The 115,343-nt window shown below is 32.2% G+C and carries 108 protein-coding genes, 4 pseudogenes and 1 riboswitch (2 of these 113 cut by a window edge); of the genes and pseudogenes, 66 read left to right on the forward strand and 46 right to left on the reverse strand.

Annotation, left to right across the window (positions count from 1 at the left end; translation table 11 throughout):
- The 4 genes and pseudogenes from V6C74_RS02510 to V6C74_RS02525 form a co-directional block, all read right to left on the reverse strand.
- On the reverse strand, positions 1-308 hold the 5' portion of the coding sequence (locus V6C74_RS02510; protein WP_002432288.1) for a DUF4889 domain-containing protein. Its footprint begins 43 nt before the window's first position; only the first 308 of its 351 coding nucleotides appear in the window; it begins with the start codon at positions 306-308; the stop codon falls past the left edge of the window.
- 344 nt (positions 309-652) lie between these two features.
- Positions 653-1,075: a pyridoxamine 5'-phosphate oxidase family protein gene (locus tag V6C74_RS02515; RefSeq protein ID WP_002432565.1), complete on the reverse strand. Its 423-nt coding sequence runs from the start codon at positions 1,073-1,075 to the stop codon at positions 653-655.
- A gap of 68 nt (positions 1,076-1,143) precedes the next feature.
- Positions 1,144-3,248 (reverse strand): annotated as a pseudogene (rsp, locus tag V6C74_RS02520) (AraC family transcriptional regulator Rsp).
- Positions 3,249-4,265: 1,017 nt separating this feature from the next.
- Complete coding sequence (locus tag V6C74_RS02525) at positions 4,266-4,634, reverse strand: YbgA family protein (protein ID WP_002453906.1); 369 nt, start codon at positions 4,632-4,634, stop codon at positions 4,266-4,268.
- 165 nt (positions 4,635-4,799) lie between these two features.
- On the opposite strand from V6C74_RS02525, the gene V6C74_RS02530 reads away from it, so the two are divergent.
- Entirely contained in the window at positions 4,800-6,242 is a 1,443-nt protein-coding gene (locus V6C74_RS02530) for a sucrose-specific PTS transporter subunit IIBC (RefSeq protein WP_002432683.1), read from the forward strand.
- A gap of 62 nt (positions 6,243-6,304) precedes the next feature.
- Here V6C74_RS02530 and V6C74_RS02535 read toward each other — a convergent pair whose 3' ends face one another.
- Together V6C74_RS02535 and V6C74_RS02540 are read right to left on the reverse strand one after the other, a co-directional pair.
- Positions 6,305-7,252, reverse strand: a complete 948-nt coding sequence (locus tag V6C74_RS02535) for a magnesium transporter CorA family protein (protein WP_367141519.1) — start codon at positions 7,250-7,252, stop codon at positions 6,305-6,307.
- A gap of 70 nt (positions 7,253-7,322) precedes the next feature.
- Positions 7,323-7,934, reverse strand: a complete 612-nt coding sequence (locus V6C74_RS02540) for a TetR/AcrR family transcriptional regulator (RefSeq protein ID WP_103175488.1) — start codon at positions 7,932-7,934, stop codon at positions 7,323-7,325.
- Between the two features lie 161 nt (positions 7,935-8,095).
- Here V6C74_RS02540 and V6C74_RS02545 point away from each other — a divergent pair, with 161 nt between their 5' ends.
- The 6 genes from V6C74_RS02545 (at position 8,096) to V6C74_RS02570 (ending at position 13,652) form a co-directional block, all read left to right on the forward strand.
- Positions 8,096-9,373, forward strand: coding sequence for an ABC transporter permease (locus V6C74_RS02545; RefSeq protein ID WP_016898605.1), 1,278 nt, complete (start codon positions 8,096-8,098; stop codon positions 9,371-9,373).
- A gap of 246 nt (positions 9,374-9,619) precedes the next feature.
- Positions 9,620-10,870 carry a copper resistance protein CopC gene (locus V6C74_RS02550; RefSeq protein WP_002453904.1) on the forward strand — a complete coding sequence of 417 codons (1,251 nt, stop codon included), beginning with the start codon at positions 9,620-9,622 and terminating at the stop codon, positions 10,868-10,870.
- A gap of 11 nt (positions 10,871-10,881) precedes the next feature.
- Positions 10,882-11,478, forward strand: a complete 597-nt coding sequence (locus V6C74_RS02555; protein WP_002453903.1) for a YcnI family protein — start codon at positions 10,882-10,884, stop codon at positions 11,476-11,478.
- Positions 11,479-11,611: 133 nt separating this feature from the next.
- On the forward strand, positions 11,612-12,028 hold the full coding sequence (locus V6C74_RS02560) for a DUF2871 domain-containing protein (protein ID WP_002432207.1): 417 nt from the start codon (positions 11,612-11,614) through the stop codon (positions 12,026-12,028).
- A 163-nt stretch (positions 12,029-12,191) separates the two neighbouring features.
- Positions 12,192-13,226 carry an NAD(P)/FAD-dependent oxidoreductase gene (locus tag V6C74_RS02565; protein ID WP_002453902.1) on the forward strand — a complete coding sequence of 345 codons (1,035 nt, stop codon included), beginning with the start codon at positions 12,192-12,194 and terminating at the stop codon, positions 13,224-13,226.
- A gap of 24 nt (positions 13,227-13,250) precedes the next feature.
- Positions 13,251-13,652 carry a GNAT family N-acetyltransferase gene (locus V6C74_RS02570; protein WP_016898606.1) on the forward strand — a complete coding sequence of 134 codons (402 nt, stop codon included), beginning with the start codon at positions 13,251-13,253 and terminating at the stop codon, positions 13,650-13,652.
- A gap of 55 nt (positions 13,653-13,707) precedes the next feature.
- Here V6C74_RS02570 and V6C74_RS02575 read toward each other — a convergent pair whose 3' ends face one another.
- Positions 13,708-14,706, reverse strand: coding sequence for an acryloyl-CoA reductase (locus tag V6C74_RS02575; RefSeq protein ID WP_002453900.1), 999 nt, complete (start codon positions 14,704-14,706; stop codon positions 13,708-13,710).
- A 307-nt stretch (positions 14,707-15,013) separates the two neighbouring features.
- On the opposite strand from V6C74_RS02575, the gene efeO reads away from it, so the two are divergent.
- From efeO to V6C74_RS02590, 3 genes are read left to right on the forward strand one after another with little or no spacing between them, the layout of a single operon-like run.
- A complete protein-coding gene (efeO, locus tag V6C74_RS02580) occupies positions 15,014-15,868 on the forward strand; it encodes an iron uptake system protein EfeO (protein WP_002453899.1) in 855 nt (284 codons plus the stop codon).
- Positions 15,865-17,091 (forward strand): iron uptake transporter deferrochelatase/peroxidase subunit, encoded by a 1,227-nt coding sequence (efeB, locus tag V6C74_RS02585; RefSeq protein ID WP_002453898.1) that lies wholly within the window; start codon positions 15,865-15,867, stop codon positions 17,089-17,091. Before efeO ends, efeB begins: the two co-directional genes overlap by 4 nt.
- Entirely contained in the window at positions 17,072-18,790 is a 1,719-nt protein-coding gene (locus tag V6C74_RS02590) for an FTR1 family protein (protein ID WP_016898609.1), read from the forward strand. The genes efeB and V6C74_RS02590 overlap by 20 nt, the downstream gene beginning before the upstream one ends.
- A 24-nt stretch (positions 18,791-18,814) precedes the next feature.
- Here the strand turns inward: V6C74_RS02590 and tatC are convergent, their stop codons facing one another.
- Positions 18,815-19,594 (reverse strand): twin-arginine translocase subunit TatC, encoded by a 780-nt coding sequence (tatC, locus tag V6C74_RS02595; protein WP_037561015.1) that lies wholly within the window; start codon positions 19,592-19,594, stop codon positions 18,815-18,817.
- Positions 19,533-19,754: a twin-arginine translocase TatA/TatE family subunit gene (tatA, locus tag V6C74_RS02600; protein WP_002432296.1), complete on the reverse strand. Its 222-nt coding sequence runs from the start codon at positions 19,752-19,754 to the stop codon at positions 19,533-19,535. Before tatA ends, tatC begins: the two co-directional genes overlap by 62 nt.
- Positions 19,755-19,916: 162 nt before the next feature.
- Here tatA and V6C74_RS02605 point away from each other — a divergent pair, with 162 nt between their 5' ends.
- From V6C74_RS02605 to V6C74_RS02615, 3 genes are all read left to right on the forward strand, one after another.
- Complete coding sequence (locus V6C74_RS02605; protein WP_002453894.1) at positions 19,917-20,435, forward strand: N-acetyltransferase; 519 nt, start codon at positions 19,917-19,919, stop codon at positions 20,433-20,435.
- Positions 20,436-20,834: 399 nt separating this feature from the next.
- Positions 20,835-23,003 carry a bifunctional glycosyltransferase family 2 protein/CDP-glycerol:glycerophosphate glycerophosphotransferase gene (locus V6C74_RS02610; RefSeq protein WP_002453893.1) on the forward strand — a complete coding sequence of 723 codons (2,169 nt, stop codon included), beginning with the start codon at positions 20,835-20,837 and terminating at the stop codon, positions 23,001-23,003.
- Between the two features lie 326 nt (positions 23,004-23,329).
- Entirely contained in the window at positions 23,330-23,929 is a 600-nt protein-coding gene (locus V6C74_RS02615) for a hypothetical protein (RefSeq protein ID WP_002432721.1), read from the forward strand.
- A gap of 55 nt (positions 23,930-23,984) precedes the next feature.
- On the opposite strand, the gene V6C74_RS02620 is transcribed toward V6C74_RS02615, so the two are convergent.
- The gene (locus tag V6C74_RS02620) at positions 23,985-25,664 is read right to left on the reverse strand and encodes a CDP-glycerol glycerophosphotransferase family protein (RefSeq protein WP_002453892.1); all 1,680 of its coding nucleotides are present in this window, start codon (positions 25,662-25,664) and stop codon (positions 23,985-23,987) included.
- Positions 25,665-26,015: 351 nt separating this feature from the next.
- On the opposite strand from V6C74_RS02620, the gene V6C74_RS02625 reads away from it, so the two are divergent.
- Positions 26,016-27,617: an L-lactate permease gene (locus V6C74_RS02625; protein WP_002453891.1), complete on the forward strand. Its 1,602-nt coding sequence runs from the start codon at positions 26,016-26,018 to the stop codon at positions 27,615-27,617.
- Positions 27,618-27,670: 53 nt separating this feature from the next.
- Here the strand turns inward: V6C74_RS02625 and V6C74_RS02630 are convergent, their stop codons facing one another.
- Complete coding sequence (locus V6C74_RS02630; RefSeq protein WP_002453890.1) at positions 27,671-28,816, reverse strand: glycosyltransferase family 4 protein; 1,146 nt, start codon at positions 28,814-28,816, stop codon at positions 27,671-27,673.
- Positions 28,817-29,160: 344 nt separating this feature from the next.
- On the opposite strand from V6C74_RS02630, the gene V6C74_RS02635 reads away from it, so the two are divergent.
- Positions 29,161-30,639, forward strand: a complete 1,479-nt coding sequence (locus V6C74_RS02635) for a malate:quinone oxidoreductase (RefSeq protein WP_002453889.1) — start codon at positions 29,161-29,163, stop codon at positions 30,637-30,639.
- A gap of 133 nt (positions 30,640-30,772) precedes the next feature.
- Here V6C74_RS02635 and V6C74_RS02640 read toward each other — a convergent pair whose 3' ends face one another.
- On the reverse strand, positions 30,773-32,140 hold the full coding sequence (locus V6C74_RS02640; RefSeq protein WP_002453888.1) for a cell wall metabolism sensor histidine kinase WalK: 1,368 nt from the start codon (positions 32,138-32,140) through the stop codon (positions 30,773-30,775).
- Positions 32,133-32,807 (reverse strand): response regulator transcription factor, encoded by a 675-nt coding sequence (locus V6C74_RS02645; RefSeq protein ID WP_029625755.1) that lies wholly within the window; start codon positions 32,805-32,807, stop codon positions 32,133-32,135. The genes V6C74_RS02640 and V6C74_RS02645 overlap by 8 nt, the downstream gene beginning before the upstream one ends.
- Before the next feature lie 132 nt (positions 32,808-32,939).
- Between V6C74_RS02645 and V6C74_RS02650 the strand changes: the two genes are divergently transcribed.
- Together V6C74_RS02650 and V6C74_RS02655 are read left to right on the forward strand one after the other, a co-directional pair.
- Positions 32,940-33,995, forward strand: a complete 1,056-nt coding sequence (locus tag V6C74_RS02650) for an FtsX-like permease family protein (protein ID WP_002453886.1) — start codon at positions 32,940-32,942, stop codon at positions 33,993-33,995.
- Positions 33,995-34,657 carry an ABC transporter ATP-binding protein gene (locus V6C74_RS02655; RefSeq protein WP_002453885.1) on the forward strand — a complete coding sequence of 221 codons (663 nt, stop codon included), beginning with the start codon at positions 33,995-33,997 and terminating at the stop codon, positions 34,655-34,657. The genes V6C74_RS02650 and V6C74_RS02655 overlap by 1 nt, the downstream gene beginning before the upstream one ends.
- 65 nt (positions 34,658-34,722) lie before the next feature.
- Here V6C74_RS02655 and V6C74_RS02660 read toward each other — a convergent pair whose 3' ends face one another.
- Positions 34,723-35,685: a YdcF family protein gene (locus V6C74_RS02660; RefSeq protein ID WP_002453884.1), complete on the reverse strand. Its 963-nt coding sequence runs from the start codon at positions 35,683-35,685 to the stop codon at positions 34,723-34,725.
- A 185-nt stretch (positions 35,686-35,870) separates the two neighbouring features.
- Between V6C74_RS02660 and V6C74_RS02665 the strand changes: the two genes are divergently transcribed.
- The 3 genes from V6C74_RS02665 (at position 35,871) to V6C74_RS02675 (ending at position 39,326) form a co-directional block, all read left to right on the forward strand.
- Entirely contained in the window at positions 35,871-36,326 is a 456-nt protein-coding gene (locus tag V6C74_RS02665) for a MarR family transcriptional regulator (protein ID WP_002453883.1), read from the forward strand.
- Between the two features lie 280 nt (positions 36,327-36,606).
- Positions 36,607-38,004, forward strand: coding sequence for a zinc ribbon domain-containing protein (locus V6C74_RS02670; RefSeq protein ID WP_002453882.1), 1,398 nt, complete (start codon positions 36,607-36,609; stop codon positions 38,002-38,004).
- Between the two features lie 98 nt (positions 38,005-38,102).
- The gene (locus tag V6C74_RS02675; protein WP_050783842.1) at positions 38,103-39,326 is read left to right on the forward strand and encodes a multidrug effflux MFS transporter; all 1,224 of its coding nucleotides are present in this window, start codon (positions 38,103-38,105) and stop codon (positions 39,324-39,326) included.
- Positions 39,327-39,416: 90 nt separating this feature from the next.
- Here the strand turns inward: V6C74_RS02675 and V6C74_RS02680 are convergent, their stop codons facing one another.
- Positions 39,417-39,968: a TetR/AcrR family transcriptional regulator gene (locus V6C74_RS02680; RefSeq protein ID WP_103175489.1), complete on the reverse strand. Its 552-nt coding sequence runs from the start codon at positions 39,966-39,968 to the stop codon at positions 39,417-39,419.
- A gap of 131 nt (positions 39,969-40,099) precedes the next feature.
- Here V6C74_RS02680 and V6C74_RS02685 point away from each other — a divergent pair, with 131 nt between their 5' ends.
- Positions 40,100-40,747 carry an HlyD family efflux transporter periplasmic adaptor subunit gene (locus V6C74_RS02685; protein ID WP_002432737.1) on the forward strand — a complete coding sequence of 216 codons (648 nt, stop codon included), beginning with the start codon at positions 40,100-40,102 and terminating at the stop codon, positions 40,745-40,747.
- A gap of 12 nt (positions 40,748-40,759) precedes the next feature.
- Positions 40,760-42,811: a DHA2 family efflux MFS transporter permease subunit gene (locus V6C74_RS02690; RefSeq protein WP_016898613.1), complete on the forward strand. Its 2,052-nt coding sequence runs from the start codon at positions 40,760-40,762 to the stop codon at positions 42,809-42,811.
- A 173-nt stretch (positions 42,812-42,984) separates the two neighbouring features.
- On the opposite strand, the gene V6C74_RS02695 is transcribed toward V6C74_RS02690, so the two are convergent.
- Positions 42,985-43,623, reverse strand: a complete 639-nt coding sequence (locus V6C74_RS02695; RefSeq protein WP_002453878.1) for a hypothetical protein — start codon at positions 43,621-43,623, stop codon at positions 42,985-42,987.
- 217 nt (positions 43,624-43,840) lie between these two features.
- Between V6C74_RS02695 and V6C74_RS02700 the strand changes: the two genes are divergently transcribed.
- The gene (locus tag V6C74_RS02700; protein ID WP_002453877.1) at positions 43,841-44,740 is read left to right on the forward strand and encodes an alpha/beta hydrolase; all 900 of its coding nucleotides are present in this window, start codon (positions 43,841-43,843) and stop codon (positions 44,738-44,740) included.
- 51 nt (positions 44,741-44,791) lie between these two features.
- On the opposite strand, the gene V6C74_RS02705 is transcribed toward V6C74_RS02700, so the two are convergent.
- Both V6C74_RS02705 and V6C74_RS02710 read right to left on the reverse strand, forming a co-directional pair.
- On the reverse strand, positions 44,792-45,184 hold the full coding sequence (locus V6C74_RS02705) for a hypothetical protein (protein WP_002453876.1): 393 nt from the start codon (positions 45,182-45,184) through the stop codon (positions 44,792-44,794).
- Positions 45,185-45,186: 2 nt separating this feature from the next.
- The gene (locus tag V6C74_RS02710; protein ID WP_002453875.1) at positions 45,187-45,663 is read right to left on the reverse strand and encodes a thioesterase family protein; all 477 of its coding nucleotides are present in this window, start codon (positions 45,661-45,663) and stop codon (positions 45,187-45,189) included.
- Positions 45,664-45,770: 107 nt separating this feature from the next.
- On the opposite strand from V6C74_RS02710, the gene corA reads away from it, so the two are divergent.
- A complete protein-coding gene (gene corA, locus V6C74_RS02715) occupies positions 45,771-46,718 on the forward strand; it encodes a magnesium/cobalt transporter CorA (RefSeq protein WP_002453874.1) in 948 nt (315 codons plus the stop codon).
- Between the two features lie 45 nt (positions 46,719-46,763).
- Positions 46,764-47,813, forward strand: a complete 1,050-nt coding sequence (gene fni, locus V6C74_RS02720; protein WP_002453873.1) for a type 2 isopentenyl-diphosphate Delta-isomerase — start codon at positions 46,764-46,766, stop codon at positions 47,811-47,813.
- A 129-nt stretch (positions 47,814-47,942) separates the two neighbouring features.
- Here the strand turns inward: fni and gltS are convergent, their stop codons facing one another.
- Positions 47,943-49,151, reverse strand: coding sequence for a sodium/glutamate symporter (gltS, locus tag V6C74_RS02725; protein WP_002453872.1), 1,209 nt, complete (start codon positions 49,149-49,151; stop codon positions 47,943-47,945).
- Positions 49,152-49,481: 330 nt separating this feature from the next.
- On the opposite strand from gltS, the gene V6C74_RS02730 reads away from it, so the two are divergent.
- Genes V6C74_RS02730 through V6C74_RS02740 form a run of 3 tightly spaced genes read left to right on the forward strand, consistent with a single transcriptional unit; the run spans position 49,482 to position 51,161 of the window.
- The gene (locus tag V6C74_RS02730; RefSeq protein ID WP_016898615.1) at positions 49,482-49,805 is read left to right on the forward strand and encodes a PadR family transcriptional regulator; all 324 of its coding nucleotides are present in this window, start codon (positions 49,482-49,484) and stop codon (positions 49,803-49,805) included.
- A complete protein-coding gene (locus V6C74_RS02735; protein ID WP_002453870.1) occupies positions 49,798-50,358 on the forward strand; it encodes a DUF1700 domain-containing protein in 561 nt (186 codons plus the stop codon). Before V6C74_RS02730 ends, V6C74_RS02735 begins: the two co-directional genes overlap by 8 nt.
- Positions 50,355-51,161, forward strand: a complete 807-nt coding sequence (locus V6C74_RS02740) for a DUF4097 family beta strand repeat-containing protein (RefSeq protein WP_002453869.1) — start codon at positions 50,355-50,357, stop codon at positions 51,159-51,161. The genes V6C74_RS02735 and V6C74_RS02740 overlap by 4 nt, the downstream gene beginning before the upstream one ends.
- A 45-nt stretch (positions 51,162-51,206) precedes the next feature.
- On the opposite strand, the gene V6C74_RS02745 is transcribed toward V6C74_RS02740, so the two are convergent.
- A complete protein-coding gene (locus V6C74_RS02745) occupies positions 51,207-51,815 on the reverse strand; it encodes a DNA-3-methyladenine glycosylase (RefSeq protein ID WP_002453868.1) in 609 nt (202 codons plus the stop codon).
- A gap of 204 nt (positions 51,816-52,019) precedes the next feature.
- Between V6C74_RS02745 and V6C74_RS02750 the strand changes: the two genes are divergently transcribed.
- The 3 genes from V6C74_RS02750 to V6C74_RS02760 all read left to right on the forward strand — a co-directional run bounded on the left by V6C74_RS02750 (position 52,020) and on the right by V6C74_RS02760 (position 53,542).
- Positions 52,020-52,613, forward strand: coding sequence for a DUF805 domain-containing protein (locus tag V6C74_RS02750; protein ID WP_002453867.1), 594 nt, complete (start codon positions 52,020-52,022; stop codon positions 52,611-52,613).
- Between the two features lie 127 nt (positions 52,614-52,740).
- The gene (locus V6C74_RS02755) at positions 52,741-52,938 is read left to right on the forward strand and encodes a helix-turn-helix transcriptional regulator (protein ID WP_002453866.1); all 198 of its coding nucleotides are present in this window, start codon (positions 52,741-52,743) and stop codon (positions 52,936-52,938) included.
- Positions 52,931-53,542 carry a hypothetical protein gene (locus V6C74_RS02760; RefSeq protein WP_002453865.1) on the forward strand — a complete coding sequence of 204 codons (612 nt, stop codon included), beginning with the start codon at positions 52,931-52,933 and terminating at the stop codon, positions 53,540-53,542. The genes V6C74_RS02755 and V6C74_RS02760 overlap by 8 nt, the downstream gene beginning before the upstream one ends.
- A 178-nt stretch (positions 53,543-53,720) precedes the next feature.
- Here V6C74_RS02760 and V6C74_RS02765 read toward each other — a convergent pair whose 3' ends face one another.
- Complete coding sequence (locus tag V6C74_RS02765) at positions 53,721-55,340, reverse strand: ribulokinase (RefSeq protein WP_002453863.1); 1,620 nt, start codon at positions 55,338-55,340, stop codon at positions 53,721-53,723.
- Positions 55,341-55,533: 193 nt separating this feature from the next.
- Between V6C74_RS02765 and V6C74_RS02770 the strand changes: the two genes are divergently transcribed.
- The 5 genes from V6C74_RS02770 to V6C74_RS02790 all read left to right on the forward strand — a co-directional run bounded on the left by V6C74_RS02770 (position 55,534) and on the right by V6C74_RS02790 (position 60,184).
- Positions 55,534-56,433 (forward strand): ABC transporter ATP-binding protein, encoded by a 900-nt coding sequence (locus V6C74_RS02770; protein ID WP_002453862.1) that lies wholly within the window; start codon positions 55,534-55,536, stop codon positions 56,431-56,433.
- Positions 56,426-57,661 (forward strand): ABC transporter permease, encoded by a 1,236-nt coding sequence (locus tag V6C74_RS02775; protein WP_103175490.1) that lies wholly within the window; start codon positions 56,426-56,428, stop codon positions 57,659-57,661. Before V6C74_RS02770 ends, V6C74_RS02775 begins: the two co-directional genes overlap by 8 nt.
- 244 nt (positions 57,662-57,905) lie before the next feature.
- On the forward strand, positions 57,906-58,232 hold the full coding sequence (locus V6C74_RS02780) for a YnfA family protein (protein WP_002453860.1): 327 nt from the start codon (positions 57,906-57,908) through the stop codon (positions 58,230-58,232).
- A gap of 29 nt (positions 58,233-58,261) precedes the next feature.
- The gene (locus V6C74_RS02785) at positions 58,262-59,272 is read left to right on the forward strand and encodes an aldose epimerase family protein (protein WP_002453859.1); all 1,011 of its coding nucleotides are present in this window, start codon (positions 58,262-58,264) and stop codon (positions 59,270-59,272) included.
- Between the two features lie 225 nt (positions 59,273-59,497).
- The gene (locus tag V6C74_RS02790) at positions 59,498-60,184 is read left to right on the forward strand and encodes a ribose 5-phosphate isomerase A (protein WP_002453858.1); all 687 of its coding nucleotides are present in this window, start codon (positions 59,498-59,500) and stop codon (positions 60,182-60,184) included.
- Positions 60,185-60,352: 168 nt separating this feature from the next.
- Here V6C74_RS02790 and V6C74_RS02795 read toward each other — a convergent pair whose 3' ends face one another.
- Complete coding sequence (locus tag V6C74_RS02795) at positions 60,353-61,429, reverse strand: CPBP family intramembrane glutamic endopeptidase (RefSeq protein ID WP_002453857.1); 1,077 nt, start codon at positions 61,427-61,429, stop codon at positions 60,353-60,355.
- A 246-nt stretch (positions 61,430-61,675) separates the two neighbouring features.
- Between V6C74_RS02795 and hutG the strand changes: the two genes are divergently transcribed.
- The gene (hutG, locus tag V6C74_RS02800; protein WP_002453856.1) at positions 61,676-62,611 is read left to right on the forward strand and encodes a formimidoylglutamase; all 936 of its coding nucleotides are present in this window, start codon (positions 61,676-61,678) and stop codon (positions 62,609-62,611) included.
- 119 nt (positions 62,612-62,730) lie between these two features.
- Here the strand turns inward: hutG and V6C74_RS02805 are convergent, their stop codons facing one another.
- Entirely contained in the window at positions 62,731-63,600 is an 870-nt protein-coding gene (locus V6C74_RS02805) for a LysR family transcriptional regulator (RefSeq protein ID WP_002453855.1), read from the reverse strand.
- A gap of 269 nt (positions 63,601-63,869) precedes the next feature.
- Here V6C74_RS02805 and hutU point away from each other — a divergent pair, with 269 nt between their 5' ends.
- From hutU to V6C74_RS02845, 8 genes and pseudogenes are all read left to right on the forward strand, one after another.
- On the forward strand, positions 63,870-65,531 hold the full coding sequence (gene hutU / locus V6C74_RS02810; protein WP_103175491.1) for a urocanate hydratase: 1,662 nt from the start codon (positions 63,870-63,872) through the stop codon (positions 65,529-65,531).
- Positions 65,531-66,766: an imidazolonepropionase gene (gene hutI, locus V6C74_RS02815; protein ID WP_002453853.1), complete on the forward strand. Its 1,236-nt coding sequence runs from the start codon at positions 65,531-65,533 to the stop codon at positions 66,764-66,766. The genes hutU and hutI overlap by 1 nt, the downstream gene beginning before the upstream one ends.
- 226 nt (positions 66,767-66,992) lie before the next feature.
- Positions 66,993-68,171: a SulP family inorganic anion transporter gene (locus V6C74_RS02820; RefSeq protein ID WP_002453852.1), complete on the forward strand. Its 1,179-nt coding sequence runs from the start codon at positions 66,993-66,995 to the stop codon at positions 68,169-68,171.
- A 3-nt stretch (positions 68,172-68,174) separates the two neighbouring features.
- Positions 68,175-69,296, forward strand: a pseudogene (locus V6C74_RS02825) (amidohydrolase).
- Positions 69,297-69,427: 131 nt separating this feature from the next.
- On the forward strand, positions 69,428-70,309 hold the full coding sequence (locus V6C74_RS02830) for an SDR family oxidoreductase (protein WP_029625756.1): 882 nt from the start codon (positions 69,428-69,430) through the stop codon (positions 70,307-70,309).
- Between the two features lie 189 nt (positions 70,310-70,498).
- Positions 70,499-71,089: a hypothetical protein gene (locus tag V6C74_RS02835; protein ID WP_016898621.1), complete on the forward strand. Its 591-nt coding sequence runs from the start codon at positions 70,499-70,501 to the stop codon at positions 71,087-71,089.
- 71 nt (positions 71,090-71,160) lie between these two features.
- Positions 71,161-71,257, forward strand: a riboswitch (SAM riboswitch).
- A gap of 195 nt (positions 71,258-71,452) precedes the next feature.
- Entirely contained in the window at positions 71,453-72,754 is a 1,302-nt protein-coding gene (locus V6C74_RS02840; protein WP_103175492.1) for a Na+/H+ antiporter NhaC family protein, read from the forward strand.
- Positions 72,755-72,881: 127 nt separating this feature from the next.
- Positions 72,882-73,394: an SRPBCC family protein gene (locus V6C74_RS02845; RefSeq protein WP_002432851.1), complete on the forward strand. Its 513-nt coding sequence runs from the start codon at positions 72,882-72,884 to the stop codon at positions 73,392-73,394.
- 62 nt (positions 73,395-73,456) lie between these two features.
- Here V6C74_RS02845 and V6C74_RS02850 read toward each other — a convergent pair whose 3' ends face one another.
- The gene (locus tag V6C74_RS02850) at positions 73,457-74,218 is read right to left on the reverse strand and encodes a MurR/RpiR family transcriptional regulator (RefSeq protein WP_002432676.1); all 762 of its coding nucleotides are present in this window, start codon (positions 74,216-74,218) and stop codon (positions 73,457-73,459) included.
- Positions 74,219-74,430: 212 nt separating this feature from the next.
- Between V6C74_RS02850 and V6C74_RS02855 the strand changes: the two are divergent.
- Positions 74,431-76,028: pseudogene (locus tag V6C74_RS02855) on the forward strand (alpha-glucoside-specific PTS transporter subunit IIBC).
- Positions 76,029-76,132: 104 nt separating this feature from the next.
- Here V6C74_RS02855 and V6C74_RS02860 read toward each other — a convergent pair.
- The gene (locus V6C74_RS02860) at positions 76,133-76,663 is read right to left on the reverse strand and encodes a hypothetical protein (protein WP_002432504.1); all 531 of its coding nucleotides are present in this window, start codon (positions 76,661-76,663) and stop codon (positions 76,133-76,135) included.
- 280 nt (positions 76,664-76,943) lie between these two features.
- Here V6C74_RS02860 and V6C74_RS02865 point away from each other — a divergent pair, with 280 nt between their 5' ends.
- Both V6C74_RS02865 and V6C74_RS02870 read left to right on the forward strand, forming a co-directional pair.
- A complete protein-coding gene (locus tag V6C74_RS02865; protein WP_002453842.1) occupies positions 76,944-77,582 on the forward strand; it encodes an HAD family phosphatase in 639 nt (212 codons plus the stop codon).
- 11 nt (positions 77,583-77,593) lie between these two features.
- A complete protein-coding gene (locus V6C74_RS02870) occupies positions 77,594-77,782 on the forward strand; it encodes a hypothetical protein (protein WP_002453841.1) in 189 nt (62 codons plus the stop codon).
- Positions 77,783-77,913: 131 nt separating this feature from the next.
- Here V6C74_RS02870 and V6C74_RS02875 read toward each other — a convergent pair whose 3' ends face one another.
- Entirely contained in the window at positions 77,914-78,099 is a 186-nt protein-coding gene (locus V6C74_RS02875; protein ID WP_002432292.1) for a hypothetical protein, read from the reverse strand.
- A gap of 2 nt (positions 78,100-78,101) precedes the next feature.
- On the reverse strand, positions 78,102-78,455 hold the full coding sequence (locus V6C74_RS02880; protein WP_002453840.1) for a hypothetical protein: 354 nt from the start codon (positions 78,453-78,455) through the stop codon (positions 78,102-78,104).
- Between the two features lie 276 nt (positions 78,456-78,731).
- On the opposite strand from V6C74_RS02880, the gene V6C74_RS02885 reads away from it, so the two are divergent.
- Entirely contained in the window at positions 78,732-80,150 is a 1,419-nt protein-coding gene (locus V6C74_RS02885) for an amino acid permease (RefSeq protein ID WP_002453839.1), read from the forward strand.
- Positions 80,151-80,240: 90 nt separating this feature from the next.
- Here V6C74_RS02885 and V6C74_RS02890 read toward each other — a convergent pair whose 3' ends face one another.
- The 5 genes from V6C74_RS02890 to V6C74_RS02910 form a co-directional block, all read right to left on the reverse strand.
- Positions 80,241-81,113 (reverse strand): MurR/RpiR family transcriptional regulator, encoded by an 873-nt coding sequence (locus V6C74_RS02890; RefSeq protein ID WP_016898622.1) that lies wholly within the window; start codon positions 81,111-81,113, stop codon positions 80,241-80,243.
- Between the two features lies 1 nt (position 81,114).
- The gene (locus tag V6C74_RS02895) at positions 81,115-82,557 is read right to left on the reverse strand and encodes a PTS transporter subunit EIIC (RefSeq protein WP_016898623.1); all 1,443 of its coding nucleotides are present in this window, start codon (positions 82,555-82,557) and stop codon (positions 81,115-81,117) included.
- Positions 82,558-82,569: 12 nt separating this feature from the next.
- Entirely contained in the window at positions 82,570-83,457 is an 888-nt protein-coding gene (gene murQ / locus V6C74_RS02900) for an N-acetylmuramic acid 6-phosphate etherase (protein WP_002453836.1), read from the reverse strand.
- Complete coding sequence (locus V6C74_RS02905; protein WP_016898624.1) at positions 83,429-84,505, reverse strand: MupG family TIM beta-alpha barrel fold protein; 1,077 nt, start codon at positions 84,503-84,505, stop codon at positions 83,429-83,431. Before V6C74_RS02905 ends, murQ begins: the two co-directional genes overlap by 29 nt.
- Before the next feature lie 191 nt (positions 84,506-84,696).
- Positions 84,697-85,035, reverse strand: coding sequence for a hypothetical protein (locus V6C74_RS02910; protein ID WP_002453833.1), 339 nt, complete (start codon positions 85,033-85,035; stop codon positions 84,697-84,699).
- Positions 85,036-85,086: 51 nt separating this feature from the next.
- Here V6C74_RS02910 and V6C74_RS02915 point away from each other — a divergent pair, with 51 nt between their 5' ends.
- Positions 85,087-85,833, forward strand: coding sequence for a type II CAAX endopeptidase family protein (locus V6C74_RS02915; protein WP_002432316.1), 747 nt, complete (start codon positions 85,087-85,089; stop codon positions 85,831-85,833).
- Between the two features lie 23 nt (positions 85,834-85,856).
- Here V6C74_RS02915 and V6C74_RS02920 read toward each other — a convergent pair whose 3' ends face one another.
- The gene (locus V6C74_RS02920; RefSeq protein ID WP_002432593.1) at positions 85,857-86,555 is read right to left on the reverse strand and encodes a YafY family protein; all 699 of its coding nucleotides are present in this window, start codon (positions 86,553-86,555) and stop codon (positions 85,857-85,859) included.
- A gap of 466 nt (positions 86,556-87,021) precedes the next feature.
- On the opposite strand from V6C74_RS02920, the gene V6C74_RS02925 reads away from it, so the two are divergent.
- The 7 genes from V6C74_RS02925 (at position 87,022) to V6C74_RS02955 (ending at position 95,162) form a co-directional block, all read left to right on the forward strand.
- Positions 87,022-87,810 (forward strand): inositol monophosphatase family protein, encoded by a 789-nt coding sequence (locus V6C74_RS02925; protein WP_002453831.1) that lies wholly within the window; start codon positions 87,022-87,024, stop codon positions 87,808-87,810.
- 236 nt (positions 87,811-88,046) lie between these two features.
- Positions 88,047-88,997 (forward strand): LCP family protein, encoded by a 951-nt coding sequence (locus V6C74_RS02930; protein WP_002432962.1) that lies wholly within the window; start codon positions 88,047-88,049, stop codon positions 88,995-88,997.
- Positions 88,998-89,287: 290 nt separating this feature from the next.
- On the forward strand, positions 89,288-92,242 hold the full coding sequence (fdhF, locus tag V6C74_RS02935; protein WP_143978098.1) for a formate dehydrogenase subunit alpha: 2,955 nt from the start codon (positions 89,288-89,290) through the stop codon (positions 92,240-92,242).
- Positions 92,242-92,709 carry a DUF1641 domain-containing protein gene (locus V6C74_RS02940; protein ID WP_002432356.1) on the forward strand — a complete coding sequence of 156 codons (468 nt, stop codon included), beginning with the start codon at positions 92,242-92,244 and terminating at the stop codon, positions 92,707-92,709. Before fdhF ends, V6C74_RS02940 begins: the two co-directional genes overlap by 1 nt.
- Before the next feature lie 168 nt (positions 92,710-92,877).
- A complete protein-coding gene (locus tag V6C74_RS02945) occupies positions 92,878-93,099 on the forward strand; it encodes a hypothetical protein (protein ID WP_002443867.1) in 222 nt (73 codons plus the stop codon).
- Positions 93,100-93,120: 21 nt separating this feature from the next.
- Positions 93,121-93,894 (forward strand): N-acetylglucosaminidase, encoded by a 774-nt coding sequence (locus V6C74_RS02950; protein ID WP_103175494.1) that lies wholly within the window; start codon positions 93,121-93,123, stop codon positions 93,892-93,894.
- A 143-nt stretch (positions 93,895-94,037) separates the two neighbouring features.
- Positions 94,038-95,162 (forward strand): FAD-dependent monooxygenase, encoded by a 1,125-nt coding sequence (locus V6C74_RS02955; protein WP_002453829.1) that lies wholly within the window; start codon positions 94,038-94,040, stop codon positions 95,160-95,162.
- Positions 95,163-95,223: 61 nt separating this feature from the next.
- On the opposite strand, the gene V6C74_RS02960 is transcribed toward V6C74_RS02955, so the two are convergent.
- From V6C74_RS02960 to V6C74_RS02980, 5 genes are all read right to left on the reverse strand, one after another.
- Positions 95,224-96,183: a 2-hydroxyacid dehydrogenase family protein gene (locus V6C74_RS02960; RefSeq protein WP_002432697.1), complete on the reverse strand. Its 960-nt coding sequence runs from the start codon at positions 96,181-96,183 to the stop codon at positions 95,224-95,226.
- 138 nt (positions 96,184-96,321) lie between these two features.
- Entirely contained in the window at positions 96,322-96,636 is a 315-nt protein-coding gene (locus V6C74_RS02965) for a multidrug efflux SMR transporter (protein ID WP_103175495.1), read from the reverse strand.
- A 2-nt stretch (positions 96,637-96,638) separates the two neighbouring features.
- Positions 96,639-96,968 carry an SMR family transporter gene (locus V6C74_RS02970; protein ID WP_002453827.1) on the reverse strand — a complete coding sequence of 110 codons (330 nt, stop codon included), beginning with the start codon at positions 96,966-96,968 and terminating at the stop codon, positions 96,639-96,641.
- A 190-nt stretch (positions 96,969-97,158) separates the two neighbouring features.
- Positions 97,159-97,821 carry a CHAP domain-containing protein gene (locus V6C74_RS02975; RefSeq protein WP_016898625.1) on the reverse strand — a complete coding sequence of 221 codons (663 nt, stop codon included), beginning with the start codon at positions 97,819-97,821 and terminating at the stop codon, positions 97,159-97,161.
- A 328-nt stretch (positions 97,822-98,149) separates the two neighbouring features.
- A complete protein-coding gene (locus V6C74_RS02980) occupies positions 98,150-98,710 on the reverse strand; it encodes a DUF4870 domain-containing protein (protein WP_002453825.1) in 561 nt (186 codons plus the stop codon).
- A 351-nt stretch (positions 98,711-99,061) separates the two neighbouring features.
- On the opposite strand from V6C74_RS02980, the gene V6C74_RS02985 reads away from it, so the two are divergent.
- Positions 99,062-100,132 carry an NAD/NADP-dependent octopine/nopaline dehydrogenase family protein gene (locus V6C74_RS02985; RefSeq protein WP_002432785.1) on the forward strand — a complete coding sequence of 357 codons (1,071 nt, stop codon included), beginning with the start codon at positions 99,062-99,064 and terminating at the stop codon, positions 100,130-100,132.
- 65 nt (positions 100,133-100,197) lie between these two features.
- Entirely contained in the window at positions 100,198-101,595 is a 1,398-nt protein-coding gene (nhaC, locus tag V6C74_RS02990) for a Na+/H+ antiporter NhaC (protein WP_002453824.1), read from the forward strand.
- 390 nt (positions 101,596-101,985) lie between these two features.
- On the opposite strand, the gene V6C74_RS02995 is transcribed toward nhaC, so the two are convergent.
- Positions 101,986-102,696 (reverse strand): CHAP domain-containing protein, encoded by a 711-nt coding sequence (locus V6C74_RS02995; protein ID WP_002453823.1) that lies wholly within the window; start codon positions 102,694-102,696, stop codon positions 101,986-101,988.
- Between the two features lie 600 nt (positions 102,697-103,296).
- On the opposite strand from V6C74_RS02995, the gene V6C74_RS03000 reads away from it, so the two are divergent.
- From V6C74_RS03000 to V6C74_RS03015, 4 genes are all read left to right on the forward strand, one after another.
- Entirely contained in the window at positions 103,297-105,267 is a 1,971-nt protein-coding gene (locus V6C74_RS03000) for a helix-turn-helix transcriptional regulator (RefSeq protein WP_016898627.1), read from the forward strand.
- Between the two features lie 35 nt (positions 105,268-105,302).
- Positions 105,303-106,031 carry a MarR family transcriptional regulator gene (locus V6C74_RS03005; RefSeq protein WP_002432665.1) on the forward strand — a complete coding sequence of 243 codons (729 nt, stop codon included), beginning with the start codon at positions 105,303-105,305 and terminating at the stop codon, positions 106,029-106,031.
- A 36-nt stretch (positions 106,032-106,067) separates the two neighbouring features.
- Complete coding sequence (locus V6C74_RS03010) at positions 106,068-106,391, forward strand: PH domain-containing protein (RefSeq protein ID WP_002432947.1); 324 nt, start codon at positions 106,068-106,070, stop codon at positions 106,389-106,391.
- A gap of 387 nt (positions 106,392-106,778) precedes the next feature.
- Positions 106,779-107,120, forward strand: a complete 342-nt coding sequence (locus V6C74_RS03015; RefSeq protein WP_002432301.1) for a SarA family transcriptional regulator — start codon at positions 106,779-106,781, stop codon at positions 107,118-107,120.
- A gap of 110 nt (positions 107,121-107,230) precedes the next feature.
- Here the strand turns inward: V6C74_RS03015 and V6C74_RS03020 are convergent.
- The 7 genes and pseudogenes from V6C74_RS03020 to V6C74_RS03050 form a co-directional block, all read right to left on the reverse strand.
- Positions 107,231-108,066 (reverse strand): annotated as a pseudogene (locus V6C74_RS03020) (urease accessory protein UreD).
- Positions 108,066-108,680: an urease accessory protein UreG gene (gene ureG, locus V6C74_RS03025; RefSeq protein WP_103175496.1), complete on the reverse strand. Its 615-nt coding sequence runs from the start codon at positions 108,678-108,680 to the stop codon at positions 108,066-108,068. Before ureG ends, V6C74_RS03020 begins: the two are co-directional and overlap by 1 nt.
- 12 nt (positions 108,681-108,692) lie before the next feature.
- Complete coding sequence (locus V6C74_RS03030; RefSeq protein ID WP_002432764.1) at positions 108,693-109,382, reverse strand: urease accessory protein UreF; 690 nt, start codon at positions 109,380-109,382, stop codon at positions 108,693-108,695.
- Complete coding sequence (gene ureE, locus V6C74_RS03035) at positions 109,375-109,827, reverse strand: urease accessory protein UreE (RefSeq protein WP_002432939.1); 453 nt, start codon at positions 109,825-109,827, stop codon at positions 109,375-109,377. Before ureE ends, V6C74_RS03030 begins: the two co-directional genes overlap by 8 nt.
- 11 nt (positions 109,828-109,838) lie before the next feature.
- Positions 109,839-111,554, reverse strand: coding sequence for an urease subunit alpha (gene ureC / locus V6C74_RS03040; RefSeq protein ID WP_016898628.1), 1,716 nt, complete (start codon positions 111,552-111,554; stop codon positions 109,839-109,841).
- Positions 111,554-111,961 (reverse strand): urease subunit beta, encoded by a 408-nt coding sequence (locus V6C74_RS03045; protein ID WP_002453818.1) that lies wholly within the window; start codon positions 111,959-111,961, stop codon positions 111,554-111,556. Before V6C74_RS03045 ends, ureC begins: the two co-directional genes overlap by 1 nt.
- 13 nt (positions 111,962-111,974) lie before the next feature.
- Entirely contained in the window at positions 111,975-112,277 is a 303-nt protein-coding gene (locus V6C74_RS03050) for an urease subunit gamma (protein ID WP_002453817.1), read from the reverse strand.
- 255 nt (positions 112,278-112,532) lie between these two features.
- Here V6C74_RS03050 and yut point away from each other — a divergent pair, with 255 nt between their 5' ends.
- The 3 genes from yut to V6C74_RS03065 form a co-directional block, all read left to right on the forward strand.
- Positions 112,533-113,432: an urea transporter gene (yut, locus tag V6C74_RS03055; protein WP_002453816.1), complete on the forward strand. Its 900-nt coding sequence runs from the start codon at positions 112,533-112,535 to the stop codon at positions 113,430-113,432.
- 248 nt (positions 113,433-113,680) lie between these two features.
- Complete coding sequence (locus V6C74_RS03060; protein ID WP_103175497.1) at positions 113,681-114,826, forward strand: acyl-CoA dehydrogenase family protein; 1,146 nt, start codon at positions 113,681-113,683, stop codon at positions 114,824-114,826.
- 153 nt (positions 114,827-114,979) lie between these two features.
- Positions 114,980-115,343: the beginning of an ABC transporter substrate-binding protein gene (locus tag V6C74_RS03065; protein WP_002432640.1), read on the forward strand. It continues 557 nt past the right edge of the window; the window shows 364 of its 921 coding nt (coding positions 1-364); the start codon lies at positions 114,980-114,982; its stop codon lies beyond the right edge, outside the window.

A 115,343-nucleotide genomic window follows, 5' to 3' on the forward strand; every position in this document is an offset into this window, starting at 1 on the left:
ATTAAACCATGAGGTACATCATCGTGTTTTACTTTTTTAACTTTTGTGATTTTTCCTGACTTTTCATCTTTAAAGATCATTACAAAGTCTTCTTTTTTTACAGAAACATTAGCGTTCGAAGGTAATTTAACATTCTTTTCAATTTTTTCATCTTTTTCGCTAATCATTTTATCTATAGTAGTACTATTTTTCATAATACCGTAATATGTATCTTTTTTACCACCTACCATCATCATAATGACAAGTACGATACACAGCACAAGCATAATTGCGATAAGTCCAAAACCTAATGCTTTTTTATTTTTCATAGTTGAATAAAACTCCTTTATTTATGTTACTTCATTTATACAGAACTTGAGATTACATTGCAATCATATTTTCAAAAATCACGAAATAAAACACTTTCAAAATTCATAAAATTATAATATTTAAAACGTAAAACTTGGCTAATGTATAAACTATTTTAGTATTTTAAAATATTCGGAATAGATAACTAAATTGAAAATACGTCTTTATTATTCTCCTTACAATTTATAGTAAACCTTACTGGTAAGGGCACCAATATACAGAGTTTCTTACAAAAGAAATTTTAAATACAAATAGGGAGAGGAACAAATCAATGTCATTGTCCTCTCCGGTATCTTTTAAAATATTAAATTTCAATTGTGATAGGAGTATCTAACTCATCATCATTCATTAATTTAATTGATTTAGGAATTACTTTTAAGACGCACAATTCTGGATCTTGTTTAGAATCGAAGAATGTCTTATCTTGTGTTTCCCATAACCAATCAATGACTTTCTGATCTTTAACTACTTCAATTTGAGCATCAATTTCAACAAAGCTATTATTAGTTGTCTCATTGTAGCCTAAAAGAATGTAAGCGTGTGGATTATCTTCAATTTCATCAACTTTTACTGAATTGATACTAGTTTTAGTATATAAAGTTAAATCATCGTTATAGAAAACCATATATCTACTATTAGGTTTGTTATTATAAGCAGTTGATAATACGCCAACTTTAGAAGTTTCTAATACTTTTTCAATTGCTTGAGTTGCTTTTTGTTTATCCAAAATCATCATCTCCTTAATAGTTACTATATCCATTCATTGATGATGATAAACTCAGACACTTGTAACACTTAAATGGGTTTAAAACATATATATTTAACTTCATCATGCTTCAAAGTCATTTGGAATGGTTTGTTGTTTTCTTCTTGAATAGCTAATTCTGTTTTAGGGCGATTACATTTATCTAAATCTTCAAGTATATTACGTTCTATATATAATAATTCTTTGCTTTTAGGAAGTAGATTTTGGATTGAACCGTGCTCATTATTTAACGTTTTTATAATAATGAGGGAGTTCTTTTTAAATTATTTTTGAAAATGAACTTCTGTTTACTATCAGATAAATAACGATCATTGATTTTATTAAATAATAAGATATGATAATTTCCATCTTTACGGCTTATTAGATAGTTATTCCCAAGTTCTAAAGGTTCGTCGACAAATGAATCACCCATTTTATAAATGTGCATTAAAGGTAAAGGGCTACCATAATTGTTAAATAAAGCTATATATTGTGAGTGATCGTCGATAAGTTGATAACTTATGCCACCACCGTATCTCATAAGGGCGATAAGGTGACATACTAAATCTGATAACTGTAATGGATTAGTGCCATTATTAGTATACTTAAAACACTTAAGTGATAAATTATTGTATACAAAATTTGTAGTTGGAATTCCTGAATCTAGCATAAATTGCTTGTAATTTTCAAAATGAGTAGATGAATGATGATATGTCTTACGTTTGGTTAATAACAAATTTTTAGTTTCAAGATTCTCAATGTCAATGAAATAGTAATCAAAGTTAAGACGTTTCATTATATCGTAAGTTTGATCAATTGAAGGCGAATCACGAAGTAAACCTTCAACGGTAATACCATACCTAATTTCACGATTTTTATTTTTAATTTTTAAATGACATAAATGGATTTCGTTTACAGTCATATATTCTGAATTAAAAACAAGCATGAGCTTAACTAGCTTTTTATTATTCTTATAATCTTGATTGCTTTGTAAAAATGATAATATGATTTGATTAATTGCTTCAAATTGTTGCGTAGAATTAATTTGCATTGCTAGACCGATATCCATTTCGAATAACTTTTCAAAACAACGATTTAACAAATTAAGGTTAATATGACTAATTGCGATATCGTTAATATCTTGGATAAATACTACGGGTTGTGGCAAATAAGAGAAATCGATATCGTAGTACTCGTTAAAAACGAACTGGAATAATTTGTTAAAGTTTTCAAATCGGATAAATGCTTTAGAGCTTTTGGTATGATCTTTAGGATTAAATTGATTAAGATCTATCTCAGTAATTTCAGTTGCTAATTGATCATTAAATTCAAATTGATTGATTAAATCTTTGTAATCTAAAAAATGAGTTTGGCTAAAATCCATTACTGGATTTAATGAAATTTTAGAGATCATAGAACGGAATTGTTTGGGACTAAAGCCTAGATGATTTTTGAATTGATTAGTGAAGTTCGTATGACTACTAAAACCAGAGCGTTCAGAAATCGCATTGATTGAATCATCTGTAGATAATAGCAATTTTATGGCATAAATGACTTTTAAACTTGTAAAGTAATCTTTAAAGTTCATATTTAAGTAGCGAACAAATAAATTTGAACAATATGATTCAGAAATATTACAATAATTTGCAACTTCGCGTAATGATAACGTATCTGAAACTTTGGAATGAATGTAGCTAAGTCCTTGGATAAATACTGGATGATTGATAGCAACTTGAGGGATATATTTTTCCTTGTATCTTATCACTGTTTCCTTAAATAAAGTCTGAATAATTTTTGAAATAGCTTGAGTATCTTGCTCTTCTTCGCTCATATAATGATGAATCGATTGTAAAATAATATTTTTTACAAAACCGCTAGATTGAAGTAAATGTCGATCAAAATAACATTTGAAGAAATTTTCATCCTCACTATAGAAATAAAATACAGGAATAGAGAGCATAACCAAGTTCGAGGATTGATTTACATAAAAAATATCAGCTTGATTAATAATAGCAATATGATTATCTAAATCTTTAGTTTCACCATTAATCGTAATTTCTAGATGATTTGTAAGTGAGAACATTAAAATGATTCGATTGATATTTCGAGTTGGGGGTGAATGATACTGTTGATAAATATTTAAATGACATGTCATAATTCGGCACTGTGCTCCTTATAGAATAATAAATGTTATTATAATCGATTCGTCTTGAAATAGTAATAGAGAAATATAAAAATTTTTCCTTGTAAAGTTAAGCAACCAATCAAAAATTATAAGTAGTACACAACACAAATAATTATTTAGAAATATAGAGTTCTTATTTTGAAAATTTTGGATAGAGTGCAAACGAATTTTTTAGTACATAATAAATATAGATTTCGACCCAATTGAAATTCTAAAAAGAAGTTAATGTAAATTTTTAGACGATTTGCGATTAATTTTATAGTGAATTAATTTTTGGATGGAAATCGTAGCAATAAATGTACTATGTATGTTAATACATCAAGAATCAACAGCATAAAGAGAGAGACAACAAAGAATAGCACACATTTTCTATTATTTAATTGTTTAACTATACTAATAGAATAAACAACTAGAAAAATTCAGTTATACTTAATAATTTTCTCGAAACTTATTCATCAACCAACTCAAGTTAAGTCATCTAGAAAGAAATGACACCATGGAATAAGAAGAATGCATAACATCGAAGAATAAGATCAACAAGAATAAAATTCATTCTTCTCAAACATCAGGAATCAACATCAAGACTAATTAATGTTAAGACAAATTATTGAAACACATGAAATACTTACTATTTCAACAACAGGAATCAACATCTATGCACATTAAAGTATAATCGATCAACAACAATTGTTTAGTAGCAACAATTAGAAGATTTTTAATTAAAATTACTCTCCCCCGAAGTACTATTAAATTAAAGAAATATATTTCGTGTAGTGTCATGGTAAAGTTTTATATTTTATTAATTATCAGCTTAATGTTTTAATTATTCGAATGACATAGCTACAAGGCAAGATATTCCATTAGTGTTTTATTAACAAGCCTTAATGCTATTACAGTGTGAAACAACTTAGACAATTACTCTTTTTAGAAATAATATAACACGTACATTATTGCGAAAGACTTAGGTGTTTTCACCTAGGTCTTTTTTTAATTTAGTACTGTACTTTCTTGAAGGTATTTAATGTCATACTTATTAGCAAGTTGACTCAAATAACTTAGTAGGGTGTCCAATTCAATTTGATGATTCATAAAGTCATCCTTTAACATCAATGCCTTATGTTTTTCATTTTCAGTTGCTATATTTTTAAAATAACCCCACATGTGTTCATAGGCATTAATAATTGAGCCAGTTGTTGGAGAATGATTAATTGCTTCATTAATTTGAAATTGTACTTCTTCAAGAGAGGGTGATTCTTTTAGCAGTGCTCTAATTATGTTATAGGCATTTTGATCATGTAGTAATACGCGATATTTCTCTTCTCGCCAAAGCTTTTCTATTTTTCCACGTTCTTTCATTAAATTATTCACCTCATCTTATATTATTAGGGTTACCCGGAAGTTAAGTTTCTAAATTAATATGATTACTAATAAACGATTGATGAGCTATTGCGTAAAACTTTGGAACCGGTTACAATAAAGTTAAATAAATGGAACCGGTTTCTAAATAAGGAGGCTTATTTAATGAGCTATAAGAAATCTGCTGAAGATATATTACAAGCAATAGGTGGGGAAGAAAACCTTGATGCTATTGCACATTGTGCTACAAGATTAAGATTAGTTCTTAATGATGAAAGCAAAGTAGATGAAGAAACGCTAAATAATATGGATGTAGTAAAGGGAACTTTCTCAACTGGGGGACAGTATCAAATCATTATTGGATCTGGGACTGTTAACAAAGTATTTAATGAATTAGAGAAAATTACTGGCAAAGAGGCATCAACGACATCAGATGTTAAAGATAAGTCGACTAAAAATATGAATCCTTTACAAAAATTTGTGAAAATGTTGTCAGATATATTTGTTCCTATTATTCCAGCAATTGTAGCTGGTGGTTTATTGATGGGATTGAATAACATTCTAACTGCCAAAGATTTGTTCTATAAAGGACAATCATTCATTGATGTTCACAGTCAATTTGCTGGCTTGGCTGAAATGATAAACGTCTTTGCAAATGCACCATTTACTTTACTTCCTATTTTAATAGGATTTAGTGCAGCTAAACGTTTTGGGGGTAATCCTTTCTTAGGTGCCGCACTAGGCATGATATTAGTTCATCCTAGTTTAATGAGCGCTTATGATTTTCCTAAAGCAGTTGAAGCAGGGAAAGCTATTCCCCATTGGGATATTTTTGGATTACATATTAATCAGGTGGGCTATCAAGGACAAGTGCTTCCCATGTTAGTTGCTGCGTATATTTTAGCTACAATTGAAAAGTGGCTACGTAAAGTGATACCGACTGTTTTGGATAATTTACTGACACCATTGTTATCTATATTTGTTACAGCTTTTATCACATTTTTATTCGTTGGACCTATTACACGTCAATTAGGATATTGGTTATCAGATGGACTAACTTGGTTGTATGATTTTGGTGGGGCTATAGGAGGCCTCATATTCGGCTTACTTTATGCACCAATTGTAATTACTGGCATGCATCATAGCTTCATCGCAGTTGAAACGACCTTGATTGCTGACGCCACTAAAACGGGAGGTTCGTTCATCTTTCCAATTGCTACTATGTCTAATGTTGCTCAAGGTGGTGCAGCCATTGCAGCATTCTTTATAATTAAACATAATAAAAAACTAAAAGGTGTGGCATCTGCAGCTGGAATTTCTGCATTATTAGGTATTACGGAACCAGCGATGTTTGGTGTCAATCTTAAATTAAGATATCCATTTATAGGTGCTGTTGTGGGATCTGGATTAGGTTCAGCTTACATTTCATTTTTCAAAGTGAAAGCTATTGCACTGGGTACTGCAGGTTTACCAGGATTTATATCTATTAATCCAGCGCATGCAGGTTGGTTACACTATCTCATAGGTATGATGATTGCCTTTATTGTGTCAATCGTTGTTACATTTGTTTTATCGAAAAGAAAGACCTATAAAGCTGCAGCTAAATAATTAAAAAGTCCCGCTTGAATTTAAAATCAAATTCAAGTGGGACTTTTTATATAAAATATGATTTAAAGCTTTTGTTTACGCCATAAATAGATACTCACTATTGCAACAAGTATCAATGATATACCTACAACGATTACCCATGAAACATAACTATGGTCGTCTATAGGTAATGGTACGTTCATACCGAAGAAACTAAACACGAGCGTAGGAAGAGTAAGTAATACAGTAAACAGTGTTAATGTCTTCATTATTGTATTCATGTCGTTAGATAGTAATGAAGCATAAGATGTTGTAATACTTTCAAGGATACGTTGATGTAATTCGGTTGTTTCAATAGCTTGATTATTTTCGATTACTAAGTCTTCAAGTAATTCTTCATCTTCTTCAAAGCGTTTGATTGCAGGTAAACGAAATAGTTTTTTAATAATTGTATCATTACCTTTTAATGCCGCTAAGAAATAAACTAAGCTTTTTTCAACTTCCATAAGTTTAAATAATTGTTTGTTAGTAATGTTATTCTTTAAATCTTTCTCGATACGAATTCGCGATTTATTTAATAATCTTAAATTTCTATTATAGTGATTTGCAATTGTTAATAGAATTTCAAGTGCAAAGCGACTATGAAATTTTAAATTAATATCATCTTGTCTTGCAAAATTTTCAAGAAATTCATTTTCGGCATCACAAACGGTCATGATAATGCCATTACCTATAATGATACCTAGTGGAATAGTAACAAACGAAAGTACGCGACGGTTTGTAGAGTTGACAATAGGTAAGTCGATAATAATGAGTGAATAGCCAGTATCTTCGTCATATTCTATACGTGCACTTTCTTCAGAATCTAATGGGTCACGGATAAAGTCCTCTGGAATGTTGTAGATTTCCATTAATTCTTCAATTTCTTCACGTTCAGGTTCAACAACGTTAATCCAAGACGCGCTATGATCCACTTTAGTTTCAATAATTTCATTTGAATTTATACTTTCATGTTTATAAGCAGTAATCATAACTATAATTCCTTTCAAAGTCTTCTATATTCAATTTGATTAACAGTTAGATAGTATTTGAACGATTAAGTTAGGCATGATTCATTTTATATTTATATTCTGCCATAATTCGTAATGGTCCATTATAAACAATTTTATAAATATGATGTGTTAATTCATCAACTGAAATACGATTTGGGTCTAAAACCCAATATTTAATAGTATTTATTGTAGCGCCTGCGACATAGCTATGAAAATACATCTCTGGTATACCATCTATTTCATGATTAATACTCATATATCGATTCATATTTTGTTTAATTAATAAACTTATTTTCTCTTCAAGTTTACTTCGACGATCTAACTGTAGAATGATTTGATAAAAATCTAAATTATCATCTATATGTTGAAGGATTTTAGTAAGAACTCTATCTATAAAGAGTTCTGAAATATCTTCAACAGTGTCCCCATCTATTTGATTAAAATCCGTTAGATGAGCTAGCTCTGAAATACACTCATCTTCCATATCTGAAAGCAACATATATTTATCTTCATAATGTAAATAGAAGGTTCCTCTATTCACATCAGCTTCAGTTGTAATATCTCTAATCGTAATTTTATCGAGCTCTTTGTGTTGTAATAATGTTGTAAATGCCTTCTTAATGGAAGATTTTGTCTTTCTTATTCGCCTATCTTCTTTCAATTACATATAACCTCCCAATGATTTAATAGACAATTTACAACAAAGTGTTCAATAACAGACGTATTTTATTAAATTGATTATTGTTAAATTGTTCTTACCTATTATAATAGACAACGTAAAAAATATTCAACACATTGTTCAATAAAAAAGGAGGTCAATTCATGAATATCTTTAAAAGCAAATTATTATGGTTAGCACCAATTGCTGCGATTTTAATCTTAGTTATTTTTTCACTAGCATTTTATCCAGCATTTAATCCAAAACCTAAAGATTTACCAATTGCCATCGTCAATAATGATGAAGGTACAACTATTCAAAGTAATAAAGTTGATATTGGTAAGAAAATAGAAGATAAATTATTAGATAGTGATTCAGATAAAATTAAATGGATCAAAGTTGATAAAGAATCTGATTTGAAAAAAGGATTCGATAATGAGAAATATTATGGGGCAGTTGTATTTGAAAAAGACTTTTCAAAAAATGCAATGAGTAAAACTCAAAAAGTTGTTATGGATAGTAAAAAGTCAGAGATGAAAGAAAAAGTTGAATCTGGTGAAATTCCAGCACAACAAGCTCAAAAAATGAAAGAAAAAATGGGTAATCAAAGTGTTAACGTAAAACAAGCTAAACTTAAAACGATTGTAAGCCAAGGTTCAAATTTACAAGCATCAAACATTGTTACAAATATACTATCAGGTGTCGGACAAAACTTAAATAAACAAATTACTAAACAAGGTTTATCTACACTTCAAAAACAGAATGTAGATGTAAGTCCTAAAGATATCCAAGGCATCACTAATCCGGTTAAAGTTGATGATCACAAAGTAAATAAAGTTAAAGATCATCAAGGTGGCGGTAATGCACCATTCTTAATGTTTATGCCAGTTTGGATGGGCTCAATGATTACTTCAGTGTTATTATTCTATGCATTTAGAACTAGTAATAACTTTGCGATACAACATAGAATTATTGCATCTGTAGGACAAATGGTAACTGCAGTACTTGCAGCTTTCTTAGGCAGCTTTGCATATGTGTACTTTATGAAAGGTGTATTAGGATTCCATTTCGATCATCCTAATAGAGTTGCATTGTTCATTGCTCTAGCAATAATGGTATTTGTTGGATTAATACTAGGAATTATGGTTTGGTTAGGTATGAAATCTCTACCTATCTTCATCTTACTCATGTTCTTCAGTATGCAAATGGTTACTTTACCAAAACAAATGCTCCCAGAAGGAGATCAAAAATGGGCTTATGGATGGAATCCATTTACACACTATACTACTACGCTCAAAGAGATTATTTATATGAATAAAGCAATTGAGTTAAATAGTACAGTTTGGATGCTAATTGGCTTTATGATTTTCGGTATCATTTCAAGTTTAATCGCAGCAATAGTTAGAAAACATAGTACTAAACGTACTGAAATACCTTCATAATATGAAATAAACAGCGTTAGTTTATTATTAGCTAACGTTGTTTATTTAGTAGTTGATAAAGAAGAGTTGCTTCCAGAAGTATAATTTTAAAAGACAAGTTTAAGAGACGTTAGAGATTAAGGTTTCTTACTTGTCTTCTTTTTTGTCGAAATAGTGAAAAATTAGAATTGTTATTGTTAAGTGGAAATGTAAGCTATATTATTGGAAACAGGGCAAAATTTAAAAGCACTTATATGGGAGGTTTCAATGTTAGTACATAGTAAAATGACAAAGTACATGATTGCATTGATAGTTATAATATTAATGACATTGGTTCCAGCCTTTCAGCAACAAGCTTCTGCACATGCAACTTTAGAAAAAACAACACCGCAAGATAGAGGGGTTGTTAAAGATAAACCAGAAGACATACAGCTGGAATATAATGAGCCAGTCAATGCAAAATATTCAAATATAACTTTATATAATGATAAAGGTAAAAAAATAAGTGAAGTAAAACCTACAACTTCAGGATGGTCAAAAACTTTAGAATTTCCTGGAGATCAAATTGCTAAAGGGACAAATACAGTTGAATGGCATGCGATTTCAGCAGATGGTCATGAAGTGAGTAATAAATTTGAGTTTTCAGTAGGCAAGGTGACTGCTAAAAATGTTGATACCTCTGATTCTTTTTATGAACAACCAAGCTTTTGGTTTGGTGTATTTCGATACCTCACAGAAGGTGCAACGATTATTTTAGTTGGCTTGTTCTGGATGAATGGTATTGCTAAACGTCGAGGATTAAAGCAATTTAACATATTACCTAAACAGGTCGGTGTCGCATGGATAATGGGGATGTCGATTCTTATGTCGATACTCGTTTATATGATGACACTCACATCAGATGTGTTAAACGATATTTTATCTTTTAAAGCTAACGTCATTATGCAATTTCCATATATCATTAGTTCAATTGCGCTTATTGTATTATTTATATTAATGGTTCTTAAAGATATGGAAAAATTATGGTACTGGCTTGTGTCGTTAGCAATGATATTAGCTATAGCAATGTCTGGTCATGCGTGGTCACAACATGTGCCACTTTGGTCTATAGTAATTAGAACGCTACATTTAGCAGGAATGACACTATGGTTAGGCGCGTTAGTCTATCTGATTTGTTACGCTAAAAATGGACGTGGCAATCAATTAACAAATGTTAGACATATGCTTTTGAAAACGAATATTACAGCGGTAGCTTTATTGATAATTTCTGGTGTCCTGATGGCTATTGACGAAACAAATGTCTTAGCTATATGGAATAATATACAAGCTTGGACAGTATTTATCATTATTAAAGTGATTGGTACATTAATCATGATGATTTTAGGATTTTACCAAACGTACCGTGCTTTAGGTAAAAGAAATCATGTAAACAAAGTAACTCTATTTACAGAACTTATTATCGGCATTATTTTAATTTTTGCCGGTGTGATGATGAGTCAAATTAATATCCCAAGTTAAGGAGGAAAATCATGTTACGCAAATTGATATCAATGACAATTGTTTTATTTTTTGCGATTGGATGTTTTAAATACGCCGATGCGCACGTGACACTTAATCCCAACCAAAGTGAACCAGGATCTTATGACAAATATGATGTGAGGGTTCCAGTTGAGCAAGATAATAACACTGTCAAAGTTGAATTGAATGTCCCTAAAGGTGTCAACGTAGCAAACGTCGCACCTGTTGAAGGATTTAAGCATCAATTTAAAAAAGATAAGAAAGGCAATATCACTAAAATTACATGGAAAGCTACTGGTAAAGGAATAGGACCTAACGAGTTTATAGAATTTCCGATTGTAGCAGCTAATCCTGAAGATGAGGGCACATTTAAATGGAAAGCATATCAAACGTATGATAACGGTGATGTTGTAAAATGGACTGGTAAAGAAAATAGTGAACATCCTGCTCCAACTACTACTGTGAAAAAAGGTGCAAGTTCAAATGATAAAAAATCTGAAGCATCAACTTCAAATGGTGGAGGCTCAATCGCTTTATGGATTGTGTCCATCTTTGCAATAATTATTTCATTAGTTGCTCTATTTAAACATGCACGTAATAAAAAATAAAGAGCTCAAAAATTCCTAAAAAGTTTACTTTATCTTTTTAGGAATTTTTTGTAGTCATCTATATTCTTCGTGATTTTGTCACTTTAATATTTAGTAATATGTTCTATAATATAACCGTGAGGGAGGATTCATCATGCGTAGATTACTATATTCTTTTTTATTCTATATGATTATAGGACTATTAAGTGGTTTCTATTACAGAGAATTAACTAAAGCGCATCATTTTACGGGTGATACACAATTAGCATTAGTACATACTCATACACTTATACTCGGAATGTTTATGTTCTTACTTTTATTACCACTTGAAAAGGTATTTAAATTAAGTAGTTATTATTTATTTAATTGGTTCTTTATCGTCTATCATTTAGGTGTCATAGTGACAATAGGCATGATGACTTATAAAGGTACTTTACAAGTGATTGGTGCAAAATATTCACCAGAAGCTTTAGCAGGCTTTGCTGGTATAGGTCATACGGGAATGCTAGCAGGACTGTTATTATTATTCTTTTTACTTAGACAAGCAATTATTACTGAACCTAAGGATTAATTTTAACTCGTGAGTTTTTAATGACTCACGAGTTTTTTATGTAGTGCTAATATGAATATCTTCAATACGCATTTCACATATAGTATAATATTGATGAAATAAATGATAATAATTATCACTGGGAATTAATTAATATGCTTTACATATTATAGGAGGAAGCAATATGGAAGACGTTACGATTATAGGTGGCGGTCCAGCTGGCTTGTTTGCAAGTTTCTACTCTGGGTTGAGAGGGATGTCAGTTAGAATCATTGATGTGCAAGATAAGTTAGGTGGTAAAATGCAAATTTATCCGGAGAAAATTATTTGGGACATTGGTGGTGTTGCACCTAAACCGTGCTACCAGATTATCGAAGATATGATTAAACAAGGTTTACATTTTAATCCTAAAGTAAATTTAAATGAACGTGTTACTGATATACGTAAAGTTTCAGAAAGACATTTTGAAATTGAAACAAGTGAAGGGCACATTTATGAATCCAAAGCAGTTATTTTCGCTATTGGAGGAGGGATCATTAATCCAAAACCGCTTGATATTAAAGGTGCAGAACGTTATCAACTTACAAATCTTCACTATGTCGTTCAGTCATTTTCAAAATTTAGAGATAAAGATGTCCTTATTTCCGGTGGAGGAAATACTGCATTAGATTGGGCGCGAGATATTGCGAAAATTGCCAAAAGCGTAACGGTGATTTATCGAAAATCAGAAACAAGTGGTTATGAAGCTATGAATGGGATTCTTAAAGAACTTGGTGTACAATTACTGCCAAACACTAAAATTAAACAATTTATTGGAAATGACAATGATACACGTATTCATCAAGTGAAACTGGAGAATGTTGAGAGCGGTAAAATCGAAACTCAAGCTTTTGATGAAGTCATAATTAGTCATGGCTTTGATCATGAGAATCCACTACTCAAAGATTGTACATCACAATTTGAACTTTATGATGAATACCGAGTTAAAGGCTTTGGGAATACGACTACTAGTGTAGAGGGTATTTACGCATGTGGCGATATCGTGCACCATGATGCTAAAGTACATTTAATTGCGAGCGCATTCAGTGATGCTGGTAATGCTGCTAATTTAGCTAAGACGTACATCGAACCTCATGCAGCAACTGAAGGTTATGTATCAAGTCATAACGATATCTTTAAGGAGTCAAACAAAGATATTGTGAACCAATATCTATACTAAGTTTATTGAAAGGATAGCATAGTGATGGTAGAAATTAATTTTGAAGCACCTAAAGTTCAAGAATACTGTGATTTAAGAGTCAACGCTGGTATGAGTCCTAAGTCAATTGAAGCTGCTGAAAAGGGGTTACCCAATGCTTGTTTTAATGTCACAATTTATGATGACAATAAGCTCATTGGTATGGGGCGTGTTATAGGAGATGGTGGTACTGCTTTTCAGATTGTAGATATCGCAGTAAATAAAGAATACCAAGGTTTGGGACATGGGCGTACTATAATGGAAGAAATTATGAAGTATATTAATCGAGTGGCTGAAAAAGGAACATATATAAGTTTAATGGCAGATTATCCAGCTGATAAACTTTATGAAAAGTTTGGGTTCATAAGTACCGAGCCACATTCAAAAGGAATGTATATCAAGTATTAAAGATTTGAGCGCGAGTAGACTATGAGGTGTACTCGCGCTCTTTTTCTTATATTAATTATTTTGAAGCATTAAAATCTATTATAATGCGACCAGTATTTTCATGGTTAATCACTTTATCAATAGCTTGAGGAAGTTCATCAAAAGAAATGACATGCTTAATATCATGAAGTTGATTTGGTTTTAAATCTCTTGCTAATCTTCTCCATACACGACGACGTAACTTGATTGGTGTGAAAACTGAATCAATGCCAATAATACTTACACCTCTTAAGATAAATGGAAAAATCGAACTTTCAAACTCATTGCCACCAGTCATACCAATTACTGCTACACTGCCATTATTATCTAAACGTTTAACAATATAAGGTAAATTTTGACCACCGACAGGGTCAATGGCTGCTTGCCAAGTGCGTGATGCCAATGCTTTTTCATCATTATCTGGTAGGCGATTGATTACTTCAGTAGCACCAAGTTCTTTTAAATCAGCGTCAACATTCTTTCGGCCGGTACTAGCTATCACGTCATATCCCAGATTCTCTAACATAAGCATAGCAAGTGTGCCAACGCCACCTGTTGCTCCTCTTACTAAAACTTCTTTTCCTTCAATAGTCATGCCAGCTTTTTCTAATTTTTCAATAGCTAAGCCAGCTGTATATCCAGCAGTTCCATAAATCATAGCTTCTTCTAGAGTAAGTCCCTCTGGTAAGTTAATAACCCACTCTGATTTCACACGTGCGTATTCACTGAAACCACCATAATGACTTACACCTAAGTCATAGCTTGTAACAATGACTTCATCTCCAACTTCTAATCCAGGTGCATTCGTTTCTTCAATAGTACCAGCCAAATCAATACCAGGCACCATAGGATAACTTTTTACAATTGCATTGTTATCTTGTGTAGCCAAAGCGTCTTTATAATTAATTCCAGAATAGTGAACCTTAATGAGAACGTCACCTTCAGGTAAATCCTCTTTACTTATCTTTTTAAAATCATGAGAAACGTTACCTTTGTCGTCTTGATCAACTATAAATGCTTGAAACTTTTCTACCATAGTATAGCCACTCCTATAAGTATCTTTTTAAATTCTATAAATTATAGTAATCGTCAACTCTAAATTCCCTTATTCATAGTTTACCCAGTCATTTTATTTTTAAAAATAAATAACACATAAATGTCTCCTAATTTCTTTAAAATTTAAAAGGATTTTTAGATAAAAAATCAAAAGAGTTGTTATTGACACAAATATCACCCACGAATATAATATTATTGATAATGATTATCAATTGAGAACTTTAACTCCAACTCGATGTGAGTCAAAATAGGTTAATCATTTATTTATCAATCTATGAGGTGAAGTAATGAAAAAGTTACCGGTTATTTTATTAGCATCAACGTTAATGTTAGCAGCATGTGGAAACGACAATAATAGTAAAGATAGTTCAAGTTCAACAAATAATAGTAGTGGTGGTAATAAAAAGGAATTAAATGAAGCTACTAAGAAGTATGAAAAGTACACAGATAAGCAACTCGATCAATTCTTAAAAGGTACGCAACAATTCGTTGATGCAATTAAAGATAACAATATGCAAAAGGCTAAAGAATTATATCCTAAGGTACGTATGTATTATGAACGTTCAGAACCAGTTGCCGAGGCTTTCGGTGATTTAGATCCTAAGATTGACGCTCGTTTAGCAGATATGAAAGAAGAGAAAAAAGAAGATCAATGGACAGGATATCATAAAATTGAAAAACAACTTTATCAAGACAATAAAATTGACAGTACTACTAAAAAGGATGCTGATCAATTGTTAAAAGATGCTAAAGAATTACATGCAAAAGCTGATACATTAGATATTACACCTAAATTAATGCTTCAAGGATCAGTAGACTTATTAAATGAAGTTTCAACATCTAAAATTACAGGTGAAGAAGAAATTTATTCTCATACTGATTTATACGACTTTAAAGCTAATATTGAAGGCGCGCAAAAAATATATGAGTTATTTAAACCTACTCTAGAGAAAAAAGATAAAAAGTTAAGTTCAAATATTCAAAAGAACTTTGACAAGGTAAATAAATTACTTGATAAATATAAAGACGGTGATGGTTATAAATCTTATAATGATGTAACTAAGAAAGATAGAAAAGCATTGGCTGATGCTGTAAATGCTTTAGGTGAACCATTAAGTAAGATGGCTGTGGTTACAGAATGAGTAAACTAGACAAAGACCAATCATCACAAATGTCACGCCGATCAATTTTAAAAATGTTAGGCATAGGTGGCGCTGGTGTAGTCATTGGTGCAAGTGGAGTAGGAAGTATATTTTCTTTTAAATCAATGTTTGATACACCAGAAGATGAAGAGAAAGATGCATATGAGTTTTATGGCAAAGTTCAAGCTGGTATTACTACACCCACACAACGTTCAATTAACTTTGTAGCTTTAGATTTAAAATCGAAAGATAAAGCTGCAATCAAAGATATGTTCAAACAGTGGACGAAAATGACAGCGCAGATGACGGACGGAGATTCTGTCGGTAAAGAGAGTAGTAACCCATTATTACCACCTGTTGATACTGGTGAAGCAATTGGCTTAAGTGCGAGTAAATTAATGCTTACGTTCGGAGTAAGTAAATCTTTCTTGAAAAAGATTGGTATGAAAGACAAGATACCGAAAGATTATAAAGATTTACCACATTTCCCTAATGATCAATTATCGGATGATTTTAGTGATGGAGATATCATGATTCAAGCATGTTCAATGGATGATCAAGTTACTTTCCATGCTATCCATAACTTAATAAGACCATTTAGAGATATTGTACAAGTTAAATGGTCTCAAACAGGTTTTGTTTCAGGACAACTTCATGAAACGCCACGTAACTTAATAGCATTTAAAAATGGGACTGTTAACCCTCGCCATACTGACGAGTACAAGGATTATGTATTTATTGATGACGGTTGGGCTAAAAATGGTACATATTGTATTATTCGACGCATACAGATTCATATTGAAACATGGGACCGCACTGCACTCGAAGAACAAGAAGCGACGTTTGGACGTAAACGAATCTCTGGTGCTCCACTAACTGGTAAGAAAGAATTTGATGAAATGGATCTCGATGCAAAGGATAGTAGTGGAGAGTATGTAATTCCTGCAGATGCTCATGCACGTTTAGCGCATGAAGCGAAGACGTCCATTAAACGTCGTGCTTATAACTACACTGCAGGAACAAATGACAAAACTGGAGCTTTAGAAACAGGGTTATTATTTATTAGTTTCCAAAAGGCGACTCAACAATTTATTGATATTCAAAACCATTTAGGTCATAAAGATAAATTAAATGAATACATTACACATCGTGCCTCCGCAACATTTATCGTATTACCTGGTGTGAAAAAGGGAGGATACCTCGGTGAAACACTATTCGATTAAGATACTTATCGTCTTAATTCTAATATTAAGTTTATTTAAAATAGCACCAGTACATGCTGAAAATGCCTCAATGAGTGAAGCATATGTTTCAATTACGGATGCTAAATCAACGATTAGTGATAATTCAAAAAAGGATAGCGATAAGAAAAAAGCTATCAAGCAAGTTAGAAAAGAAATTAATGCTTTAAAAGTAAAAGATAATAAAGAAGGTAAAGCAGTCAAGAATAAACTGAAGGAAGTTGAAAGTGCTAAAACTTCAGATGATCAAGCTGATAAGTTATCAGACTTAACTAAAGCATTAATTACATATGAAAATACACAAAGTTCTAAAGATGCATCAGGTCAAATTAAAGAATTAAAGCAAGCAGTAGACGCCAAAGATGAACCTATTCAAAAAGCGATTAAAAATAAAAATCGCTCAGAACTCGAATCCATTAATAATAGTTTGAACCAAATTTGGACTAGTCATGAAACTGTCATTCGTAATTACGATGAAGGGAAATATGGCACGATTGAAGTGAATTTAATGCAACTTCGTGTAGCCATACAAAAGGAACCATTAGATCCCAAGAAAGTTAAGAACGCTTGGGATACGTTCAAATCAAGTATAGATACTGTGGACCAAAAACAATCATCAGAAGAAAATGGTAAGTACAAAGTGACACAATTAAATGATGAGTTAGATAAGGCGATAACTGGTATCAATAAAAATGATTTAAAACAAACGGATGCGGCTTTATCTAAATTTGTTCAAATTTGGCCATATGTCGAAGGTAAAATTCAAACTAAGAATAGTAGCTTATATACAACTATTGAAGATAAAATACCTTATTATCAAAGTATTTTAGATGATAGCAACAAAGAGCGTGTCAAAGACGGTTTAAAAGAGATCAATAATGATATTAAAGATACGGTTGGAACAGGAGATTATACTTTCGTTGATGTAATGGTAATCTTCTTACGTGAAGGCTTAGAAATACTATTAATCGTCATGACCTTAACAACCATGACCCGCAAGGTCAAAGACCATAAAGGTACATCTAGTGTGATAGGTGGTGCACTCTTAGGATTAGTATTAAGTATAGCGTTAGCAGTTGTTTTGATTTCAACAATTGGCAATAATGGTATTATTCGTGAGGGTATGGAAGCGGTACTTGGTATCGTAGCCGTTATTTTAATGTATGTGGTTGGTGTGTGGATGCATAATCGATCAAGTGCAAAACGTTGGAATGAAATGATTCAGTCGATGTACCAAAATGCAATTAGTAACGGTAACCTTGTTTTATTGGGAACAATCGGATTGATATCAGTACTTCGTGAAGGTGTTGAAGTTATCATATTCTATATGGGTATGATTGGTAGCATTAAAACGCAAGACTTTATAATAGGAATAGTAATAGCGATTGTAATTTTAATCATCTTCGCTTTACTATTTAGATTTATTGTCAAGTTAATTCCAGTTCACTATATATTTCGAGTGCTTTCAATACTAATCTTCATTATGACATTTAAAATGTTAGGTGTAAGTATCCAAAAAGCTCAATTACTAGGTTGGATACCTCAACATAGTATCGAAGGTATGCCTACAGTGAGTTGGATTGGTTTCTATCCTAGTGTCGAAACAATAGTAGCTCAAATCATTTTAGTTATTTTAATACTATTATTTGTATTTAAACAACGTAAAAAGAATCAACAATAAAGAAAAATCACAAATGAGACTCATTTAGAGTTCATTTGTGATTTTTTGTTTTCTATAAGTGAATTTTGCGATAAACATGCTGACTTCAAATAAGAGAATTAATGGAAGTGTTAATGCTAAGTTTAATATTAAATCAGGTGGTGCAATAATACTTGCTGCAACAAAACAAGCAAAGTAAACATATTTTCTATAATGACCTAACTGATTAACATCTATAAGTCCAAAATGAGCTAAACCCATAAATAATATAGGTAATTGGAATATAAATCCAAAAACGAGGAGCCATCTAATTAGCTCTCCTAGGTATGCTTTAAATCCAATAACTTGGTCTATATTGAGCATATGAGATAGTTTTTCAGAGAAATTAATAATCATTGGAAAGCCAACAAAAAATGCGAAGGCTACTCCTATAATGAATAATAAAGCACAGAAAAAACTATATTTATAAATAAATTGTCGCTCATAAACATGTAGGCCTGGTGCTATAAAAGACCAAAGTTGATAGAAAATAATAGGTACAATTAAACATATTGCTACTGTGAAAATAATCATTACATAAATTTGTATCGTTTCAGTAAACGAGAAGGTATGTAAAGTAACATGTGCTCGTTTAATATATTTTATAAAAGGTTGCATCCACCAATGTGATGAAATATAAACTAAGAAGACTGACACGATAAGTGCGATCAATACAATGACAAGCCTGTGACGTAACTCTCCAAAATGTTCTAATAGTAAAGAACTATTTTGATTGTTCTCGCTGTGATTTAGAAGCTTTACTGGGAGTCTCGTGTGAATCTTCATCAATATGTTCTGCTGCGGATTTAAATTCTTTTAACGTTGAACCAACAGCTCTTCCAAATTGTGGTAATTTTGTAGGTCCAAAAATAATCAATGCGATAATTGCGATTACGACTAAACTTGTAGGACCAGTGATACCTACGACAAACATATTTTCAAACATATAATAACCTCACTCTATTTTTTAAACAATTTTCATCTATAACTTTATACTCATTGATAAAGATTATCAACAGAAAAATGATAGTATTACAAAATAAAAAAGCGTGACTCGTCCGATAAAATAAGTTAAAGTAGTTTAAACGACAAAAAGGGGTTGTTTAGTATGAGTGAAAGTATCCGTGAGGTAAGAAGTGATGAAGTTGAAATATTGCAGGATATAGCTAAGAGAACTTTTTATCATACATTTAAATCGTCTTATGATGATAGAGATTTTAATAAATTTTTTGAAGAGGCGTATAACATTAATCAATTATCTCGTGAGCTTCAAGAGAAAGATTCATTTCACTATTTTTTTAAAGATGAACAAAAAGTAGTAGGATATTTAAAATTAAATATTAATCATGCCCAAACAGAAAAAAAGGGAGAAGATTATTTAGAAATTCAACGAATCTATTTCGATGAGGCGTATCAAGGTGGCGGGAGAGGTAAAAAATTCATTGACTTGGCTGTCAAAAAAGCAAAGGAATATCATAAAACTAAGATTTGGCTTGGTGTGTGGGAGCACAACCCACAAGCACTTCGATTTTATGAAAAAAGAGGTTTTGTCGTTACAGGTGCACATGAATTTTATACTGGTGATGTCGTAGATAAAGATTTAATTATGGAAAAAAGTTTAATTTAAAATATACCAAAAAGTATATAAAATTAGAACATTGAACTTGTTATTATTAGCGTAGGTATTAAAAATTAGATATAATTATCACGTTAAATTTTTATGAATTTTACGTAAAATTTTAGTAAAATCAAGGCGTTGATTTTGTTATAACTAGTAATCATCGTTGTCAATGTTTCAGTTGCTATGATGACAGTTAATCATTGAATTAAAATGTGTTTATGATAATCGTACATTTTATTTTAATGAGTATACTAGTTTTAATTATCCTAACCATTTCACTTATGAAGAATTAAATGCGTAATACAAAGTGAAAGAGGAATTACAAATATTAGATTTATAAAATCTAATAGCATGTCTGCCAAATCACGTTATATTCATATAGAGTTATTAGAAAGGACGTATAACATGAGTACACTGACAATTATTGTCACATATTACAACTCAGAAGAGTACATAAAAAGTTGTATTGAAAGTATTAAACAACAAAGAACTCAAGATTTTGAAGTGATTATCGTTAATGATGGTTCTACTGACAATAGTGAACAATTAATGAATGAAGCTTTAAAAGATTATGATAAAGATATTAATTATATCAAATTAGAGAGTAATCAAGGACATGCACATGCACGTAATGTTGCTCTAGAACAAGTGGAAACACCTTATTTTATGTTTCTTGATTCAGATGACGTTTTAGCCTCATATGCAATCACATTTTATCTAGATAAATTTAATTATACTGATGGCTTGATAGCGCCTATTCATTCATTTACACTTCAACGTCCTCAATACGTTGATTTAGATCGTGTTAGAGTTGAGTATTACAATGCTGACGCGAACGTTAATTCATTTTTAAGAAAGCAAACAGCTTGTAATATAATATTCCGAACTGCAATCGTCAAAGCACATCATCTGAAATTCAACGAAGATTTAAGTATTTATACTGATTGGTCATTTACGCTTGAATATATGAAGTATGTTAATAAGTTTATGCGTATTTTTAACTTCCCGTTCTACTTCCGTGGAGAAGTTTACGATCCTTTTGAAACAGTGACGTTAAGTGAGCAAAGTTTTGATGTTCTTTTTGAGGAATATGTAAAGAGCTTCTATGATGCTTTAGAACGTACTTCGAATAAAATGACGCGAACATTTATTATTAATAAAATGGAAAATAGAATTTCCCGTGATTTTGATCCAACTCATTATGATATTAAAGCAAGATATGAGGCTCACAAAGATACACTTGTTGAATTAGCACAATATCTTAACGTCCAACTTGTTAAACATCAAAAACTTATCAATATCATAGAAACGGTTTTATTGATGAATCAAGATACAGAGAATGCTTTTAAAGTGAACCAATTTAGAAAGACATTGCGTCACGTTAAAAATGTCTTACTCAGAAGAAAAAATAAAGATCGTTCTATATATGAACTTACTGATAAAGAAGAAAATGTTAATCAAGGAACGATTGTTTTCGAGGCATTTGGTGGTAAAAATTATAGTGATAGTCCGAAATATATATATGAATATATGCAAAAATACTATCCAAATTACAATTATGTTTGGTCACTTAAAAAACCTGATAAGAGTGTAATTCCAGGTAATGCTAAAAAAGTGAAACGTGGTTCTGCTGAGTACTATCAAGCATACTCTGAAGCAAGTCATTGGGTATCAAATGCACGTACACCGTTATATTTAAACAAAAAGGATAACCAAACTTATATTCAAACTTGGCATGGTACGCCATTAAAACGACTTGCAAATGATATGAAAGTCGTACGTATGCCTGGTACAACAACTTCAAGATATAAACGAAACTTCAACTGTGAAACGTCACGTTGGGATTATTTAATTTCGCCTAATAGATATTCTTCAGAAATTTTTAGAAGTGCATTCTGGATGGATGAACCTAGAATATTAGAAATAGGCTATCCAAGAAATGATGTATTAGTGAATCGTGCAAACGATCAAGACTATATCGATGAAATCAAGACAAATCTTAACTTACCAAGTGATAAAAAAGTAATTATGTATGCTCCAACTTGGAGAGATGATGAATTTGTTAGTAAGGGTAAATATTTATTTGAGTTAAAAATTGATTTAGAAAATCTATACAATGAGCTAGGGGATGATTACGTTATCTTATTACGTATGCATTATCTTATCTCTAATGCTCTTGATCTAACAGGATATGAAAACTTTGCAGTTGATGTGTCTAATTATAACGATGTTTCAGAGTTATTCTTGGTAAGTGATTGTTTAATCACTGATTATTCATCTGTTATGTTTGATTATGGTATTTTAAAACGTCCTCAATTTTTCTTTGCATATGACATTGATAAATATGATAAAGGATTACGTGGATTCTACATGGACTATATGAAAGATTTACCAGGTCCAATTTATACTGAACCATATGGATTGGCTAAAAAACTCAAAGACTTAGATAAAGTTCAAGATGAATATCAAGACCAAATTGATGCTTTTTATGATAGATTCTGTTCAGTTGATGATGGTAAAGCTTCTCAATATATCGGAGAGCTTATTCACAAAGATATCGAAGAAAACAAGTAGAAATATAATAATTATATATATAAGGCTGTGACTAATTTTATTGTCACAGTCTGTTTTGTATCTAAAGTTAAGAAAATTCATTTGAAAGTTAAATCAATATATGGGACAGATGTCTCGAAAGTAATTTGAAAATGTATATTTGATGCTAATTAGAAGGGAAAGGACTTCTTATAGTCTGTATATAAATTTAATACTCAATTAATAAATATAGGGTATAATATTAATAAGGAATTAATATTATACTCTTTTTTTATGCTTTTTATAAAAATACGATGTTATAAAATGAGAGTAATGGTAGATAGATTCAAAAGCTGGAGGAGATATTCATGAAGAGATTATTCGCAAGTATCACAGTTCTAACATTAATACTAGCAGCATGTTCTCATAGTGGAAGTGATGAAAATGAGAAAAATGATGATAGTTCGAAGAAGGAACAAAAAGAGAAAAAGTCTAAAACTGATTCAAAGGATAAGTCTAAAAATCATAAAGATAAAGACAGTACATCTAAATCTAGTAGTAATAATAATGAACTTTCGTCGTCTGATTCACAAACTGAAAATACTAATACATCAAAACAGCAACCTCAATCTAACCAAGATAATAGTAAAAATAAGGACTATGTTGCACCTTATCAAAGCAACCACGCGACACAGGTCGCTAGAAGCTTGTCTCCATTTAATGGAAATGAAGGTCAAGCACTACAACAACTTCCAAATTTTGAAACAGCCCTAGATATAGCAAAGAATGAGGCAAACATGTTTGGTAACTCACATAAAAAATATAATGACTACTCCCTCGAGGCTACTAATGATGGATTTAGATATGTATTTAGCTTTAAAGATGCCTCAAAAGACAATAGTTATTCAATAGTCACAGTGAATCGTCAAGGTCAACCAACACTTATAGATCCAAACTATCATCAATAGTATATAAATAACGCGTTCACTTAATTTAAAAGTGAGCGCGTTATTTAAGTAATTATCAATTTATTTGCTGAGCTATTAAATGACTAAGTTTGTCTAATGAATGATTTTGTCTATTAATATATTTACTATTAACATGTGGTATTGAATCAGAAATTAAATGATTTGTAAGTAATTCTGCATCTGTATACCATACTTCTTTTAAGCTATTGAGTACATCTTCATATACACCACGTTCTTCAACATATTGAGCATGATTTGGCGTATATAAACATACCTTTTTATTAAGAGTGAGTGCATCAAAAATAATAGAAGAGTAGTCGGTTAGAACAATATCAGCTATCATAATTAGATCTTGTGTTTCTACACTTTCAGGTGGGACAATCACGCCATCAGGAATGTAATTATCTTTACTTTCAACGTGCCCTTTGAATATCACATTATATTTATTGAGTAACTTATCAGATAAAGGTAGTATATCTTCTTCAGATGTATTTGATTTCCAAGTTGGGGCATACAACAGAACTGGCTTAGAGGTATCTAATTGTAACCCTTTGATAATTCTTTTTCTTAGGGTGAGATCTTGAGATTTATTTAATAAATAATTGACTCTTGGATAACCAATAGGTAGGATATCTAATTTATGACTCGGAAAAGCAGATTCAAAATATTTTACAACCTCTGTAGAATCAACGACAAGATAATCTTGATGTACCCATTTATTATATTTACGTGCTCGATAGTTATAAATGTTTAGATTTTGATGCGGTTCTTTACTATCTAAAAAGAGACGCTTAATAGGTGTTCCATGCCATAATTGAATGACCTTTCCATTAGGACGAACATCATCAGGTAGATAGCTTTCTATGATTACAACACTAGCAGTTTCAATGACTTCCTTTGCACTCTCATCATTAGGAGATATGAAATGTGGGCCAGTTCTATCATCAGTAATAAAATATGATTCTACTGTAGCGTTATGTTTTACAAAGTAATTAAATAGATACTTAGAATTACCTCTATAATGATAATCAAAACCTAAAAATACGACATGTGATTTAATTTTAGAATCATCTTTATCATAAATATAACTAATTTCCTTATGTTTACGTAATGAATAATTTTTAATTGGATTTACGAGCCATCTTGGTGCTTTGAATTTAGTACTTAATAACACGGAATCAGAATAACGTATACTATCATGATCATTGAAAGGTACACGTGTGAAAGGGATTCTACGTTGATGTTCATATGCAATTTTATTAAGAAAGAATTGATCTCTATAATTTAATCCATTACGGTCAAAACTTCTCCAGAATACCTTGCTTGTTCGGAGGGAGTCTTTAAAATCAAGTGCCACATGTCCTTCTACAGCTACATGGCCCTTAAGAATAGTAAATAAAGCTAAGTCAAATATCGTTTCAACCTCAAATTTATTCAATATCTTAAGTGCTGAATTGATTTCGTAAATAACATTAGGATATAAATTAATATTTTGTACCCAATCTTCAAAGTTAATATATGTTTTACCAAAGTATCTACAGTCATTAAGATACGTATTATGTATTGTATAATCGACAACAAATGAAGTTGAAGGTAGCTCAATGGATTTTAACATTGATTGATGAATCTGAATTTCATTTGAATAGGGTACAAAATGTGTGTAACCATTATGTAAAGCTTTTTCTAATAGTCCTTCCAACTTCTCCATATGTGAAATGTTTATTTGTTTTATCATTCGTTTTCCTTCTATCTATTAAACTTTTATTACTACTATTTTATCATGTGGCTCACTATAATTCATGAATTCACTGCTTAAAAATGACTTTCAATGTAATAAATCTAAAAACTTAGTACTATATTTTTTTTAGGAAAATATTAAACTTTGAGGTTTTGAAATCTTCTTGAATAAACTATAAAAAGTCTATTGTATTTTTAAAAGAAAGATGATATATTTTTCTTGTGAAAAAGTTCACAAATATTTGTGGGGATGACATACTAATTTTTATTTAATTTTTGTTAACTGTTTAAAATTAGTATGTTGCTAGTTAAATTCATAGAAAATTTTTTAGGAAAGAAGAGTCAAAATATGTTAGTACAAACATTTAATCCATTTGGTAATTTAATATTATCAAGTTTAGTAGCAGCAATACCTATCATTTTATTTTTACTATGTTTAACAGTTTTCAAAATGAAAGGAATTTATGCAGCGATAACTACACTTGTAGTTACATTGCTCATTGCAATTCCATTTTTCAAATTACCAGTGGGAATCGCTTCTGGTGCAGTTGTAGAAGGTTTCTTCCAAGGGGTGATACCTATTGGTTATATTGTAATGATGGCGGTATTACTTTATAAAATTACTTTAGAGTCTGGGCAATTTTCAACTATACAAGATAGTATAACAAGTATTTCTCAAGACCAACGTATTCAATTATTACTGATAGGATTTTCGTTTAATGCGTTCTTAGAGGGTGCTGCAGGTTTTGGGGTGCCAATTGCAATTTGTGCTTTATTATTATCACAACTTGGCTTTAAACCACTTCAAGCAGCAATGTTATGTTTAGTAGCTAATGCAGCGTCAGGTGCCTTTGGGGCAATAGGTATACCAGTTGGAGTGGTCGATACATTACATTTACCGGGAAATGTTACAGCTATGGATGTTTCACAAACCGCAACACTGACATTAGCCATTATTAACTTCTTTATTCCGTTTTTATTAATTTTTATTATTGATGGCTTCAAAGGTATTAAAGAAACATTACCATCTATTTTAGTTGTTTCTGTCACTTATACAGTTTTACAAGCACTATTAACTGTATTCAATGGACCAGAGTTAGCAGATATTATTCCGCCACTTGCATCTATGCTAGCTTTAGCTTTATTTTCTAAAAAGTTCCAACCTAAACATATCTTTAGAATTCAACAAGATGTTGAACCAGAACCAGTTAAACATCATAAAGGTAAGGAAATATTATATGCATGGAGCCCATTCGTTATTTTAACAATCATTGTCATGATATGGAGTTCTCCATCATTTAAAGGGTTATTCTTACCAAAAGGTAAATTATCATCACTTGTGTTTAACTTTAATCTACCAGGTACATTCAGTGATATAGCACACAAACCAATTGTATTATCACTTAATATTATTGGCCAAACAGGTACAGCTATTCTACTAACGATCGTTATTACTATATTAATGTCTAAGAAAGTAAACTTTGGAGATGCTGGTCGTTTATTTGGTGTCACTTTTAAAGAACTTTGGCTACCAGTCCTTACTATTTGCTTTATTCTGGCAATCTCTAAAATTACAACATATGGTGGATTAAGTAGTGCGATGGGTCAAGGTATTTCTAAAGCAGGTAATGTCTTCCCAATCTTATCACCTATACTTGGATGGATTGGCGTATTCATGACAGGTTCCGTCGTCAACAACAACTCATTGTTTGCACCTATTCAAGCATCAGTTGCTCAACAAATAGGTACTAGTGGATCATTGCTTGTTGCTTCAAATACTGTAGGTGGTGTAGCAGCCAAACTCATCTCACCACAATCTATAGCGATTGCAACAGCTGCCGTTAAAGAGGTTGGTAAAGAATCTGAGTTACTTAAAATGACATTACGATACAGTATCGGTTTACTCGTATTCGTATGTTTATGGACATTCATCTTATCATTATTACTATAAAAAATAACATCTCCAAGCCTTTAAAAGTTCTTAGTAGGCTTGGAGATGTTTAATTATTTGAACATATTCATAAAGTCTTCATATACTGAATCCGGGTGATATAATTTTAAGGTTTCTTTACTATTTTGAATAATATGATCAAGTTCATGATAATTATGTGTTGTTAAATCAATTTGCTTGGCTAATTGTGATACATTTTCATACTCTACAAGATAACCATTATAACCATTTTTTATAATAGCTTCAGGACCTACATTGCCTTTAAAACTAATAACTATATTATCCTGAAGCATCGCTTCTAAAATAATTATCCCAAAACCTTCATTACGTGAAGGTACAACAACAATTTTGCTTTGCGCTAATTTACTATTTAATTCTTGTGTAGACGCATTGATTTGAATAATATCGCTTAAATTATATTGATCGATAAATTCTTGTAATTGGTGTTGTTCTTTTCCATCCCCATAAAGATGTACTTCATAGTTTAAACTTCTTAAATAATCTTGTATAAGTCTCACACTCTCAAGAAGTAAATCGAATCCTTTTTCATATTCTAAACGACCAGCGGCCAAGATAATATTTTTCTTCGGCGCAGCAATTTTTTTCTCAGTTACTATGTTTGGTACGACGTATACAGGAGTTTTAAGTCGAGATTGATAGTTTTTTTGATCACTTTCAGTTAATGTAGTGACTTTATTTAAGTTTCTATAGGCAGCAATAATTTCTCTTTGATATTGCTCAGGATGAGCATCAAAATTCATGTGTTCCATACCTATTTTGGTGATATGAGTTTTGGCATATTTTGAGATTAAAATATTGAAGCTCGCACGAGTACCAATTAATACATCTGAAGACACATTTTTGATGGCTTTAATCATTTTCTTTTCGACATAACTTGAAAACTGATTTAATCCTGGTTCATGTTGAGAAATTTTTTGCGGTTTTAAAAGTGGAGTATAAGATTTTACACGATTAGCGACAATCGCTTTGAAATTTTTGGCTTTAAAACGATAGTCAACTAATACTTTAATATTAATATCTTTGTTTAATTTAAAATAGGGCGATTGTGCGCCTCTAAATACTGAGATGATTGTAACTGAGTGACCTTTTTTAGACAGAGTATTAGCGAGCTGGGAAATAGATTTTACTGTTCCACCCATAGCATATATATTATGCATGAAAAACGTGAACGATTTCATGTAAAACACCTCATTGTTTCTATAATCTTGTAGTTCATTATAACATTAGTCAGACTACTAAAGGTAATATGTTAGAATGGATTAATAGCATTATTTAAGGGTCAGAGTTTAACAATTTATAGATATCTGACTTTTTATCCTTTTGTGAATAGCAATTTATAGTATATAATTAAACTAGTTTAATCAATGGTTATGATGAGGGAGAATCAAGTCTTCCTTAAATAACTCTTGGGATATATTTTTTATAGGTTTAGAAAGCGCTTTAATATAGAAATCTATATTAAAACAAATCCATTAGAGTCAATCGTTCCATTTATTCATTGAAAAGGGGGACTGTATTTGTTATGAGTACACAACATAGCAAAACAGATGTCATCTTAATTGGTGGCGGCATTATGAGTGCAACATTAGGAACATTACTTAAAGAATTATCACCTGAGAAAGAAATTAAATTATTTGAAAGATTGGACCAACCTGGTGAGGAAAGTTCAAACGTTTGGAATAACGCTGGTACAGGGCATTCAGCATTATGCGAGCTGAATTATACTAAAGAAGGTAAAGATGGTTCAGTTGATATCACTAAAGCGATAAAGATTAATGAACAATACCAAGTGTCTAAACAGTTTTGGACGTATTTAGTACGTACGGGTCAATTAGATAGCCCAGGTAAGTTTATCCAATCTGTACCACACATGAGTTTTGTTAAGGGCGAAAATAATGTGCGTTTCTTGAAAAGTCGTGTAGATAGTCTTCAAAAGAATCTTCTTTTCGAAAAAATGGAAATCTCTGAAGATCCTGAAAAAATTAAGAAATGGGTACCATTAATGATGGAAGGGCGTAAGTCAGAAGAGCCTATTGCTATCACTTATGATGAAACAGGGACAGACGTGAATTTTGGTGCTTTAACGAAAAAATTAATTAGCAATTTACAAGAGAAACATGTCGAAGTGAATTATAAGCATGAAGTTCAAGACATTAAGAAACAGGATAATGGTAATTGGAATGTTGTTATTAAAGATTTAACATCTGGTCAAATAACAAATTATGAAACGGAATTTGTATTTATCGGTGCTGGTGGCGCTAGTTTACCTTTATTACAAAAAACAGGTATTAAAGAATCTAAACACATTGGCGGTTTCCCAGTAAGTGGATTATTCTTAAGATGTAAAAATCCTGATGTTATTAAACAGCATCATGCAAAAGTGTATGGTAAAGCAGAGGTGGGTGCACCTCCAATGTCTGTACCTCACTTAGATACACGTTTTGTTAACGGCGAACGTTCTTTATTATTTGGACCTTTCGCAGGTTTCTCACCTAAATTCTTAAAAACTGGCTCATATTTAGATTTAATTAAATCTGTTAAACCAAATAATATAGTAACGATGTTAAGTGCAGGTGTTAAAGAGTTTAATTTAACTAAATATCTTGTATCTCAATTAATGTTATCTAATGAAGAACGTATTGATGACTTACGTGTGTTCTTCCCTGAAGCTAAAGACGAGGATTGGGAAGTAATTACTGCAGGACAACGTGTTCAAGTGATTAAAGATACTGATAAATCTAAAGGTAACCTACAGTTTGGTACGGAAGTTATTACTTCTGAAGATGGTACACTAGCAGCTCTTCTAGGTGCTTCACCAGGTGCGTCAACAGCAGTAGATATTATGTTTGATGTATTACAACGCTGTTATCAATCAGAATTTAGTGATTGGGAATCTAAAATCAAAGAAATGGTACCTTCATTTGGCTTGAAACTCTCAGAACATGAAGATGTATACCATGCTGTAAATAAAGAAATTACAAAGTATTTAAATGTTAAATAATTTGTAGAAGCTAAGTTAATGATAAAGTAAGTCAATTAAAAACAAAGGCTCTAAGATGGTTTCAAACTTGAAATCATCTTAGAGCCTTTTTTATGAAGATAAAGTATAAACTAAAACATGGTTAGGAGTTAGTTTATACAGTGTTTTTAATTGGTAATTGAATTGTGAAGATTGTAGCGTCGTTAGATTGAACAGAAATAGTACCATTGTGCAATTCTACGATGGACTTTGTAATTGCGAGACCTAAACCATTACTACTCTGATCATTGTTTAGTTTATAAAATCTTTCGAAAATGTGAGACATATCTTTATCTCTGACTGTGCCCTCATTTTCGATGGTAAAAATAATCTTGGATGCTTCTATTGATAGATGTATCTGGATTAAGCCATATTGTGGGGTGTATTTAATGGCATTAATGATAAGATTGCTTAACGCTTGATGAATGAGTCTTTCATTTCCTAGGAAATATACCTCATCTAATTCTGTCATAATTACTAAATCTTTTTCTTCAATATGGAATTGCTCGTGTCTAACAATATCTTTAATTAAATCATTTAAGTGGATGCGCTTATCTAAAGTTAAATGTTCTGCGTTATCTAATTCAGATAGTAATAATAGTTCTTGCGTTAAATCACTGACTTGAGTAGTAATATTAAATAGCTCATTAACATGCATTTGTCTTTCTTCTTTACTTTTAGAAAATTGTAGTTGAGTTAATATACTTTGAATGTGTGTCAGTGGAGTTTTGATTTCATGAGATACATTTTGGACAAAATGTTGTCTCATTTCATCTACTTGTCCTAAACGTTTGCGCATTGTATCAAACCTTGATTGTAAGGTGCCAATTTCATCTTGACGTGTTTGATTGATAGGAGTTTGAAAATCGCCTTTCATCAGTCTATAGGTTGCACTTTTCAGAGTAGAAACGGGTTTAATAATTGAATACGTAGAAGCAATAACTAATGAAATTGAGATGACAAGTAATAGCCCAAGTAACACGGCTAAAAATATTCTAAACTCACTAAATGTTTCACCAATATCAGGACGCATAAATACTGCAACTGGTTTATCGTTAGATTTAAAGCGTAAGCCTACCGTGTTATCCGTTTCATTATCGAAAAAACCTGTGACAAATAATTCAAATGGCTTATTTTTAATACCGTGATAATTTTTACCATTCATTACAGATTGAATAGCAGATTGTGGTAATGTATCTCGACGGAATGGTTCTCCATAAAAATGTTTTGTACCATGATTATCTACAGTAAGTATTTGATAATTCATATCTCCCAAATGTTTAAAATAAGAGGAGAGTGATTGAGTGTTTTGTGCGTTTTCATAATTGCGTGCTTCTTCTAAGGTTTTCATGATTTTAGCATCATTAGAGGCTTTTAAATTAAAATGATAATAGATATTTGTAAGGACAAAGCTTATAAAGGCGCTAAAAAGTATCACTGTGATAGTATAGATTGCAATTCTAGAATAAAGTGTTTTAAACATCTTGATTCACCTTATACCCTTGTCCACGGACCGTATGTATTGAAATTGATGCACCTAATCTAGACAACTTTTGACGTAGTCTTTTAATGTGTACATCAACAGTGCGATCATCTCCTTCATAATCAAAGCCCCAAATCTTTTCAATGATGTCATTTCGAGTAAAAATGTGTTTTGGATTAGACACTAATAAAAATAATAATTGGAATTCTTTATTAGGAAGATTTATCGTTTTAGCATCAACGCTTATCTCCATATATGGTTGATTGAGTGTTAAATTTCCAAGTTTAAGTTCAGACTCAGCATTAATTTGATAACTTCTTAACACCGCTTTGATTCTAAATAGTAATTCTTTCACCTCAAATGGTTTAGTTACATAGTCATCTGTCCCGCTTAAGAAAGCACGTTCTTTATCACTTAAAGCGTCTCTTGCCGTTAACATAATAACGGGTATATCATAATCCTCTTTTAAAGTTTTACATAATTCGAAACCATTTATGCCATTCATCATAATACCAACGATAGCTATGTCGACATTCTCTTTTTCAAGAAAATGAAGTGCCTCCTCACCACTTAAAAAAGCGTGTGTCTCAAAATGTTCATTTATTAGATGAGATTTTACATAATCTAATATTTTTCGATCATCATCAACAACTAAACAGCTCACCATCATCTTTTCGCTCCTAAGTTTTTTATTTATTATACTATTTCCAATTTTAATTTAACATATCGAAGTTCGTTCATATTCAGTTCACATTCACTTCTTAAAATTTTGGTGACAAAGATAAAGGAGTGACTATAAATGAATTTAGCATGGAAAGAAATTAAATTTTATAAATTCAGATTTATACTTATAATGCTTATCGTATTTTTAATGTCTACGATGGTTTTATTTATCAGTGGGTTGGCTCAAGGACTAGCCAGGGAAAACATTTCTCTATTTGATCACCTCAAAGGGAACCAATTTATTATTCAGAAAATGAAGGAACCACAACTAGAAAAATCTTCATTAAACTCTAAACAACAATTTAAAATAAGCAAAATCGTTAACGAGCAACCAATAAAAATGATGTCAAAAACTTTAAATATAAAAGGTAATGAAGAAAATGTCGTTGCATTAAACTATACGACCGAAAATAAATTTAATCTAAAATCTGGAACATACCCAAATCATAAAAATGAAATTGTAGTGAATGAAAAACTTATCGCAAAAGGGATTAAAAAAGGAGATAAAGTGAAGTTCACAAAAGAAGGTAAGCCATATAAAGTCGTAGGAATTCTTAAAGATGCTATGTATTCACATAGTAATGTGATTCTTATGAATCAAAACGTATTTCAAAATAAAAATAATGGTGTGGCTTCATTTTATTCATTGAGTCATTTATCTAGTAAACAGAAGCATGAAATCAATTCAATTAAAGGTGTGCAACATGTAAAAGCACAAGAATTAACGAATCATATTGCTAGCTACAAAGCTGAGCAAAGTCCATTGAAAATGATGATTTATAGTTTATTTATTATCACAGCAATAGTATTAAGCGCATTCTTTTATGTAATGACGATACAGAAAATTTCCGAGATAGGAATACTTAAAGCTATAGGCATTTCCACACCACATTTACTTATTTCATTAATCGTTCAAATTTCAGTAATTACTCTGATTGGTGTAATTATATCTGAAGCTTTAATTATATTAATAAATCAAATTTTACCGGTTACAATGCCATTTCATTTAGAAGTGAGCAACATGTTAGTTGTATTAATAATATTTTTATTCGTTGGTTTAATTGGCGCGTCACTCTCGTTCATTAAACTTTTAAAAATTGATCCGATAGAAGCGATAGGGGGAAATGAATAATGACATTAATGGTAGATAATATTGTTAAAACTTTTGGAGAAAATGAATCTGAAACGCAAGTTTTAAAAGGAATCAATTTTGAAGTTCAGGATGGAGAATTCGTTATCTTAAATGGTGCTTCTGGTTCCGGTAAAACTACATTATTAACGATACTAGGTGGTTTATTATCACCTACATCTGGTAAACTCATCTATGAAGAAAGCCCTTTATTTAATAACAACAACAATACTAAAATGAGGCTCAACGACATCGGCTTTATATTTCAAGCGTCATATCTCATTCCGTACCTCACTGTAGAAGAACAACTGATCACTGTTGGTAAAGAAGCGGGAATGTCTAAAAGAGAAGCAAAGTTACGGGCTAATGAATTACTTGATGAGATTGGTTTAACACATAGGGTGAAAAGCTATCCCTATATGTTATCAGGTGGAGAAAAACAACGTGTAGCGATTATGAGAGCGTTTATGAATCATCCTAAAATCATACTAGCTGACGAACCTACCGCAAGTTTAGATGCAAAGAGAGTTAGAGATGTCGTAGCAATGATTAAAGAACAGATTAGTGAAAAACGTATGATTGGTATAATGATTACACATGATGAAAGTTTATTTAAATATGCAGACCGTGTTATAGAACTTTATGACGGTAAAATAATCAACTAATAAAAAGAGCGAGGTAACGTTAGTCTACTTGATTAGTAGTTTTCGTTATCTCGCTTATTCATTTCTTAGACGATGATCATGCGTATAAGACTTACCCAAAAGATAATCGCAAAATAAATAGTTAGAATTACTTTATATTGATACATTAATCCTAAAAAATCCTTGATAAGCGCTATACTGAAAAAATGATAGGGTGTATGGCTCCCGAGACCATAGAATTCTAAACCTACTTTATTAGCAAGACGCAATGATCTTAAAATATGGAATTGGCTTGTAACACATAAGAATTGTGCCCGTCTTCCAAAATGTTCTTCTATGATTGGCTTTGAATATAGAAAATTGGTATACGTATTAGTAGATTGTGCTTCCATTAGAATACGTTTCTCCGGCACACCCTTCGCAATGAGATAGCGTTTCATTGCTAGCGCCTCAGTAATGGGTTCGTCGGGACCTTGCCCACCACTTACTAACATATATGGAGAATGCTTTTGAGATTCATAAACTTTGATTGCGCAATTTAACCGTTCAGCAAGCATAGGAGTGACTTCCTCTGTAAAAATACCTGCTCCTAGTACCATAATTAGGTCTACATTTTTAGAACATAAATGACTACCATAAGCTGATGACCAAGAAATATAACAAATAAAAGCGAATGTAGTACTATAAGCGATGGTGGCGAACCATAAGGCCAATCCATTAATAATTGGGATCTCTACCGTACTGATATATATACATGCTGATAGCAATAATATGATGCGATAAAGGTAAATAAACATGTGTTTCAAAAATAGACGTCCACGTTTAAAGTTAAATAAATGTCGATGTTTAATGAGAATGAATAATGAAGCAATCAACATTAAGCTTGTTAAATCATACGGAATAGTTAAATGAATTAAATGATAAATTGTAATGATAAATCCGATAATAATAGTAGAAATATAAGCTCTTAAATTAAGAGTGAGTGGTTGATTGACATACAAAGATGCAATAAGGATAAAAGCAATGATTGTTAGAATAATTGATATCATGAATGGATTACCTCTACATTTATTGTATATATAATGTAGACTAGCTATTCATAATTAGCAATCTTTTAGCTATAAAATACGTGAGCTCATTAGAGGTTTCAATTTGATAGTATTCTTGCTATTATTTAAAAGTATGAAAAATAATTTTTTTATATAAATAGATAAAATAAATTAGGAGATTCTACATGGTAAGACGAATAGAAGATCATATCATTTTTTTGGAAAAATTCATAAATGACGTAAATACATTAACTGCAAAGCTACTTAAAGATTTACAAATTGAATATGGCATTTCTATAGAGCAATCTAATGTGTTGAATATGTTAAGTAATGAATCATTAACAGTGAGTCAAATTACTGAAAAACAAGGCGTCAATAAAGCAGCAGTAAGTAGAAGAGTTAAAAAATTATTAGATGCTGACTTAGTTAAACTTGAAAAAACAAATGCCAATACTGACCAACGCTTAAAAATTGTAATTTTGTCAGAAAAAGGCAAAGAATATATTGTAAAAAGAAAAGCAATCATAAGTAATATTGCTAATGATATGACAAGTGATTTCTCAACAGAGGAAATAGAAAAAGTTAGACATGTTTTAGAGGTCATTGATCATCGTATCAAATCGTTTAATTCTAAATTATAAATATTCTGAGAATTAGACTATACACTGAATCATTGATAGGAATATAATGAAAAGTGTAAATTATTTTAAGTATTTAGGACTAATTATGTATTTAACTTAAGCTGTTTTATTAATATAATTCGAATAAGTGCGTAAATGCTTTTTAATTAAAATAAAATGAAAACTACATATATTAGAAATTGTAATTTCAAATCAAAATCTGTAAAATAAACCAGGTGGATAAAATAATTATATAATATAAAAATTAAGTGAATGTAGTGTGGGAATAAGAGGTGATATAATGAATCAATGCCCAAACTGTGGACATACAGTTAGTGGTGATAATGAAAGCTGTCCAAATTGTGGGCAATCATTATCAAGAGATAAGAAAAGAAAAAATAAAACTAAACAGCAATCATCTCAATCGCAAAATAATAACGCTACGAACCTCAAATTACGTAGAATTGTTCCACTAGGAATCGTCTTTTTTATTTTAATACTTATTGTGGTTTTATTTTTCCTATTAAAGAACTTTAATTCTCCAGATGCACAAGCTAAGATTCTTGTTAATGCAGTAGATAATAATGATACGCAAAAAGTAGCAACTTTATTAAGTACTAAAGATAATAAAGTAGATCCAGATGAGGCGAAAGAATATATTAAATATATTAAAAACGAAGTAGGTATGAAAAGTTTTATTAGTAATATTCGAGAGACAGTGGACAAATTGAATAAAAATAATTCAAGTGTCGCATCGTATATCCAAACGAGAAGTGGTCAAGACGTACTGAGAATTAGTAAAAATGGTACGAGATATTTATTCTTTGATAATATGAGCTTTACTGCACCTACGAAACAACCAATTATTAAACCTAAAGAAGAAACAAAATATGAATTTAAAACAGGTGGTAAACGCAAAACTGTCATTGCAGATGCACACAAGAATACACCATTAGGTGATTTCATACCGGGTACTTATCACATGTCTGCTAAAAAGATTACTAAGAATGGTACATTCAATGGCTATTTAAATTTTGATTTTAGAGAAAGTAGTTCTGAGACAGTAGAAGCTTCGGAAGATTTTGATCAAACCTATTTAAATATCAAATTAAAAGGTGCAAGTAAATTAAGTGATAGTTCAGAAAAAGTAAAAATTAATGATCGTGAAATGTCATACTCCAATTCTAAAGAGTATGGTCCATATCCGAAAACGAAAGATATTACTATATCTGCCACAGGTAAAGCAAAAGGTAGAAAATTTAGTTCAGAAACCAAAACAATTAGTGCTGATGATTTAAAAAATAATACGACTGTGACGTTAAATTTTGAAAGTGATAAAATCAACAGTTATGTTGAGAAAAAAGAAAAAGAAGAGAACAGTCTCAAAAATAAATTAACGGAGTTCTTCAGTGGTTACTCAATGGCGATTAATTCAGCTTTTAATATGAATAATTTTGATTTTATATCAAGTTATTTTAAAAAGAATTCTTCTATATATAAACAAATGAAAAATAACTTTGCAAATCATACAACTGTTTCAATGCTATCACCACAAGTAATAAGTGCGAGTAGAAGCGGAGATAAAATTAAAACCACGATTCAACAAATTGATAACTCAGGTAACTTTGTTAACAAAGACTATGAACTAGAAATTGACTCTGATAATAGTAATATGCAACTCACAAAAGGTGATGAATAAAAGCCAAATGCAAAATGCATTTGGCTTTTATTATAGCTATTTAGTAATATAATTAATTATCAGGAAAAGCTTAAGAAAAAAGCTTGATTTCCTTTTAAATGTATAAAGGAGGCTTCACTTTGGAGCAATCACAACCCAAACATCGCAATTCCCTATTATTTATCATCATTTTAGGTGCACTTACTGCTATAGGTCCATTGTCAATTGACATGTTCTTACCAGGTCTACCTAACATTAAGAATGATTTTCATACAACAGCATCAAATGCTCAATTAACAATTTCATTTTTCATGGTGGGATTAGCATTCGGTAACTTGTTTGCTGGTCCTATTTCCGATTCTAAAGGTCGTAAAAAGCCTCTTCTTATTGCGATGGTTATTTTCACGCTGGCAAGTTTAGTAATCATTTTTGTTACGAATATTTGGGTGATGATTATATTACGTCTTATACAAGGTCTAACTGGTGGGGCAGGTGCAGTCATATCCAGAGCAGTGGCAAGTGATAAATACTCAGGAAATGATTTAACCAAATTCTTATCACTTCTAATGTTAGTTAACGGTGTTGCACCAGTTATCGCACCAGCACTTGGGGGATTGATACTAAGTTTTACTGGTTGGAGAATGGTCTTTATTATATTGACCATTTTCGGTTTACTTATGTTCATAGGAACACTCTTCAAAGTTCCAGAATCCCTTGAAAATGAACACCGTGTTAATAGCAACATTGGCACAATGTTTAAGAACTTTAAAGATTTATTTGCTACACCAAGATTTGTATTACCTATGTTGATACAAGGTGTGTCATTTGTTTTATTATTCACTTACATTTCAGCCTCACCATTTATTGTTCAAAAAATATATGGATTTTCGCCTTTACAGTTTAGTATCATGTTTGCATCCATAGGTATTACTTTAATTATTTCAAGTCAACTGACCGGTAAGTTAGTAGATTACTTTGATAGACAATCTATACTTAGAATGATGACTGTAATCCAAATTTTAGGTGTCATCATAGTAAGTATGACATTAATCAATCATTGGAATTTCTGGTTATTAGCGTTTGGCTTTGTAATACTTGTAGCACCTGTAACAGGTGTAGCAACACTTGGTTTCTCTATTGCAATGGATGAAAGTAAAAGTGGAAAGGGGAGTTCTTCAAGTCTTCTTGGACTATTTCAAACATTATTAGGTGGACTGATGTCACCACTCGTAGGTATTAAAGGGGAAAATGATCCAACACCCTACATTATTATTATTGCTATAACTGCGGTAATTCTGATTATATTACAACTTTTAAATAGACGCGTATTTAAAAAAAGCTAAACCGTTTAAGATGATTTAATCTAAGTCTACTTCAGAGTTATAATTAACTTCGAAGTAGACTTTTTTCACCTTCAGTTTAGCTTTAAATGTTTACCTTTGCAGTTTAATAGTATTTGCGAGTAAGACTTCTGCTATGACTTTTGGAGACTCTACACAACCACGTCGTAACCAATCGATAATAATACCGGCTTGGCCTCCTACAGAATAAACAACAAACATGTGTTTATTCTGAATTGAGGTTTCATATCTATTCATCACCTTTTCATAACAATCTCTAGTTTCATTAATATAATCCAAAGCAATATCTTTATTAGGATGAGTAATTAATGTTGCTTTATAAAAGGCTTCCCTACATTTGATATAACTTGCAACAAGTAAAAAGAATTTATACATTTTCTTTTGATCTTGCTTAATGCTATGAAAGTCATGATAAAAAGAATTAAGTAAAGCTTTATATTTATCGAGATGATAATTTTGTATACGTTCTAATAAATGATATTTATCTTGAAAATGATCATAAAAAGTTGAGCGATTTACGTTACTATATGCACAAATCATTTTGATAGTAATGTCCTCAAATGGGTATTCTTCAAGTAATTCAATAAGACTTTGAATGATTTTATATTTAGCACGTTGCTTCATTGTTTCACCTGATTAATTTTTTTATATAAGTTTTTATCCAACACAATTATAAAAATTGTTGGTGTTATTTTTAGATTCACATCTCTATAATAGATAAAGTGAATTTTAAAAGCAAATAGGAGGATATATTCATGAAGAAAATGGTATTAGTGAATGTCATTACTATCATTGTCTTAGTAGTTATAGGTGTTCTAGCTTTCTGGTTCTGGAACAATGCGACTAGCTACGTAACTACTGACAACGCAAAAGTAGACGGAGATCAAATTAAAATCTCAAGTCCAGCTTCAGGACAAATTAAATCTCTTGATATTAAACAAGGAGATAAACTTGATAAAGGTGATAAAGTAGCTGAAGTTTCAGCTCAAGGTGAAGGTGGTCAATCTAAAGATATGAGCATCAAAATGCCTCAAAAAGGTACTATCGTAAAAACTGATGGTATGGAAGGGTCTATGGCTCAAGCTGGTAACCCAATCGCTTATGCATACAATTTAGATGATTTATACATTACTGCTAACGTAGATGAAAAAGACATTTCTGATGTAGAAAAAGGAAACGATGTAGACGTTGATATCGACGGTCAAAAAGCTTCTATCAAAGGTAAAGTTGAACAAGTTGGTGAAGCAACTGCAGCTAGTTTCTCATTAATGCCTTCATCAAACAGTGACGGCAACTACACTAAAGTGTCTCAAGTAGTTCCAGTTAAAATTTCTCTAGATTCTGAACCATCTAAAAATGTTGTTCCAGGTATGAACGCTGAAGTTAAAATCCATAAAAATTAAGGGGGTCATTTTATGACAGCGACCTTCATTATTATTTATATTGTTATAGCGCTCATACTTATTGGTCTTATTAATGTTTTTCTTTCTAAATCTAGGAAAAAAGCAAAAGGTCAAAAAGCGGAACAACGTTCGACTAAGGATTCTAAGAATCAAAGTTATCAATCTAAATTTAAAGCAAGTGATCTAGATAAACAATCTGAGTCTAACAATGCTTCAAGTCGTGTCAGAAATCATTCTGATAATATCGAAGAAGATAAAAGAAAACATCACTTCGAATCTACTAAAGAGGGAGATCAAAGATCTTCTAATGCAACACATTCAGAAAGTATATATGATGACTATCCTGGTTCTTTACGTCGTTCAGATCAACATGAAGAAGAAAACGTAGAGAAACACGATAATCAAAATAATCATTCTACAGAATCAAATGAAGAATCAGATGAAGTTTTAAATCCTATTAACCCTAATTCTGTAGAAGGTAGAGTTAATGATAAGATTAAAAACCAAGAATCTAACTTCATTTTTGGTAAAGGTATTTCAAGAGGTAAGATTTTAGCTGCAATGTTATTTGGTATGTTTATTGCGATTTTAAACCAAACATTATTAAATGTGGCATTGCCTAAAATTAATACTGAATTTAATATTTCTGCATCAACTGGACAATGGTTGATGACAGGTTTCATGTTAGTCAATGGTATTTTAATTCCAATTAGTGCTTTCTTATTTAACAAATATTCGTATAGAAAATTATTTATTGTGGGCTTAGCGCTCTTTACGATTGGTTCACTTGTCTGTGCGATTTCGTTTAACTTCCCAATTATGATGGGAGGACGTGTGTTACAAGCCATTGGTGCAGGTATCTTAATGCCATTAGGTTCTAACGTTATTGTAACGATTTTCCCACCTGAAAAACGTGGTGTCGCAATGGGTACAATGGGAATAGCTATGATCTTAGCGCCAGCCATTGGTCCAACACTATCAGGTTATATCGTTCAAAACTATCATTGGAACGTCATGTTCTACGGTATGTTCTTTATCGGTTTAGTAGCAATTATTGTAGGTATGTTTTGGTTTAAACTTTACCAACGTACCACAAATCCTAAAGCCGATATACCAGGAATTATCTATAGTACAATAGGTTTCGGTGCTTTATTATACGGTTTCTCTGAAGCTGGTAATAAAGGCTGGGGTTCGACTGAAATTGTAACAATGTTTGTTATTGGTATTATCTTCATTGTTCTATTTGTAATTAGAGAGTTAAGAATGAAGGCTCCAATGTTAAATCTTGAAGTATTAAAATATCCAACATATACACTTACAACAGTTATCAATATGATTGTAATGATGAGTTTATATGGCGGTATGATTTTACTTCCTTTATATTTACAAGATTTACGTGGCTTCTCAGCATTAGACTCAGGCTTACTCATGCTTCCGGGTGCCTTAGTCATGGGTGCTTTAGGTCCTATAGCTGGTAAGCTATTAGATACTATAGGTATTAAACCTTTAGCAATCTTTGGTATCGGTATTATGACTTATGCTACATGGGAATTAAGTAAATTGAACTTAGAAACGCCATATCTTCATATTATGGGCATATATGTATTGCGTTCGTTCGGTATGGCATTTATTATGATGCCTATTATGACAGCAGGTATGAATGCTTTACCTGCACGATTGATCTCACATGGTAACGCATTTTTTAATACAATGAGACAATTAGCAGGTTCTATCGGTACAGCTATATTGGTAACAGTAATGACGACTCAACAAACCAATCATGTTGCAGCATTCGGGGATGAATTAGATAAAACCAATCCTGTTATCCAAGATCATATGCGTGAATTAGCACAACAATATGGTGGCGAATCAGGTGCATTAAAAGTGTTATTACAATATGTTAATAAACTTGCATCTGTTGAAGGTGTTAATGATGCATTTATCATTGCTACTGTTATTAGTGCTATCGCATTAATCTTAAGCTTATTCTTACAAAGTAAGAAAAAAGCAGAAGCGTCAGCTAAAAAAGCTAACGCAGAAGATAAAACAGCTCACCAAGAGTAAAAACTAATTAAGAGATAAAAATGTGTTGTGGGGACACTTAGAGCCACTTACAATCGGAAGATTGTTAGTGGCTCTTATGCATGCGCGAGAGCGCAGGAGAACGGATTAAATTATTAACACGAATAAAAGGCCAATCCTTAACTTGATTAAAAGTTATGGATTGGCCTTTTGCATTATCTTATACGTGCTAGTCGATTACGGAAGAATAAACTAATGAATAAGAGTGCAATACTACAAGCAAGTAAAATGAGTGCATTATGTATTGCATCAGCTTCATTAATTACTTGGTCTGGAGAAACAGTTAGATAATATTGTTTGAGTGATTCAGAAATTTTTTGCGCAATCGTATGAATAATATAGCTAAAATACAAAGTAATCAGTAACATGCCAGCTAGGATAAGTAAATTAAAAATCTTCAATAATGTTCTATTAAGAATAATTGTAATTACTGTAATAAACATGCTAACTAAACAAAGAATAAAGAATATATTAAACACCATTATGAGGTTGTCTATAGATTTTTGTAAGTCATCCATATTGCCCAAATTAATATTTAAATTACCAATTTTAGTTAGAGTATCTTGGAAGTTTTGAATTTCATGGAAATTAATTGTTTTATTTGCAAAAGCAAGGTTAAAAATAGGTTGTTTCAACATACTATAACCTGTTATAGCAGTTAAAATGAGTATGATCAGATGGATGATAATACTAACCCATGAACGCTTTTTCTTCCCATATCTTTTGCCTCGGTGTATTTCTTGCTCATGAAATTGAGCGTTGAAGTTACTTAGATTTTGATTAGGTTCAGACACTAAGATGCCTCCTTTAATTTTGCTGTCCTATATTTATCATTTTCACTTTATGTTTGTTATAATTGGCTTTATTCAAGACATATACGCGCACACATAAAGTGGTTTAAGATTCATCTAACTCATATAATATTATATCTTTTTTAGAAAAATGAATATAGCACTTTAAACAAATTGTTTTATAAATTTAAAATTTGAAAAGAGGTAGGTCTAGCAAGCTATGAAAAATCGTTTAATGAATAGAGTAGTCAATAAATATATACTTCATAACAGATCAATATTTTTCGAAAATGACGATGAGGTAGAGCAATTTTTAGAAAAAAGAAGAGACGAAAATAGTAAAAAACATAAACAACCCTCATCATTAAATGTAAAAGCAAATCTTGATAAATTATCTTTAGGGGATATGCAAGTATTCAGATTTAATTTCAGACATGAGTCTAATAATAAAATTCTGTATTTACATGGGGGATACAATACATTGCAACCCTCACCATTCCACTGGAGATTGTTAGATAAATTAGCATTAAATACATTACATGAAGTTGTGCTACCTATCTATCCTAAGGCGCCGGAATTTCACCTAGAAGATACATACAACGCGATTAAGGAAGTTTATGATGAATTAGTAGCTGAAGTTGGTGTTGATCATATCGTCCTCATGGGAGACGGTTCAGGTGGCGGATTAGCTATGCGATTTGTACAATCCTTAATTGAGGAAAATGAACCTGTTCCAAGTAAACTATTCTTAATTTCACCACTTTTAGATGCGACACTATCAAATAAAATGATTACCGAAGACTTAGAAGACGAAGATATATTAGTAAGTCGATTTGGTGTGAATGAACTTATGAAAGTATGGTCTAATGGTCTACCATTAACGGATAAACGTGTTTCACCACTCTATGGTGAGCTAAGAGGATTACCTCCTGTATACATGTATGGAGGAGGTAAGGAAATACAAAATCCTGATATGAAAGAGCTCGCACGTTTACTAGAAGGCTATGGACAATTTGTTGAGTTTAATGAATATCCAAAAATGGTGCATGATTTTCCATTATATCCAATAAGACAATCACATAAAGTCATCAAACAAATTACGAAGGCTATTCGGAAATAAAGAACAAGGACTTTGGTTAAATCAAACTACCAAAGTCCTTGTTCTTTATGGTTATTCTATTATCGAATTAATATGTGTGACAATAAAATTTTGTCCCTTTAAATAGTAAAAAGATGCCATAAAATCATCAAATTGACGTGGTATGTCAGTAAAATTACTAAAAGTAAATTTCTTTTCTAAGTTTTGATCTTGAACATATTTTTCAAAATTATTATATTGAATAAGAAATTCTTCATCGATTTGGTTCTCATCAATAAGCGTAAATATTTCATCAATCGAAAACTTTTGTCCTTGTAAATAACTCATATGAATTGCTCGTTTAAAAAGTTGAGATGCAGGCCCATTAATGACTAATTCTTTCTGATTGTTTAACTCACTCAACTCAAATTTAACGTCTTCTTTCAAATCTATAAGCTCGTTTTTTATACGTTTCCTAGTAGGCATAACTATTCTCCTTTCTTAGGTATACCAATACGATGTCCTAGTTGTTTAGGCCACTCAATTTTTTCCTGTTCTAAATCATAAGCTTCTATAAATTCCATATATTTCTCAGGAAATGGTGCAGAGCGCCGTTGATTCTTGTCGATACCCATCATTATTACTTCATTTGTAGCAGCTATAGTTCCATCTTCATGCAACATTCTTAAAAATAAGTGCGTACGTTTATAATCATAGTCGTAAAGGTATAATTCTACAGTGAATGACTGATCAAGAGACAGTTCTGCTAAATATGTAGTATGTGCTTCTATTGTAAATACTGTATATTGACTTTCTTCTCTTTCTTTAAGAGATAGCCCATGACTATAATTAAACTCATTAATTACATCGCTAAAAATTACATTATAATATGCATCATGCATATGGTTATTATTATCAATCAAATCTTCAGTTACTTTTCGTGTTACAGTAAATGTTTTAGACATCTCTTATCCCCCTTGAATATAACTCTATCTTACTAAATTAAATTAACACATACACGTGATTGATTTCATGATAGAATGTAACTGAGATAATTGGAGGGGGAAGTAAGATGACAATGACCGTAAGATATCAATCTTTAACACAACCTCTTACGGAAGTATCAAATATTCAAGACGTCCCTAGTGATGCGACAATTATTTGGTATGATTTTGAAAATGCTTCAAATAAAGAAAATGAATTTCTAAGAAATAAATTCGATTTTAACTATTTAGAAATTGATGATGCTATTACAGGTATACCACGAGTTAAATACAAAGAATATAAAGAATATCAATATATGATTTTTCACAGTATTATTGATAAAGATTATTCACCCATCGCATTAAATGTATTTCTTCAAAATAATATACTTGTCACGTATCATCATAAACCTTTTCAATCTTTAAAGAGGGTCGCCGAATATAATGCTGAAAACCATGATTCAGAATTAGATTGCGCGGATATAGTGATACATATACTTGATAGTATGGTAGATAAATATTTCGATTTCGTATATGGTATTGAAGATAAAGTTTATAATTTTGAAGCTCGTCATGTTGATGATCGCTATAGTAAGAATGTGATGGAAAACGTTTTTCAGTTACGTTCAGATTTGATTAAAATTAAACGAGTTATGTTTCCAATGCAAGAAGTTGTTGATACGATTAAGAGTGAAGGTAATATCATTAAAGATGCTAAACACTCAATGTACATTCAACATATTGATGACCACCTTATTAAACAGAGGAATGTCATTAGAACAGCTCAAGAAATGACAAATGAAATTCGAGAAAATTATGAGTCATTCACCTCATTTAGAATGAATAGTATTATGCAAATACTCACACTTGTATCGGTTATTTTCTCACCTTTAACATTTATAGCTGGTGTTTATGGAATGAACTTTGATTATATGCCAGAGTTAAAATGGCATTATGCTTATTTTATATGTTTAGGCGTAATGCTTGTGATAACAATTGTTTTAGTCATCTTTTTCAAAAGGAAAAAATGGTTCTAAAACTTTAACAAAAATATTTGAATTTAAACAAAGGAAGGTATTTCAATGAGTGATTCACTGAGAGAACAAAGAAAAAATGAACATGTAGAAATTGCTATGTCTCAACATGATGCGCATCAATCTGATTTTGATAAATTAAGATTTGTTCATCATTCCATTCCTAGCATTAATGTCGATCAAGTTGATTTAACAAGTCATACTTCTCACTTTGATATGCAATCCCCAGTGTATATTAATGCGATGACGGGCGGCAGTGATTGGACGAAGCAAATTAACGAAAAGTTAGCAGTAGTCGCTAGAGAAACTGGACTAGCAATGGCGGTGGGATCTACACATGCTGCTTTAAGAAACCCTAAAATGGCAGATACATTTAACATTGTAAGACAGACTAATCCTGAGGGTATGATATTTAGTAATGTTGGTGCAGATGTGCCTGTTGAAAAGGCGTTACAATCAGTTGAATTACTTGAGGCACAGGCATTACAAATTCATGTGAATTCACCACAAGAATTGGTTATGCCAGAAGGTAACCGTGAATTTGTAACTTGGATGGATAATATAGAAGCTATTGTGAATCGCGTGGATGTACCAGTAATTGTTAAAGAAGTTGGGTTTGGTATGAGTAAAGAGACCTTTAAGTCTTTAGCTGAAATTGGCGTTCAATATGTAGATGTAAGTGGTCGTGGTGGAACGAATTTTGTTGATATAGAAAATGAACGTCGTTCAAATAAAGATATGGATTACTTAACCCAATGGGGGCAATCGACAGTTGAATCTCTACTTGAAAGTACAGATTATCAAGATAAATTAAATGTATTTGCAAGTGGTGGGTTACGTACACCTTTAGATGCAGTAAAAAGTTTAGCCTTAGGTGCTAAAGCTGTTGGTATGTCTAGACCATTTTTAAATCAAGTAGAGCAATCAGGTATTACTAATACGATTGAATATGTAGAATCTTTCTTAAATCATATGAAAAAAATTATGACGATGTTAGATGCTAAAGATATTGATTCACTTACTCACAAAGATATTGTATTTAGTCCTAAACTACTTTCTTGGATTGAACAACGTGGCTTAGATATTCACAGAGGCTAAAGTTTAATATATAAAATGTACGAAAGTATAAATTAAAGGCTGAAAGAAGGCTTCATTACGAAGCTTTCTTTCAGCCTTTTTTAGTTTAATTATATGCATGATTGTTTTAATGCTATTAGACGTTACGTATTAACTAAAGAATTGTATAAAGCTCATTACAATAATAACGCCGATTAGATCTATTAAAAATGCACCAACTATAGGAACTACAAGATATGCTTTAGGTGAGCTACCATACTTTTTAGTAATAACGTCAAGGTTAGCCATTGCATTAGGTGTCGCACCTAAACCATGACCAATAAATCCACCAACCATTACTGCAGCATCATAGTCTTTACCTAGTCCTCTGAATAATACGAAGATAGAGAATAGTACCATGAAGACAACTTGTATCAATACAATGATGATTAAAGGAATAGCGAGTGAATAAATTTCGGTAAGCTGAATACTCATTAATGCTAAAGATAAAAAGATACCAAGTGAGATATCACCAATTTGGTCGTTAATTTTTAAATCAACAATATTTAATCCAGCAAATTCTGATACATTTCGAATGATAACGGCAACAAACATTGAACCAACATACATAGGAATGTTGACGCCAGTCATGTGAGTGAATGTATCTCCGATATATGTCCCTAAAGCCATACAAAATACTAGAATTGTAAATTGAATGAAAAATATTTGTGTTGGTTTAAATTTATTATGAAGTGATTGGTTATATTCTACTTCACCATAATTCTTATATGATTCATCACGATGTTCTGGAGTAAGGTTATATCGTTTTATTAAGTATTTAACAACTGGTCCGCCGATTAATCCTCCAAAAACAAGACCTAGTGTTGCGGCAGCAAGTGCTGCGGTTACAGCGGAATCAATACCCATGTCTTGGATTGTTTTACCGTATGCAGCTGCATTACCATGTCCACCTTCCATTGACATAGAGCCAGCAGTTAACCCTAATAAAGGCTGGATATTTAAAATTTTAGCGAGAGATACACCTATAATATTTTGACATATCGCCATGATTCCACAAAACATGAAATAAAGAAGCATGACTTTACCGCCAATTTTAAACAACTTTAATGATGCGCCTAAACCAATAGTAGTGAAAAAGGCCAACATAAAGAAATCTTGTATAAATGACGCATCGAGTTTGATTTTAACAATATGTAAAGAATCAAGAATGGCTACGAGAATTGAAAAGAGTAAACCGCCTATAACTGGAGCAGGTATACATATTCTCCTTAATATCGATACATGATTAATGATTGATTGTCCGATTAAATATAGAACACATGCTAAACACAAGGTTGTGATTGCATCTAACTCTATCATAAAAATGCCCCCTTAGAAGTAGTCCCAAAACCTATGTTTAATACTTAATCTATATAATTATGTAAGCGTTATAAAAAGCCATAATAACCATTATACATGTAGAATTTAAATAAATCTAGGAAATCAAATAATATTATTTATATAAATCTAGTATTCAGAACATTTTAATTTGAATTAAATGTAAATTTAACAATAAATTAAAAAATGCACGTTAGATTTACATAATGTTAATAATCATTACCTTGCAATGTATAGTAGTGGGTGCTATATTAGTTATAACAACTACTGTGTATTGTTCAATACTGAATAATACAAAAAGGAGGTAGATACATGAACACTCAATTTAAAAAGGGCGCTCTAGAGTTAATTGTCTTATTAATTATTAAAAAAGAAGATCAATATGGGTATTCTTTAGTTCAAAATATCTCACGCTATATGACTATTGCGGAAGGGACTGTGTATCCATTGTTAAGACGTTTAGTCAAAAGTGGAGAACTTGCTACTTATTATCAACCATCATCAGAAGGTCCATCTCGAAAGTATTATAGTCTTACTGAACAAGGGCTGGAAAGATTAGACATACTTAAAAATGAATGGGATTTATTCTCTAAAGCAGTCAATCAATTTATAGAGGAGAGTGAAGCAAATGAATAAAGATCATTATTTAAAGTTACTAAAGAGATATTTAGGACATATCAATAATGATGAGAAGCAAGATATTCTAAATGAGTATGAAACACATTTCTATAGTGGAAAACAAGAAGGGAAATCTGAAGAACAGATTTCTCAAGAACTAGGTAATCCAAAATCTATTGCAAAAGAATTAAGAGCAACTGCAGCGGTCGAGAGAGCAAAAAGTAATAGCTCAATAAGTAATATTTTTTCTGCGATTATTGCAGTTATGGGACTCAGTTTATTCAATTTCTTTATTATATTGTTCCCCGCTGTCATGATCTTTTTTGCAATTGTATCTTTAATTCTCTTCACTATTTCAATGCTAGGTGCACCAATAATGCTAATTGTTAAAGGATTTATTGATGGTTTTAGTTCAATTATTCTTTACGATGTTTTTATGGCTGGACTAATGTTCGGCATTGGATTAATGGTCGTAGTTATAACTATTTATATTATTAAATGGATATATATTATGATTGTGAAATATCTAAAATGGAATGTCTCAGTTGTGAAAGGAAGTGTTCAGTCATGAAGAAATTTCTTATCACATTATTTATTTTTGGCTTTGCTTTAGTTGTTATATGTGGTATAGGTCTGTATGCACAAGGAGAAAAACTTGAAAAAGAAGATAGCTACAACGATAAAGTAACGACAAATCTCTCAAAAAAATATAAAAAAGATATTCGCTCGATTGAAGTCAATTCTGACATGAGCGATGTTACAATCAAAAAAGGAAATCACTTCTCAGTAACATCTAGAGGTGATGATAAGAATGTAAAAGTTAAGAGTTACATTAAAGATAAACAGTGGATTCTTAAAGAAGAAACTAAAGAATCAGTGATTAACTTTAGGCCTTTAAATAATGTCGAAAATCATATCACTATAACAGTTCCTAAAAAAACTAATAAATTGTCTGTGAATGCGAATGATGGAGATTTAAAAGTAAATAATATTAATGTTGAAAAAGCAAAATTGAATGCTGATTCAGCTGATATATCAATTAACAAAGGTAAGTTTGATCAGCTTTATGTGAATAATGATTCAGGAGACATTTCAACATCAAATATTAATTCCAAAAAACATATAAAATTGATCAATGACTCAGGAGATATTAATTTGCAAAAAATGCAACCTGATGTAAATACAAATATTAAAAATGATTCAGGAGATATTTCATTACATTATAAAGAAAAGCCTAAAGATACCCTTTTAAAAATACATAATGATTCAGGTGATTCTTATGTAGGGTTAAGGGAATTAAAAGATAAAAAAGTAGGTAATGGTAGTAAAAAACTACAATTATTTAATGATTCAGGAGATATTAAAGTGAATTAAATACAAAGAAGCGAGGAAGCTCTTAACGAGTTCCTCGCTTTCTAATTATTTCCAAGTATGATCTGGGTTTTGAAAGTCTGATTTACGCATTCGTGATACATAGGGATTTCCTCTGACAGTATAACGTAAGGGTTTATCAGTCCATTCTCCTTTATTTGGGATGCCTATTCTTCCACTTTCAATTATTTCTTTAGGAAATTTTCTATTTTTAGTATCTATGGATAATCTGCAATCATTTAATGTTGAGCCATCGATAGCTCTTGGTATATTTAAAGCTTTAGTCCATTTACCTGGACCGTTAGTTATCTCATATCCAGTTTTTCCACGATTAGCTTTCATTGCTTCAATACCGTCTTCTGGTTCAATTGCACGAATGAGTACTCCTTCTGGAACTCCCTTAGTGCGAGTAACAAAATTAATCAATAAATGAGTATGCATGACATGTGCGTATATGGTCCCACCATTTTTGTATAGTGAGGTGACTTTGGGAGTTTGCTTTCCACCATAACCATGTGCAGCCTTGTCTTTAAAACCTAAGTAGGCTTCAGTTTCTACAATGTAACCAGAATAATATTGGTATTCATCTTGATATATGATTTTAACCCCTAATAAATCTTTTGCTGTTTGAATCGTTTGTTTATTAATAAAGTCCACTGTGATCTCACCTTAGAAATTTATAATAAGAATTCTTTTTGACTTTTAAAATTGAGAAATAAATTTAATTATATATTTTGATTAAACTTATGTTTTGATATACTCAAAATGCTAGTTACTTTCCAAGTGTACTCTTCTTAATTTATCAAAGAGTAAATAAATTTAAAATACTTTTACATAACAGAGCATAAAGGAGATTTAAATATGCGACAAAAAGCGAGATTTGGACAAGCGCTTAAATTATTTTGGTCTAACTATGTGAACTTCAAAGGACGCTCAAGACGTAGTGAATTTTGGTATGCTATGTTGTGGAATTTAATATTTATGATTCCTGGCATCATAGGACTATTTCTTGGGTACGTTTTTATTATTTCTGGTGCAATAAGTAATAAAGAAGGTAGTCTTCTCTTCGGTGGAGCGTGTCTTATTATAGGTGGTTTATGGTATCTAATCTATTCACTCGCAACATTAATTCCCAATTTAGCTATTTTAGTGCGTAGATTTCATGATTTGTCACTTTCAATGTTGATACCTATTTGTTTTATTGTTGCCAATTTTATCATATATATCATATCTAATATTATTGTGGAAAATCCTAATACGTCTGAAAATGGATATGCTTTAACTTTTATTATGATATTAAATATATTCATCTGGGTTTTCTCAATTTATGTTTTAGTGATGACATGTTTAAATAGTAAAAAAGAAACTAATAAGTATGGTCCGAGTCTTAAATTTACAGATTTCAATCATAGTTTAGATGGCGAAAATCATAATCCATTAGATAAAGATGAATAATTTCAAATTTTAAGCGATCTCTTTATGAGGTCGTTTTTTTAGGTAAGGATGTCGTATATAATTGACTATTCATTGTTCATTTTATTATGATAAAAGTAATTATGATTGAGGAAAAGGGGCTGTAACATTGAATAGAGTAAAGCAATATAGAGCACATCAAAAAATATCGCAACTTGCTTTAGCCCGAGCAGTAGGCGTTTCTCGACAAACGATTAATATGATAGAAAATGATAGATATAATCCATCTTTGAAATTATGTATAAACATCGCTAAAGAACTCAATGTCACATTGAACGATTTGTTTTGGGAGGATAAAAATGGTTAGCAAGCTATTTAATGTCAAAGACGAGTATCAACTAGAACAATTTAATCGCTTATTTGCTAAAATAAGTGCCCTTGTATCTATTTTAATGTTGGCTTTGTTATATTTTGAAGCTATTTTTGATGTTGAGAGGTCTTATTTATCACCTTATATAATAGGTGTATTACTTTGTCTCATCGTATTAGCATGTATGTTAATGACAAATGGATATAGTGTAGAATCGAAAGAAATATATGTTAGAAATGAAGAAGAGAAAAAGTGGCTTAAAAAATTGAGTTTTAAAAAACGTATGATAGCTTTCGGTCTCACTAGCATTTATTTACTTTTAGTAAATTTAATCATTGTGCCTTTAGTAATTAAGGGTCATATCGATAGGTTTCAATTATCGCTAATTATTCCATTTGTTGTACCATTTATAAATATGATATCAAGTGATAAAAGGATTAAAGTATCAAAGACGCCTACCGCACCAGCTAAGGAAAAACTGAATACCACAGATAGGTTACTTAATCTAATCCCTCAATACAATTTTAGCGATGAGTATGAACGAATGAGAATAGAAATGGAATATGCTAAAATTGCATATGGTTTTTACCTGCATTATTAATCATATCCATTGTTGATATCATCATTTCAGTGGTTATGCACCATATGCCGTATGCACCTTTGATTACACTTCTTATAATTGTCATTTTTATAGCCATTGCTTTATTCAAAGTACGCAAGATAAAAAAAGCTTAAAATAATAGTGGTCAAAGTAAAATATCTACTTTGACCACTATTTATTATTTGTGTATATAAGATAAAGTTGGATGTTCACGTCCAAGAATATCATGAAGTTGACGATACTTATCAAAGAGTCTTTTATAAGCTTTCACTTTTTCGCTTTCAGGTTCTTTAACGTAATGAATAGGTTGCTTCATATGTTTTACAGCATCTTTAAGCGTTGAATAAGCACCACCAACATTTGCGCCTAACATAGCAGCGCCTAATGCTGTTGCGTTTGATGATTCCAGCATAACTACTTTTTTATTTAACACATTGGCGTAAATATCGACTAAGAGTTTACTTTTTTTAGGGATACCCCCAGAAGCATAAACGGTATGAACAGGAATATGATGGTCTTCAAATTGATTCATTATCATTTTTGTACCGAAGGCAGTAGATTCTAAGTAAGCACGATGAATCATTTCGAAAGGTGTTTGTAATGTTAAACCGAACACACTACCTGTAAGGTGACTATCACTTAGAATACTTCTATTACCATTGTGCCAATCAAGTACTATAACATGTTGATCTTCTACATTAATATTACTTGCTAACTCTTCCAAGTACTCAAGTAAGGGGACATCATTTTCAAGAGCAGTATCAGTAATTGACTTAGGTGCTAATTGTTCTGAGTAACTAAATAGATCACCAACTGCGGCTTGGCCTGCTTCATAAGCATATAAACCAGGTATAATAGCATCTTTTACTGAACCTGTTATTGCAGGAATAGGTTCTTGTTTAGGATCTAGCATAAGGTGGCAGGTACTCGTTCCAATTACAGCTGTGAATTCGCCTTGTTCAATGGCACCTGCTCCTAGAACGCCTGAATGTGCGTCAATCATGTATGGAGAAATTTGAACTTGAGAGGGAAGTCCCCACAATTCCTGATAATATTCAGCTAAAGTGCCTGCGCTTTCTCCAATATTAATTACTGGTGCTTCACATTTTTCTTTTACAATATTAGGTAAATCTTTGTCTACAGCTTCGAAAAACGCATAGTTAAAACCATTTTCTCTATCCCAAAAGCCTTTGAAGCCTATACCGCAATTGGAACGTATATTTTTATATGTAAGTAAACTGGTAATGTAATCTCCAGCTTCCATAATATAATGAGTGTGTTCTAACAATTCAGGAGCTTTATGTTTCATTTCAAGTATTTTCGGAATCATCCATTCACTATTAACGCTTGAACCATAATAATCAAGCCAGTTCTGATTCTCTTGTTGATTAACTTCAACCATTTGTGTTGCTTCATCTTGAGCCCCATGATGCTTCCATAATTTGACATATGCATGGGGATTACTTTTAAAATTCTCATGTCTATGTAGAGGTTCAAAATGTTCATCTAAAAATACAATAGTACAACTTGTAAAATCTACACCAATTCCTATTACCTCATCTCTATTCACTTGACTTTCTTCTAATACATGCGTAACACCATTTTCAAGTATGTACTGATAATCATCAGCATTCTGTAAAAAATAATTACGCGGTAACGTTTCCCCGTATAGTGATTCAGCAATAGTACCGTGAGGATATGTCTCTTCATAACTTGAAATAATATCGCCACTTGATGTATCCACCAGAATCACTCGACCAGAAGCGGTGCCATAATCAATTCCAATACTGTAGCTCATTTTACTAACCCCTTTATTTTATGAAGATAATCAACGTCTATTTAACGATGGATTGTTTGTGAATAATGATAGGGCTTTCAAAATTATTTGTAAAGTTTATTAATTTTATGAAGTTTACTTATATTATGCAATTAAATAATGTTATATTGAAAAGGAATTCAAAATAGAAATTTTAGTGTTAGGAGTAGAAACGATGGGTTTGTTAATTGAACATGTCACCAAGAAATTTGGAGATTTTACGGCAGTAAATGATATTTCGCTAAGACTTGATAAGGGGAAAATGTTGGGATTCTTAGGGAGAAATGGTGCTGGAAAAACAACGACATTTCGCATGATTCTTGGCTTAAGTGAAACAACTACAGGCCATATTACATATGAGGGGAAAAATATTAACAAACATATGTATAACAAAGTTGGCTATTTGCCAGAAGAGCGTGGCCTACATCCCAAAATGACTGTAGAGGAAGAACTCACTTATCTTGCCACTTTAAAAGGTTTATCAAGTAGAGATATTCAACAACGTATTGATTATTGGTTAGAGCGATTTGCAATTACTGAGAATCGAAAGAAACATATTCAATCTTTATCTAAAGGTAATCAACAAAAAATTCAATTACTTGCAAGTATGCTTCATGAGCCAGAATTACTTATTTTAGATGAACCTTTTAGTGGGCTAGATCCCGTTAACGTGGAATTACTTAAACGTGCAGTTAAAGATTTAAATGATAAAGGGTCTACTATAATATATAGCTCACATCGAATGGAGCACGTTGAAGAACTATGTGATGACGTTTGTATTATTGATAAAGGACAACTTGTTGTTTCAGGAGATATACAGAAAGTTCGCTCTGAACATGGTAATAAATTAGTTATCGTCGAATCAGATCACCAGATAGATGGTCTTAATGATATACCAGGAATTTTGAAAAAGGAGCATCGTAAACATGATGTTCGCTTAACGATTGAAAATGAAGCGGTTGCGGAAAAGATTTATAATACTGTAATTAAACAAGGATACGTGAGACGTTTTCAAGTCTTAGAACCATCGCTTAATGATATATTTATCGATAAAGTAGGTGAACTACATGAGTAAATTTTGGTCAACATTCAAACTCACTTATATGAGTAAAATTAAATCAAAAGCATTTATTATATTTATGGCCATCGTTGTTGTGCTCATGGTTGGACTTTCAAACATAGATAAAATTATGGGGTTATTTGATCATGGTCCAGATAAAGTAGGTATAGTTACACAGAATGAACAAATATATAAAGTGTTAAAGCAACAAGGACATAGTCTTGAAGATGATGCGAAATTTAAAAAAGTAAGTAAAACCAAAGCAGAAAAGTTAGTTAAAAATGAAAAATTAGATAGAGCCTATATAGTCAATCAAAATAAAGATAATCAATTGTCAGGTACTATATTAAGTAAGGACAATGTTGATGTTGAAGATAAACAGCGGTTTACTGAAGTATTAACAACAGTGCAATCTCATTTAGTTGCCTCAAAGCTTGACTTAAGCCAAAAAGAGTTAAAACAATTGCAATCGCAAAGTCATGTAGATAGTAAAATCATGTCTGATAAAGAAGATAGTCAATTAAATTCTGGCCAAAAAACGCTAAATTACATTTTGATTTACGCAACATTAATGCTAATATTTTTCATCATTTTCAACTTTGCAGGTCAAGTGGCAATGGAAATTGCTACGGAGAAAACATCACGGGTGATAGAAATGATAATTACAAGTGTTTCACCAGTTGTACATATACTTGCTAAAATTGCTGCAGTAATTGCTGTTGCTTTCACTCAAGTTATTATGATTATTCTTACGGCATTAATATGTATATTTGCATTTGATTTAAAGAAATTGTTCAAAAACTTTGATATACAAATGAATTACCTTGCATGGCAAATTATTGTTGTGAGCTTGCTATGTCTGATTGTAGGTATTTTCTCTTATGTGTTGCTTGCAGCTATTCTTGGATCGCTCGTCTCAAGAATTGAAGATATGAATCAAACTTTAATGCCATTAACATTATTAGCTATGATTGCATTTTACATCGCGATATTTAGTATCATGAAGCCAGATATGTTACTCACTAAGATTACAAGTTTTATACCATTTTTAGCACCGTTCGAATTATTAGTACGATCTCAATCATCTGATCTAGACATATGGGAAATTATTGTCAGCATGGGGTTATCAGTGATTGTGATTATTTTACTACTATGGATAGCAGTAAAAACATATAAAGATTCTGTTCTCACATTTGAGAAAGGATTATTTAAATCTATACATCGACTCATTAAAAATAAATAACTCAGTAAAGCCAAGTATTTGAATTTTCATCAAATATTTGGCTTTTTATGTGGTTAACCTATGGAATAATAAAAGAAAAAGTGTAACAATATGTAAGTGAAAACATCGTCGTTAAATTAATGATAGATTTATAGAATTTAACATTGATACAATGTAACTTAACATATTAAATAAATTTCTTTTGAGTTTATCTACCTCTAAACAATAAAGAATGAGACTGTTTGATAGGGTGGTGCATTGTATCGTGTTTTATCCAGTATTTATTTTTATATTAGCAGGCCTTTGTGAAATTGGCGGAGGCTATTTAATATGGCTATGGTTAAGGGAAGGCCATACATATTGGCTAGGTTTAATGGGAGGCATCATACTCATACTTTACGGCGTGGTTGCAACGTTTCAATCATTTTCTATTTTTGGTAGAGTATATGCAGCTTATGGAGGTGTATTTATTATAATGAGCCTGTTTTGGGCTTATGTAGTAGATAAACAATCGCCAGATAAATATGATGTTATAGGCGCGATAATATGTATCATCGGTGTGCTTGTCATGTTATTACCTAGCAGAGCTTAATTTAACGTGGTTGAAAGGGAGATTATGTAATGATAGTTGAAGTTGAGCATCAAAGACATGATGTTGATTTAATTAAAATCGATAATGATGAAACAAAAATTGTATTCTCGAACTACGGTGCTAGAATTGTATCGTGGAAATATCATGACAATAACATTATTTTAGGGAATGTAGTAGAAGCGGATGAATTCTATTTTGAAAATCCATTTAACTTTGGTGCGACAATTGGTCGTTATGCAGGTAGAATTAAAGATTCATCATTTAAATTAGATGGTCAAACATATGAATTAGAGGACAATGATAGCCCACATCATATTCATGGTGGCTCCAAAGGCCTGGATAAACGTATCTTTGATTATGAAATTATTGATGAAATTGGACAAATTAAAATTATATTCACTACAACAATTAAAGAAATGGAAGATCATTATCCTGGAGATATGACTATTAAGGTAACGCATACATATGATGCTGACCATCGATGGACTATACAATATGAAGCTGAATCAACGAAAAGGACATTATTCAACCCTACAAACCATGTATATTTTAATTTAAATCGTGATAATAATGTGGTTGATAATCATCGAATGTCCAGTTCATCGTTAAAGATGTATACACTTGATGATGAAAATATTGTGACAGGAGATGAGCCACTCAACTTTAGCCAAATATTTGAAGATGAACACATTCTCTTTAAAGATATATTTGATAGTACGAATCAAAAGCTTCAAGAACAAATGCAACGTTATAAAGGGTTAGATCATCCATTTGAAGTGGGTGACCAACAACTTGCTATAGATAATAAAGAGTTTGAACTTCTGATTGAAACGGACATGCCCAATATGGTTATATTTACATTTAACGAACCTCAAAATTGGGACAGCGATTTTAATATTTATAAATCTCATTCTGGTTTCACAGTAGAAACGCAACATATTCCTAATGACATTAATATGTATGGAGAAAAAGCACAATCAATTTTAAACCCCCATACACCATATTTTTCTAAAACAAGTTATCAAATCAATGAAAAGTAACTCATATCGGATACATTGCTTTATAGCAGTAGTATCCGATTTTTTAGTTTTAAAATTATTTATTATCTCAAAATATAAAGGCTGTTTCGGCAACACTTTCAAAAATTTAAAAAATTGATGAAGTAATGATGTCCAGACTTTTTTAAAAATAATCGGGTATTCAAAAATAAACAAAGTCATGTAAAATAATATTAAGGATTAAAGAGAAAAGGAGACTTTCGGCTAATGAAAGACGTAAAAGAACTTAAACTTATGACATTAGATGATGTAACGAGCCAAATAAAAGATGGTATGACACTCGGAATCGGTACAGGAAGTACTATTGAGTTGTTAGTACCTAAAATTGCTGAGTTGATTCATCAACATCATTACGAAATTACAGGCGTGTGCACATCAAATAAAACTGCTTTTCTTGCCAAGGAGTTAGATATAAACATTGTTGAAGTCAACGACGTAAAAAAAATTGATCTTGCTATAGATGGTGCAGATGAAGTTGATCCAAATCTCAACCTTATTAAAGGTGGGGGCGGTGCACTGTTCAGAGAAAAAGTGATTGATGAAATGGCTGAAAGGTTTGTTGTCATTGCCGATGAAAATAAAATCGTTGACTATTTAGGTCAAACGTTTGTTTTACCAGTTGAAGTTGATAAATTTAATTGGTATCAAGTTTCCAAAAAGATTGAGAGTATTAAGGGCGTAAAAGTGAATAGACGTGTGAATGAAGACGTTCCATTTACAACAGATAATGGAAATTATATATTAGATTGTAATTTGCCAGAAGGCATTGATCCGTATGAAATGCATGAATTTCTGATTCATTTAACAGGAGTATTAGAAACAGGATATTTTCTCGATATGACTGATCAAGCGATTGTAGGTACCCAAAATGGCGTAAAAATTATGGATAAATAAATTGAGCTAAGATGATGAGATAAATTTTTGAAATGACTTACATAGGTGTATTGTCATCAATCCTGGTATCAAAATATGGTTTTGCAAATGAAATTTAGAATTTGAATAAACAAAATTAAAAGGCAACTTCTACTGAATTAATTTAGAAGTTGCCTTTAATATACTTAATTATTCTTTTTTAGTTGAATCACTCATGTCTTGTTCTTCAACTTGATTAATTTCTTTCTTTACATCGCTAACAACAGATGAATGACGATTTTCTGTATATTTAGCGCTGTCCTTTAAATCTGTATCACTAGTGTTTGAATGCTCTGAACTCGCTTCTGAATTATTATCTTCTTTATTAGCAACGCTATCATTTTCAAATTGATGATTTTTTGAATCATCATTTTTATGACTTTCAAAATCATCTTCTTCGGTGTGGTCTAAATAATTATTGGGTTGCACTTCATCTAAACTTTGTTTCGTTGTTTTGTAAGCAATGGCACGAATAATTAAACTAATAATGATAAACAATAAACCTACAATTGTAGTGGAAAGTGCAATCACTTTCATTGAGAAAAGATCACCAGTTTCTTCACTGAAAAGAAAAACTAAGGCGAATGTCATAGCTGCATGGAATATAGTCGCAATATAGATTGTACGTCCATGTGTTGCTCTGATTAATTCACCAATAATCATCGAGAACATGAATGTATATAAGAAATGGTAACCAGCATATTCAATACCGTAAGTAGTGTTTGCGGTGAAGATTGAATAAATTACACCTACAATAATACTAGCAAAGAATGTGTTCATCTTAGATTCAAGAATACTTTGTAAGTATGAACGGAAACCAAATTCAGTAACAAACGCCATTAATAAATGGCCAATTAGAATTGTAATTAAAGATACTGATAAATCTGATGTTTGTAAAAGGATAAAACTGTCAGCAAAAGTATTGAAACAGAACATACCAATCATAAAAATGATAAGCGGTAAAATGAGTGCTAATAGGATACGTTCAATAACTTTTAGACTGAATGAAAATTTTAATCCGGCTAATTGTTCTTTTTTATACTTAAATACTAAAATACATACTAATGATGCAATAAATGGAGCTAAGTCTTTGATGTCAAAAACAAATCTTTTAACTCCAATGGACGCTTGGAAATCTCTAAGTATAATGGATAAGGCCATTGTAATAACAAAGAAGACAAAGACCATCATTGCCCATTGAAACCCAGAAATTCGAGAGTTTTTCATTTTTGTAACCTCCATTAGGTAACAGCCAAATTTCTTTTATTTACAATTATACATCTTACAAGCATATGTTTAAATTGTCTATTTTAATTATCATAAAAATGTAATAGTCCTGAAGTATTTTGTTAGATAATCGTAATTAATCAATTTTAATAGAGGGTATCACTTAACTACTAGCGTTGAATTCGATAACATCAATAGTTATACTTTAAATAGTTTATATAATAAATAAATTAAGGGGGAAATATCATGTATAGACTTGCGGAACCGGATTTATGGAAAGGTCGTTTAGATAGTGAAACAGATTCAAGACAATTTAGACATTTCCAAACTGTAAAATTTGGAGATTTAACTAAAGTTGAAAAAACTAATAACCCCAAAGGTGTAGGTATACTTGGATATGCTGTAGATAAAGGGGTTGAATTAAATAAAGGTCGTGTAGGTGCAAAAGAAGGACCTAATAAAATTAAACAAGCCTTTGCTGGATTGCCAGATTTAAATCAATGTGAAGAGCTCATTGATTACGGTAATGTAGAACATGATCATGATTCACTTATAGATACGCAACAAGAGTATGCTGAGCTTGCAGCGAAATCAATTCAAAATCATAAACAAACTTTCTTACTTGGTGGTGGACATGATATTGCTTATGCACAATATTTAGCCACGCGTAAAGTTTATCCAAATGAGTCTATCGGTGTTATAAATATTGATGCACATTTTGATACTCGTGACGAAGGTGAGTCTACGTCGGGTACTAGTTTTAGACAGATTCTAGATCAAGACGATAATGCTGATTACATGGTATTAGGTATTTCTCAAGGTGGTAATACTCAAGGTTTATTCGATTATGCTAAAGAGAAGAATGTTCAATATGTGTACGCAGATGAGTTGCTACACCAAGTTTCTCCCCCGATTAAAGATATGATTGAACATTTTATACATGATCATGATGTCATCATGTTTACTGTGTGTATGGACGTTGTAGACAGTGCATTTGCGCCTGGTGTGAGTGCGCCTGCCGTTTTAGGTATCTATCCTCATACTGTATTTGAGCTAGCGAAACGTATTATTCCTAGTGAGAAAGTGGCTTCGATTAGTATAGCAGAGATGAATCCTGAGTATGATTTAGATAATCGTACTGCAAAACTAGTAGCAAACTTAGTTCATCATTTCTTAATTTAATACCTTTAAAAAATGGACTACCAATAGTGAAAAAATAAATATTCATGATATACAACAGCCCAATTAGCGTTGCAAAGATAATTTTAACGCTAATTGAGCTTTTTTTAATATAAGTTTATTTAAGTATCCCAATACGCTATACAAAGTTGTATTAAAGACATTACTTGTTCGGAATGCTTGCGTTTATTTAAATAATTAATAAAAATCTTACGTCCTAAATTCGGGCGGATTTTAATACTATCCAAATCATTAGTAAAATTTGATTGATAATAAAAACGAGGTATCACTGCATAACCTAATCCTAAATGGACAAAGTTTGTTGCTGATTCAAAGCGATCGGCTTCTAAGACTATATTAGGGTGTTGATTCATACGATTGAAATAATCATCTAAATGGTCACGTACTTGTGAATTTTTGTTTGGCATTATTAGAGGAAGATGCTCAATTGTAATCGTCTTCTGATTTGGAAATTCATCCTTAGGAGTAATTAACACATAAGGTTCCTTATACAATGGAATAGATGCGATATCTTCATGAGTGATTTCTTCGTTCGTTAGTGCAAAATGAACATCAAAATTAAGCAATTTGTCTATAGATGAATGACGGTCATGCACTTCGTACATACGATATTGTTGATTAGGATAATCATTATGATGTTGTTTTATCACTTTACCCATCCATTGACTTGTTGATTCTAACATTCCCATTTTAATTCTAGGTTCAGATGTAATATTTAAGTCATATATTTTTTCAACTGTGGAACGATATTCCTGTACGATATGTGTCGCATGCTTATAAAATTGAATGCCTTTTTCAGTGATTTTAATGTCTTTAGTTGTACGCATAAATAAGTCATAACCTAAATCAGCTTCCATCTTTTTAATTGTTGCTGTTAGAGAAGGTTGGCTTATATGAAGGAAATTAGCCGCTTTAGTAAAACTATTATATTTAACTATAGCTAAAAAATATTCAAGCTGAATAATCTTCAAGTGTGACACCCCTATTTATAGTTTTAAGTTATAAATAATTAGTTTATTTATATTTGTTGTCTATATTTTAGTACATTATACTATAAATGTAAGATATTTAAAGCAGTCTAAAAGTTTGGAATTTGAATTATTTGAATATTTAATTAATTTTCTAATGGCATTAAAGATTTTTAATTAATATTCGTTTAGAAGGGGGTTCATTTTTCAAATAGGACTGCTAAGCTCATTTAATTAGGTTTGAATGATAATTCCAGATGGGAGAGATTGATATGAGAAAAATTCAAGCAAAAAAGGGTTTAGATATTGAATGTAAAGGTTGGGAGCAAGAAGCGGTATTAAGAATGTTATATAACAACTTAGACCCAGAAGTTGCTGAACATCCTGAAGAATTAGTTGTATACGGTGGTATTGGTAAGGCTGCTCGTAATTGGAAAGCGTTTGAAGCAATTGAAAACATTTTACGTAATCTTGAAGCAGATGAAACGATGTTAGTACAATCTGGTAAACCAGTTGCCGTATTTAAAACGCATGAAGAAGCGCCACGTGTCTTAATATCAAACTCAGTTTTAGTTTCAGAATGGGCGAACTGGGATCACTTTAATGAACTAGATAAAAAAGGGTTAATCATGTATGGTCAAATGACCGCTGGAAGTTGGATTTATATAGGTTCACAAGGTATCGTTCAAGGTACTTATGAAACCTTTGCTGAATTAGCTAATCAAGAATATAAAAGTGATTTAACAGGAACAATTACTTTAACTGCAGGTTTAGGTGGTATGGGTGGCGCACAGCCACTTGCTGTAACTATGAATAACGGAGTCGCAATTTGTGTGGACGTTGATGAAACACGTGTTGATAAACGTGTTGAAACAAAATATTGTGATGTTAAATCTACGGATTTAGATGAAGCTCTAAAAATGGCTCAAGAGGCAAAAGACAAAGGTGAAGCTCTATCAATTGGTTTAGTTGGTAATGCAGTGGATATTCATAAAGCAATTTTAGATAAAGGTTTCAAAATTGATATCATTACAGACCAAACGAGTGCGCATGACCCATTAAATGGTTACGTGCCACAAGGCTATTCTGTTGAGGAAGCGAAGAAATTACGTCAAGAAGATCCAAAAAAATATGTAGAATTATCTGAAGCTTCAATGGCTAAGCACGTTGAGTTGATGTTGGAATTCCAAAAATATGGTGCTGTAGCATTTGATTATGGTAATAATATTCGTCAAGTTGCATACAATAATGGTGTTGAAAATGCTTTCGACTTTCCAGGATTCGTTCCAGCATATATCCGTCCACTCTTCTGTGAAGGTAAAGGACCTTTCCGATTCGCAGCATTAAGTGGTGATCCTAAAGATATCGAACGTGCTGATGAAGAAATGAGAAGATTATTCTCAGATAATGAAAAATTATTAAGATGGTTAGATTTAGCTGAAGAAAAAATTTCGTATCAAGGTTTACCATCAAGAATTGCATGGCTAGGTTATGGCGAACGTGCAAAAATGGGTCTAGCTTTAAATAAGCTTGTACGTGATGGAGAAATTTCAGCACCCATTGTTATAGGGCGTGACCATTTAGACTCTGGTTCAGTAGCAAGTCCTAACCGCGAAACTGAAGGTATGCAAGATGGCAGTGATGCAGTTGGTGATTGGGCTGTACTCAACGCATTGATTAATACTGCAGCTGGTGGTTCTTGGATTTCATTCCATCATGGTGGCGGTGTAGGTATGGGTTATTCATTACACGCTGGTATGGTAGTAGTAGCAGATGGTTCAGAACGTGCTGATAGAAGATTAGGACGAGTTTTAACTACAGATCCGGGTATGGGAGTAGCGAGACACGTTGATGCAGGATATGACATCGCTATTAAAACGGCTAAAGATAAAGGTGTCCAAATTCCAATGATTGATGAAGCAGGTGATAAATAATGAATGATTTAATAATCCAAAATATTCAAGAATTAATTTTACCTAAATCTACTGACAAACCTTTAAAAGGGAGAGAGTTGGACGAATTAGAAGTTGTAGAGAATGGTACAGTTGTAATTAAAGATGGGAAAGTGGTATACTCTGGACCTCATACAGATGACTATGAGGCTAAAGAGGTCATTGATGCTAGTGGTAGAGTGGTATCTCCTGCACTTGTAGATGCGCATACACATCTCATTTTTGGTGGCTCACGTGAACATGAAATGTCATTAAAACGCCAAGGGAAATCCTATTTAGAAATATTGGAATCTGGTGGAGGTATTCTTTCAACTGTAAAGTCTACTCGAGAAATTAGTGAGGAAGATCTTTTCAAAAAAGCAGAGCATGATTTACTAACAATGATTAAACATGGTGTGTTAACAGTAGAAAGTAAAAGTGGCTATGGTTTAGATAAAGAAAATGAATTAAAACAGTTAAGAGTATCGAACCGTTTAGCTGAAAAATATAACCTAAACATGAAACACACTTTCTTAGGGCCGCATGCAGTGCCTGAAGAAGCTGAATCTAATGAAGCGTTCTTAGAAGAAATGATTGAATTACTACCAGAAGTTAAAGAATATGCAGATTTTGCTGATATTTTTTGTGAAACTGGTGTATTCTCAGTTGAAGAATCTAAGCGATATATGGAAAAGGCTAAAGAAGCTGGATTTAAAGTTAAAATTCACGCTGATGAAATTGATCCATTAGGCGGATTAGAGTTGGCTATTGATGAAGGTGCAATTTCAGCTGACCATTTAGTTGCTTCTAGTGAAGAAGGTAAAGCTAAACTTAAAACTAGTGATACTGTGGCAGTATTATTACCTGCTACAACATTTTACTTAGATAAAAATGACTACGCTGATGCACGTGGTATGTTGAATAATGGTGGTGCGATTGCAGTAGCAACTGACTACAATCCAGGTAGTAGCGTAACAAATAATTTACAACTTGCGATGGCGATTGCTGCATTGAAATTAAAATTATCACCAACTGAAGTTTGGAATGCCGTGACAGTAAACGCAGCTAAAGCAATTGATGCTGATGCAGGTACGATTAATCAAGGGGACCAAGCAAATATTGTAATTTGGGATGCGCCAAACCATGAGTATATCCCATATCATTTCGGTATTAATCACGCTCAAAAAGTGATTAAAGATGGTAAAGTTATCGTGGATAATGAATTTAAGTTAGATTAAAGTAAATCAGTTACTTGTAAATGAGCTAGGCGGTCATGTTATCAAAAAGAGTTAAAGCGTTCGTTTATAGTCTTTAGCGAGTCCTTTGAGGGCTCGCCTTTTTATATTCAAACGAGAGGTTTATAATATAGTGAAAAAGTGAAATAATGATTATACTTATATCGATATGAGAGGTTTAATAGTTTGAAATGAAGCCTCTAAAGCTTAGCAAAAAGGGGATGTATTAATGACCGAGTTGCATAAAATTGCTTATATAGAGGAATGGAAAGGTCATTATGGTCAAAATATTTTAGCAGGTATACTCATGGCATTAGCACTATTACCAGTCGCTATTGCTTTTTCTTTTATAGTACATATTAAGCCAACGTTAGGACTGATGAGTTGTGGTTTAATGATGTGTCTCATTTCTTTGTTCGGTAAAAGGTTAGCAATGGTTTCAGGACCAAGTAGTGGTATTTCTATCATAGGTGGGCCTTTAGTAGAACAATATGGGGTTCATTATTTGGCTCTTGCAACCATACTCATGGGAATGATTTTATTTATATATGGTTTATGCCATATTGATAAAATATTAAAACTCATACCTAATACTGTTGTTATGGGGTTTATGAACGCCTTGGGACTTCTATTATTGTGGACACAAATGAAGTATATATTTGGTATCTCAATAGCAACTTATGTGGTAAGTGCACTCACTTTTATAATTATTTTTATTTCATCTAGAACAATTAAAGTAATTCCGGCACCGCTGATTACTATTATCGTATTAACATTTGCGACATGGCTTATTCATCCGAATTTGCAATACGTACATGATATGGCGGATATACACTTTTCAATGCCATCGATTCATATACCTCAAGAAATGTTTGAACTGAGTGCTTTCTTCATTGCTTTAAAATATGCTTTCACAATGTCCATTATTTCAGTAATCCAAACTAACTTAACAAATGATATGATGAATATGATTTCACAACATCCAACTAATAAAGACAGAGAGATTGTAGGACAAGGATTATCAAATATTATCGTTGGTTTATTCGGAGGATATGGTTCAAGCGGTTTAGTTGGACAATCGAAATTTAATTATCGTATGGGAGCAAGAACACGAGTAGCTACGCTCACTACCGGTATTTTCTTATTATTATGTGTGTTCGTCTTAGGACAACTTGTTGGTTTAATACCGATGGTGGTACTCGCTTCGGTACTCATTACTATTTCTTTTAATACCTTTGATAGACGCACTTTTCAACATATTAAAGGTGCACCAGTTAAACGTGGATTGGTTATGGGATTAACGATGATTTTAATTTTAATTACTAATAATTTAGCTATTGGAGTTATTGCAGGCACGTTATTTTACTACATTTTACGCTTATTTTTTAAAAAAGAAGGGACTGAATAGCTTATGCCAAATTATTCAGATTATGTTAATTGGAGACGTACATTTCATCAATTCCCAGAGCTTTCTGATAAAGAGTATGAAACTACAAAGCGACTTAAACGTATACTTGAAAGTTTTGATATAACCATTTTAGATGTACCTTTAGAAACGGGTTTAGTGGCTGAAATAGGTAGAGGTGAACCGGTGATTGCAGTAAGAACTGATATTGATGCATTACCGATAAACTAACAAGTTGTGCACGAGTTTACATCTACAAATGAAGGAGTAATGCATGCATGTGGTCATGACATCCATATGGCAAGTATTTTAGGCGTAGCAACTCAACTTAAAGAGCTTGAAAACGAATTAAGTGGACGAGTGAGAATATTGTTTCAAGCTTCTGAAGAATTAGGTCATGGTGCAATTAGGTTAAGTGAAACTGGAGTACTTAAGAACGTTAAAGCAGTCTTAGGTTTTCATAATTATCCTTCACTAGACATTGGTGAATTCGCGATTAAAAGTGGTGTAATCACTTCCGCTGTAGATCGTTTTGAGTTTCATATTCAAGGAAAAGGTGCTCATGCAGCGAAACCAGAACAAGGAAATGACCCGGTCATTGTAGTAGGTCAACTGATTAACAGCCTACAATCTATTGTGAGTCGTAATTTATCAGCATTTGATAGTGCGGTCGTTACGATAGGGGAAGTGTCATGTGGGAATACATGGAATGTCATCGCTGATCAAGCTTATATTCAAGGTACTGTTCGTTCATTTGATTCTAAAAAACGTCAACTTATAAAGCAACGTATGAAAGAAATTTCAGATGGGTTATCTCTAGTATTTAATGTAGATATTAAATTCGAATATACACAATTACCGGGTGCTGTCGTAAATGATTAAACACTTACCCAACAAGCAATTGAAGCAGCTAAGGAAGTAGGTTACAACGTTCAAATGATGGAAGAACCACTAACGATTGGTGAAGATTTCTCAGGTTATACGAAAGATTACCCCGGTGTCTTTGCTATCATTGGCTCCAATAGTGAATATGATTTGCATCATCCTAAATATGACCCAGACGAACGTATTTTAGAGAAAGTACCAACGTATTTTGTAACGCTCGTTAAAAAATTATTGAATGGTTAATCTATACGGCAATAGTTGCCATGTAGCTATTTAAAGTGCTATTGAATTCATTTTCAGAGATAAAATGATGATTAAAATATGCTTTATGATGGGTAAATAATATTAAATCTTAAATATGGAGATGATGAATGATGTCAGCACAAGATCCTAGAAATAAATTTAAAACGTCTGATTATGAACAACAAGAGCAAGAGTTACCAGGTCTACAATCGAAAATGACACCTCAACCTGATTGTGGTGAAACATCTTACAAAGGTCATGAGAGATTAAAAGGCTATAAGATGTTAGTGACTGGAGGAGATTCAGCAATTGGACGCGCAGCTGCAATCGCTTATGCAAAAGAAGGCGCAGATGTGGCTATTAACTATTTACCGAGTGAAGAAGACGACGCACAAGAAGTAAAACAAGTGATTGAGGATGCTGGTCAGAAAGCTATTCTAATTCCTGGGGATTTAAGGGATGAACAGTTTAACTATGATATGGTAGAAACGGCTTATAATGAGTTAGGCGGTTTAGATAATGTAACGTTAGTTGCCGGCCATCAACAATATCATGATGATATTCACGGATTTAATACTGAAGCTTTCGCAGAGACGTTTGAAACGAATGTATATCCAGTATTCTGGACAGTTCAAAAAGCGTTAGAATATTTAAAACCTGGCGCATCAATTACGACGACGTCTTCCGTTCAAGGATATAATCCGAGTCCAATTTTACATGATTACGCAGCTTCTAAAGCAGCAATTATTTCATTAACGAAAAGTTTCTCTGAAGAACTTGGTGCGAAAGGTATTCGAGTGAATTGTGTTGCTCCTGGGCCATTCTGGTCACCGCTTCAAATTACTGGAGGTCAACCTCAAAGTGCAATTCCTACATTTGGACAACAAACGCCACTGGGTCGTGCCGGTCAACCAGTTGAATTATCAGGTACTTACGTTTTACTTGCTTCAGAAGATTCAAGTTATACTACTGGCCAAGTCTTTGGTGTAACAGGTGGTATGCAAATCGACTAACAATTGATTTACTTTTAATAGGCAAATTATATATTGATTATTTTAAGGTGATGGGGACTCGACTGAGTTCCCATTTTTTAGTGTGAGAGTAGAAAGTTTGCACCATATTAAATGGTGATTTGATAATAGTTGAAGCTTTCATGTAAGATGTATGTGATTGGTGAAATATAGAATAAAGGTGATTATAAAATGAAGAATTTTTTAATCAGATGGTTACCTAATATCTTAATTGCTTTAGCTTTACCGTCACTAATATTGTGCCATCATAATCTAATAGTAATATTAGCTATAGCTGTGATTATTTGTACATATATTTCTGCAGTTAATGTTTATTTAGTTAACGAGAATGTAAAAAAAGGTATAACTTGGTTTAATCCTATGATTGATTATATTTTAGCAATTGTTTCTGCACTTGCTTATTTTGGAATGTTCAGTTGGATTATTACACAACCTTTTTCAAATGTTACGATGCTACTAATCATTATTTGTTCTGGAAGTATTGCTTACGTCCTTGAAGTGAAGCTTAAAATTAGTCAAGCAAAAAATGGTAAATTTCTTCATGGCGACGAAATAAGTGAATATAAAATTGTATCGGTTAGAACTGAAAAAATTTTCAAAAGGGTATCTTTATGTTTAACAATTATAAGCATTTTACTCATATTTATAAGTCTTTATTTGAAATGGTGGATTGTTTTTGGTGTAGCTATTGTGTTATTGATTATTGTTGCTTTAGCAATCACGATTTATGAGAAATTTTTCACTACACAGATTGAAGAATAATTTTAAAATACAATAAACTTTATGTATTGACGTGTCTATAATTATCTTGTAACGTTAGACACAATTCGAATAACTTATCGAGAGAAGTGGAGGGACTGGCCCTAGGAAGCTTCGGCAACATTTTATCATGTGCCAATTCCAGTAACCGCTAAGGTTAGAAGATAAGCTGAAATGCTATGCCAACAGAGTATAAATGGTGAAATAACATATCTTTTAATCACTTGTTGGTATGAGTTGACTCTATTGATACACACTTGGGTTAGTTTTCAAATAAAGTCACTTGCCGGAGCGGAATGAAGAAATGATTCATTGAGAATGAAATTTCTGTTTCGCTCCTATTTTTATGGAAAGTAGGTCAAATTTATGGAGAAAGTAAAGAAAGGTAACGCGTGGGCCCTGTTCCCATTACTCCTATTTGTATTACTCTTTTTAGGTGTAGGAATTATTTCAGGAGATTTTACAACTATGCCTTTAAATGTTGCAATTACAATTACAGTAATCGTTGCCTTACTTATGAATAGAAAAGAATCTTTTGCCAAGAAGGTAGAAGTATTTACTAAAGGTGCTGGACATTCGAACATTATCTTGATGATGTTAATTTTTATCTTGGCAGGTGCGTTTTCAACTACTGCTGAAAAAATGGGTGGTGTTACCTCAACTGTTAATTTAGGTTTATCATTGATTCCTCAAAATTTAATCATTGTAGGCCTATTTGTTATTTGTATGTTCGTGTCTATTTCGATGGGGACATCAGTTGGGACTGTTGCAGCGATAGCCCCAGTAGGATTTGGATTCGCACAAGCAACACATGTGCCCGCAGCTTTAGCTATGGCTACGGTAGTCGGTGGTGCAATGTTTGGTGATAATCTGTCAATGATTTCGGACACTACCATTGCTGCAGTAAGAACTCAAAAGACTAAGATGAATGACAAGTTTAGAGTTAATTTTAAAATCGTTTTACCAGGTGCTATTTTAACGATTATAATTTTATTTTTCTTAACGAATGGTATTTCAATCGATCATGCCAAAAGTTATGATTATAACTTAATTAAAGTTATTCCATATTTATTAGTACTGATACTCGCACTTGTAGGTGTAAACGTCATCATTGTACTCATTGGTGGTACAGCCTTAGCAGGTTTAATAGGATTGATTGATGGTTCCTTTGGTTGGAAAGGACTTCTCAGTGCCGTATCTAAAGGTATAATTGGAATGGAAGATATTGCAATGATAGCATTACTGATTGGTGGCCTTGTAGGTATCATTCAACATAATGGTGGCATAGATTGGTTACTACAGTTTGTACGTGCTAGAGTTAAATCTAAACGTGGTGCAGAAATAGGTATTGCCAGTTTAGTAAGTGCCGCGGATATATCTACTGCTAATAATACAATTTCTATTATTATGGCAGGACCTTTAGCCAAGAACATTGCTGATGAGTATGATGTCGATCCACGTAAGTCAGCTAGTATATTAGATATATTCGGAGGATGTTTCCAAGGGTTACTCCCATATAGTCCTCAAGTTATTTCAGCAGCTGGTGTTGCTGGTATTTCTCCTTTCTTACTTGTTCCATATAGTATCTATCCAATTTTATTAGGAATCTGTGGTTTAGTGGCTATTATTTTGAGAGTCCCTCGTTTAAAAGATAAACCTCAAAAATAAATATAAATTAAAAGGAAGCTACTCATTTAGATTTTAGCTTCCTTTTAACTTTTTCAGAGCTTTCAGAGTTTGTGACATAGCTTAAATACGTTAAAATAGAAATAAGAGTGAAAGTAGGTGAAAGAGAGTGGCAAAATATAATGTAGAGAATGAACACGTAGAAATCGACATCGAACGTTTACTAAAATTTACTCCAGAAGTTGTTTATGAAGCATGGACAAAAGTGGAGATTCTTAAACAATGGTTCATGACAACACCACGTACAAATAAGACTTTTGAAGCGGATGTCCAAGAAGGCGGTACATATCGTATAGTAGATAGTAGAAATGGGAAGCAAAATGTTATCGAAGGTAAATACGAAGAGCTTGTAATGGATGAATACATTAAAATGACAATAGGTATGCCTGGTTTAAGCGCCGAAGAGGATGTCATAGAAGTAGAATTCTTTGAACGTGAAAATGGTGGTACTCAAATGTTGTTTTACTACCGCTCATTAGTTGAAAAGGAAAGACGTTTAACTGCGTTGGAGTACAAACAGAAGAAGAAAGAATATCATGATTCAACTGCGCATGGTTTTGAATTAATGATTGATCAAATGCAACATATATTAGAAGAACTAGAAGAACAACAGCATAATTAAAAACAATCGCAAGCATTAAATGAGTAGCCTCTGGGTGTTACAAATAATGCTTGCGATTTTATTTATAATAATTCATTTTTTTCTTTACGTTCATTATATTTTCTTAAAAGTGTTTCAAAAAAGATATGGTAACTAATAAAGCTTGAATAATCGGTACCGTCATTTAAATAAAATGTATTACTTGATACATATATATTATAGTTTGCTTGTTGAGCGAGTGAGTTATCTTTCATCGTTGTTACTGAGATAAAATATTTCTGTCTTAATTGAAGAAGCTGTGTAACTTCGGTCAATTGATATGTCTCGCCAGATAATGAAATAATAAAGAATAAATCCTCTGGAACAGTTTTATTTAACACCATTTTTAATTCATGAACATCATGTAGGATTATAATGTTTTTATGCATTGTAAGTAAAATACGTTGTGCTTCTTCAGCCACATTCATTTGAGCGCGTCCTGTTCCGTAAAGATAAATCGTAGTGGCTTCATGCATTTTATTCGTTAATAATTGATAATCAATGCGATCTAAATAACTAAAGGTATTTGCTATTTCTTGTTTAAATTGTTCCATTGAATCAGAAGGAAGCTGATTCTTTTTTTCATTTTCAAATTTCAAAAATGATTTAAAATCACTGTAGCCATCAAATCCTAGTTTACGTGTGAAACGGTGGATAGTGGCATTTGATGCATGCGTATGTACAGCTAAATCTTGAATTTTCATATTTTTACATTCTTCTATATGTGTATTAACATAACTTGCGATTTGTATATCATTATCATTCAATTTATCGAAATGAGTGTTCACACGTTCATCTAGTATCATTTAAGCACCTCATTATTTTGCATGAAAAAATTTCCGTTCAATGAAAATATAATCTGATTATACAAAATAGTTTCAAAATGCGTCAACGTCGTTGTTATTATGTAAGCGTTTACTATATATTGAAATTAACTTATTTAGAGATACTAACACTTACTAACAAACATATAAGTAAATGATAGTGTGAAATAAATTGGGATGTGGAGGTTTTAATTATGAATGCTATCAAACGATTCGGTAGTGCGATGATCGTGCCAGTGTTGATGTTTGCTTTCTTTGGTATCGTACTTGGGTTTGCGACACTTTTCAAAAATCCAACAATCATGGGCGGTTTAGCAGATCAGCATACATTCTGGTTCAAATTCTGGTCAGTGATAGAGTCAGGCGGATGGGTCATCTTTAATCACATGGAAATCGTCTTTGTTGTGGGTTTACCTCTATCTCTAGCTAAAAAAGCACCAGGGCATGCAGCATTAGCCGCGTTGATGGGTTATTTAATGTTTAACACATTTATTAACGCGATTCTAACGCAATGGCCTCATACCTTTGGTGCTAACTTAAAAAAAGGCGTAGAAAACGTCACTGGATTAAAAGCTATAGCAGGGATAGAAACGTTAGATACAAATATTTTAGGGGCTATTATTATTTCAGGGATTATTACATGGATACATAATCGATACTATAGTAAAAGATTGCCAGAAATGTTAGGGGTTTTCCAAGGCCTCACATTTGTAGTTACCATTTCATTCTTTGTAATGTTACCTATTGCAGCAATAACATGTGTGGTTTGGCCAACAATTCAACATGGTATTGCATCAATTCAGCATTTTATCATTGCTTCTGGATACGTTGGCGTGTGGTTATACCATTTCTTAGAACGCGTATTAATCCCTACAGGATTACATCACTTTATATACGCGCCAATTGAGGTAGGACCTGTGGTAGTAAATCACGGTTTAAAAGCAGAATGGTTACAGCATTTGAATCAATTTGCTGAAAGTAGTAAACCTTTAAAAGAACAATTCCATTATGGATTTATGTTACAAGGCAATGGTAAAGTATTTGGATGTTTAGGAATTGCGCTTGCAATGTACTCGACAACACCGAAAGAAAATCGTAAGAAAGTGGCAGCACTACTCATACCTGCAACGCTAACAGCGGTTGTTGCTGGTATTACAGAACCTCTTGAATTTACATTCTTATTTATTGCACCATATTTATTTGTGATCCATGCTATCTTGGCAGCTACAATGGATACTTTAATGTATGCTTTTGGTGTTGTAGGTAATATGGGAGGCGGTGTGCTAGATTTCTTAGCTACAAACTGGATCCCGTTAGGTAAAGATCACTGGATGACATATGTTGCTCAAGTAGTGATTGGTTTTATATTTGTGGGAATCTACTTCTTCCTATTTAGATTTTTAATTCTTAAATTTGATATACCACTTCCAGGTCGAAAAAAGGAACAGAAGAAGTAAAACTATTTTCTAAACAAGATTATAAAGATAAGAAAGGTGGCACTGCTTCATCAGAACAACCAAAATCAACTGTGAATGAATATGATGACAAAGCAGCTTACTATTTAAAAGGCCTAGGTGGTAAAGAAAATATTAAAGACGTAACAAATTGTACAACTCGCCTACGTTTAACAGTGAATGATGAAAGTAAAGTTCAAGATAGTAGTTATTTTACACATAATCAAATGGCTCACGGTTTAGTGAAAAGTGGTAAAAGTGTGCAAGTTGTAGTCGGTATGTCTGTATCTCAAGTACGAGAAGCGTTTGAACATTTAGTTTACGAGGAAGAAAGGTAATTAAATATCACAATAAGCGTCTCAAGGAGAAAGAATTATATCTTCTTGAGATGTTTTATTGTCAAAAAAAACCAGTGCTATTAACAACACTGGTCTTTAAATTATTATGAAATTCTAGCTTTATGAAGCATTTTGGCACGATAGCTTGCTGATAAAATATCTATATTACGTGTTGCAATTGTATGTAGTAATTGAGCGAATATCTCTGGAGAACATACGACACTTGCACAATTGTTATTCAATGTATAGTTTACATCGTGATGGTTAGCAAACATATTCATGATATCAATTACCTTGTCTTTAATGAAAGCATCTTGTAAACCATCGATAGCTAAATCAAAACGTTTGGCTGATTGATAGAGATGTTCTGAATCAAGAAGTTCATCGAAATGCTTAGGAGACAAAATTTGGTAAATAGAATAATTGTGGAAGCTCAAAAAGCTTATTAAATATGGTAACTGTTGCTTAGGTAAACTGACCTCAAGTGCAAACATGTTATTTTGTTTGAAAATCGAAAATTGAAATGACTCACAAAATTTTATTTCTTTACATAAATGAGTTAATTTTTTTCGCGTTGAGCGAGATTTCAAACCTGCAATATTGATAATGTAGGTTTCAAATTTATCAATCAACATGTTATGACCTCCCGTGAATTTGGCATATAACTGAAGCATACGATGTTCGTTTAAATAGATTGTACCACTCTTTTTTTTATATAATCACTAAGACTTTTGAACGAAGTTAAAAACTTATTATTTTGTAATCTTTTTTTTACAAAATATATAAAATGGTTTTAAGATTTAGTAAAAAAAATACGCAAGTGCTTTAATAATGCTTATGACTATCTCGTCACGATAGTCATTTTTTTATGTTAATATGGGAAATAAATAGCTACATTTACAAGGAGAAAAATGAATGTACAGAGCAGTTATCTTTGATTTCGATGGAACAATTATCGATACAGAACGTCATTTATTTGAGACAATAAATAAACATCTCAAATTACATAAAGCTGAACCTATTTCAGTAGATTTTTATAGAGAATCTATCGGAGGGACAGCTACAGATTTACATCAACATCTCGAGCAGGCCATAGGCGCAGATAATAAAGAAAAAATATATCAAGAACATTATCAAACTAGTGGTGATTTGCCAATTATCAGTACAATCAAAGAGTTAATGGATTATCTTAAACAGCGTCATATACCTATGGCAATTGCAACTAGTAGCTATCGAGAAGATATATATCCAACATTTAAAAAGTTGGGTTTAGATAACTATATTGATGTCATTATTGGTAGAGAAGACGTTGATAACGTTAAACCAGATCCAGAACCTTATTTAATGGCTGTTCAAAACCTTAATTATAATCCAACAAATTGTTTAGCAATTGAGGATTCGTTGAATGGTACTACAGCTGCTATGATGGCAGGATTAGATGTTGTCGTTAACACGAATTTGATGACAGCAGAACAAAATTTTTCAACTATTAATTACGTCGGAAAAGATATGTCGATTGAAGATATTGTGACATCTTTATTTGAGAAGAAATAGGAGGTATAAGCGTGGGTTACATTATACTTTTCTTTATAGCTGGTCCAATTATTTTAGCAATAGGGAATCTGGTTCTTGGTCCTATTTTTAATAAACGTACACCATTTCATGTTCAAGTTAGATCATTCATAATTGGATCTATTGTTTATCTTTTACTTGCAACCATAGGATATTTTCTTTTATTGCAAGGAAAGCTTTAAAAGAATTATAAATTTTTTAGCAAATGATAATTTAACACTGTAACGAAATCTTTTCTTAGTGGGATCTTAAATTAAAAAAGTCTATAAATGAATTTGGATAACTAAATTCATTTATAGACTTTTATTTTGTATTAACTATTCATTTTTAAAATTAATGTTATAGCGATGAGTACGATTAAAATTAAATCTATACCTACCATAATTGTGTATCGTGTAGGTTTCTGACCTTGATTTTTAGCTAATTTCATTGCTTGATAATTTGGTATCAAACTAATTACTAATAGTATGATAATGACTACACCTATAATTATTGTCATGATTACTTACCTCCATGATTTCCTCTTGTTATAAGCTCCCATATAACGCCTGCTATGATTCCAATAATTAAACCACTAATGATTCCTATTTGAGGTGTGAAGAACAAAGCTCCAACTAATATACAAATTATAAGTGCTATTGGAATGGTTGTGCCATAAATCATTTTTCGTTCTGGAGAACTTAGAATGGTAAAGGCAACTAAATAAAGAATGAAGAAGGCTACCGTAGCAAGAAGTGTTCGACCTACGACAGACATGATATCAGGTTGTTTCATAGTAAAATAATTAAGTAGGAAAAATATAATCATAAATATTAATGTAACTTTAATTGAACGATTAATGAGTGCCTTATTCATATCCGAACTCCTTAAACTATTTAGAAAAAGTATATCATACTCCGTAATTCATTTAGAAAGAAAGCATATTATGTAATAAAAATGCAAATAGCTTTAATTTTCAGAAAAATATTCAAAATAGGTGTTTTCAAAAATTAAAAAGCTTGCTATGATACATGTGTAAGCGATTTCGTTAAATTGTAAAAATTTTGTTTCAATTTCGTCAATTTGTAGTATAATTACGGAAATAAGATTATCATTAAAAAAATAATCTAGATTTAGAGATGGGGTAAAGTTATGGAAAACAATGAATTACAAAGGGGACTAAGTGCACGTCAGATGCAAATGATTGCACTTGGGGGAACAATTGGTGTCGGTCTGTTTATGGGGGCAACAAGTACAATCAAATGGACTGGCCCATCAGTTATTTTTGCATACTTAATCGCTGGTATATTTTTATTCCTAATTATGAGAGCAATGGGGGAAATGACTTATCTTAATCCTACAACTGGATCATTCGCAACATTTGCAAGTGATTACATACACCCAGCAGCGGGTTATATGACGGCTTGGAGTAATATATTCCAATGGGTTGTAGTAGGGATGAGTGAAGTTATCGCAGTTGGTGAATATATGAACTATTGGTTCCCAAATTTACCTAACTGGATACCTGGTATCGTAGCAGTGGCATTATTAATGGGAGCAAACCTTGTTTCAGTTAAAGCCTTTGGTGAATTTGAATTTTGGTTTGCATTAATCAAAGTTATTACAATTATTTTAATGATTATCGCAGGTTTTGGCTTAATCTTATTCGGAATTGGTAATGGTGGTCATGCAATAGGGATTTCAAATCTATGGTCTCATGGTGGATTTATGCCACATGGAATCGTTGGTTTCTTCTTCGCACTGTCAATAGTTATTGGATCTTATCAAGGGGTTGAACTCATTGGTATTTCTGCTGGAGAAACTAAAGATCCTCAAAAGAATATTGTTAAAGCAGTGAATGGAGTTATTTGGAGAATATTAATCTTCTATCTTGGTGCAATTTTTGTTATCGTTTCTGTTTATCCTTGGGACAAATTAGGTGACATAGGAAGTCCTTTCGTTGCGACATTTGCTAAAGTAGGGATTACTTTCGCAGCTGGTTTAATAAACTTTGTTGTATTAACAGCTGCTATGTCAGGTTGTAACTCAGGTATATTTAGTGCTAGCCGTATGATTTATACATTATCTAAGCAAGGACAAATGCCTAAGATTTTCTCGAAAGTATTAAAAAATGGTGTTCCGTTCTACACAGTACTTGCAGTATCAATCGGTATCTTAATCGGTGCATTACTAAACGTCATTCTCCCTTTATTTATTAAAGGTGCAGCAAGTATTTTCGTTTATGTTTATAGTGCATCTATATTACCAGGAATGATTCCTTGGTTTATGATTTTATTCAGTCATTTACGCTTTAGAAAGTTACATCCTGAAGAAGTTAAAAATCATCCGTTCAAAATGCCAGGAGGCGCATTTGCTAACTATCTTACAATAGCATTCTTAATTTTAGTCTTAATCGGTATGCTATTTAATAAAGAAACAGTTGTTTCTGTAGTTATTGGTATTGTGTTCCTAGCAGTTGTGACACTTTATTATTTCGTTCGTTATAATAAAAAGGATCAACAAGCTAAAAAAGCAGCATTAACTCAGAAAAACCAAAAAGGCTTAGAATAATAGCAATATATAGTTAAACAAAAAAGCGATTCGTTCATACACTCTAATATAAAGAAATTTAGAGTATGACGAATCGCTTTTTCTATTTATTTAATGTTTAAATTCAATATTTGATAAATGTTTACGGTAATTATCCAAAGCCATTTTAGATTGTGTTATAAAATCTAAGGATGATTGATAATTTAGAGCAATGTAACGATAATAAAGTACATCTATTGTAAACATTTGTGCAAACAATGAAGTCGTTGCACCCATGCGCATTTCATTTTCATCAGTTTGGCCGTAAGACAAGACGATATCTGAACGATTGGCTACTGGATTATCATTCGTACTAGTAATAGTAACAACTGGTATATGATAGTCTGAAACAACTTTGGCTATTGAACGCATTTCACTTTGCATACCATTGTTTGTAATAAATACGACGCAGTCTTTAGCATTATGTGTTGCTAACATGGTCGTGAAGATATGTGTTTCTTGTACCAATTGTATATTTAAACCAATGCGAGATAATTTTTGATATAAATCTGTAGCCACTACAAATGAAGCACCATAACCATAGATGAAAATGGTTTCTGCACATTTAAATAAATCACAAATTCGATCTATCGTCTTATCGTCAATTTTTTCATTGGCGTTGTTAAGCGCACCTTTAGCACGAGAGTGCATTTTCTTTTTGAGAGAATCTGTATTCTCATTGTCTACAAGTTCAACATTGTATACAGATGCTTCTTTAGGCAGAAATTTAGATAAACCAATTTTAAGTTCGTGAAAGCCACCTTCAGTTATTTTCTTACTAAACCTTATTATAGAGGAGGGGCTGGTATCTAAAACTTCTGCTATATCTTGAGAATTCATATTAACTACCTTATGAGGTGAGTTGAGTATGAATTGAGCTATCTTTTTTTCATTTTTAGTTAGGTAGGGGTACTGGTTGTCAATTTCATTTAAAATGTTTGGCAATTTAATCACCCATTTGATCAGAATTTCTCATTTCTTTAGTCGTGCCAAAGAAATAAGTGAAAATGAAACCTCCAGCGTAAGCGGCAAGTAAACCTGCAATATAACCGAGGTACATATGATTATCTATTAACGGTAGAAGAGAAATACCACTAGGCCCTACAGCTGTAGCACCGATATGACTAATACCACCAACAACAGCGCCACCAATACCGCCGCCAATACAAGCTGTAAAGAATGGTCGACCTAATGGTAATGTGACTCCGTAGATTAAAGGTTCTCCAATACCTAAGAAACCAACAGGTAGAGCACCTTTTAAAGTATTACGTAATTTAGTATTTTTACGACATCTAACCCATAAAGCTAATGCGGCACCGACTTGTCCAGCACCAGACATAGCTGCAATAGGTAACAGATAAGTAGAACCCGTTTTATTAATTAATTCGATATGAATTGGTGTGAAAATATGATGCAATCCTAGCATGACTAGTGGTAAGAAGAAAGCATCAATGATGAAACCACTAAATATGCCTCCTACACCAATAATCCAGTTAATGACATGCACCAATCCATCAGATATAAAGCCAGCAACTGGCATTATAATAAACAATGTTAATAAACCAATAATTAATAATGAAATAGTTGGAGTTACAATAATATCGATAGCATTTGGGACTATTTTATGTAATCTTTTTTCAATTAAACTAAGCAACCATACTGCAAATATAACGCCAATAATTCCACCTTGACCAGCGACGAGGTGTTCACCAGTAAAGATATTTTTAATTGGGTTTTCGTCAGTTATACCAGTAAGTAATGTTGCACCACCAATTACACCACCTAATCCAGGCGTAGCGCCGAACACCTTCGCTGCATTGATTCCAGTGAAGATAGCTAAGTAGGCGAGCATCCCATCTTTAATGACACTCAGCACTGAAACAACTTGTTTAAGCCAATCTCCAGATAGAGTTCCAGCTGTTAATAAGTTATTCAATATCGCTGCAATACCACCTATTAACCCGGCACCTATAAATGCTGGGATTAAAGGTATGAAAATATTAGCAATGGACTTTAAAACTTTATTCCATTTACTTTGTTTGCGATGACTTTGAAAATTCTGTTTATTTTGTCGTGCTTGTTCTTCAGCTTGCGCTTTATAGCTTTTATTTTCAGTATGAGAAGTATCATCATCTAAAGGTGCGCCACTTGTTTCAGACATATAATTTGCAACTTTGTTAACAATGCCTGGTCCAACTACAACTTGGAGGCGTTCATCTTCAACAACACCTAAAACACCATCAATACTTTTCAATTCATTGTAATTAACTTTATCATAATCATGAATTTTAATTCGAACACGAGTCATACAATGAATAATATTATCAATATTATGATTACCACCAACGGCGTTAGTGATATCTTTAGCAAGACGTTCTTCTTTGTTCATGGAAACTCCCCCTTAAACGTTGATGGCTTGCTTGATCACTCCATTACTTTTATATAAACGCGTCTCAGCGTCTTCTTTAGTTGTATTACATAAATACATGACAACTGCTGTTTTAATATGATTTCCCGCTTCTTCATACAATGTTTGTGCATCTTGTTCATCTAAATCACATATATCTTGAATAATGGTGATTGAACGATTGACCAATTTTTTATTCGTAGGTCGTAAATCCACCATTAAGTTATCATATACTTTTCCGACCCCAATCATTGTCATTGTAGAAATCATATTTAATATGAGTTTTTGAGCAGTGCCAGATTTTAAACGAGTAGATCCTGTTAAAACTTCAGGTCCCACATTAACTTCTAAAATATGCTCTGCACAAGCACTAATTTCACTATTTGTATTACACGAAAGAGCAACAGTATCAGCATGAATATCGTTAGCATAAGTGAGGGCGCCTTTGACGTAAGGTGTGCGACCACTTGCAGATATTCCAATAACAATATCATTATCATTTAGCTGAATATCTTTTAAGTCTTGTGCGCCTTGCTCGCTATCATCCTCAGCCCCTTCTACTGCGACGGTCATCGCTTTTTGACCACCCGCAATAATACCAACGACCTCTTCAGGACGTGTATTAAAAGTTGGTACACATTCAGCAGCATCTAAAACGCCAAGACGTCCACTTGTACCAGCGCCTATATAGATTATTCTTCCTCCACGATTAAAACGTTGGATAGCACTAGTTATAACCTGTGATAACTGAGGAATCACTTGTTCAATGGCTTTGGGTACTTTTTGATCCTCACGATTTATTGTTAGTAGTGCATCTTGAATAGTCATTTCATCTAAATGCATCGTTTGTGTGTTACGAGTTTCTGTTGTTAAACGATTCATTGTCATTCTCCTTCGTATATGTAAATTTAAAAGTATCTCCAGGCTGAATCAGTGTTAATAATTGAAGATCTTCATCGCTCACTGTTGCAATATGGTTAATATGAGAATGTCCTTTGAGTGGTGTTTTAACGACTTGAATTTCACCTTCATATCGCCCATTTAGTTGGTTATCTACAGTGATATCCCCAATGTCTCTTTCAGTTATTCCTATAGGATTTATAGGAGTATCATTGTTAACACGTGAATATTGAGAACGTATGATATGCTCTGGTGCGTCAATGCGCGATGTATGTGTTCTTAAGACTCTCTCAGAAAATGATGGATCCAAGTCTTTAAGCTTGAGCGTAAAATGTCGACGATGCATCATATCAGACAATTGTTGAGCAATTAATAAATTGATTGCTGTGTCACCGATAATAACATGAGAGATATCTAGAGATTGTAATTCATGCGTAGCAACTAAAGGATGTGATGAACGATGTGACTCAACTGTTGGTAACCCTTTATGTAAAGGGCCTCTTAGCTCTGTTCCTGGTATAAAGGCATATATTTTTGCATGTTTATCGTAAGTTTTAATAAGTTGATTTTTATATTCAATGAAAGAATGTGAAAGACCTGTATCAGGTCGTGGATAATAATTGTGACAGTATAATAGTTGAGACTGATAATCTTGTTTGTAAATGCGCTTCAACATATCTTCTGTGATATTACTCGCATTAAGACAGCATTGGAAACCATGACTTTGAACTTCATGGATGAGTTCAACATCCAATTGATCATCAATACGTATAGAAAATGCCCCATGTGGCAATTGATTTAAATAACTGTAAAGCGTTGGATTAAGTAAAGAAGGATTAACATCAATGATATAAGTGATATTATATGATGAAAGAAGCTGACATAATTCCCCAAAATATGACAACTGATGTTGCTTGTTTTCTTCAGGGATTTGTAAAGATGTAAAGATCACATCATAACCCATAGAAGCCATGTTAAGAATATACTCTTTATCTAAAGCATTTCCTAAATAAACTGAGAAGCCAAGCACATCTAACACTCCTTTTAATTACTTAATCAGTACGATTATAACGCTATTATTAAACGTTTACAATTTGAGGTATTTTTTGAATAATATAATATTAAAATTTAAAGCACATGATGTTTTAAGTAATGTGAGATTTAAATAAGTGCAATGTATCGAAACGTTGATAAACGAAATTAAAGATAAATTTATAATAATTAGGAAGTCGAAGGTTTGATTTTTAAAAGTTGTTCATGTAATAAAAGTTGTTTGATATGAATATAAAAAAGCATGTCTCCTTGTTTGATTGGTATAAGAGGGTGTTCTGATAAATGAAGAATGACATAATAGTAAGATGTTAATTCTGGTGTGGTACTTAATATTGATTTATGCGATTCTATCCAAATTTTTTCAACTTCTACTTCTTGATTAAATACGTTCAAAGTTTCTTCAAATTTGTTATGATGATTGAGTACATAATATTTAGCATTTTCAGTCAGAGAGAGCAATTTTATAATTCGTTGTTCAATGTGTCGTGTGATTTCTAAATAATTCATAATTCCTCCAATAAATTTTAAAAATGATTGAGTAATAGAAAGGAAACGTCTATGAGGCAGAAAGAAGTTAAGAAAAAATATAAATTTAGTGATATTGCGTGGAGAGATTTAAGTCTAATTGCAGTAGTATTGGTAGGACTTTTTCTATTTAGCGTTGCAGGTATGGCGCTAGGTGCGCTTTTTCTAAAACATATGTCACAGTTACAATTAGCGATGATTAGTACATTGGCGCAGTTAATGGCTTATGTTGTTGTGATATTTGTATTTTACTTTTTACACATCCATACATTTGGAGAGAGGTTTAAAAAAGGTTTACAATACTTGAAACGACGATGGTTCATTATTATTATCGCTTTTTTATTGGCGTATGGTTTGTCAAGTTTATATGAATGGTTAATGCAGTTTTTACCTAAGCATCTACAATATTCTGATACGCAAAATGAGATGGCTTTAGATCAATTGTTCAAAGTACATGCATTTATACCTTTCGCGTTTTTATTAATCGTGATTGTAGGACCTATCGTTGAAGAATTAGTGTTTAGACACATACTAATAGGAGAGTTAGGAAAGAAGTTTAATTTTATTGTAATGGGGATTATATCAGCTGTATTATTTACTTACATACATGTAACTGATGCGAAATCACCGTTTGAATTCGGAGCATACTTTATTTTAGCCATTGCTTTAGTCTCTGTGTATTTAATTTCAAAGAGAAATTTGGCAGCATCGATTAGCTTGCATATGTTAAATAATCTAGTGTCATTTATTTATACTCTATGGTCAATATTTTATAATTAGTTTAAAAACCCAGCTGATTCACATTAACTGTTTATGTCAGCTGGGTTTAAAAATTGCTGATAGTTATCTATTGAGATATCTTGAGTTTTAATAGTTTTTTCGAATGAGTAAGAAATATCGTGTATGTCCATGATTGATAATTCACGTGTATGACCACGACCTATATCAAAGATCACTGCATGCCACTGACCATCTTTACACAATAAACCTATAAAAATAACATTTTCAGCGTGCGCTTTTCCTTCTTCAATATAATCAACAAGCATGACATTTCGTTCTGTACAGTATATTAATATATCTGAAAATAGTTGTGGTAATGAGTAATTATTACTATCTTCAAATTTAATATAATAATCCATCTTTTTTAATAACTTGCGTAATCGCGTTTGGGGTAAACCTAAACATTGTTTAATAATGGCTTGAATTTCTGTTTGATAAGGGAGAGTAGAATAAGACTGACTTTCATTAAGTGTAAGAAACAACGCTGACAGTTGATTTTCTGTTAAAGATAAAGAAATTTTTGATTGAGCATCTTTAATTTGATAACCACCGAGTTTACCGTGTTGTGCGTACACTTTTACACCTTGTTCTTCTAAATCATCAATATCCCTTAAAATAGTACGTTTCGAAACTTTAAATAGTTTTGCAAGTTGTGAAGCGGTCATTTTATCTGAATTTTGTATAGACTGAATGATTTGATTTTGGCGTTCTAATTTATTCAATGAAAGTCACCTCCATAAACATTACATATTACATTTATTATAACATATAAGCGACAATGATGACATTTTCTTATTTTTGGTCGGTACAAAAGTGTAAAATTTCTTATTTTTCTTTTAGAAAACGCTTACAATATAAAAATCATTATGTTACTATAATATTTGTAACAGGGGGAGCGATTAGACAAAGGGGTAGAGCTATATAACAGATAGCTGTGTAATCGTTCGAGTTACATCAAAACATCTTCAATATTTATTACTTACTTTCCTTTCTATTTGTCGGCTAGCTCGTGACTAGCCGATTTTTTCTTTTTTAAAAACTTATTAATTATTATTCCAAAATCTTGATGACTTCGTATAAAATAAATATAAGTAAATAGAGAGATTTCGATAATTAAAGTTTACTTATAATATATAACTGATTTATTAATTCTACATAAATTTATTTTATTTGGTGGTGAAACATAGGATGACAGAAAGTTTAAAGCAGATTGATCGTTTAATTTGTGATTGGTTAAAAATTGTTGATGATATTTTACCGCGTCTTATTCAAGAGATGCATACAGATACCAAAAAGGATCGTTTTGATTTAGTTACTAACGTAGACAAACAGATTCAAGACCATTTTCAAACATTCTTGTCAAATCAATTACCTGGGCATCTACTATTAGCTGAAGAAAAAAATAATGATGATATTGATCCTTATCATGGACATGTTTGGATTATGGATCCTATTGATGGAACGGCTAACCTTGTAAAGCAACAAGAAGATTATTGTATTATACTAGGATACTTTGTGGATGGAGAGCCAAAACTATCTTATATCTACGATTATCCTCATAATAAATTGTATAAAGCAATATCAGGTGAGGGAGCATATGAGAATGATTTACCGATGTTAAAGCCTGCAACATTAACCATTGAAGATGCAATATTGTCGTTTAACCCACATGTTTTAAATGATAGAACGATAAACGCACTTTTCCAAACTTCATTTAGTTATCGAATTATTGGTTCATGTGGTTTAGATTCAATTAGGGTCATTAAAGGTCAATTCGGCGCTCACATGAATACGAATCCTAAACCTTGGGATATAGCCGCTCAGTTTCTTTTTGCGCAAGAACTTAATTTGAAAATGACTAGCTTAGATGGTGGCAAAGTTGATTTTGGTAAGGGTGGCCCTTTTATAATTAGTAACCCTGGTTGTCATCAAGATGTACTGGATATTTTGAATAGCGGTAAGGGCTATCAAAAATAAGTACAATTATATTAATATAATTGTATAAGTGAATTGTTAATGTCGGAGCCTTAGAAAGAGTTTCTTTTTAAGGCTTTATTATTGTCCTCAATTATAATTATGTGAGTTAAAATTCACTTTTAAGTTATTCGGAATGTATAAATGAATAGGTCTACAGATGTATAGTAAATAATTTATTTTATAATATAATTATCTATGGAATATGAATATGAAATAAATGTAAAGGAGTGGTAGGAGTGAAACGTTCAGATAAAAGAAAAATGAGCCTGCCAACTAAAATTTTACTTTGGATAGTAGGAGTATTATTTTTACTCGCTGTTATTGCAGTAATATACATCTGTGCCAAGATATTTATTACAGGGGATAAGATACACAATCCTCTAAATAGAAGCCATTCAGAGTTACGCTCAGGAAAGGTTAATTTAAAAGAAGGCGACCCTTTCACAATTGCATTATTTGGTGTGGATTCAGATGCGGAGCGAAAACATCAAGGTGGTGGAGAGCGTAGCGATACCATTATGATTTTATCAATTAATCCTAAAGAGAAAAAAACAGAACTCGTTAGTATTCCTCGTGATACTCAAGCTCAAATTGTAGGACGAGGTACGACAGAAAAAATTGCTCATGCCTATGCTTACGGAGGACCCAATATGGCGGTAAATTCTTTAGAGAAATTAATGAATGTACCAATTGACCACTATGCAACAATTGATATGGATGGATTACACGATATGATTGATACTTTAGGTGGTGTGGATGTGGTAAGTAATGACACTTTCACAATTAGTGGTTTACATTTTGTTAAAGGTCAAAAAACACATGTTGATGGGGATGCTGCAATGAGATTTATACGTAGCCGCAAGGAAGAAGGTGCTGGTGGGGACTTTGGTAGACAAGAACGCCAACAACTTGTACTTGAAGCTATGGCTAATAAAATGACAAGTCCAACATCAATAACACATTTTAATTCATTAATGAGCGAAATACAGCAAAATGTTAAAACTGATTTATCATTAAGTGATCTGAATCTTGTCAGAAAAAATTATAAAGATGCTAACGATAACGTAAACCGTCATCAACTTGACGGAGAAGGTGGTATTCAAAGTGATGGTTTATATTACTTTGTCCCAAGTGATGCTTCTAAAAATAGCAACACGCAACTACTAAGAGATAATTTAGATTTATAAACTGTATTTGAGCACTGTGAGAACTATTCTCACAGTGTTTTTGTGTTTATAATGTATTTTTACAAGGTATATAAGTATTAAATGTAATAAGTAAAAGGATCATTAATTGATAATGATTTTCAAATAAATAATTTATGAATATAAATTATTTATAAATACTTAACTTTTTGCAATTAAAGTAATACAATTTAGATAATTCTATCTTGAAATATATGTGGGGTATTTTTCAGATAGATCTAGCTAACATGAAAAGTCTATTACGGTAAAATTAATATAAATGGGGTGAGCCTATGCAAGAACATTTGGTAGTCACACTTGATGCCACAGATTATCTTGTCGAACCAGGCACAAATTTACTTGAGTTTATCCGGTCTCGAGATATTTTCGTTCCAGCGATTTGCTACAATGAATCGATGGGGCCAATTCAAACATGCGATACATGTATGGTTGAAATTGATGGAGAAATTGCGCGTGCATGTGGCACAACAATAGACCGTCCAATGAATGTAAAAACAGATAACAACGATGTTAAATCAAGTCAAAAAGAAGCATTAGATCGTATTTTAGAAAAACATATGCTTTATTGTACGGTATGTGACTATAATAATGGAGACTGTGAAATCCATAATACTATGGATGAGTGGGGCATCCAGCATCAAACATATGAATATAAAGAAAAACCTTATGAGAAAGACTATGGTCCATTCTATCGTTACGATCCAGACCAATGTATATTATGTGGCCGTTGTGTTGAAGCCTGCCAAGACATAGAAGTAAATGAAACAATAAGCATTGATTGGGATCGTGAACATCCACGTGTCATCTGGGATAATGATGTGCCAATTAATGAATCTTCATGTGTATCATGTGGTCAATGTGCAACAGTATGTCCATGTAATGCCATGATGGAAGTGAGTATGGAAGGCAATGTTGGTTACATGACTGATACTGAGCCAGGATCACTTGTAGCAATGATCGACTTAATCAAAAAATCTGAACCAGGATATGGTCCATTATTGGCACTTTCTGACTCAGAATCTGAAATGCGTAAAGAACGTATAAATAAAACAAAAACAGTATGTACATATTGTGGTGTTGGTTGTTCATTTGAAGTTTGGACAAAAGATAGAGAAATTTTAAAAGTTCAACCATCTCATGATTCTCCTGCTAATAAGATTGCATCATGTGTTAAAGGTAAATTCTCATGGGGCCACATTAACTCTGATCAACGTATTACTAAGCCATTAGTAAGGAAAGATGGTGCTTTCCATGAAGTTGAATGGGAAGAAGCACTGCAAGTGATGGCAGATAACTTTAACAATATTAAAAATCAACACGGTGCAGATAGCTTGTCATTTATTTCATCTTCTAAAGCGACGAATGAAGAGTCATATTTAATGCAAAAATTTGCTCGACAAGTGATAGGAACAAATAACGTAGATAATTGTTCACGTTATTGCCAAGCACCAGCTACGAAAGGTTTGACTCGTACAGTAGGAATCGGCGGCGACGCTGGTGGTATTGATGATTTAGAAAAGGCAGCTATGACAGTGTTGATTGGTACAAATACTGCTGAAGCACATCCTGTCATTGCTTCAAGAATGAAACGTGCTCAAAAATTATTCGGTCAAAAATCTCATGTCTTTGATATTAGAAAACATGAAATGGCTGAACGTGCAGATGAATTTTATCAACCCAAACCAGGTACTGATTTAGTATGGTTAGGCGCGGTGACAAAGTATATTATCGATAATGATTTACATGATAAGGCATTCTTAGACGAATGGGTCGATTATTTTGACGAATATTATAAATCATTAGAACCATTTACAATGGAGTTCGCTGAAGAAACAACAGGTATTCCAAAAGAACGATTAATTAAGTTCGCTCATGAAGTTGCGAAAGCTGAATCAGTTGCAATCTGCTGGGCGATGGGTATCACGCAACAAGACATCGGTAGTGATTCAAGTACAGCTATTTCTAATTTATTACTTGTAACTGGAAATTATAGAAAGCCTGGCGCTGGAGCATATCCTCTTCGTGGTCATAATAATGTACAAGGTTGTAGTGATATGGGGAGTATGCCTGACCAATTCCCTGGTTACCAGCTTGTTACTGATGATGAAATTAGAGCTAAATTCGAAAGAGAATATGGCGTAGAATTAAGTGCAACTCCTGGTCGCGATAATCATCAAATGATAGAAGGTATCCATAATGGAGACGTTCATTCACTTTATTTATATGGTGAAGACACAGGTATCGTAGATTCTAATATTAATTTCGTTCAAGCAGCTTTTGAGAAATTAGACTTCATGGTTGTACAAGATGAATTCTTAACATTCACTGCTACTTATGCTGATGTGGTATTACCTGCAAGTCCTTCTCTAGAAAAAGATGGTACATTTACCAACACGGAACGTCGTGTGCAACGTTTATATAAAGCGTTAGATTCACTGGGGGATTCTAAACCTGACTGGGAAATATTCCAACTTATTGCTAATAAATTAAGCGCAGATTGGGATTATAGTCACCCTGGAGAAGTGATGGAGGAAATCGCTCGACTCACTCCGTCATATGCAGGTGTAAGCTACGACCGTTTAGAAGGTTTTAATAGTCTTCAATGGCCTGTAGATAAAGATGGGAAAGATTCTCCAATTCTTTATTTAGATGGATTTAACTTTGAGAATAAAAAGGCAAAGCTTTATCCATTAACATTTGATAATTTCTTCAAAGAAGATGAAGTTTATGATATTCATGTTAATAATGGTCGTTTACTTGAACATTTCCATGAAGGTAACATGACTTATCAAACTGAAATGATTAGATATAAAGTACCACATCCATTTGTTGAGATTTCACCAGAACTAGCGCAAGATCGTGATATACATGAAGGTGCTGAAATCAAATTGATTTCAGAAACTGGTGAAGCAACGTTGGTAGCTCATATTACAGATAGAGTTAAAGGCAAAGAAATCTATATTCCACTAAATAATGATGCTTTAGAAAATGGAGATATGGGAGCAATTAACCTACTCACAAATAGTGATGTAGATAAATACACTGATACGCCGTCATACAAGCGAACAAATGCACGCATGGAGGTTATATCTAAACGTGGTAAGTCACCATTAAATCCAACTAACTTCCGTGTTGATAAACATCGTCATCCTCAATATAGTGTTCAAGTACAGAAAAAATGGAATCGTTCTGATTACTTATTCCCAGGGAAGCAGAGTGATAAATAATGGCTGAAAGAATTACTGAAATTAAACGTCTAAAAAAGTCACCTGAGCAAATAAAGAATGAAAATTTAAACGAAGTCCTTGATGCTATTGCTGAGAATAAAGATAGCATTCTTAAAGCAATCCGTTTAATTCATACTTTAGATGAAGCGAAAATTTTAGATGCACTCAATGGTGGATTTAAAGCACGACAAGTAATTATCAATAAGTTTGCAGTGGAGTTAAATAAGGATATTTACACAGGATTATTATCTAATATGGCACAAATGGTCTTTTTACTTGGTGACTTAAATGTGAAAGATTTAAGTGAAATGCTTAATCGTCTTAACAAAGGTCTTCATGTTGCAAACCAAGCAAGTCCTAATGCACGTACATCTATTAGAAACTTAATGGGTATCCTTAAAGATGACGACATGAATCGTAGTTTAACTTACATGCTTAATTTACTTAAGGGCATGTCACGAGAATAAAATCATATCAATGATTATGTGAGCTTAGGGGCGAAGAAGCATTCTATAATGACTTCCGAGCCTCTATTTTAATATCGCATATCTATAAATTTTCATGTATGATGAAATGTATATTGAAAAGTTTAAATAAAGGAGTGAAGTCGTATCAATCCTAATATTTTGAAAGCCATGGCAATCACTTCCAATGTCTTATTAGTTATTGGTATTGTATTTCTAATTATGCTAAAACTTATGCTTGCAATAGCATTCTTCGCAGTATCTTTAGCTATTAGTCTAGTCATATTTAATGTCATGTTTAGAGATCGCACAGGTATGAAAATTGCAATCAATGTATCATTCTTTATTGTTGTCATTGCAATTGTTATCGCATATTTCGTTTTATCAAAATAAAGCTTTGGGAGTTAGATAACAATGAAGAATACTAGATTTCGTATAACGACAATCTTAATAATAGCTATTTTAGTAATATTTGGAATTCTATTCCTCATTTTTGATACTAATCTTTTCAAAAATGATATCAAATATACTTTCAATGAAGCTGTAGAAAGACAGATAGGTGAAGGTACGCTAAATACTAAAGAGAGAGATGGAAAGTTTGTCAATGCGAAAGAAAAAGATGTTGAACAAGCCATGAGTATTAGCCATGGAGACAATCCGTTGAAATATATGGATATTTCTGAAAAAGTGCCTATGTCTGAATCAGAAGTCAATCATATTTTAAAAGGTAAAGGTATCCTTGAAGATCAAGGCCATACCTTTATAAAAGCTCAAGATAAATATGAAGTTAATATTATTTACTTAATAAGTCATGCATTAGTAGAAACTGGGAACGGAAAATCAGAACTTGCTAAAGGCGTTAAGGATGGAAGTCATAGATACTACAACTTTTATGGCATTGGCGCTTTCGATGAAAATGCTGTCCATACTGGTGAAAGCTATGCTAAACAACAATCATGGACTACACCTAGTAAAGCAATTATGGGTGGCGCATCTTTCGTACGTAATCATTATTTTGAAAATAATCAACTTAATTTATATCAAATGCGTTGGAATCCACAGAATCCTGGGCAACACCAATATGCGAGTGATATTAAGTGGGTAGACAATATTGCTGATATGATGAAAAAATATTATGACAACTTTGGTATTAAAAAAGAAAATATACGAAAAAAATACTATAGATAGCAATGAGGTTAGCACATGGTCATCAATGTCGCTAACCTTATTTAGATATGTAAAATTTACCATTAAAAGTGTGACGACAAACTTTTAAACAACTAAACATATGATAAAATATTAACGAATGATAAATTTGAGGTGTAAAAACAATGAAAGTTGCAATTGTAGGTGCAGGAATTGGTGGTTTGACTGTCGCTGCATTATTAGAAGAGCAAGGTCATGAAGTGAAAATTTTCGAGAAGAATAATTCAATTAGAGAAGTGAGTGCAGGTATAGGTATAGGGGATAATGTACTAAAAAAATTGGGTAATCATGATCTTCAAAAGGGCATTAAAAACGCTGGTCAAAATCTAACAGCTATGAATGTATATGATGAACGTGGGCGCGAATTAGTGTCCGCTAAATTAAAAAATAATACTTTAAATGTAACGTTAGTGCGTCAAACTTTAATAGATATTATTCAATCATATGTTAAGTCTTCTTCAATATATACTAATCATTTAGTGACTGGTTTAGAACAAACAAATTCTAAAGTAACAGTTCACTTTTCAGCACAAGAAAGTGAAGCATTTGATTTGTGTATCGGAGCAGATGGCATTCACTCAAATGTAAGGGAAGCTGTTGGTGCCTCTACCAAGTTGATTTATCAGGGCTATACTTGCTTTAGAGGGATTGTTGATGATGTCAATCTTAAAGATGAACATGTAGCTAATGAATATTGGGGTGCAAAGGGAAGAGTTGGTGTTGTTCCATTATTAAATAACCAAGCTTATTGGTTCATTACGGTTCCAGCTAAAGAAAGGGATCCTAAATATCAAACATTTGGTAAACCGCATTTACAAGCATATTTTAATCATTTTCCAAATGAAGTACGACAAATACTTGATAAGCAAAGTGAGACGGGCATATTATTAAATGACATTTATGATATGAAACCTTTAAGAACCTTTGTATATGGAAGAACAATTTTATTAGGAGATGCTGCCCATGCTACTACGCCAAATATGGGGCAAGGTGCTGGACAAGCGATGGAAGATGCAATCGTTTTAGTCAATTGCTTGGAAGCTTATGATTTCGACAAAGCACTTGAACGATATGATAAATTACGTGTTAAGCACACTGCCAAGGTAATTAAGCGATCAAGAAAAATTGGAAAGGTTGCACAGAAACGTAATAAATTAATTGTGAACATACGCAATTCAATTATGAAAATGATGCCTAACGCATATGCATCATCACAAGCAACATTTTTATATAAATCAAAAGAAAAATAATTAAAGGTGAGCGGACGACATTAAATGTTCCGCTCACCTTTTGTACGTTCAGAGTGATATATTATTTACGATTTACGACGAATTGTGGTTCTTCACCATTTAATTTTTTAATTGCATCGTTAGCAACGATTTTAGCCATCATATCTCTAGCTTCATATGTCGCATTACCGATATGTGGTGTAAGAACAATATTTTTAAACGATTTGAGCTCATCTGTTATCTCAGGTTCGAACTCATATACATCTAGGGCAGCGCCTTCGATTTCTTTATTTTCAAGCGCTTGTACAAGTGCTTGTTCATTGACGATAGGTCCTCGACCAGCGTTAACTAGATATGCTGTGGATTTCATCTGTTTAAATTGTTCACTATCAATTAAATGATGAAGATCAGGGTTATAAGCCGCATTAATAGTAATGAAGTCTGCATTCTCTAATAAAGTATCTAAATCTACATATTTAGCACCGATTTCTCTTTCTTTTTCTTCTTTACGGTGTGGGCCTGTATATAATACATCCATATCAAATGCACGTGCACGTTTGGCAACAGCACCACCAATTTCTCCTAAACCAATAATTCCAATTGTCTTGCCTGAAACTTCTCTTCCACGGAAAAATAGAGGCGCCCAGCCGTCAAAGCCTTTAGTTCTTGATAATTCATCACCTTCAACAATTCGACGGGCAACGCTAAGTATCAAGCCAATTGTTAAATCAGCAGTGGCATTTGTGGATGCTTTAGGTGTGTTAGTCACATCGATATCTTTTTCTCTCGCATAATCGACATCAACATTATTGAAACCAGCGCCATAGTTAGTAATAATTTTAAGATTTTTACCGCTATCTATTACGTCTTTATCCACATTAGTAGAGAGTAAACTTACTAAAGCAGTGGCATCTTTAACGCCTTCTTTTAAAGTTTCTTTATCAATAATTCCCTCGCCATCGTACATCTCAACTTCAAAATGTTCTTTCAATAAGTTTAATCCTACTTCAGGAATTGCGCCTGCGATATATACTTTTTCCATAATTATCACTCCTTCTTTATTAATAGTATAGTAAAAGAAGAAAGCGCAAACAATAGAAAGCGTTCAGCCACATTAAGATTAAAATAGCTTGGCTAATGGCAGTATATAAGATTCTTATGAACTATTTCACCATATAAATCAGCCAATCAAACGTAATCCGACTACAGCTACAAGTATCATTAAAATGCAAATAATTCGACTAAAGTGTTTCGATTCTTTATAAAATAACATGCCGATAATGGTACCGCCTGCGGTTCCTATAGCTGTCCAAATAGCATAAGCTGTGCCCATAGGTATTTCATGCATGGCAAGTTTTAAAGTGCTAAAGCTTAAAATAAAGGCGAGGCCAAGTAATATGATGAATAATTTATTTTGTGTACGTGATAATTCATTCAGTAGTACCACACCGATTATTTCTAAGCTTCCGGCTATTAAAAGAAAAATCCACGCCATCGTTATTGACCTCCTTCTTCATTTTCATTAGTAGTGAGTTTTAAGCCTATAATACCTGCAATAAGAATTATGATTAATATAAGCTTGGTAGTTGTAAAGGGTTGATTGAAGAAAATCATATCTACAAGTACCGTACCTACAGCACCTATACCTACAAAAAAAGCATAGACGGTACCTACTGGTAAATGCTTAGATGCATCAATGACAAGATAGAAACTGAGGGCAATAAAAAAGAGGGTAACAACCCAACTTAATAAAGAATGCGCATTATCTAATCCTGTAACCCAGATGATTTCTACAAATCCAGCTATAATTACCTTCAGCCATTGCATTATCAATTGCCTCCAATTTAAAGTGATATCACTATTTTCTCAAATAAGTGATAGTGTAGCAATATTTAAAAATTGACGTAGTAGTTAAGTATTAATTTAGTATATTGAATTAAAAACCCGTCAAGTTACTTAGATATAAATCGCAACTTTGACGGGAGTTAAAGCTATAAGATAGTTGAAAATATAGTGTTTAGTCGAGGTGAATGTAATTGTAAGAACTTGCTTCACTAGATGAGATTGTACGTGTATCTACAACGTATGGTCCACCATTATAATTCATTTCTGATACAGTAACTGAACCATCACTACCAACACTCTCTACATAAGCAACATGTCCATATGCACCTGCAGATGATTGAAGAATTGAGCCTTTTTCTGGAGTATGATTAACAGTATAACCAGCTGATTGAGCTGATGTTGCCCAGTTATTTGCGTTACCCCAAGTTGAACCTATTGTGCCTCCAACTTTATCATAAACATACCAAGTACATTGACCAGCTGTATATAAGTTTCCTGAAGAAGACGTTGTCTTAGTTGAAGTAGTAGATGAGCTGCTTGAATTAGAGCTTAAGTCAGATGATGTTGTAATTGTATTTTTAAAAGTGTGTGTGCGTGTATTTTGATTTAAGCTATGCTGATCCTTGTAGTAGTTAAATGGACGTTGTGGGTGATAGTTAAAATGCTTCAAGTGATTATTATGTTCTTGAAAACCATTGTTCATGGGATGGTGAGAATGTTGATTCCACTGTTGATTACCATGACTATTTTCTGCAGCATGTGCGTTTGTCGTAGCTCCAAATAAAGATGCACCAATACCTGCTGTTAATGTCGTAATTGTAACTAATTTTTTCATAATTAAAAGTCCTCCCAAAAATAAAACAATAATATGATATATCTTAAAGGTGTAGCGACCAATGAGTAAGAATATATCATTTTATGTTATTTATTCGTCATCTTTGACGACACAACAACTCTAACAAAATATTTTATGTTTGTGATTGATGTTACGCTTTCGTAAACCAATTAAAAAAACCTTGACCATCGTTGTAATAAACGTTAGTCAAGGTTACAGTTTGTTACAAAAACTTCAATGAAGCACTGTTCTTAAAATTAAATAGGTTTTGTTGTTTAAAAACTTAAGCTTTTGTTACAGGTTATTGTAATAAAATAAGACCTAACTTTTATTTTATGATAGGGATGCTGAATGGTATTTTATAAGTTTTGCCTGAAAAATACTTAACGCACCCAATAATAGTACATACTATACTAATAATTGATAAAACAAGTAAGGCAAGAGTGAGAATTAACATACAAATTAATGCAAAAATTTGAATACCTGTATTATTATCACTCAAGGTTGATATGAAAAGAAAGCCATACACTAAAATCACTGCAACTACAGAATATATAAAATAAGAAATGTAGTAATTTAGATATGTCTTTCCAGCTGTATCTATAAGTTTAGAGTCTTTTCGTTTTACTAACCATATGACAAGTGGACCAATAAAACTTGTAAATAAACCTAATAGATAAATTAACATTGACATTAATCGCTCGTCTTGCTCTTCATCTTTTGCGATTTGATTGTTTTCTTGTGAAGTATACTGATTGCTTCTATTATATTGTTGGTAATCACTATTTTGAGTAGATTGGTTTCGTTCACTATTTAAGTTTTGAGATGACATTTGACTTTCTGAAGTTGTTTCTGAATGATCAAAACGATGATTTTCACTATTATTCATAATGAATAGCCTCCGAATTTATTATTTATATACATAATACACTTATTACTATATCAAAATAGAATTTATTATTAAATGATAAATTTAAATTTTCAACTTTAAATATTGAATAAGTTTAAAAAATGGTTTATTCGGTTATATAGTATTGTTATTATACAGAAGAAGTAATGTTTTTGAGTAAGTGAATGGCTTTGACTCATATTTATTAAACACGTTATTTATAGTTATCGCGGGGCGGGCCGCAGAATTCTTCCTATACGATTGATGAATTCAGACCCACTCCTTTTTTATTGGATTATTTAAATTAACAAATATGAACACAACTATTTTAATGAAGAAAGAAGGAAAATTATGAAAATAGCTATTGTAGGTTCAGGTAATGGTGCAGTAACTGCGGCTGTCGATATGGTAGACAAAGGTCATGATGTAAGATTATATTGTCGTAACGAGTCAATTGAAAAATTTAATGCTGCTTTTGAAAAAGGCGGTTTTGATTTTAATAATGAAGGACAAGAAAAATTTATACCTTTTACAAATATTAGTGATGATATTGAATATGTTCTAGAAGATGCAGATATCGTTCAAGTCATTATTCCATCATCATTTATTGAATATTATGCTAAAGTCATGTCTCACTTTGTGACAGATAAACATCTTATCTTTTTCAACATAGCTGCTTCTATGGGGTCTATTCGTTTTATGAACGTTTTAGAGGATCGTCACATTGATGTACACCCTAATTTTGCTGAAGCCAACACGCTTACTTATGGTACACGTGTTGATTTTGAAAATGCGCGAGTAGATTTATCACTTAATGTACGTAGAGTATTTTTCTCAACATTTGATAGAAGTGAATTAAATGATAGTTACGAAAAAGTATCACAAATTTATGAATATCTAGTTAAAGAGGAAAGTCTGTTAAAGACAAATCTAGAGAATGGTAACCCAGAAGTACACCCGGGTCCTACTTTACTAAACGTAGGTCGAATAGATTATGCTGAGAATTTCTCATTATATAAAGAAGGGATAACTAAACATACAGTTCGATTATTACATGCGATTGAACTTGAACGATTGAATTTAGGGAGAAAATTAGGGTTTGAGTTATCTACAGCAAAAGAATCTCGTATTCAAAGAGGTTATTTAGAGCGACAAGATGAAGATGAACCTTTAAATCGTCTATTTAATACGAGTCCAGTATTTTCTAAAATACCGGGACCTAACCATGTAGAAAATAGATATTTAACTGAAGATATCGCTTATGGATTAGTCTTATGGTCTAGTTTAGGGAGAGTTATAGATGTACCAACACCTAATATTGATGCGGTTATAGTTATCGCATCAACAATTCTCGAACGAGACTTCTTTGAAGAAGGGTTGACAATAGAAGAATTAGGATTAGAAAAATTAGATTTAGAATAAAAATTTAATCACAAGTTTACGAAAAGAGGTTTTGCATCAAAAAACTGCTGAAGGGAGCAATTAATATGACGCATAAGTACAGGAAACCCACATTTTTGGAGTCCTTATCTACGATTATATTTATGGTAATAGTGGTAGTAATAGGATTTATCTTCTTTAATATACCTATTCAGATATTATTATTAATATCATCAGCTTATGCTGCATTTATTGCATATCGAGTTGGATTAAGATGGGAAGATTTAGAAGAAGGTATAACTAAGAGGCTTACTACAGCTATGCCTGCTATTTTTATCATTTTAGCCGTAGGGATTATAGTTGGCAGTTGGATGTTTTCTGGAACAGTGCCAGCATTGATTTATTATGGTTTAAAGTTCTTAAATCCGAGTTATTTTTTAGTTTCTGCATTTATCATCAGTGCAATTACTTCGGTCGCTACAGGTACAGCTTGGGGGTCAGCATCCACAGCAGGTATAGCATTGATTTCAATTTCAAATCAGTTAGGCGTAGCGCCTGGTATGGCTGCAGGTGCAATTATTGCAGGTGCAGTGTTTGGCGATAAAATGTCGCCTTTATCAGATACAACTAATTTAGCCGCATTAGTTACTAAAGTGAATATCTTTGCTCATATCAAATCAATGATGTGGACAACAATTCCTGCATCCATCATTGGCATGATTGTGTGGTTCTTTGCGGGATTGCATTCAAAAGGTCATACGAATCCTAAACAAATACAGACATTACTCCATGAGTTAGATAAAGTTTATAACATTAATTTAATTGTATGGATTCCGTTAGTTGTAATTGCGGTTTGTTTATTTCTAAGAGTCTCTACAGTACCATCCATGCTCATTTCTAGTTTAAGTGCTTTAATTGTTGGAACATTTAATAATCATTTCAATATAGTTGATGGTTTGAAAGCAATGTTTGAAGGTTTTAATCATAGTATGGTAAATCAATCACACTTATCTAAGAATGTGACCACTTTAATAGAACAAGGTGGTATGATGAGCATGACAGAAATTATTGTTACCATTTTTTGTGGCTATGCCTTTGCAGGTATTGTAGAAAAAGCAGGATGCTTAGATGTTATGTTAAATACTGTATCTAAATGTGTAAAATCAGTTGGAACTCTTATACTTATTACAGTGGTTTGTAGTTTGATGCTTGTTTTTGCAGCAGGTGTTGCTTCTATTGTAATTATCATGGTTGGTGTGTTAATGAAAGAAATGTTTGAAAAAATGGATTTATCAAGATCGGTATTATCTCGAACACTTGAAGATTCAAGCACTATGATTTTACCACTTATTCCATGGGGAACTTCAGGTATATATTATTCACACCAATTAAATGTGTCAGTAGGGGATTTCTTTATTTGGACAGTACCTTGTTACTTGTGTGCACTAATAGCAATTACTTACGGTTTTACAGGTATAGGTATAAAGAAATTAAATAAAAATTAAGTTTAATATTTTTACAGAGTGGAATATACTAAATATGTTGAAACAATATACATAGATATAACTTGTAGCGATTATATCTAGTGTTGGTTTTAGCATATTAATATCCTTCTATATAGTGATTGTATTTATTTTGTAGCGGAATAAATACTTGACTGTATGTAACGAATTCTTTTATACATCTTAATTATCAATTTTAAAATGATATAGAAAGACTAAACAAGAACATTTGAATTTGTTTTAGAAAAAACTATTTTTAGCCTATTACTTTCTAAGTAATAGGCCTTTTTGGTGTTTAATAGTTTTTAAATTCATAGGGTATTCAATGAATTAAAAAAGCATTCATACCTAAAATGGAATGAATGCTTGACGTTATTAAATATAATTGCATTATTAATGAATATAGTTATAAGAAGCAGCTTGACTAGCTGAGATAGTACGTGATGTTACAACACCTACACCGTGGCCATAGTTCATTTCTGAAACAGTAATTGAACCATTGCTGTTGACACTCTCAACATAAGCAACGTGACCAAATGCACCTTGTGAAGTTTGTAAAATCGCACCTTGTGAAGGTGAGTTATTTACTGTATATCCTGCTGAAGCGGCAGCGTTTGCCCAGTTATTAGCGTTACCCCAAGTAGAGCCGATTTTTCCACCAACTTTATCATATACATAGTATGTACATTGACCTGAAGTATATAAGTTACCACCTGCTGAAGATGCGTTTGATAATGACACACCATTTGAAGATGGAGCAGAAGTTGTTGTTACATGTACGTTACGACTTGTTGAAGAATAGTTAGCACCTAAGCCACCAGTTTGGTTATTAGAATTACTATAATTATTATTATTGTAATTATTATTTGAGTAGTTACTGTAACTATAATTGTTATGAGAATTTAAACGATCTGGGCTCCAGTTACCTTTCCAAGTGTAGTGGTAATCTCCTTGTTGATCGATAGTATATGAGTAACTATATGAAGTTGGATCATTTGGATTATAACCACCATTATTTTGTTCTGCTGCGTGAGCATCGTTGTGTGCAAAAGCGAAAGTAGCGATTCCCGCAGTTGCGATTGTAGCTGTAGCGATTTTTTTCATTGTTAAATATCCTCCTGAGAATTAAATTATCTTTTTATTTAATAGTCATGTGACCAATGAGTTACTAATTTCTTTCGTTCTTTTTAACGACAAGCAATACTTTATCAGAAAAAAGTATGCTTGTGTGGCTTGTTAACGTTTTGTAATTTTTTGCTAATATTGTTACACGGTTTGTTATAATCCAACATTTTAGTAGAATCTGTTGGAAAACGATTATGACGGCATTTTATTTTTGTTTGAATTAAAAAACATATTTTGTTGTTACAACACTGTAAATTTACAGAAAATTCTTTAAAGCAAATGTATTTAAATATTTATTGAATTATATATCGAATAAACTAGATGATGTTTGCCTGTTCAATAAATCGTTAGTGTGGATATTGAAAGATTTATTAAGGATATTAATCAAAAAATATTAGATAAAGCTATTTAAATTAAAAAGAAAATTGATATAATATTAATCTAATTTGCTACAGCTAAAAATTTAAAGATTGTATAATTAAGAATGAAATATAGATGTTGTCTAGTTAAATTTAGTTTTTAACAATCGGGGAGAATTTTAATAAACAAAAACACAATACTACATTGTGAGGCAGACATATGAGAGAGAATTATTCGATACGTGTTTTTAATCAATTAGCTATTAAAACAACTAAAGCATTAAATGTAAGAGTATTCTATTGTTTACAAGGTAAGAGTGAGTTAACTATTAATTTGAACAAGTATGAATTAATTAAAGATGAAATCGCATTCGTACTTTTAAATGATACATACTCATTTAAAAGTGAAAATGATTCAATTTGCTGTGTTATTGATATACCTTATGATTCATATCTTAGAATTGCGAATAACTCAATGTTATCTAATGGTCTAAAAATAAATAAAAATGAGCAAGAAAGAGTTAAATTTTGGATAATAAAGTTATTGGAATTACATACTCTAAAAAAAGCTTACAAAACAGAGGCCAATAAATTAATTCTGTATTTAATGGTTGAACTAAGTCATTTTGAGAATACTGACCACCCATTTAATCAAAAAATGTACATTTCAGAAGAAATTCATGAATATTTAGTTAATCACCATGAAAATAAAATAAATAAGCAAGACTTAGCTAATGCAGTTCAGTTATCTAATCAAACACTTACAAGTATGTTTAAAGAAACGCCCTTTCAAACATTTAACCAATACCTTAACCATCTACGTTTAAAGTTTTGTCTAAATGATATTTTAACTACACGTCGACCGATAGAAGAGATAGCAATTGATCATGGCTTCCACCATTATTCTCGATTTATACAATTATTTAAAGATACTTATGGAAACACACCTAAATTAATTAGAAGAGATTATATAGCAACGTCTATCTTCCAAAATAAATCTGAAGAAATTGATTTAAATCGACATATTCTAAAGTCCCTAAGTGAATTCAGAGAAGAAACTTCACTTGAAATAGAAGAGCGTACAATTAAAGTGGCAGAAAGTAACAATATATATCAATCACCGGATTTTTATATTGAACACATTAACAATAATTATTTTGACCAATGTTCATTTCTAAACATGAAAAGAGCACTAAATATCAATAAAGGAAATGTACATTATATAGTAGATTTAAATTATAAAGATATATTTAAAGATAGAGAGTCGTTTATAAAAGAGTTGTTACAACTTCTTCAATTTATATCTGATTTAAATATGCATCCTATATTTAAAGTATCAACTTCAAGGCCAGATGTATTTAACTCAACAGAGAAAATGTCATTTCATCAAGCATTGGAAGTATTATTTATATTTTTGCGTCAATTTAATCATTTTCAATTAGGTTTTTTAATAGAAGAAGTTAAGTGTAGTTTAATCCACCAGTTACAACAATCTATTAATAAGTATTTTGATGATTATCAATTGATTTATCGAGTAAAACCTGGCCAATATGAAGAGTTAGGTTTAGCGCGAATAGTAAATGATGTGGATAAAATAATGATACCGATTAACTTATTAGAGGACCTCGATATTCATCAGTCTAAAATAATTATTGAAGTAGACCAATTAATAAAAAATAAGGAAAAACTACTAAATATACAAACAATTGATTATATAAGATTATTAATGAATCAATATGATAAAGTGAGTGGTTTATCGTTACCTTATTTAGAAAAATATGTGGTAGTTAATATAGCTCAACAAGAGCCGAATGCATTCCAGTTAGTATCTTATGTAATCAGTATGTTAAACCAACTGAGAGGCGAAATAGTTTATAGAAATAACCAGATGGTAATGACTCGATATAAACACGAGTATCAAGTGATTACATATTTTTTAAATATCAAATCAAAGATGAATGTGAATCAATATCGATTAATTTTTTCAGATATTAAACAACTCAACCATGCAGAGGTAGAGTATTTCGATATTCAAAGGTATGCGATAAGTGAGAACAATAGTCTGGACAATCTAATGCTTTATCATCAACACCATTGGTTAGCAAAATTAAATTTCAAAGAAATTTCAACATCTTCGATAGAAATTCCTAAAGATAGTATTGCCCATTTTAAATTTCTTATTTCATTGTAGAGCGTGGTTGGTTGCTAAGAGAGGATTGTCATCATATGCATCAACAGAAGATTAAAAGTTTTCTAGCTCACTTTGTATTAGATCACATTTCGATAGAATATTTGAGAGTTTCCTATAATTTAACGGTGGAACAGTTAAAATTATTACAATTCATATACCATTTTACTGAGAAACATAAAGAAGGATTAAGTTTGAATGCTATTATCTTTTATAGAAATTATTCAAAAAACCATCTTCTTAAATTAATAAATCAACTATATGATTTTAATTGGCTCACTAAAAAACGTGATCCGCTTGATCAACGTCGATTAATCATTTGTCTATCAGCAGTGCAACATGAAAAAATAGCGCTTATGTTTGAGGATTTTAAATCATTTTTAGAATTAAAATCTAAATCCATCGCTTACATTAATCAACATACTGCACTTCCTTATTATTTAAATTGTCATGACCAATTTGAAAGCATTGAAAAAGTGCCATCTCAAGACCAGCTATCTTTAGAAGAGTTATATATATTAGGGCTACTGATTATTAATAATGAACCATCTACTTATAAAAATATTAAAGCTCATTTATTAAAAGGGGTTGTTACAGTCAGCCCTATCATCAAAAAATTGTATGCCAAAGGATATATTAATAAAAGTAGAAGTACTGAAGATGAGAGAAATATTGTTTTAAGTGTTAATGAAGAAAAAGTGGACTACATTAAATCAACCATTAGTGAATGTTACAATAGCTTGGAAACGGGAATAGAACGACTATAAAACAAAATTGATTTGATAAAGTAAGGAGAATAGATAATGATTTTAGATAATGTAAATCCGGACGATTTGTTCCCAACTGAAAAGAAAGGACCTTCTGTTTTAGGTATCATTGAATACAATGTACAGGGGCAAAGTGAATTTGAAGGTGCATTCATTGCTACTAATGAACGTTTGATTATGAATGTAGATATGAATGGTCAATTCTATTATAGAAATATTAGATATGATGAAGTAAATCAAGTGGAATTTGATGGCAAAGATATTATGTTTGAATTTAATATCGGTAAAGTGCCTATGAAACAAATTAAAACTGAAGATGTTCAAGCATTTGTAGATTATGTTAAACAGAAAATTCAATAACTAGTATATGCTAAGTTATTCATTAATACTCCAAAATATTGGTATGCTTATGAACAGTAAAGAATAGTAAACAATAAAAACCACTCTTGTCGACTATGCGATAAAGCTAATTAAACTGATAGGAATTATATAAAATTTTAAAATCACTATGATGCAATTAGTGTTATATAAATTGGATTATAATTTTTAATTACATCAAATTCACTTATATAAATGTATAGGTTAAGAAATAAATCTATAAATGCATTTTGTAGTAATAAAAATATTGAATTTTTATACCTATTTGTTTAAAATGTATTTTGTAACATGGGCGGAGAAATTTTCGGTTAGATAAAATACATGTGAACCTTGCTACAACAAGATGTGCATCAGAGGAGTGGTTTTAATATGGGAAAAATCAAAGATATCAATGATTTGGTCAATGCTACATTTCAAGTAAAAAAGTTTTTCAGAGATACTAAAAAGCAATATAATTTAAATTATGAAGAAATTTATATTCTTAATCACATTTTAAAAAGTGAATCTAACGAAATCTCTTCTAAAGAAATTGCTACATGTTCAGAATTTAAGCCTTATTATTTAACTAAAGCATTACAAAAATTAAAAGACTTGAATTTATTATCAAAAAAACGAAGCGTGCATGATGAAAGAACAGTTATTGTATTTGTAACAGCGGAGCAACGAGAGAAAATTAAAAAATTAATTGTTGAATTAGAACAATATATTTAAAAAATACTAGAGAACTGAAGTTTCATGTGTGTTTTAAGGATGAAGATTTCTAAAAAAAGACTAGGTCTACTATCGGAATAGTATGCCTAGTCTTTTAATGTGAATAAAAGTTAATATTTTCTTAAAAAATCTATTTCGCGCTGATAAAGTACTTGAGCGATATATGATTGAACTTTCGTTAATATTTTTTCGATAGTTTGTGTACGATTCGCTAAAATACGTATTGCAAGTCCGTGTGTGGGTAACTGTGTAATGCCTAATCTACAATTCAATTCATTTTCATAATGCGATACTTGTTTATAAATATCATCAATAAGATTCTGATTTACTTCTGGATGAATAAAATAAGCTGAGCCTAAATGTGTATAGTCTTCCATATAGCCTATTGAACTAAGTTGATTTTTCTCAGGGTTTAATAGCATATTATCATATGTGACTAACTCGTCCTCTACGTAAATTTCATTAATTAAATGCATAAATTTATAAGTGAAATCATGATCGTCTGAAGAATAGCCAGGCGTTAGTATATCTGTGTAAAACATAGAACTTTCAGCTTCTAAACGAACGTATTATGTTGATAGAATTTTGCATTTTCATAAGCGATAATTGGATCGGCTACAAATTCCATATAAGAGTGATTCGCCAAATTAAAAGATTGATATTGTTCTACGCGATCATTTAGTGTCTTGTATATTTTTGTGGCGCCTTGGGATGTCAAGGTAACTTGGGCGTTTTCTTCAAGATTTATGTTTAGACGATACCGATCTCCATCTAAATAGCCACCACCGACGTTAACAATATAAAATGTTGGAATTGTAGATTGATTAAGATACACAGGACGAAGGACTTTCAGTGCTTTCTCAAAAAAGATATTTCGAGCAACGGAACGATGCCCGTTATTAAAGACTGTTAAGTCGAGTTCTCCTGTCCATTTAGATTGTGCCATTAAGCTAATCCTTTAAGTAGTGTATCTCGCTCAATCCATTCAATCACTTCATCTAGACCTTCATCCGTTTTCAAATTAGTGAAAGCAAAAGGGCGATTGCGACGAAAGACTTTCGTATCTTCTGCCATTTGTTCTAACGAAGCACCAACATAAGGAGCTAAATCTGTTTTATTTATAATGAAGAAATCGGATTTAATCATTCTTTGTCCGCCTTTGCGAGGAATTTTCTCACCTTGAGCCACATCAATAATATAAATTGAAAAGTCTACAAGTTCAGGACTAAAAGTAGCTGCTAAATTATCGCCACCAGATTCAATGAAAATGAGTTCAATGTCATCATTGCGTTCTAATAATTCATCAATAGCAGCAAAGTTCATAGAAGCATCTTCACGGATTGCAGTATGCGGGCAACCACCTGTTTCTACACCGATAATTCTATCTTCAGGTAGCACACCGCTATTGACTAATATTTTTTCATCTTCTTTAGTGTAAATATCGTTAGTTATGACACCGATACTCATTTCTTGAGACAGACGTTTAACAACTTTTTCTATTAATTGAGTTTTACCTGCACCTACAGGTCCTCCAATTCCAATTCTAATTGGTTCAGCCATAAAATATGCCTCCTATGATATAAATATTCTCACATTCACGTTTTCATGTTCCATTTGGTTTAGTTCTAATCCTGGAGCAGTCATACCAAAATCAGATTCTGCTAGCTCTAATATGTGTTGACGTGTTTTTTCAATATATGGAATCATGTTCGTTACGACTTTTTGTCCGGCAGTTTGACCAAGAGGGATAGCTCTAACAGCGTTCTGAGTTAAACTAGATACGTTTTGGTATAAATAATAATCTATGATTGTGTCAATGTTCATTCCTAAATGATGACCTAAAATAGTAAAGCATATCGCAGGATGTAGCTTTGCTTTTTTGAGATTCATTTGTTCATGATACCACTGGATCCACGGTGCATCATAAAGTTCCATTGCCAATTTAACCATTCTCGTGCCCATTTGTTTCGTACCAACTCGAGTTTCTTTAGGCACACTTTGAACAAATATTTTTTTATCGATGTCCAAAATTTTTGTCTGATTATTATTTTCTAAAGCATCGTATACAATTCGCATTGCTAAACCATCTGAATAAGTCAACTGTTCATTTAAAAAGAGTGTAAGCCACTGTGTAAATGATTCAGCATCATGTACCGTCTGTCGTTGAATATAAGTTTCAAGACCAAATGAGTGACTAAATGCACCAGTCGGAAATTGAGAATCACAGAACTGAAAAAGTCTTAGATGTTGATGATCAATCATGAGAATGTCCTATATGTCTAAATGCTTGATTTACCTTTCTATCTTCATGATTAAAAGGAATACCTAATTGCTTAAGTAAATCTTCAACTAAATAGTCATATTGAACTAACATTTCAGTATCTGTAAATTGTGCTGGAAGGTGACGATTTCCGAGTTGATGTGCAATATCTCCCATCTCTTTAAGGTTTCTAGGTTTAATTACTAATAAATCTTCAGAGTTTACGTCGACCACAATCATATTTGTTTCATCTTGGTATAAGATATCGCCGTATTGTAAATCAATCGGTTGTTTTAATCTGATACCTATTTCATTACCGTGATCAGTTTTGACACGTTGAATTCTTTTTACTAAATCAGAGTTCTCTAAGTAAACTTTTTCAATGTGTTTTTGTTTCTCTTCAGGAGATAAATTCGCAATGTTGCCTTGAATTTCTTCGATAATCATTTGTATGCCTCCTAGAATAAGAAGTATCTTTGAGTTAATGGTAATTCAGTAGCAGCTTCACTAGTGATTTTTTCACCATCTACAAATACTTCATAGGTTTGTGGATCTACATCTAATTTAGGTGTAGCATTATTATTTTTCATATCTGCTTTAGATAACTGACGTATATTTTTAACAGGACGAACCACGCGTTGTAAATTTAATTGACGGGATATACCATTTTCGTAAGCAGTGTTTGATACAAAAGTCATTGCTGTATGAGTGATGTTACCACCGTATTGACCATACATTTTACGATATTTTTGTGGTTCTGAAGTTGGTATAGAACCATTGGCATCACCGTTCACAGCTGAATTAATTAGACCCCCCTTAACGATAAGTTCAGGTTTAACACCGAAGAATGCTGGGTCCCATACGACAAGGTCGGCAAATTTACCCGGTTCAATTGAACCAACGTAATCTGAAATACCATGAGTGATAGCAGGGTTAATTGTATATTTAGCAATATATCTTTTAATACGATTATTGTCATTATATTCAGAGTCACCTTCTAGTAATCCGCGTTGCTCTTTCATGCGGTGGGCAACTTGCCAAGTACGAATAATCACTTCACCCACACGTCCCATCGCTTGTGAGTCAGAACTAATCATACTGAATACGCCCATATCTTGCAGTACGTCTTCGGCCGCAATCGTTTCTTTACGAATTCTTGAATCTGCGAAAGCAATATCTTCAGGTATAGAAGCATTTAAATGATGGGTAATCATTACCATATCTAAGTGTTCATTTACAGTATTATGTGTATAAGGTAGGGTAGGATTTGTAGAGGACGGTAAAATATTTGGATAAGCAGCGGATTTAATTAAGTCTGGAGCATGTCCGCCACCAGCACCTTCAGTATGGTACATGTGTAACACTCTATTTTTAACAGCTGCCATCGTATCTTCCATAAAGCCAGCTTCGTTTAACGTATCCGCATGAAGTGCGATTTGGATATCAAATTCGTCTGCGACATCTAATGCATGACTTAATGCTGAAGGCGTAGCACCCCAGTCTTCGTGTACTTTAAGACCGATTACACCAGCATGAATTTGTTCAATCAGCGCTGTATGATTTACGGCCTGACCTTTACCAGTAAATCCTACATTAATAGGGAGTTCTTCTGCGGCTTCTAACATACGATGTATATGCCATGGGCCTGGAGTCACAGTAGTTGCTTTAGTACCTTCAGATGCACCAGTACCACCACCAATATGTGTAGTAATACCGCTCTCAAGGGCTACTTCAGCTTGTTCCGGATTGATAAAGTGTACGTGTGTATCTATACCTCCGGCTGTAACGATTTTACCTTCTGCAGCGATAATGTCAGTGTTTGAACCAATAATAATATCTACATTATCCATAATATCAGGATTGCCTGCTTTACCAATTTTGAAAATGTAGCCATTTTTAACGCCAATATCTGCTTTGACAACTTTGTCATAACCGATAATTAGGGCATTCGTTAATACAAGATCCGCTACGTTTCTATCATCTCGGGTCACATTCGGATTTTGTGCCATGCCATCGCGAATTGATTTACCACCACCGAAAGTAGCTTCATCACCGAAATTAGCATAGTCTTTTTCAACTTGTGCGAAAAGGTTTGTGTCTCCTAATCTCACTGAATCACCAACGGTAGGACCGTATAAGCTTGTATACTGAGATTGTGTCATTTTAAAACTCATTATTGCTTACCACCTTTTTTATTCGCATTTTGTTCGCCTTCATCACCGAAAATGCCAGCATTTTCGCCATTTTTACCAGTTGGACGATAGACGCGTTCTTCGTCTATATCACCATTGACCAAACCGCGGAAACCAAAGATTTTACGATGACCAGCATATTCAACAAGTTGAACTTCCTTTTCGTCACCAGGTTCAAATCTAACAGCAGCTCCAGCAGGGATATCTAAATGCTTTCCATAAGCTTTTTCGCGATCAAATGCTAAAGCTTTATTAGCTTCAAAGAAATGAAAATGAGAACCAACTTGGATAGGTCTGTCACCTGTGTTCTTTACTTCAATAACAGTTTCAGGATGATGTTTATTGATTTCTATTTCTGTACTTTTAACTTTTATTTCACCAGGAATCATTATATAGTCCTCCTTAAACTATCGGATGATGGACAGTAATTAATTTAGTTCCATCTGGAAATGTTGCTTCGATTTCAATTTCTTTTATCATACTTGCAACACCGTCCATGACATCGTCTTCATTTAAAATCGTTTTGCCATAGCTCATTAGTTCAGCAACAGTTTTACCATCTCTTGCTTCTTCAAGTAGTTCATCACTAATCAAAGCAAGTGCTTCAGGATGATTGAGTTTAAGGCCTCGTGCTTTACGGCGACGAGCAACTTCTGCAGCCACAACTATCATTAACTTATCTTGCTCTCGTTGTGTGAAATGCAAAAATAATCCCTTCTTTCAAAAAATTTGCCTTGCAAAATTAATCTTAGAACGATTTAATTGAATAAACAAGTAATGAGGTAAGATAATTTTGTTATTTTAATAAAGATGTTTTACAATTAGTGTACAAATAACATCGAATATAATTTTTATCTAATATTTAAAAATATTCTATTAGAAAAATGATTATTAATATTTAAGATTTTTTATTTTAGCACTAGAATATACTTAAAATTTTTAAGAATTAAGGTGAAAGAATTGAAAACAATTGAAGTAATATTGAAAAATATCGCACAGGTATTATTGATTAATAGTAAATGGACTGGTTTATTAGTATTGATTGGTTTATTTGTTGCGAATTGGAAAGTGGGTTTAAGTGCACTTCTTGCTAGTAGTGTTGCTTACTTTCTTGCACCGTATATGAACTACTCACAAGAAGAAATTGACAATGGGTTAGCAGGATTTAGTCCGGTACTAACTGCTATAGCATTAATATTATTCATAGACAATAATTGGAGTGGTGTATTAATTACGTTAATTGCAACAATATTAACACTACCTATGGGTTCAGCAATTAGAGAATTTTTAAAACCATATGGTGTATCTATGCTAACTTCACCTTTTGTCATTATGACTTGGATTACTGTATTAATACCTGGACAAGTTAAACATTTAACTACTGAATTAGATATCATTCCTGGTCATATTAAAAAAGCGTCATTTGATCTTGGGAATGAACATATCCAATTTTTTAAATCTCTTATAGAAGGGTTTAGCCAAGTATTTCTTGTACCAAGTTTTATAGGTGGTTTATTTATCCTAGTTGGTATATTTATAGGTTCTAGGAAGGCTGGCATTTACGCAGTTATTGCTAATCTTGTGGGTTTCGTCATCGTTGGATTATTAGGTGGTAATTATACAGACATCAATGAAGGTTTATTCGGCTATAATTTAGTTTTAACGGCAATTGCACTAGGTGTTACTTTTAAAACAACGATGAATAGCTATTTGGTTACAGGTTGTGGTGTATTGTTAACAGTATTTATACATCTCGGATTAAATACGTTGCTTGAACCTTTTGGTTTGCCTGCATTAACCATGCCGTTTATTTTAGCAACGTGGTTGATGCTGTTTGCAGGAGGGAAACATCGCACTTAAATTATTTTGCTGAAGATGTAGTTCGATTTAGGAAAGTTGTTCGCTAAGTTAAGTGTTATATACTAATTACGTGATGTAGAAGATAAAGCCTTGGATGATACAATTTGGAGATCATTCAAGGCTTTTTTAGAGGGTTCGGAAATATATTTTAATCGTGAGAGTCATTTTCAGAAGAGGAGACTTTCAAATATAAAAGTCGAGTGTTAAACTAGGATTAATTAAAAGGGAATGTATTTGAGGTGAGAGAAGTGGTACAGTCGTTTCTAGTACGCACAGAAATTCAAAAAAGATGGGTCGCAAAGTTTAAACAAGTGGAAGATATATTTAAACAACGAGCTGCGGAAAATGATATTCAAGGTCAATTTCCATTTGAAAATATAAAATGGTTAGTCGATGAGGGATATACTAAATTGACTTTACCTAAAGAGTACGGTGGAGAAGGTGCAACAATAGAAGATATGGTCATCTTACAAAGTTATTTAGGTGCAATAGATGGCGCAACGGCTTTATCAATTGGATGGCATCTCAGTGTGGTTGGTCAATTATATGAACAAAATATGTGGGAGCAAAGTATGCTCAATACATTTGCGAATGAGATTGTAAATGGAGCGCTAGTTAATCGTGCTGTTAGCGAAGCAGAAACCGGTAGTCCTACTAGAGGTGGGCGGCCAGGTACACATGCTGTTAAAGAAGACAATGGTTATGTGCTAAATGGAGTTAAAACATTTACCTCAATGAGTAAAGCATTAACGCATTACATTGTTGGAGCTTATGTAGAAGAGCTCGATACAGTTGGATTCTTCTTAGTACCTCGAGAATTTGATGGCGTTGAAATTGCTGATAATTGGAATATGGTAGGAATGCGTGCCACTGAAAGTCATGACTTAGTTCTTAATGATGTTCATATACCATACGAGTATTTTGTTGAAGCTAGTCGTAAACCTCAACCGAATGGGTGGATTCTTCATATACCAAGTTGTTATTTGGGTATTGCGCAAGCTGCTCGAGATTATGCAGTTCATTTTGCGGAAAATTATAGCCCCAATAGCATTGAAGGAACAATAGCAGATTTGCCGACCGTTCAACAGAATTTAGGTAAAATGGAAAGTTTATTATTGTCGGCGCGCCATTTCTTATGGAGTACTGCTCAAGGTTACCAAATATATGAAGAAGATGCGCAAATTTGGAATGTAACTTCAGCTAGTAAGGTAATGGTGATGAATCAAGGGATGGAAGTCATAGATTTAGCAATGAGAATCGTTGGAGCTAAAAGTTTAGAGATGGATCGACCGTTGCAACGTTATTATAGAGATATGAGGGCTGGATTGCATAATCCTCCTATGGAAGATATGGCTTATACGAATATTGCTAAAAGTATTCCAGGTAAGATGTAAGGGATGTCTTAATACAACATGTTATCGTTGTCAGATAACATGTTGTATTTTTTAATTTTTAAAAATATGAATTTAATAAACTATTGTAAAACTACAATGATTTTCGTATAATTAATAACGAAATTGATAATCGTTATCACTTAGGAGGGAACTATGAGAAAATTATTATTACCTTTAATTGTCTTAGTCCTAGTATTAGCAGCATGCGGAAACAACTCAGGAAACAGCTCAAAGGACTCAGATAAAAAGGCAGAAACTAAGTCATATAAAACAGATGATGGTAAAACAATTAAAATACCTAAAGATCCAAAACGTATTGCAGTTGTTGCACCTTCATACGCAGGTGGAATTAAAAAATTAGGTGGAAATATCGTTGCAGTAAGTAATCAAGTTGATCAAAGTCATATTTTAAAAGATAAATTTAAAGGTGTTACTAAAGTGGGAGACGACGATGTTGAAAAAGTTGCCAAGCAAAAACCAGATTTAATCATCGTTTTAGATCAAAATAAAAATATTA

Origin of the sequence: Staphylococcus capitis subsp. capitis, from assembly GCF_040739495.1 — a bacterium.
Classification (GTDB): Bacteria; Bacillota; Bacilli; order Staphylococcales; family Staphylococcaceae; genus Staphylococcus; species Staphylococcus capitis.

Excerpts from the sequence above, each read along its gene's own strand:
- V6C74_RS02730 (WP_016898615.1), top strand. The coding sequence starts at position 49,482 with ATGAACACTCAATTTAAAAAGGGCGCTCTAGAGTTAATTGTCTTATTA.
- V6C74_RS02965 (WP_103175495.1), bottom strand. The coding sequence starts at position 96,636 with ATGGCGTGGATTTTTCTTTTAATAGCCGGAAGCTTAGAAATAATCGGT.
- V6C74_RS02910 (WP_002453833.1), bottom strand. The coding sequence starts at position 85,035 with ATGAATTATTTAGAAATCACACGACACATTGAACAACGAATTATAAAA.
- V6C74_RS02885 (WP_002453839.1), top strand. The coding sequence starts at position 78,732 with ATGGAAAACAATGAATTACAAAGGGGACTAAGTGCACGTCAGATGCAA.
- V6C74_RS02635 (WP_002453889.1), top strand. The coding sequence starts at position 29,161 with ATGAGTACACAACATAGCAAAACAGATGTCATCTTAATTGGTGGCGGC.
- V6C74_RS02875 (WP_002432292.1), bottom strand. The coding sequence starts at position 78,099 with ATGACAATAATTATAGGTGTAGTCATTATCATACTATTAGTAATTAGT.
- V6C74_RS02610 (WP_002453893.1), top strand. The coding sequence starts at position 20,835 with ATGAGTACACTGACAATTATTGTCACATATTACAACTCAGAAGAGTAC.
- V6C74_RS02960 (WP_002432697.1), bottom strand. The coding sequence starts at position 96,183 with ATGGAAAAAGTATATATCGCAGGCGCAATTCCTGAAGTAGGATTAAAC.
- V6C74_RS02795 (WP_002453857.1), bottom strand. The coding sequence starts at position 61,429 with ATGAAAAACTCTCGAATTTCTGGGTTTCAATGGGCAATGATGGTCTTT.
- V6C74_RS03030 (WP_002432764.1), bottom strand. The coding sequence starts at position 109,382 with ATGATTGATCATCAACATCTAAGACTTTTTCAGTTCTGTGATTCTCAA.
- V6C74_RS02615 (WP_002432721.1), top strand. The coding sequence starts at position 23,330 with ATGAAGAGATTATTCGCAAGTATCACAGTTCTAACATTAATACTAGCA.
- V6C74_RS03015 (WP_002432301.1), top strand. The coding sequence starts at position 106,779 with ATGGGAAAAATCAAAGATATCAATGATTTGGTCAATGCTACATTTCAA.
- V6C74_RS02790 (WP_002453858.1), top strand. The coding sequence starts at position 59,498 with ATGAAAGACGTAAAAGAACTTAAACTTATGACATTAGATGATGTAACG.
- V6C74_RS02685 (WP_002432737.1), top strand. The coding sequence starts at position 40,100 with ATGAAGAAAATGGTATTAGTGAATGTCATTACTATCATTGTCTTAGTA.
- nhaC (WP_002453824.1), top strand. The coding sequence starts at position 100,198 with ATGACGCATAAGTACAGGAAACCCACATTTTTGGAGTCCTTATCTACG.
- ureC (WP_016898628.1), bottom strand. The coding sequence starts at position 111,554 with ATGAGTTTTAAAATGACACAATCTCAGTATACAAGCTTATACGGTCCT.
- murQ (WP_002453836.1), bottom strand. The coding sequence starts at position 83,457 with ATGAATCGTTTAACAACAGAAACTCGTAACACACAAACGATGCATTTA.
- V6C74_RS02840 (WP_103175492.1), top strand. The coding sequence starts at position 71,453 with ATGGAGAAAGTAAAGAAAGGTAACGCGTGGGCCCTGTTCCCATTACTC.
- V6C74_RS02955 (WP_002453829.1), top strand. The coding sequence starts at position 94,038 with ATGAAAGTTGCAATTGTAGGTGCAGGAATTGGTGGTTTGACTGTCGCT.
- ureE (WP_002432939.1), bottom strand. The coding sequence starts at position 109,827 with ATGATTATCGAAGAAATTCAAGGCAACATTGCGAATTTATCTCCTGAA.
- V6C74_RS02830 (WP_029625756.1), top strand. The coding sequence starts at position 69,428 with ATGTCAGCACAAGATCCTAGAAATAAATTTAAAACGTCTGATTATGAA.
- V6C74_RS02690 (WP_016898613.1), top strand. The coding sequence starts at position 40,760 with ATGACAGCGACCTTCATTATTATTTATATTGTTATAGCGCTCATACTT.
- V6C74_RS02880 (WP_002453840.1), bottom strand. The coding sequence starts at position 78,455 with ATGAATAAGGCACTCATTAATCGTTCAATTAAAGTTACATTAATATTT.
- V6C74_RS02740 (WP_002453869.1), top strand. The coding sequence starts at position 50,355 with ATGAAGAAATTTCTTATCACATTATTTATTTTTGGCTTTGCTTTAGTT.
- V6C74_RS02560 (WP_002432207.1), top strand. The coding sequence starts at position 11,612 with ATGCGTAGATTACTATATTCTTTTTTATTCTATATGATTATAGGACTA.
- V6C74_RS02860 (WP_002432504.1), bottom strand. The coding sequence starts at position 76,663 with ATGTTGATTGATAAATTTGAAACCTACATTATCAATATTGCAGGTTTG.
- V6C74_RS02750 (WP_002453867.1), top strand. The coding sequence starts at position 52,020 with ATGCGACAAAAAGCGAGATTTGGACAAGCGCTTAAATTATTTTGGTCT.
- V6C74_RS02525 (WP_002453906.1), bottom strand. The coding sequence starts at position 4,634 with ATGAAAGAACGTGGAAAAATAGAAAAGCTTTGGCGAGAAGAGAAATAT.
- hutI (WP_002453853.1), top strand. The coding sequence starts at position 65,531 with ATGAATGATTTAATAATCCAAAATATTCAAGAATTAATTTTACCTAAA.
- V6C74_RS02865 (WP_002453842.1), top strand. The coding sequence starts at position 76,944 with ATGTACAGAGCAGTTATCTTTGATTTCGATGGAACAATTATCGATACA.
- corA (WP_002453874.1), top strand. The coding sequence starts at position 45,771 with ATGACAATGACCGTAAGATATCAATCTTTAACACAACCTCTTACGGAA.
- V6C74_RS02975 (WP_016898625.1), bottom strand. The coding sequence starts at position 97,821 with ATGAAAAAATTAGTTACAATTACGACATTAACAGCAGGTATTGGTGCA.
- V6C74_RS02760 (WP_002453865.1), top strand. The coding sequence starts at position 52,931 with ATGGTTAGCAAGCTATTTAATGTCAAAGACGAGTATCAACTAGAACAA.
- V6C74_RS02650 (WP_002453886.1), top strand. The coding sequence starts at position 32,940 with ATGAATTTAGCATGGAAAGAAATTAAATTTTATAAATTCAGATTTATA.
- V6C74_RS03045 (WP_002453818.1), bottom strand. The coding sequence starts at position 111,961 with ATGATTCCTGGTGAAATAAAAGTTAAAAGTACAGAAATAGAAATCAAT.
- gltS (WP_002453872.1), bottom strand. The coding sequence starts at position 49,151 with ATGATAGAGTTAGATGCAATCACAACCTTGTGTTTAGCATGTGTTCTA.
- V6C74_RS02785 (WP_002453859.1), top strand. The coding sequence starts at position 58,262 with ATGATAGTTGAAGTTGAGCATCAAAGACATGATGTTGATTTAATTAAA.
- V6C74_RS02940 (WP_002432356.1), top strand. The coding sequence starts at position 92,242 with ATGGCTGAAAGAATTACTGAAATTAAACGTCTAAAAAAGTCACCTGAG.
- V6C74_RS02660 (WP_002453884.1), bottom strand. The coding sequence starts at position 35,685 with ATGATATCAATTATTCTAACAATCATTGCTTTTATCCTTATTGCATCT.
- V6C74_RS02950 (WP_103175494.1), top strand. The coding sequence starts at position 93,121 with ATGAAGAATACTAGATTTCGTATAACGACAATCTTAATAATAGCTATT.
- V6C74_RS02945 (WP_002443867.1), top strand. The coding sequence starts at position 92,878 with ATGGCAATCACTTCCAATGTCTTATTAGTTATTGGTATTGTATTTCTA.
- V6C74_RS02640 (WP_002453888.1), bottom strand. The coding sequence starts at position 32,140 with ATGTTTAAAACACTTTATTCTAGAATTGCAATCTATACTATCACAGTG.
- V6C74_RS02710 (WP_002453875.1), bottom strand. The coding sequence starts at position 45,663 with ATGTCTAAAACATTTACTGTAACACGAAAAGTAACTGAAGATTTGATT.
- V6C74_RS03010 (WP_002432947.1), top strand. The coding sequence starts at position 106,068 with ATGATTTTAGATAATGTAAATCCGGACGATTTGTTCCCAACTGAAAAG.
- hutU (WP_103175491.1), top strand. The coding sequence starts at position 63,870 with ATGAGAAAAATTCAAGCAAAAAAGGGTTTAGATATTGAATGTAAAGGT.
- V6C74_RS02575 (WP_002453900.1), bottom strand. The coding sequence starts at position 14,706 with ATGGTAGAAAAGTTTCAAGCATTTATAGTTGATCAAGACGACAAAGGT.
- efeB (WP_002453898.1), top strand. The coding sequence starts at position 15,865 with ATGAGTAAACTAGACAAAGACCAATCATCACAAATGTCACGCCGATCA.
- V6C74_RS02775 (WP_103175490.1), top strand. The coding sequence starts at position 56,426 with ATGAGTAAATTTTGGTCAACATTCAAACTCACTTATATGAGTAAAATT.
- V6C74_RS02665 (WP_002453883.1), top strand. The coding sequence starts at position 35,871 with ATGGTAAGACGAATAGAAGATCATATCATTTTTTTGGAAAAATTCATA.
- V6C74_RS02630 (WP_002453890.1), bottom strand. The coding sequence starts at position 28,816 with ATGAAATCGTTCACGTTTTTCATGCATAATATATATGCTATGGGTGGA.
- V6C74_RS02980 (WP_002453825.1), bottom strand. The coding sequence starts at position 98,710 with ATGAATAATAGTGAAAATCATCGTTTTGATCATTCAGAAACAACTTCA.
- V6C74_RS02555 (WP_002453903.1), top strand. The coding sequence starts at position 10,882 with ATGTTACGCAAATTGATATCAATGACAATTGTTTTATTTTTTGCGATT.
- V6C74_RS02925 (WP_002453831.1), top strand. The coding sequence starts at position 87,022 with ATGACAGAAAGTTTAAAGCAGATTGATCGTTTAATTTGTGATTGGTTA.
- V6C74_RS02850 (WP_002432676.1), bottom strand. The coding sequence starts at position 74,218 with ATGATACTAGATGAACGTGTGAACACTCATTTCGATAAATTGAATGAT.
- V6C74_RS02565 (WP_002453902.1), top strand. The coding sequence starts at position 12,192 with ATGGAAGACGTTACGATTATAGGTGGCGGTCCAGCTGGCTTGTTTGCA.
- V6C74_RS02735 (WP_002453870.1), top strand. The coding sequence starts at position 49,798 with ATGAATAAAGATCATTATTTAAAGTTACTAAAGAGATATTTAGGACAT.
- V6C74_RS02765 (WP_002453863.1), bottom strand. The coding sequence starts at position 55,340 with ATGAGCTACAGTATTGGAATTGATTATGGCACCGCTTCTGGTCGAGTG.
- V6C74_RS02675 (WP_050783842.1), top strand. The coding sequence starts at position 38,103 with ATGTATAAAGGAGGCTTCACTTTGGAGCAATCACAACCCAAACATCGC.
- tatA (WP_002432296.1), bottom strand. The coding sequence starts at position 19,754 with ATGTTTGAAAATATGTTTGTCGTAGGTATCACTGGTCCTACAAGTTTA.
- hutG (WP_002453856.1), top strand. The coding sequence starts at position 61,676 with ATGTATAGACTTGCGGAACCGGATTTATGGAAAGGTCGTTTAGATAGT.
- V6C74_RS02995 (WP_002453823.1), bottom strand. The coding sequence starts at position 102,696 with ATGAAAAAAATCGCTACAGCTACAATCGCAACTGCGGGAATCGCTACT.
- V6C74_RS02530 (WP_002432683.1), top strand. The coding sequence starts at position 4,800 with ATGAGCTATAAGAAATCTGCTGAAGATATATTACAAGCAATAGGTGGG.
- V6C74_RS02625 (WP_002453891.1), top strand. The coding sequence starts at position 26,016 with ATGTTAGTACAAACATTTAATCCATTTGGTAATTTAATATTATCAAGT.
- V6C74_RS02970 (WP_002453827.1), bottom strand. The coding sequence starts at position 96,968 with ATGCAATGGCTGAAGGTAATTATAGCTGGATTTGTAGAAATCATCTGG.
- V6C74_RS02820 (WP_002453852.1), top strand. The coding sequence starts at position 66,993 with ATGACCGAGTTGCATAAAATTGCTTATATAGAGGAATGGAAAGGTCAT.
- tatC (WP_037561015.1), bottom strand. The coding sequence starts at position 19,594 with ATGAAGATTCACACGAGACTCCCAGTAAAGCTTCTAAATCACAGCGAG.
- V6C74_RS02605 (WP_002453894.1), top strand. The coding sequence starts at position 19,917 with ATGAGTGAAAGTATCCGTGAGGTAAGAAGTGATGAAGTTGAAATATTG.
- V6C74_RS02985 (WP_002432785.1), top strand. The coding sequence starts at position 99,062 with ATGAAAATAGCTATTGTAGGTTCAGGTAATGGTGCAGTAACTGCGGCT.
- V6C74_RS03000 (WP_016898627.1), top strand. The coding sequence starts at position 103,297 with ATGAGAGAGAATTATTCGATACGTGTTTTTAATCAATTAGCTATTAAA.
- V6C74_RS02535 (WP_367141519.1), bottom strand. The coding sequence starts at position 7,252 with ATGATTACTGCTTATAAACATGAAAGTATAAATTCAAATGAAATTATT.
- V6C74_RS02645 (WP_029625755.1), bottom strand. The coding sequence starts at position 32,807 with ATGGTGAGCTGTTTAGTTGTTGATGATGATCGAAAAATATTAGATTAT.
- V6C74_RS02680 (WP_103175489.1), bottom strand. The coding sequence starts at position 39,968 with ATGAAGCAACGTGCTAAATATAAAATCATTCAAAGTCTTATTGAATTA.
- V6C74_RS02570 (WP_016898606.1), top strand. The coding sequence starts at position 13,251 with ATGGTAGAAATTAATTTTGAAGCACCTAAAGTTCAAGAATACTGTGAT.
- V6C74_RS02895 (WP_016898623.1), bottom strand. The coding sequence starts at position 82,557 with ATGAACAAAGAAGAACGTCTTGCTAAAGATATCACTAACGCCGTTGGT.
- V6C74_RS02655 (WP_002453885.1), top strand. The coding sequence starts at position 33,995 with ATGACATTAATGGTAGATAATATTGTTAAAACTTTTGGAGAAAATGAA.
- V6C74_RS02550 (WP_002453904.1), top strand. The coding sequence starts at position 9,620 with ATGTTAGTACATAGTAAAATGACAAAGTACATGATTGCATTGATAGTT.
- V6C74_RS02915 (WP_002432316.1), top strand. The coding sequence starts at position 85,087 with ATGAGGCAGAAAGAAGTTAAGAAAAAATATAAATTTAGTGATATTGCG.
- fni (WP_002453873.1), top strand. The coding sequence starts at position 46,764 with ATGAGTGATTCACTGAGAGAACAAAGAAAAAATGAACATGTAGAAATT.
- efeO (WP_002453899.1), top strand. The coding sequence starts at position 15,014 with ATGAAAAAGTTACCGGTTATTTTATTAGCATCAACGTTAATGTTAGCA.
- V6C74_RS02770 (WP_002453862.1), top strand. The coding sequence starts at position 55,534 with ATGGGTTTGTTAATTGAACATGTCACCAAGAAATTTGGAGATTTTACG.
- V6C74_RS02705 (WP_002453876.1), bottom strand. The coding sequence starts at position 45,184 with ATGCCTACTAGGAAACGTATAAAAAACGAGCTTATAGATTTGAAAGAA.
- V6C74_RS03005 (WP_002432665.1), top strand. The coding sequence starts at position 105,303 with ATGCATCAACAGAAGATTAAAAGTTTTCTAGCTCACTTTGTATTAGAT.
- fdhF (WP_143978098.1), top strand. The coding sequence starts at position 89,288 with ATGCAAGAACATTTGGTAGTCACACTTGATGCCACAGATTATCTTGTC.
- V6C74_RS02835 (WP_016898621.1), top strand. The coding sequence starts at position 70,499 with ATGAAGAATTTTTTAATCAGATGGTTACCTAATATCTTAATTGCTTTA.
- V6C74_RS02670 (WP_002453882.1), top strand. The coding sequence starts at position 36,607 with ATGAATCAATGCCCAAACTGTGGACATACAGTTAGTGGTGATAATGAA.
- V6C74_RS02620 (WP_002453892.1), bottom strand. The coding sequence starts at position 25,664 with ATGATAAAACAAATAAACATTTCACATATGGAGAAGTTGGAAGGACTA.
- ureG (WP_103175496.1), bottom strand. The coding sequence starts at position 108,680 with ATGGCTGAACCAATTAGAATTGGAATTGGAGGACCTGTAGGTGCAGGT.
- V6C74_RS02700 (WP_002453877.1), top strand. The coding sequence starts at position 43,841 with ATGAAAAATCGTTTAATGAATAGAGTAGTCAATAAATATATACTTCAT.
- V6C74_RS02545 (WP_016898605.1), top strand. The coding sequence starts at position 8,096 with ATGAATATCTTTAAAAGCAAATTATTATGGTTAGCACCAATTGCTGCG.